A 113981-nucleotide genomic window follows, 5' to 3' on the forward strand; every position below is an offset into this window, starting at 1 on the left:
CGTGTCATCGCCTGGAGTGAAAACCTCACCGCCGAGCGTGCGGCGCAAGCCGGCGTGACCCATGTCAGCAAGCAGGAACTGTTCGAGCAGGCCGACGTGTTGTCGGTGCACCTGGTGCTCAGTGAGCGCAGTCGCGGCATGGTGGATGCCCAGGCACTGGGCTGGATGAAACCCACGGCCCTGCTGGTCAACACCGCTCGCGGGCCGATTGTCGATGAAGCGGCGTTGATCAAGGCGCTGCAGAAACAACGGCTGGCCGGTGCCGCCCTGGACGTCTTCGAGCATGAGCCGCTGCCCGCCCACCATCCGTTCCGGACCCTGGACAACGTGCTGGCCACGCCCCATGTCGGGTACGTGAGCCAACAGAACTACCAGCTGTTTTTCTCGCAAATGATCGAGGACATCCAGGCCTGGTCGGCAGGGGCTCCGATTCGTTTGCTGGGTTGATACCGCGTCATCGTTCATCGCGAGCAAGCTCGCTCCCACCGGGATCTTCAGCGCACACAGCGCTGCGCTATGTGCTTTCCTTGAAAACACCGCCAGAACGCAACGAATAATTGTTCATGCTGAGGTGTTCTCATCACATCAACCTTGCGCTGCATCCGACGGGGCGCGACCTGATCTGAAACGCATCAACCTGTGGAGCAATGCCCATGAATATTCGTTTTTCAGCTCTGATGACCCCGCTTTTGCTGACCGTTGCGTTGTCCGGCTCCCTGGCCCTGGCCAACGGCGGTGGCGGCGACGACGAGGCGCCCGCCAAGCCCAATTGCCCCAAAGGCCAGGTGCTCGATACCCGATCGCAGCGCTGCGTCAAGCAGACCAGCAACCTGGTGCCCGACGAAGACCGCACGAACTACGCCTATCGACTGGCCAAGGACGGGCGTTATGAAGAAGCCCTGGCCCTGCTCGACACGCTGAAACAGCCAAATACCGCAAAAGCGCTGAACTATCGCGGCTACGCCACGCGTAAACTGGGGCGTACCGACGAAGGCATCGGTTATTACCTGCAATCGGTGAAGCTCGACCCGCAGTACGCGCAAGTCCGCGAGTACCTTGGCGAGGCCTATGTGATCAAAGGCCGGCTGGACCTTGCACAGGAGCAACTGCAGCAGATCAAGGCCATCTGCGGCAACACCCGGTGCGAGGAGTACCAGGACCTGGCCGAAGCCATCGACGGTTCATCGAAAACCTGACAACCCGAGCGGACGGAGGTCGCCATCGCCAGCGATCAGGCAATACGAACGGAACTGAACCAGCATCTGGCGCGTTTATGGCGCTACGGCCTGCTGTTGTCCCGACAACGGCATATCGCCGATGACCTGGTGCAGGCGACCTGTGTGCGGGCGCTGGAGCGGGCCGCACAGTATGTGCCGGGGACGCGCATGGACCGCTGGCTGCTGAGCATTCTGCATTCGATCTGGCTCAACGAAGTCCGCGCCCAGCGGGTGCGTCAGGGTCAGGGCCAGGTGGATGCCGATCAGGCCTTGTCGTTCGATGGGGAGTCCGTGGCGCAGACCCACGTATTGGCGGCACAGGTCATCCGCCGTGTCGATGCATTGCCCGAGGCCCAGCGCGAAACGGTGTTTCTCGCCTACGTCGAAGGCTTGTCCTATCGCGAAGTCGCCGACGTGCTGCAAGTGCCCATCGGCACGGTCATGAGCCGCCTGGCCGCGGCGCGGGCGAAACTGGCCGAGTATCCACCGTTGCACACGGTGCCCACCCCCAACCGAGGAGAACACTGATGAACGCGATACCCTCGGACGAACAACTGGTGGCTTACCTCGACAACCAACTCGACGCCGAGCAGCGTTCGCGCATCGACGCGGCCCTCATCGCCGACCCGATGCTCAGCCTGCGCCTGCAATGGCTGGATCGCAGCAGCCTGCCCTTCAAGGAGGCCTACGATGAACTGGCCCGGCAGGCGCCGGTGGACCGCCTGCAAGGCATGCTCGCCACGCTGCCCTCCCCCGTGCGCCCGGGGCTCAGCCGGCGCTGGTTTCTTGCCGCCGCAGCCGGGCTGGTAGCCGGCGGCGTGCTGGCGGACCGCCTGTTTCTCGGCTGGCAAGCGAGTCAACAGACCCACAACTGGCGTGGCCTGGTGGCCGACTACATGGCGCTCTACGTGCCGGAAACCCTCGATCATCTGCCCGCTGACGAGACCACCCAGCGGGCCCAGCTGCGGACCATCGATGCCCGCCTGGGCCTCGAGCTCGCGCCGGCCAAACTGAGCCTGCCGCGTGCCGAGTTCAAGCGTGCGCAAATTCTCGAGTACGACGGTGCACCCATCGCCCAGATCACCTACCTCGATCCGGCGCACGGCCCCATGGCGCTGTGTGTCACCCGCTCCAATAACGGCATCCGGCATTTGGCCCGGGAGCAGCGGCGCGAGCTGAACATCGTGTACTGGGCTGACACGGAACACGCCTGGATGCTCATCGGGCATCAGCCGATGACGGACCTGGAGGAGATGGCCAAGCTGTTGCGCAGCCGCTTGAGCACTTGAGGCACCGACAATGGCTTGCGGGGTCGTAAAAAGACCGCGCCAGACCTCAGGTGGCCTTGCCGTCGACGCCCGACTTCTCAAGGTCGTGTGCCTTCAACAGCTCTCCGCCAGCCCCCTTCGTCAGGGTAAATTTCACCGCATCGCCAACCAGAAAACAGGCGCTCCCCCCTGCGGTGATGTTGGGTCCGATCCTGATCGCCAACCTGCTGCGGCCGCCATCGGGCAAGACCATCGCGAACTTTGTCGACACGCTCTCGACCCTGACGTCCCTGATTGCACTGATTGTGCCTTGCCCGCAGGCTCTTGTTATTGGCGCGCTCATTCTTCTCCTCCCGCCCTGCCACCTTCTCGTGATGTCGCAGATCAATGAAACGCGCAAGCGCAGCGCCTTGCTACTGTAAAATCTGACAGAAGCGGCTGCCGTTTGTCGTATTCAACGCGGCGTCGGCAACCACAAGCGAAACCGCGCCCCACCCAGTGGCGAGGCTTCTACCGTCAGGGTGCCGCCCTGGGCCTCCAGTGCGCGGCGGCTGATCGCCAGTCCCAGGCCGAAGCCGCCGGTGGCACGGTCGCGACTGCGGTCGAGGCGGTAGAAAGGTTCGAAAATCCGCTCACGCTCGTCGTCCGGAATACCGATGCCGTCATCGTCGACCCAGATCTCACAGCCGTCGGCGGATACCTGCACACCGATCTGAATGCGTTTCTCGCAATAGCGCATGGCGTTGCGCAGCAGGTTCTGCAAGGCGCGCGCGGTCAGGCGCGGGTCCAGGCTGAAGCGTTCGAGCTGGCCGTGCAGCAGCACGTCGATGACGATTTCCGGGGACTCCAGCTCTTCGTCGACGCTGCCAAGAATGCTGTCGATGAACTCATCCAGCGACACCTCGACCTGCTCCGGCAGTTGCGCCGGGTTTTGCAGGCGACTGTAGGACAGCAGCTCCAGCACCAGCTCATCGAGTTCGCGAATGTGCGCCACCAGGCTTTGCAGGCGTTCGCGACTGGCTGTCGGCAAGTCTTCGGAGAGCGCCAGCGCCAGGCCGAAATCCAGGCGCGTCAGCGGCGTGCGCAACTCGTGGGACACCGCATTGAGCAAGTCGCGCTGCTGGTTGAGCAGGTTCTCGATGTCGCCGGCCATGGTGTCGAACACACCGGCGAGGCTGCCGATGTTGGAACTCGGGGAGATTTGCGTGCGCTCGCCCAGGTGGCCCTTGCCGAAACGTTCGGCAGCGCCCTTGAGGCGTTCCAGGTCGCGCCAGTGCGGGCGCAGCCACAGCAACAGGCAGGCGAGCATGGTCGCGCCGATCAGTACGTTGATGCTCCAGTACAACAGGTTGACGTCCAGCGGGTCCGGCGGCACCACCATTTGCACCACGGTGTGCTCATTCAGCGGCGCGACCGCCAACGTGCGCCAGCCCCAGTCGCCCACGCGCACGACGTTCTCGCCGCGACGCAAGCGCTGCTGTTCATCAGGGGTCAGGCTGCTGTCGTCATTGCTGCTGAGCACGATGTGCAGAGGAGAGAAGTCCTTGTCCATTGCAGCGGCCAGGGCCGGCCACTGTTCGGCCGGGACCCCGTGGAACTGTTTGACGATCAGGGTTTGCAACCCTCGCGAATAATCGAGGTTGTAGGTGACAAAGCGCTCGTGGAACACCTTGACCACCAGGTCCGGCACCAGGTAGATCGCGGCGCTGAACGAGACGATGGTCACCAGGTACAGGCGAAAGAGGATCCTGAACATCGGCTCAGCATTCCCACTCGGAACGGCTGAACAGATAGCCCTTGCCCCACACGGTCTTGATCTTGCGCGCCTCGCCGGCGTGGTCGTCGAACTTGCGCCGCAGCTTGGAGATCGCCACGTCCACCGAACGGTCGGTGCCGTTGAATTCGATGCCGCGCAGGCGCTGCAGGATCTGGTCGCGACTCAACACCTCACCGGCATGCCGGGCCAGCACCACCAGCAGGTTGTACTCGCCGCTGGACAGGTCGACCAACTGCTCGCGCCAGGTCACGGTGCGCTCCGACAGGTCGATGCACAGGTTGCCCATCAGAATGCGGTCATTGGCGGTCTGCGGCTCGCCGAGGCTGCTGCGTCGCAACAGGGTCCGCACCCGTGCCAGCAGCACCCGTGGCTCGCAGGGTTTGGTGACGTAGTCGTCGGCGCCCATTTCCAGGCCCAGCACCTGATCGTGGCTGTCGTCGCGGGCGGTGAGCATGAGGATCGGCAAGGTCGCCGAGTCGGCGCGCAGCAGGCGACAGACTTGCAAGCCGTCGAGGCCTGGCAGCATCAGGTCGAGGATCACCAGGTCCGGCGGACTGACTCGCGCACGTTCGCGCACATGATCGCCACGACCGATCACGCTGACGGAATAACCGTTGCGCTCCAGGTAGCTGGCAATCAGTTCGGCGAGGGCGGTGTCGTCTTCGACCAGGAGGATGTTGGGCATGGGGTGTTTCCAGAAAGTGCTTTGGCGTCTGTTCCGGCCTCTTCGCGGGCAAGCCCGCTCCCACAGGGATTTGCGGTGAACACAAATGATATGAACACCACCGACCACTGTGGGAGCGGGCTTGCCCGCGAAAGCGATCTCTCAGGCGCAATAGAAATCAAGGACTGAAGGATATACGCCCTCACCCGTCTCTGAGTAAAACCCTTACACAATTTCACACAGCACCAACAAAGCTTCACCGCTACCCTCGCCTGCGCCCGGTAGCATGCCGGGAGTCTTTAATGGGGTATTACATGTCGAAGAATCTGCTTGCCAGGCTCAGTCTGATTGCTCTGGCGTTGACACTGGCCGCGTGTGACAAGGCCTCGAACGCCGAGGAACAGGCGCCGCTGGCCACGGTTCGCATCGAGACCATCGAAGCGCAGCCACTGACCATCAGCAGCGAACTGAGCGGGCGGATTGCCGCACCGCGCATGGCCGAAGTGCGTGCCCGCGTGGCCGGCGTGGTCTTGCAGCGGACCTTCCGCGAAGGCAGTGACGTCAAACAAGGGGATGTGTTGTTCCGCATCGATCCGGCGCCGTTCAAGGCCGACCTGGACAGCGCCGAAGCAGCGTTGCGCAAGGCCGAGGCCAACGCGTTCCAGGCCCGGTTGCAGGAGCAGCGCTACGCCCAGTTGATCGACGACAAGGCCATCAGCGGCCAGGACTACGACAACGCCCGGGCCAACGCACGGCAGACTGCCGCCGACGTCGCCGCCAATAAAGCCGCCGTGGAGCGGGCAAAGCTGAACCTCGGCTACGCCACCGTCACCGCGCCGATCTCCGGGCGCATCGGCCGGGCGCTGGTCACCGAAGGGGCATTGGTGGGGCAGAACGAAACCACGCCGCTGGCACTGATCCAGCAACTGAACCCGATTCACGCCGACCTGACCCAGTCCACCCGCGAACTCAACGAGCTGCGCCGGGCCTTCCGTTCCGGCCAGTTGCAGCAGGTCGGCCAGGACCAGGCCAAGGCCACGCTGATTCAGGATGACGGCAGCCTCTACCCGCTGCCGGGCAAAATGCTGTTCAGCGACATCACCGTCGACCCCGGCACCGGCCAGATCATCCTGCGCAGCGAATTCCCCAATCCCGACCTCGACCTGCTGCCCGGCAGTTTCGTGCGCGTGCGCCTGGAACAGGCGGTCAACCAGCAGGGCATCAGCGTGCCGCAACGGGCCATCCAGCGCGACAGCGCCGGTATCGCCCAGGTGCTGCTGCTCGACTCCGAGCAGCGTGTCGGCCAGCAGCCGGTCGAACTCGGCGCCGTGCAGAATGATCGCTGGATCGTCACCGGTGGCCTGAAAGCAGGCGACCGCATTGTCATCGAGGGCCTGCAGCACGCCCGCCCCGGCGAGAAAGTGCAGATCGACGACACCCCTCTTCCACTCGCCCAGATGACTGGTCAGTAAGCAGGACGCTTTTTATGCCGCAGTTCTTTATCGACCGCCCGGTGTTCGCCTGGGTGGTCGCCCTGTTCATCCTGCTGGCCGGTGCCCTGGCCATTCCGCAACTGCCGGTGGCCCAATACCCCGATGTGGCGCCGCCGCAAATCGAAATCTACGCCGTGTACCCGGGCGCTTCGGCGCAAACCGTGGACGAAAGCGTGGTCAGCCTGATCGAGGAAGAGCTCAACGGCGCCGATCACCTGTTGTATTTCGAATCCCAGAGCAGCCTCGGCAGCGCGACCATCAAGGCTACCTTCCAGCCGGGGACCAACCCGGAACTGGCGCAGGTGGACGTGCAGAACCGCCTCAAGGCCGTGGAGTCGCGCCTGCCACAGGCGGTGATCCAGCAAGGTTTGCAGGTGGATAAAGTCTCCTCCGGTTTCCTGCTGTTGATCACCCTGACGTCCAGTGACGGCAAGCTCGACGACGTGGCGCTCAGCGATTACCTGGCGCGCAACGTGATGAACGAGATCAAGCGTCTGGACGGCGTCGGCAAGGCGCAGCTGTACGGCGCCGAGCGGGCGATGCGGATCTGGATCGACCCGCAGAAACTGCTCGCCTTCAACCTGACGCCAGCGGACGTCAATGCCGCGATCGTCGCGCAGAACGCCCAGGTGTCGGCGGGCAGCATCGGCGATCTGCCGACTCGCACCACCCAGGAAATCACCGCGACCATTCTGGTCAAGGGGCAGTTGTCGACGCCTGAAGAGTTTGCCGACATCGTCCTCAAGGCCAACCCGGACGGCTCGACCGTGCGCATCAGCGATGTGGCACGGGTCGAGATCGGCAGCCAGGAATACCAGTTTTCCACGCGCCTGAACGGCAAGCCGTCCACCGCCGTCGCCGTGCAGCTGTCGCCCGGCGCCAACGCCCTGAACACCGCGACCCTGGTGCGGGCGAAGATGGACGAACTCAAGCGTTATTTCCCGGCGAACGTCGAGTACTCGATTCCGTACGACACCTCGCCCTTCGTCAAGGTCTCGATCACCAAGGTGGTCTACACCCTCGGCGAGGCGATGCTGCTGGTGTTCGCGGTGATGTTCCTGTTCCTGCAGAACATCCGCTACACGCTGATCCCGACGCTGGTGGTGCCGGTGGCGTTGATGGGCACCTTTGCGACGATGCTGGCGCTGGGTTTTTCGATCAACGTGCTGACCATGTTCGGCATGGTGCTGGCCATCGGCATCCTGGTGGACGACGCCATCGTGGTGGTGGAGAACGTCGAGCGCATCATGGCCACCGAGGGCCTGTCGCCCGAGGAAGCCACGCGCAAGGCCATGCAGCAGATCACCGGGGCCATCATCGGCATCACCCTGGTACTGGTCGCGGTGTTCATTCCGATGGCGTTCATGCAGGGCTCGGTCGGGGTGATCTACCAGCAGTTCTCGCTGTCGATGGCCACCTCGATCCTGTTCTCGGCCTTCCTCGCCCTGACCTTGACCCCGGCCCTGTGCGCGACATTGCTCAAGCCGATCGCCAAAGGCGAGCACCACGAAAAGACCGGGTTCTTCGGCTGGTTCAACCGCGGCTTCGAGCGACTGACCGAGCGCTATCAGGGCTGGGTGGCCTACGCGCTGAAACGCACCGGGCGCTACCTGCTGATCTACGGCGTATTGCTGTTCGGTCTGGGCCTGGCCTTCAGTCGCCTGCCCTCTTCGTTTTTGCCGGTGGAAGACCAGGGTTACACCATCACCGACATCCAGTTGCCACCGGGTGCCAGCAAGAACCGCACGGTGCAGGTGGCCGAGCAGGTCGAAGCGCACAACGCCGGCGAACCGGGCATCCGCGACAGCGTGGTGATCCTCGGCTTCAGTTTCTCCGGCAGCGGGCAGAATGCGGCGCTGGCGTTCAGCACGCTCAAGGACTGGTCGGAGCGCGGTAGCGACGATTCGGCCGCGTCGATTGCCGACCGGGCCAACGTCGCCCTCAGCCAGATCAAGGACGCGGTGACCTTTGCCGTGTTGCCGCCACCCGTGGATGGCCTGGGTACGTCCAGCGGCTTCGAGTTCCGTCTGCAGGACCGTGGTGGTCTCGGCCATGAGAAGTTGATGGAAGCCCGCACCGAGCTGCTCGCCGCGGCGGAAAAAAGCCCGGTCCTGATGAACGTGCGCGAAAGCGCCCTGGCCGAGGCGCCACAGGTGCAGCTGGTGGTCGACCGCAAGCAGGCCAACGCGCTGGGGGTGTCCTTTGCCGACGTCGGCAACGTGCTGTCCACCGCCGTGGGCTCGGCCTACATCAACGACTTCCCCAATCAGGGTCGGATGCAACGCGTCGTGGTCCAGGCCGAGGGCGATCAGCGCAGCCAGGTCGAAGACCTGCTGAAGATCCACGTGCGCAACACCCACGGAAAAATGGTGCCCTTGTCGGCCTTCGTGCAGGCCAAGTGGACCCAGGGCCCGGCGCAGTTGACCCGCTATAACGGCTACCCGGCGATCAGCATTTCCGGCGAACCGACACCGGGCCACAGCACCGGTGAGGCCATGGCCGAAATCGAGCGGTTGGTGGCGCAAGGCCCGGCAGGCCTGGGCCAGGAATGGACCGGGTTGTCCCTGCAGGAACGTTTGTCCGGCAGCCAGGCACCGATCCTGCTGGGGCTGTCACTGTTGATCGTGTTCCTGTGCCTGGCGGCGTTGTATGAGAGCTGGTCGATCCCGACCTCGGTGCTGCTGGTGGTGCCGCTGGGCGTGCTCGGCGCGGTGCTGGCCGTGACCTTGCGCGGTATGCCCAACGACGTGTTCTTCAAGGTCGGGCTGATCACCATCATCGGCCTGTCGGCGAAGAACGCGATCCTGATCATCGAGTTCGCCAAGAGCCTGTACGACGAAGGCCACGACCTGGTCGACGCCACCCTGCAAGCGGCACGCCTGCGGTTGCGGCCGATCGTCATGACCTCGCTGGCGTTCATCCTTGGCGTAGTGCCGCTGGCGATCGCCACCGGCGCCAGTTCGGCAAGCCAGCAGGCCATCGGCACCGGGGTGATCGGCGGGATGATCACGGCGACGCTGGCCGTGGTATTCGTGCCGGTGTTTTTTGTGGTGGTGATGAAGCTGGTGCGCAAGCGCCACAAAACCACCTGACCCAACACCAATCCCTGTGGGAGCGAGCCTGCTCGCGATGACGGTGTGTCAGTCAATGACTAAGTTGACTGTCAGTCCGCAATCGCGAGCAGGCTCGCTCCCACAAGGGGATCTCGGTGACTTCAAGATTGTGGTTACCTGGGCTAAGGTGTTGGCATAGCCCAAAGCCCATCGAGCCTCCATGATCTTCCTCGCCCGCACCCACCCTCGCCTGTCCGCCGCCATCCTGTTGGGCATCGCGGTGGGCTTTCTGGCGCCTGCCGATTCGCCGGTCAGCAAGATCCTCATCGGCTGGAATACCGGTGTCTGGATCTACCTGATCCTGATGTCCTGGCTCGTTGTGCGTTCGAAAGCGACCGACGTGAAACGCATTGCCGAGATCGAAGACGAAAACGCCGGGCTGGTGCTGTTGGTGGTATGCATTGCGGCACTGGCCAGCCTGGCGACCATCACCTTCGAACTGGCGGGCAGCAAAGACCTGGAAACCACCCGCAAGCTCCTGCATTACGGCTTCACCGCGCTGACGGTGATCGGTTCGTGGCTGCTGATCGGGGTGATTTTCAGCGTGCACTACGCGCGCCTGTTTTACACCTGGGAAGGCAAAGAGCCGGCGCTGCGTTTTGCTGAAGGCCTGACGACGCCCAATTACTGGGACTTCCTGTACTTCTCGTTCACCGTCGGCGTGGCGGTGCAGACCTCGGATGTCGGCGTGGCCACCCGTGACTTGCGCAAGATCGTGCTGGCGCAGTCGTTGATCGGTTTTCTGTTCAACACAGCCATTCTCGGGTTCTCGATCAACATCGCCGCCGGGCTGTTCAACTGAAAGCTGCACAAACGTTCTAGTCAGCGAGCTCGGCGCGGGCGTTAAATGGGTCGGTCTATTCGCCGTGCAGGTGCAGCATGACTTCTCACAACTGGATCGACCTGGCCCAGGATGCCGACACCGGCATCGAGACCCTGCGCGCGCATTTCGAAGGTCACGCCTATGACCCGCACTGGCATGACAGTTATCTGGTGGGCGTCACCGAGCAAGGCGTGCAGCAATTCAATTGCCGGAGGGCCCGGCACCAGAGCACCCCGGGCAAGGTGTTTTTGCTCGAGCCCGGTGATATCCATGACGGCGAAGCGCCGACCGCCGACGGTTTTACCTACCGCATGCTGTACCTCGACCCGCAGTGGTTGCAGCGCGAACTCGGCGCCGTGTTCGAGCATGCCCCCGACAACAGCCAACTGAGCTTCGCCGCCACCCTGGCCAGCGACGCGCGCCTGGCCCGGGCCACCAGCCTGGCGTTTGAAACCCTGCATGGCGGTGAGCTGAAGATCGTCCGCCAGACCGCCCTCGACGGTTTGCTCGAACGCCTGACCAGCCATTTGCACTGGCGCGCCCGCGATGGCCAGGACCCGCGTCTGCCGCAAGTGGCGCACAAGGCCCGGGAATACCTGCATGCCAACGCCCAATACGACATCGGCCTCGATCAACTGGCCGCCGTCACCGGCGTCGACCGCTTTCGCCTGACCCGCGCGTTCAAGGCAGCCTTCGGCATGGCGCCCCACGCGTATCTGGTGCAACTGCGCCTGGCCACCGCCCGGCGCCTGCTGGCGCGTGGCGAACAACCGGCGGCGGTGGCGATGCAACTGGGTTTTGCCGACCAGAGCCATCTGGGCCGCTGGTTCATGCGCGCCTACGGCCTGACGCCGGCGCTGTACCGCAAACGCTGCTCAAATCTTCCAGACAGATAAGCCTGCGGATTGTGAAGATCGGCTTCACTGATCTTCACTGGAGTTACCCCGCGATGCTGCCCTCGTTCCCGACCTTGCTGCCTTTTTTGCTGTTCGCCTTTGTGGCCTCGATCACCCCCGGCCCGACCAACATTCTGGTGCTGAGCAACAGTGCCCGACACGGCCTTGGCGCCGCCATGCCGATCATCTTCGGTGCCTGTGCCAGCGCCGCGACCCTTGTACTGCTGGTGGGTACCGGCGTGGGTTCGTCACTGACGGCATGGCCTGCATTGCAAAGCATCATGCAATGGGCCGGCGTAGCCTGGCTGAGCTATCTGGCCTGGCAGATCTACAGCGCTCCGGCGACGGCCATTGCCGCCAGCCATGGCCAGGCGCGTCTCGGATGGCGGGGAGCGGCCAGCCTGCAACTGATCAACCCGAAAACCTGGATGATGGCGCTGGCGGTGGTCAGCGTGTTCGCCGGGACTGGCGATCATCGCGCCGTGCACGTGATGTATTTGTCGCTGGTGTTTTTCCTGGTTTCCCTGCCATGCCTCGCGGTCTGGGCGATGCTCGGTGCCGGGTCGAGCCGCTGGTTGCACTCACCCGCTGCCATGCAACGCTTCAATCGCTGCATGGGCTTGTTGTTGCTGGGTTCGGCGTGGTTGAGCGTGCTGGCCTGTGCGCCACCTGTCGGTGATTGTTCGACAAAAAACCATTCGGGGCTTGACGGCGAAATGGCTTTTGGTGTCTTCTGAAACCGGTTTCAGTGCTGTCTCACGCAGCACTCGACCTTATAAATCCAATAAGAAGGTTTCAGACCGTGAACGATTTCTCCGCCGCCCAGCGCAGCCGCGTGACCATGCTCGACGTGGCCGAACACGCCAAGGTCTCCAAGGCCAGCGTTTCGCGGTTCATTGGCGATGATCGCGCCCTGCTCTCCGATGCCATCGCCCAGCGCATCGAACAGGCAATCGCCGAACTCGGCTACCGCCCGAACCAGATGGCCCGCGGCCTGAAACGCGGGCGCACCCGCCTGATCGGCATGCTGGTGGCCGACATCCGCAACCCTTATTCAATTGCCGTGATGCACGGGGTGGAAACCGCCTGTCGTCAGCACGGTTACAGTCTGGTGGTGTGCAACACCGACCGCGACGACGAACAGGAACGCCAGCACCTGGCACTGCTGCGCTCGTACAACATCGAAGGCCTGATCGTGAACACCCTCGGTCATCACCGTGATGAGTTGCACGAACTGCACCGGGAAATGCCCCTGGTGCTGGTGGATCGCAAGGTCGAGCACCTCGAAAGCGATATGGTCGGGTTGAACAACCCGCAGGCCGTCGAGATGGCCCTCGCCCATCTTGAAGAACGCGGTTATCGCGATGTGTTGCTGGTGACTGAACCGTTTGACGGCACCAGCTCGCGGATCGAGCGGGTCAACAGCTTCAAGGCGCAAATCGAACAGCGCCCGGCGCTTCGTGGCACATCGATCGAAACCGGCAGCGAACTGACCGCCCGACTGAAAACTTTCCTCGAAACGCCCGGGCCCGGTCCGAAAGCGCTGTTCTGCGCCAACGGGATCGCGGCGTTGGCCAGCACCCATGCGTTGCGTGAACTCAACATCAACCTGTTCGACGACCTGGGCTTGATCGCCCTCGATGACCTGGATTGGTACCCGTTGGTGGGCAGCGGCATCACCGCCCTCGCGCAGCCAACCACCGAGATCGGCGCCGGTGCGTTTGAGTGTCTGCTCAAGCGGCTGCGCGGGGATGACGGGGCGATGCGGACGCTGGATTTTTCGGCGCGGTTGATTGTTCGTGGGTCGACCCTTGGAGTTTCTCGGTGAATGTTCCGGCCTCATCGCGAGCAAGCTCGCTCCCACAGGGGATTGGTGCCATACACAAGGTGAGTGTTCAACACCGACCATTGTGGGAGCGGGCTTGCCCGCGATGGGGCCCGAAAGAACAACACACCCTTCCTGATATTTTTTTGAACAAAAATGAAACCGGTTTCAGAGGTATAAAAACAATGAACAAACCCGCCGTTTCCATCAGCCTTTCCAGCTACGGCGCCGACCTGGTGCGCCAGCGCGGCCAGGGCAGTTTCATCAGCATTCTCGCCGCCGCCGGCGCCACGCGCATTGAGTGGCGCGAAGAACTGCTGACCATCGAGGACCCCGCTCAACTGGCCGATGCCACTCAGGCAGAAGGCCTGCAAAGCGTGTATTCGTCGCCCATGGAGCTCTGGCTGGCCGGGCAATCCAGGCCCAATCCCGAACTGATCACGGCCCTGCAACGCGCCCAGGCGTTCGGCGCCAAATGGCTGAAGGTGTCGCTGGGTTATTTCACCGACAACTGCGATCTGCAAAGCCTCGCCCGAATGCTGGGCGACAGCGCCGTGCAGTTGCTGGTGGAAAACGACCAGACCCTGCACGGTGGCCGCATTGAACCCTTCCAGCGTTTTTTCGCTGAGGTCGAGCAGCACCAGTTGCCGATCAGGATGACCTTCGATATCGGCAACTGGCATTGGCAGGACCAGTCCGCCGCCAGCGCAGCGCGGTTGCTCGGGCGGCATGTCGGTTACGTGCATTGCAAAGCGGTCACGCGCCGCGCCGACGGCAAACTGGTGGCCATCCCTCCCGCCGTCAGTGACCTGCAACAGTGGGAACACCTGCTGCGGCACATGGCCCAAGGTGTCATGCGGGCGGCGGAATATCCGCTGCAGGGCGATGACCTGGTGCAACTGACCACCGAACACGTCGCCGCCCTCGCCCACCTCGGCCAAGCGCAGCTGGAGAGTGCTCATGTCTGAGATCGATATTCTGTCCTTCGGCGAGACCATGGCGATGTTCGTCGCCGAGCAGGCCGGTGACCTGGCCGGCGTCGGCGCCTTCCACAAACGCATTGCCGGGGCAGACAGCAACGTCGCCATCGGCCTTTCCCGACTGGGCTTCAACGTGGCTTGGCTGAGCCGTGTCGGTGCCGATTCGCTGGGCCGGTTCGTGGTCGACACCCTGGAAAAAGAAGGCCTGGATTGCCGCCACGTCGACATCGACAGCGCCCACCCGACCGGTTTTCAACTCAAGTCCCGCACTGATGATGGCAGTGATCCCGCCGTCGAGTACTTCCGCCGTGGTTCGGCGGCCAGTCACCTGTCGCCGCACTCGATCGTGCCCGAACTGCTCAAGGCCCGACACCTGCACGCCACCGGCATTCCCCCGGCGTTGTCGGAGTCGACGCGGCAGATGTCGTTCGAATTGATGAGCCGCATGCGCGATGCCGGGCGCAGCGTGTCCTTCGACCCGAACCTGCGTCCGAGCCTGTGGGCCAGCGAACGACAAATGATCACCGAGATCAACCGCCTCGCCGCCCTCGCCCATTGGGTGCTGCCGGGGTTGAGCGAAGGTCGCTTGTTGAGCGGGTTCGAAGACCCGGCAGACATCGCTGCCTTCTATCTTGACCAGGGCGCCGAAGCCGTGGCGATCAAGCTTGGCCCGCACGGGGCTTACTACCGCACACAGCTTGATCAAGGTTTCGTGCCTGGCGTACCGGTGCAAACGGTGGTCGATACGGTCGGCGCCGGCGATGGTTTTGCCGTCGGCATGATCAGCGCGCTGTTGGAAAACCAAAGCGTTGCCGAGGCCGTGAAACGCGCCAACTGGATCGGCAGCCGGGCGGTGCAGAGCCGGGGGGATATGGAGGGGTTGCCCACCCGATCTGAAATGGTCGGCGAATTTGCGGCCGCCATCGCGGGCAAGCCCGCTCCCACAGGGGATTTGTGTCGAACGTAAATCCAATGTGGGAGCGAGCCTGCTCGCGAAGAGGCCAGCACAGTCACTGAAGATTTAAACCGTTACCTGCTGCGACAAAAACAACAAGCTCAGGAGCACCACCATGAAAACCGCAACGCTCGCCACCCGCCGCTGGTGGTACATCATGCCCATCGTGTTCATCACCTATAGCCTGGCGTATCTGGATCGCGCCAACTATGGGTTCGCCGCCGCGTCCGGCATGGCGGCGGACCTGATGATCACACCAGGCCTGTCGTCGATGCTCGGCGCGCTGTTCTTCCTCGGCTACTTTTTCTTCCAGGTACCCGGCGCCATCTACGCGCAGAAACACAGCGTGAAGAAGCTGATCTTCGTCAGCCTGATCCTCTGGGGCAGCCTGGCGACGTTGACCGGGATCGTCTCCAATGCCTACTGGCTGATCGTCATCCGCTTCATGCTCGGCGTGGTCGAGGCGGCAGTGATGCCGGCGATGCTGATCTACCTGTGCCACTGGTTCACCCGCGCCGAACGCTCGCGGGCCAACACCTTCCTGATCCTCGGCAACCCGGTGACCATGCTGTGGATGTCGGTGGTCTCGGGCTATCTGGTGCAGCACTACAGCTGGCGCTGGATGTTCATCATCGAAGGTTTGCCGGCGGTGTTGTGGGCATTCATCTGGTGGCGCCTGGCCGATGATCGTCCGTCCCAGGCCAAGTGGCTCAGCGACCAGGAGAAGCAGGATCTGGAAAGCGCACTGGCCGCCGAACAGGTCGGCATCAAGGCCGTGAAGAACTACGCCGAAGCGTTCCGCTCACCCAAGGTGATCATCCTCGCCCTGCAGTTTTTCTGCTGGAGCATCGGCGTGTACGGCTTCGTGTTGTGGCTGCCGTCGATCCTCAAGGCCGGCGCGCAGATGGACATGGTCCAGGCCGGCTGGCTGTCGGCGCTGCCGTACCTCGCGGCGGTGATCGGCATGCTGCTGGTGTCCTGGGGTTCGGACAAGCTGCAAAAACGTAAACGTTTCGTCTGGCCGCCACTGCTGATTGCCTCGATTGCTTTCTACGGCTCCTACGCCCTGGGTGCCGAACATTTCTGGTGGTCCTACACCCTGCTGGTGATTGCCGGCGCCTGCATGTACGCGCCTTACGGACCGTTCTTCGCGATCATTCCAGAGATCCTCCCGGCCAACGTCGCGGGCGGCGCCATGGCGCTGATCAACAGCATGGGTGCCCTCGGTTCCTTTGGCGGTTCGTATCTGGTCGGTTACCTGAACAGCTCGACCGGCTCGCCGGGCGCCTCGTACCTGTTGATGAGCGGCGCGCTGATGTTCTCGGTGGTATTGACGATTTTCCTCAAGCCCGGCGCCAGCGACCGGGAGCGGCCCACGGCCACGGTAACGCGCACTGCCACGGCACATTCCTGAATTGACGTTGAGATCTCGAAGATGAAAAAGCAGGTCGTCCTGTACAAAAAACTCTCGCCGCTGCTGATGGCTCGCCTGCACGAGCAGACCGAGGTGACGCTGATCGAAAACCTTGATGCCCAGGGCCTGGCCAAACTGCGCGATGCCCTGCCCCGCGCCCACGGTTTGCTGGGGGCCAGCCTGAAACTGGATGCCGAACTGCTCGACCGGGCACCCGACCTTCAAGCCATTGCCAGCGTCTCGGTGGGTGTCGATAACTACGACATCGACTACCTGACCGAGCGGCGCATCCTGCTCAGCAACACCCCGGATGTATTGACCGAAACCACCGCCGACACCGGTTTCGCGCTGATCCTGGCAACCGCCCGGCGCGTGGTGGAACTGGCGAACATGATTCGCGAAGGCAAGTGGACCCGCAACATCGGCCCCACGCATTTCGGCAGCGACGTGCACGGCAAAACCCTGGGCATCATCGGCATGGGCCGCATTGGCGAGGCCCTCGCCCAGCGCGGGCATTTCGGCTTTGGCATGCCGGTGATCTATCACAGCCAGTCACCGAAACCGGCGGTGGAACAGCGCTTCAATGCCCAATACCGAAGCCTGCCGGAGCTGTTGCAACAGGCCGATTTCGTTTGCCTGACGCTGCCGCTGACCGCACAAACCGAAGGATTGATCGGCGCAGAACAGTTCGCCCTGATGCGCCCGGAGACCATCTTCATCAATATTTCACGGGGCAAAGTCGTCGACGAAGCAGCGCTGATCGAAGCCTTGCGTGAAAGCCGGATTCGCGCGGCGGGGCTGGATGTTTTCGAACGCGAACCGTTGAACCGGGACTCGCCGTTGTTGCAGTTGAACAACGTGGTGGCGACACCGCACATCGGCTCGGCCACCCATGAAACACGGGAGGCCATGGCCAGTTGCGCGGTGGACAATCTGTTGGCGGCGCTGGCGGGTGAACGGCCGGCCAATCTGGTCAACGTCCGAGCGTGGAAAGCTTGAGGGATCAGGCGCGGCGCGCGACCAGCAAATCCGCCGCGCACAAGGCGATGCGCCGACAGGCATCGGCCAGTTTGCGCTGGTCCACGACCAGGCCGATGCGGATATGCCCCGCCGCACTCGGCCCGAACGCTTCACCGGCCAGCACCGACACGCCATAACCTTCCAGCAGCATCTCGGCGAAGCGCTGGGCCGACAAACCGGTCTGGCGCACATCGACCATCACGAACATCCCGCCATCCGGGCAAATCGGCCTGAGGCCCGGACACTGGCCCAGACTTGCACACACCAGGTCACGGCGCTGGCGATACTCCTCGCGCATCATCGCCACTTCCGGCAACTCTTCATCCAGCGCCAGTTGCGCGGCGTTCTGGACGAAATCCGGAATGCCGAACAGCATGCTCAACGACAGGTTCACCAGATGCCCGGCCATGGCTTTGGGCCCGATCACCCAGCCCACCCGCCAACCGCTCATGGCGTGGGACTTGGACAGGCTGTTGATAGTCGCCGTGCGTTCAGCCATGCCAGGCAGGCTCGCCGGGCTGATGTGCTCGCCCTCGTACAGCAGATCGCTGTAGACCTCATCGCTGATCAGCCACAAATCATGACGAATGCACAGCGCCGCCAGTTCCTGCCAGATGGGCAACGACAGGCTGGCGCCCGATGGATTGTTCGGACTGTTGAGCAGGATGGCGCGGGTTTTCGCCGTGATCCGTGCCGCGACATCCGCCGGGTCGACGCGAAATCCGTTCTGCGGGCGCACCGGCACCGGCACCACTGTGGCCGCACACGCGCCAATCACGCCTTCATAGGTCACGTACATCGGCTCGGCGACAATCACTTCATCGCCCGGATCGAGCAGGCACTGCGCCACCGAATACACCGCACACTGCGCGCCCGGAAAGACGATCACATGTTCGTCATCCACCACCTGGCCACTGCGTTGCCGATGCCGACGGGCAATGCTGTCGCGCAGGCCTCGACTGCCGCGCACTTCGGGGTAGTGCGTATCACCGGCCAGCAGGCTGGCGATGGCGGCCTGGACGATGGGTTGCGGCGTATCGAAATCCGGATCGCCAATGGACAGCAGCAGGACATCGACACCCTGTTCGCGCAATTGCAGCGCTCGATCGTGAATCTGCCAGGCCGCCGCTCCGTCACCGGCGATTCGTTGGGTCAAGGCTGAGTAGCGCATGTCGTTCTCCTGTCGCGCGGGTGCTCCCAGCCACAACCCTATCTCAAATCACGAAACGCGCCAGCATGGCTTTCAATTCCACAGAAAAACCCTCAGTCGCAACGAACAGCCATCCGCCAGACCCGTGCGATATCGGTCGCCCGTTCACGCAGCAAGCGCGGCGCTTCGGCGCAGGCTTGCTCCAGGGTCATCGGCCCGCTAGCCAGGGCAAACGCAGCGTCGATGCCATGCTCATAAAGCGCCTGATAACCTTCGCCCAGCGTGCCGGCGATGACGATGACCGGCACCGCGTGCTGCCTGGCGACACGCGCCACGCCAAACGGTGTCTTGCCGCGCAGGGTTTGCGCATCGAAACGCCCTTCCCCGGTGATCACCAGGTCGGCGCTTGCAACCGCCTCGGCCAGCCCCACCAGCTCGGCGACCACCTCGACCCCGGCCTTGAACTGCGCGCCCAGGAACGCTTTCGCGGCAAACCCCAGGCCGCCCGCCGCGCCACTGCCCGGTTCGTCGCGGACATCCTTGCCCAAGGCGGTCGCGCAATGGTCGGCAAAGTGCCCCAGTGCCCGGTCAAGCTGTTCGACCTGCACCGGCGAGGCGCCTTTTTGCGGGCCGAAAATCGCCGAGGCACCGTGAGGGCCGCACAATGGGTTGTTGACGTCAGCGGCGATGTCGAAGCGGACCTGCTGCAGACGCGGATCGATTTCGCTGAGGTCAATGCGCGCCAATTGCGCAAGGGCGAGACCGCCCGGTGACAGCGTCTGCCCCTGAGCGTCCAGCAGTTTCACACCCAGGGCCTGCATGGCACCGGCGCCGCCGTCATTGGTGGCACTGCCGCCAATCGCCAGGATCACCCGTTGAGCACCGGCGTCCAGCGCGGCGCGGATCAGTTGCCCGGTGCCGAAGGTGCTGCTGATGCATGCATCACGCTGAGCCAGAGGGACCAACTGCAACCCGCTGGCCTCGGCCATTTCGATGATTGCGGTGTGGCTGTCAGGCAACCAGCCCCAAGCGGCATTCACCGCAACCCCTAAAGGTCCGCGCACCTCATTGCGGCGCAGTTCGCCAGCGCACGCAGCCAGAATCGACTCGACAGTCCCTTCCCCGCCGTCGGCCATCGGGCATTTGATCAGTTGGGCATCCGGCCAGACCTGCGCCAATCCCAGGGCAATGGCATCGGCCACGCCTTGAGCGCTGAGGCTGTCCTTGAACGAGTCGGGGGCGATCACGATTTTCATGGGAATTCTCCAGTTCCAATGCCCACATGCTGCCAGCCGCCATGAACAATAACGCCGGTCCACTGCACAAGCGGCGATGACGTTTCTTGTTCATTTCCACAAAGCCTGCTGATTCATACTGGCCTCTGTAGGAGCCGGCTTGCTGGCGATGGCGCCATTAAGATCGCCATCGCCAGCAAGCCGGCTCCTACAGTGCATCATTCGGTTCGGGCAGCAGTTGCACGCCCAGGTACAGCGCCAGCATGCCGTCCAGCCGCAGCGGATCAACCCCGCTCAGTTCGGCAATCCGCTCCATGCGATAACGCAGGCTGTTGCGATGAATGCCCAGTGCATCGGCGCAGGCCTGGCTCTGGCCGCCGTGTTCGCACCAGCTGCGCAGGGTCGCCAGCAACTGGCCGTTGCCGTCCTTGGCAATGACCTTGCGCAGCGGGCTGAGCAATTCGTCGAGGGCGTCGTCGTTGCGGTGGCGCCACAGCATCACCGGCAGCCGATAGCGGTTCAGCGTCAGCAATCGCGAGCGCGGCAACACCTCGCGCCCGTAGGCCAGCAAGTCACCGACCCGGCGATAGCAACGACGCAAGCCCGAAAGCCCATCAGCCTGCCCACCCACGGCAATCCGCAAGATGTTCCAGCCAAGGCCATCGAGCTTGTCCAGCAAGCGCTCGTTCTCGACCGACTGGCTGGCTGGCCGGCACCAGAGCAATGAGGTCTTGGCCGAACTCACACACCAACTGTCGGGGTGCCGGGTGGTCAACCAGGCACTCAGAGCCTCGACGGTTTGCCCCGGTGCGTGCTCCAGGCCCAGTTCGAACAAATACGGCACCCGCGTCATTTGTGGCTTGAGGCCCAACTGCTGCGCTTCATCGACCAGTCGCGGAGAGTCCCCGGCTTCGCTGAGCAGCAGCGCCAGCAAGTCGTCGCAGCGCTGGCGCCGCCATTGCTGTTCGGCCTGCTGGTTGCGCTGGCCCACCAGCATCTCGGCGGTCATGCGCACCAGTTCGGCATAGGTGCGCAGTTGTTCGGGTTCACCGGTGATGCCGAGTACGCCGATCAGACGCTGGTCGAGCATCAGCGGCAGGTTGATGCCCGGCTGCACGCCCTTTAGATGCATCGCCGTCTGCGCGTCGATCTCGACAACGCGACCGTTGGCCAGCACCAGTTGCGCCCCTTCATGGCGGGTGTTGACCCGCTCCGGCTCGCCGCTACCGAGGATCAGGCCCTGGCTGTCCATGACGTTGACGTTGTACGGCAAAATGGCCATTGCCCGGTCGACGATGTCCTGGGCCAGGTCGTGATCGAGTTCGAACATGCAGTGATCCTTGAAGACGGTGATGGAACGGGTTGTTCACCCGCACAGGCCTTTGCTTGCAAACCCTGTGCTCAGGCACAAAGACAGCCACCCTGAGGGTGGTCGAGACTCTTCGGGCGATCAACGTTACCCTTTGCATCGCAAAAAATCATAATAAAGAGAGAGCCGCCATGACACAGAGCGCCGTAGCGTCCGAGGCCATCGCTGACGACAAAAACGCCGTCTACAAGCGCATTACCCTGCGCTTGATCCCCTTCATCTTCATCTGCTACCTGTTCAACTACCTCGACCGGGTAAACGTCGGCTTCGCCAAACTGCAGATGCTCGACGCGCTGAAGTTCAGCGAAACCGTGTACGGCCTCGGTGCCGGCATCTTCTTCATCGGCTACGTGCTGTGCGGCGTGCCAAGCAACCTGGCCCTGACTCGATTCGGCCCAAGGCGCTGGATCGCGCTGATGATGATCACCTGGGGCACGCTGTCGACCTGCCTGCTGTTCGTCACCACACCGACCGAGTTCTATACCCTGCGCCTGTTCACCGGCGCGGCCGAAGCCGGGTTCTTCCCGGGCGTGGTGCTGTATCTCTCGCAGTGGTTTCCGACCTTCCGTCGTGGCCGCATCATGGCGTTGTTCATGTCGGCGATCCCGGTGTCCGGCCTGCTCGGCAGCCCGTTCTCCGGCTGGATTCTCAATCACTTCGCCGCAGGCCAGGGCGGTCTCGCGGGCTGGCAGTGGATGTTCCTCCTGCAAGGCATTCCGACCGTGATCCTCGGCGCGCTGGCTTACTTCCTGCTCAGCGACAGCTACGCCAACGCCAAGTGGCTGACCCCGTTCGAGCGCTCGGTGCTGGAAGCCGACCACGCCGAGGACCTGGCCAATAAACCGAAGACCTCTACCGACTCACTGCTGGCGGTGTTCAAGAACCCGGCGATCTGGGCCTTCGGACTGATCTACTTCTGCATCCAGAGTGGCGTCTACGCGATCAACTTCTGGCTGCCATCGATCATCAAGAACCTGGGTTTCAGCGATAATCTGGTGATCGGCTGGCTCAGTGCGATTCCGTACCTGCTGGCCGCGGTGTTCATGCTGATCGTCGGCCGCTCGGCGGACCTGCGCAAAGAGCGCCGCTGGCATTTGGTGGTGCCGATGCTGATGGGCGCGCTGGGGCTGCTGATCGCGGTGAACTTCGCCGCCAACCCGGCCATCGCGATTCTTGGTTTGACCATCGCCACCATGGGCGCCCTCACCGGCCTGCCGATGTTCTGGCCGGTGCCGACCGCATTGCTCAGTGCCGGGGCCGCCGCCGGTGGCCTGGCGTTGATCAACTCGATGGGACAGATGGCCGGTTTCCTCAGCCCGTACCTGGTGGGTTGGGTCAAGGACAGCACGGGTTCGACCGATGCCGCGCTGTATATGCTGGCGGGCGTGATTGTCTGCGGCAGCCTGCTGGCGTTGCGCATGACCCGTACGCTGCGCGCCTGACCAGCACCTGATCACTGTAGGAGCGAGCCTGCTCGCGATGGACGTCAACGATAACGCGTTTATCCTGGATAAACGTGGTGTCCTGAAGTTCTTCGCGAGCAGGCTCGCTCCTACAGTTTGGTTCGAGTGTGTTTGAGATTTGCGTTTGCTCCCGGTCACGATTCTGGTATCTGATTGAGCCTTTCCCTCTGGCAAAAGGATTTCCTCATGAGCTACCGCACGCTGGGTCATTCGGGTCTGCAGGTGTCCACCCTGACCCTGGGCACCATGATGTTCGGCGAACAGACCAGCACCGAAGACTCCCTGCGCATCATCGACAAGGCATGGGACCAGGGCGTCAATTTCATCGACACCGCCGACGTCTACACCCATGGCCGGTCCGAAGAGATCGTCGGCGAGGCCATCGCCAGCCGCCGTCATGAGTGGGTGCTCGCCACCAAGGTCGGCTTCGGCCCCGTGGACGGCGTGCCCAACCGCAGCGGCTTGAACCGCAAGCACCTGTTCAATGGCATCGAGGCCAGCCTGACGCGCCTGGGCACCGACTACCTCGACATCTATTACCTGCACCGCGAAGACCACAACACGCCGCTGGAGGTGACGGTGTCGGCCATCGGCGACCTGATCCGCCAGGGCAAAGTCCGCTATTGGGGCCTGTCGAACTACCGTGGCTGGCGCATTGCCGAAGTCATCCGCGTGGCCGACAGACTGGGCGTTGACCGCCCGGTGATCAGCCAGCCGCTGTACAACATCGTCAACCGCCAGGCTGAAACCGAGCAGATCACGGCCGCGCACAGCTACGGCCTCGGCGTGGTGCCCTACAGCCCGCTGGCGCGCGGGGTGCTCAGCGGCAAATATGCACCGGATGTGAAACCGGACGCCGACAGCCGTGCCGGACGCCAGGACAAACGCATCCTGGAAACCGAATGGCGCGTCGAGTCCCTGCGTATCGCCGGGCAAATCCAGCAATACACCCGGGAGCGCGGCGTCGGCATCGTCGAGTTCGCGATTGCCTGGGTGCTGAACAACAGCGCCGTCACCTCGGCCATTGTCGGGCCGCGTACCGAAGCGCAATGGGACGCCTACACTAAGGCGCAAGCGGTGAAGATCACGGCCGAGGACGAGGCGTTCATCGATTCGCTGGTGACACCGGGGCATGCGTCGACACCGGGGTTCAATGATGTGAGCCATTTCGTGTCGGGGCGTACACCGCACAGAGCCTGACGACATGCATCCCCTGTGGGAGCTGGCTTGCCTGCGATGGCGGTTTCACATTCAACGCAAATGTTGGCTGATGGACCGCTATCGCAGGCAAGCCAGCTCCCACAGGTTCGGTGTTGATTGATTGGTCAATATTCGGCGCCAAAACCACGTATCCTGCGCGCCCCGTTTCACCTTCAACCTCGCGAGGACAGCTTGTCTAAAGGTATCGCTCTATCGGTTTCAGCCTCGGTGCTGTTTGCCGTCATGTATTACTACACATCGCTGCTCACGCCCTTGAGCGGCGTGGAAATCTTCGGTTGGCGCATGCTGCTGACCGTGCCGTGCATGACCGTGTTCATGGTGGTGTCCGGCGAATGGAAGCGCGTGCTGGAGATCGTTCGGCGCGCCATTGCCAATCCGAAACTGATCGGCGCGCTGATCGCCTCCTCCGCCCTGCTCGCCGTGCAATTGTGGCTGTTCATGTGGGCACCGCTGAACGGTTACAGCCTGGACGTGTCCCTCGGTTACTTCCTGTTGCCGCTAACCATGGTGTTGACCGGGCGGATCGCTTATGGCGAACGCTTGTCCTATCTGCAAAAAATCGCCGTGGTGTTCGCCTGCCTGGGCGTGATCAACGAGGTGTATCAGGTCGGTGGTTTTTCCTGGGCGACCTTGCTGGTCTGCATGGGTTACCCGACCTACTTCGTCGTTCGCAAACGGCTGGCAACGGACAATCTCGGTGGCTTGTGGCTGGACATGGCATTGACGCTGCCGGTCGCGGTCTGGTTCGTCCAGAGCGGCGCGCAAGGTTTCGGCGTGTTTGACCAGCATCCATGGTTGTCGCTGTTGATCCCGCTGCTCGGCGTGATCAGCGCGTCGGCGCTGGTGGTCTACATCATTGCCAGCCGCCTGCTGCCGTTCAGCCTGTTCGGCTTGTTGAGCTACGTCGAACCGGTGCTGCTGCTGGGCGTGGCGTTGTTGCTTGGGGAGAGCATCAAGGCCGGTGAGTGGCTGACGTACATTCCGATCTGGATGGCGGTGCTGGTGCTGGTGTTCGAAGGGTTCAAGCATCTGATGCGGCAGCGCAGGCCTTAAGCACACGCAAAAACAAATGTGGGAGCGAGCCTGCTCGCGATAGCAGTGTGTCAGTCAACATCAATGTTGAATGTACAACCGCTTTCGCGAGCAGGCTCGCTCCCACAGTGTTATCGGTGTAACGGCTTAGTCGGTAGAGAGAACACCACGACGCACCTGGTCACGCTCGATGGATTCGAACAGTGCCTTGAAGTTGCCTTCGCCGAAACCATCGTCACCCTTGCGCTGGATGAACTCGAAGAACACCGGCCCCATCAGGGTTTCCGAGAAGATCTGCAGCAGCAGACGCTTGTCGCCCGACTCGGACGAACCGTCCAGCAGAATGCCCCGTGCCTGCAGTTCGCCCACTGGCTCGCCGTGGTTCGGCAAACGGCCTTCGAGCATTTCGTAGTAGGTCTCCGGCGGCGCGGTCATGAAGCGCATGCCGATGCCTTTCAGGTGATCCCAGGTCTTGAGCAGGTCATCGGACAGGAAAGCAACGTGCTGGATGCCCTCGCCGTTGAACTGCATCAGGAACTCTTCGATCTGCCCGGCACCCTTGGACGACTCTTCGTTCAACGGAATGCGGATCATGCCATCGGGTGCGGTCATGGCCTTGGAGGTCAGGCCGGTGTACTCACCCTTGATGTCGAAGTAGCGGATTTCGCGGAAGTTGAACAGCTTCTCGTAGAAGTTGGCCCAGTAGGCCATGCGACCGCGATACACGTTGTGGGTCAGGTGATCGATGATCTTCAGGCCGGCACCGACCGGATGACGGTCAACGCCTTCAATGAACACGAAGTCGATGTCATAGATCGAGCTGCCTTCACCGAAACGGTCGATCAGGTACAGCGGCGCACCGCCGATGCCTTTGATCGCCGGCAGATTCAGTTCCATCGGGCCGGTTTCAATGTGGATCGGCTGGGCGCCGAGTTCCAGGGCACGCTTGTAGGCCTTCTGCGAATCCTTGACGCGAAACGCCATGCCGCACACCGACGGGCCGTGCTCGGCCGCGAAGTACGAGGCCACGCTGTTGGGCTCGTTGTTGAGGATCAGGTTGATCGCGCCCTGGCGATACAGGTGCACGTTCTTGGAACGGTGGCTCGCCACCTTGGTGAAGCCCATGATCTCGAAGATCGGCTCCAGGGTGTTCGGGGTCGGCGATGCGAGCTCGATGAATTCAAAGCCCATCAGGCCCATCGGGTTTTCGTATAGATCTGCCATGGTTGGCGCCTCATCATGCTGTTAGAAATTAACGAATGTCAGTTGCTAGCAATGCTGAGACCGGTGGGCGGCGCACAGGAGATGCCCCGCACGCTGCGGGCGAGAAAGTCACCGTAGATCAGTTGAAACCCGAATATCTTCATTTTGACCCAAGGCTCTTGCGGGCGAGTCTTCTGCTGCCAGAAGACGATTATTATTGTATGCGTAACTTGATTCTACACAGCGTAAATCAGTTTGTCCGCCTTCTGTATCAAATCCCCTTTTTCCCTGCCCGCGCAAGGGGTTTGTTGCAGAGGAAAATCCCCGTCAGTATCAACCCGCCGCCCAGGCACATGGCCAATGTCAGCGGCTCGTCCAGCAGCAGCGCACCCAGGATGACCGCCGTCAGCGGGTTCAGGGCAATGAACACCCCGGAACGCGTAGCGCCGATCTTGCGGATGCCGTCGTAGTAGCCAATGTACGCCAGCGCCGACCCCAGCACGCCCAGGTATAAAAGGCTCAACCATTGCGGCGCACCCAGGTGGGCGATCGCCGCGACACTCACCTCTCCCCGCACGATGCAGGTCATCCAGAGCATGGCGGTGCCCAGCAGAATCGAATACGTCACCGTTTGCACCGGCCCCAGGGCCTGGTTCAGCTCCCGGGAGCACAGCGAGTAGACACCCCAGCCGAGGACACAGCCAAAAATCAGCAGGTCGCCGAGCCAGGTACCGGCACCACCGGCCAGCACTTGCGGGTCACGACTGACGATCACCATGCTGGCGCCCGCCATGCAGATCGCGATGCCGACGACTTTCGCCCGGTTCAAGCGCTCCTTGAACAGCAGCCAGGAGGCCAGCCCGATCACGGCCGGATTCAGTGCCACGATCAAGGATGCCCGTGAAGCATTGATGTAGTGCAGCCCATAAAAGAAGCACAGGTTGTAGAAAAAGATCCCGAAAAAGCCAAGCAACGACAGTTGCAGCCATTGCCGGGCATTCGGCCGAACCAGTGGTGTGCGCAGCGCGCGTACGAGCAGCAGCAACGCCACGCTGGCCAGCAGGAACCGCAGGCTGGCGGCCAGTAGTGGGCTTAGGCTGTCGGCCAGATAACGTCCGGCAACAAAGGTGCCGCCCCATACCATCGTGACCGCCGCCAGCTTCATGTACACCGGAAGATCCGATGGTTTTGACAGGGATTGCTCGCAGATCGTCATAAGATTCCAGGACCGGATGTCGGGAAGATGACGTATCATTCGAGTAATACCCAGTCATCGTAAAATGAGTAAACACTCATGACCCTCACTCAACTGGAGATCTTCTCCCTGGTGGCCGAACTCCACGGCTTCACCGCTGCGGCCAATCGCCTGGGTATTTCCCAATCGGCGGTGTCCCATGCCTTGAAGTCCCTGGAGTTGGAATTGGGGGTCGAGTTGCTGCGCCGGCATCAATCCCAGGTCGAGTTGAGCGACATTGGCCAGCAGTTGCTGCTGCGCGCCCGTGCAATGCTCGGCCTGGCCAATACCCTGCGCCAGGAAGCGGCGGATGCGCGGGGCATGAAACGCGGCACACTGCGTATCGGCTCCTTCGGCCCGACGTCATCGATCAAATTGTTGCCATTGATTTTGCAGCACTACCGCGCCGCCCATCCCGGCATCGAGGTGCATATCGACGAAGGCCCCGACCGCCAGGTGCTCCAGTGGCTGGAGGAACGACGGATCGACATCGGTTTTGTGGTGTTGCCCGAGGAGCGCTTCGACACGGTCGCGCTGATCGAGGACCAGATGGTCGCGCTGCTGCCCGCCGGCCACCCGCTGGCGGTTCTTGACAGCGTGAGCCTGAAGGACCTCTGTGACTTCCCGTTTGTCCTTACCGAGGCCGGTTCTTCGGAACTGGTTTCGCGCCTGTTCACAGCGGCCCGACTGACCCCCAACGTCCGTTATCGCTGCTCGCAGTTGATCAGCACCCTGGATGTGGTCGCTCGGGGCGACGGGGTGACGGTGGTTGCCGAAGGTTCATTGCCCAGCCTCACCGACGGCCGCTGCGTGAAAAAACCGCTGTCGCCGGCGGTGTTGCGCCAGGTCGGCCTGGCGGTACTCGATCGACGCCAGGCATCACCCGCGACGCTGGCCTTTATCAAGCTGGCCGAAAGCCTTGACTTGCGTTGAGCGGCACAACCGCCAACGGCCAACTATCATGGCCCATACCCGAACTCTTCATGGGAGGCGTTTTTGCCCTGCCATCATTTGAGAGCCTTACTACTTCGTGACAGGATTCGCGAATGCCACTGAAAGCCAAAACCCGCAGTCGCAGAAAAAGAATTGCGGTCACCCTGATCAGTGGCTTGCTCCCGGTGCTGCTGGGGGCCGCCATTCTCTACGTGCAAGCAGGGCGCGCGCTCAAGCAAGACACCGAACAGATCGCCGAAGAAGCGGTTCGCCAGTTCGACCTGATGCTCGACAACACCGCCCAGGCCGCCCGTGAATTGCTGCCGCTGGCGGGCCAAAGTTGCAGTGACGTCAAACTGGCGCTGCGCGAACAGGTCACCCGCCGCCCCTTCGTGCGTTCCACCAATCTGGTGTGGGACAACAACCTCTATTGCAGCTCTTTGTTCGGCGACTTTGAGGAGAAGGTCAATCCCGGCGACTATACCCAGGGCGCCTTGTGGCTCATGAACGGCAACCCGGTGACGCCCAACACCTCCTTGCTGGTGTACCGCCTGAGCGAAGGAAAAAAAGGCGCGCTGACGACCCTCGACGGCTATCACTTGAGCAATGTCCTGCGCTTGATCGGCCGCAAGACCTTGCTCTTGCTGCAAGTGGGCCCGGACTGGATGTCCGCCGATGGCAAGGCGCACAGAGGGGATGCACCTGAATTGCCCGTTGCGCCGAGCCGTTTGACTTCCGAGCGCTATGCTTTTGCCGTGGAAGCCGGTTTCCCCAAAGGCGAAACCTGGCGATACATGAGCAGCGAATATCCGCCGCTGTTCAGCCTGCTGATTTTCTTCGGCGTGCTTGCCGGGGCAATCGGTCACTTCCTGCAAAAGCGCGCATCGTCACCCTCCCATGAAATGCAGCGCGCCCTGGAAGCTAAAGAGTTCATTCCGTATTTCCAGCCCGTGGTGCATGGCGACAGCAAAAGCTGGTGCGGCGCTGAAGTGCTGATGCGCTGGAAACATCCAAGGGAAGGCCTGGTACGTCCGGATCTGTTCATTCCGTTTGCCGAGCACTCCGGCCTGATCGTACCGATGACCCGCTCGCTGATGAGACAAACCGCTGCCCTGCTCGCACCGCAATCGGCCAGCTTCAACAAACCGTTTCATATTGGCATCAACATCACCGCCAGCCATTGCCAGGACCTGGAACTGGTCAAGGATTGCCGCGAGTTTCTAGATGCGTTCGAGCCGGGCTCGATCCATCTGGTACTGGAACTGACCGAACGTGAACTGATCGAGCCCACGGCCATCACCCTGCAACTGTTCGAGCAACTTCGCGAACTGGGCGTGAAAATCGCCATCGACGACTTCGGCACGGGCCACTCAAGCCTTGGCTACCTGCGGCAGTTCAATGTCGATTTCCTGAAAATCGACCAGAGCTTTGTCGCCATGATCGGCGTCGATACTCTCACTAGCCACCTCCTCGACAGCATCATCGAACTGGCGGTCAAACTCGATCTTGCCCTCGTGGCCGAAGGTGTCGAAACCCGTGAGCAGAGTGATTACCTGAGCGCTCACCAGGTCAACTTCCTGCAAGGTTACCTGTACGGCAAACCCATGCCGGCCGCAGAATTCATTAGTGCATTAAGCGACCATTAACTGGCGAATTTAATCGATAAAACAACGACTACAGGCACCAATTTGAATCAAAACACTACTGACGTTACATGAAGAAAAAGACAGGATTTACTCTTGGCCAATTAACTACTACAATTTTTCATGCCTGCGCTAAATTGGCAGGTGAGCCATTATCACCGAGTCGCTTCAAGGCTCTTGGCTTATAGCTTTGTTTGCGGTTGGTATCAGCCAAACACACTATTGGAGTAAAGATATTGTCCAGACTCGCTGAATTTCGTGCAGCCGAAAAGGCCCTTCAAGAACAGCTCAAGCAGTTGGAATCGCTGAAGAATGATGCCGGGCTCAAGAAAGAAATCGAATTCGAAGAGAAGCTCCAGGGTTTGATGAAAACCTACGGCAAGAGTCTGCGCGACATCATCGCCATTCTCGATCCAAACCCGGCAAAATCCGGCCTGCTGCAGGCAGCCGCACCTAAAACCCGCCGCGCCCGTGTGGTCAAGGTTTATCAGAACCCGCACACCGGCGAGCTGATTGAAACCAAGGGCGGCAATCACCGCGGCCTGAAAGCCTGGAAAGAACAGTACGGTGCAGCCACCGTTGATTCCTGGCTGCGCGGCTAACTCTCGCGGCAACAAAAAAGCCCTGCTTATGCAGGGCTTTTTCATGGGTTATCCAATTACTTTGTGCTTAATCCATTTGGATATCTAAAATTTTCTTCATGCATCAAAAAGCACTGTCGCCAACTAAAGTTTCAAGCTGTTACGGGCAGCGTCTATTTCATCCTGGCTCGCCTTATAAGCCTCGGCCTGCCCCGCGTAGGAAAGTACATAGGCCTTATCGGCATCCACCGCGGCGACCAATGTTTGAGAAAGCACATGCCTGCCGTTTTGCGTGATGGTGCAGGTAGTTTCCAGCGCAGCCAATCGACTCAGGGTAGTCGCATGAATTCGCGTGCAGACACTTTGATAGCCTCCCTGAAAGAAGTCCTTTTGCACCGACTTGCGCATTTCCAGCAATACGCCTTCGAGGTTTACCTGATGATCGCCTTGAACCGGGCTCATGGTCAGTTCCATCACCATGAGCGGCGTTCCGCCCTGATCAATTTTCACCGCCCGCTGGCGACTGACCCCCGGCGCTGACTCGGGTACGGCTTCGACCTGCCAGCCTTGCGGCCAGGTCACCACCGGTGCATCGGCACAAGCAGCGCCGGCCAGCGAAAACACACTGGCCAGAATAAACAGCAATCTATCGAGTCGAATCATTGCAATGGGCACTCACGGATCAGGCCGTAAAGTCTGGGCCCAGGCCGGCTGTCAGGCAATAGCCGACTGTTTGGGTTTGGTGATGTCCGAACCCTTGCGTATCATTGTCGCCATTCGTTAGCCCACATATTTCCCGGAGGGCCCATGAGCCTGCACGAATTGAACACCTTCCCCGGCGTCACCGCCCAACCGGACGCCGCTACGCAGAAGTTTGTCTTCAACCACACCATGCTGCGGGTCAAGGACATCACCAAGTCCCTGGACTTCTACACGCGCATCCTGGGTTTCACCCTGGTGGAAAAACGCGACTTCCCGGAAGCCGAGTTCAGCCTGTATTTCCTGGCGCTGGTCGACAAGCACCAGATCCCGGCCGATGCCGCTGCGCGCACCGAGTGGATGAAGTCGATCCCCGGCATTCTTGAACTGACCCATAACCATGGCACCGAGAACGACGCGGATTTCGCCTACCACAATGGCAACACCGACCCGCGCGGTTTCGGCCACATCTGCATTTCGGTGCCGGACATCGTCGCCGCCTGCGAGCGCTTTGAAGCACTGGGCTGCGATTTCCAGAAGCGCCTGAGCGATGGCCGCATGAAGAGCCTGGCGTTCATCAAGGATCCGGATGCCTACTGGGTCGAGATCATTCAGCCGGCACCGCTGTAAGCCACACCGAAAAACCTTGTGGGAGCGGGCTTGCCCGCGATGACGGCGGCACATCCAGCATTGATGGTGACTGGAACACCGCTTTCGCGGGCAAGCCCGCTCCCACAGGAAAGCATTCCGGATTCAGGAATGTGAACGGCACAAAAAAACCCCATGATCAATCATGGGGTTTTGTGTTTTCAGCGCCGAGGTTTATGCCGGGGCGGACGTGCGGATCAAGTGATCGAACGCGCTGAGAGAAGCCTTGGCGCCCTCGCCCACCGCGATCACGATCTGCTTGTACGGCACGGTGGTCACGTCGCCGGCGGCGAATACGCCCGGTACCGACGTTTCGCCGCGAGCGTCGACGATGATCTCGCCACGGGGTGACAGCTCGATGGTGCCCTTGAGCCAATCGGTGTTGGGCAGCAGACCGATCTGCACAAAGATCCCTTCCAGTTCCACGCTGCGCAACTCGTCAGTCTGACGATCCTTGTAGCGCAGGCCGTTGACCTTCTGCCCATCGCCGGTGACTTCAGTGGTTTGCGCACTGGTGATCACGGTGACATTCGGCAGACTGTGCAACTTGCGCTGCAATACCGCATCGGCACGCAACTGCACATCGAACTCCAGCAGCGTGACATGGGACACGATACCGGCCAGGTCGATGGCCGCTTCGACACCGGAGTTGCCGCCACCAATCACCGCCACACGTTTGCCCTTGAACAGCGGTCCATCGCAGTGCGGGCAGTACGCAACGCCTTTGTTGCGGTATTGCTGCTCACCCGGCACGTTCATTTCACGCCAGCGTGCGCCGGTTGCGAGGATCACGGTTTTAGCCTTGAGCTTCGCGCCGCTGGCGAAGTGGACTTCGTGCAACTCACCTGCTTTGCCAGTGATCAACTTGTCTGCGCGTTGCAGGTTCATGATGTCCACGTCGTACTGCTTGACGTGCTCTTCCAGGGCCACGGCCAGTTTCGGCCCTTCGGTTTCCTGCACCGAAATGAAGTTCTCGATCGCCATGGTGTCCAGTACCTGCCCACCAAAACGCTCGGCCGCCACGCCGGTGCGAATGCCTTTGCGGGCCGCGTAGATAGCCGCCGCTGCACCCGCCGGGCCACCGCCGACCACCAGCACGTCAAAGGCTTCCTTGGCGCTGATCTTCTCGGCCTGGCGCTCGATGCCGCTGGTGTCGATCCCGGCGAGGATTTCTTCCAGGCCCATGCGGCCCTGGCCGAAGTTCACGCCGTTGAGGTAGATGCTTGGCACGGCCATGACCTGACGCTCGTCGACTTCGGCCTGGAACAGCGCGCCGTCGATGGCGACATGACGGACATTCGGGTTCAGCACCGCCATCAGGTTCAGCGCCTGGACCACGTCCGGGCAGTTCTGGCACGACAACGAGAAGTAAGTCTCGAAGCTGAACTCGCCTTTGAGCGAGCGGATCTGTTCGATCACTTCCGCACTGGCTTTCGAAGGGTGGCCGCCGACTTGCAGCAGGGCCAGCACCAATGAAGTGAACTCGTGGCCCATCGGAATGCCGGCGAAGCGCAGGCTGATATCGGCTCCCGGGCGATTGATCGAGAACGACGGCTTGCGTGCATCATCGCCGTTGTCGAGCAAAGTAATCTGGGCGGAAAGACTGGCAACGTCTTTCAGCAGTTCGAGCATTTCCTGGGATTTCGCACCGTCGTCGAGGGAGGCAACGATCTCGATCGGCTGGGTGACCCGTTCCAGGTACGATTTCAACTGGGCTTTAAGATTGGTGTCCAACATACGGGCGATTTCCTTGAATTCTTGAGACAAAAAAACGCCCGAGCGAATCTCGCCCGGGCGTTTTTATTGGGCGGTGCAGCTTGCTTAGAAGGTGCGCAAGTGCGCCCTGATGAAGCGCGTCACAGACTTAGATCTTGCCGACCAGGTCCAGGGACGGAGCCAGAGTGGCCTCGCCTTCCTTCCACTTGGCTGGGCAGACCTGACCCGGGTGAGCAGCGACGTACTGAGCGGCCTTGATCTTGCGCAGCAGCTCGGAAGCGTCACGGCCTACACCGCCGTCGTTGAGTTCAACGATCTTGATCTGGCCTTCAGGGTTGATCACGAAGGTGCCACGGTCAGCCAGGCCAGCTTCTTCGATCAGCACGTCGAAGTTGCGGGAGATGGCGTGGGTCGGGTCGCCGATCATGGTGTACTGGATCTTGCCGATGGCTGGCGAGGTGTTGTGCCAGGCAGCGTGGGCAAAGTGGGTATCGGTGGAAACGCTGTAGATCTCGACGCCCAGCTTCTGGAATGCGTCGTAGTTGTCGGCCAGGTCTTCCAGCTCGGTCGGGCAGACGAAGGTGAAGTCGGCCGGGTAGAAGAACACGACAGACCACTTGCCCTTCAGGTCAGCGTCCGAGACTTTTACGAAGTCGCCATTTTTGAATGCGTCAGCTTTGAACGGTTTAACTTGGCTGTTGATGATAGGCATCGTTGACTCTCCGTCAGGGGTTAGGAAGTTGATGGAGAGAACTTTACCGACTCGACGAACGGAAGGCTCATTGGCAAACCTGATGCTGCTGATTGGCTTTCGCTATTAGCCAGCTGTATTAATAGAAGAAAAAGGTATCTAGGATTCCACCGGCCTTTGCGTGATGCGCGCCATGCCGAGGAACGGACTGGCCTCGATGTAACGCATGGCCGACTTCATGTCCTTCCAGCCCACATAGCTCATCAGCGACTTCAAATCCCAGCCACTCTGATGCGCCCAGCTCGCAAACCCACGACGCAAGGAATGACTGGTATAGAGCTCGGCGGCTATACCGGCGCGCTCCAAGGCCTGACGCAATAAAGGAATCACGCTATTGGCGTGCAACCCCTCCTCGCCCAGATGCCCCCAGCGGTCGACGGCACGGAACACCGGTCCGCGCACCAGTGCCGCCTCGGAAATCCAGTCGATGTAAGCCTGCACCGGACACAAGCGTTGCAACGCCGGGGTTTGATACGTCTTGCCGAGGTTGTCGCGATCACTTTTGCTGCGTGGCAAATAGAGACTGATGCCGGAACCGGCGCTGGCCTGCACATGCTCAACCTGCAGCCGGCACAGCTCATCACTGCGAAAGCCACGCCAGAAGCCCAGCAGGATCAACGCCATGTCGCGCCTGGCCCGCAGCAAACCCGGCCGGTCGCCTTCGGCCCTGGCGGTTTGCACCTCCAGCTCCAGACAACTGACTACCTGCTCCAGATGTTGCAGCTGCAAGGGTTCCGCCTGTTTCTCCCGGGCTGGATGCAGCGCGCGAATGCCCTTGAACACCTTGCGCACCACCGGCGCCTTGGTCGGATCGGCAAAACCCTGGCTGTTGTGCCACTGCGCCAATGCCGACAAACGCAGTTTCAGCGTGTTGATCGACAACACCCCGGCATGGGCCACCAGATAGCGCGCCACGCTGTCGCTGGTGGCCGGCAGAAAACCGCCCCATGTCACCTCAAAGTGTTCGATGGCCGCGCGATAGCTGCGACGGGTGTTGTCGCGCGTCGCAGCTTGCAGGTAACGATCCAGCTCGGTCATGGGGTCAGCTCTTGAATTCATACCGCGTTGACGGGTCAAAAAGCGGTATTCGGTGTATCACACGGGGTAATACCAGTATATCCCGTGTCAGACACACTCAACATTTAACTTTTTCGATTGAATGGTACAATGTGTATTTACGTGGTACGTACCACATCAACAAAACCCGGGAGATCTCATGGCACGCGGCGGTGTAAATAAAGCGGTGGTGCAAGCCGCCCGATTGGCGATCCTCGCTCGCGGCGAAAACCCCAGCATCGATGCCGTACGGATCGAGATGGGCAATACCGGTTCGAAAACCACGATTCATCGCTATCTCAAAGAGCTGGATGACAAGGTCGAACCGGTCGAGGCACCGACGGAGCCGATCGACGACGAACTGATGGCGCTGGTGGCGCGGCTCGCGCAAAGACTCAAGGAGCAAGCGCAGGAACCTATCGAACAGGCGCGCACGCAGTACGAGGAACAGCGCAAAACCCTGGAAAACCAGCTCAGTGAAGCGCAAGAGGCCAACAGCGAACTGCACGAGCAATACGAATTCCAGAGCCTGGCGCTGACTCAGGAGTCCGAGGCCCTGCAAGAAACCCACGCCATGCTGCAAACGGAGCAAACCCGCAACGCCGGGTTGAACCAGGCACTGGCGGATTTTGAATTGCGTTTGAAAGACAAGGACGAGCAGATCCGCTCCCTTGAAGAAAAGCACCTGCACACTCGCGATGCGCTGGAGCACTACCGCAATGCGGTCAAGGAACAGCGCGAACAGGAAATCAGTCGCCATGAAGGCCAGGTGCAACAACTGCAGATGGAACTGCGCCAGGCACAACAAAGCGCGCTGGTTCGTCAGGATGAAGTCACCCAGCTGCACCGCGACAACGAACGCTTGCTGACCGAAAACCGCGGCACGCTGCGTGAGCTGAGCCTGCTGCAAGAGCAGCTAAAGCAAAGCAATAGCCGCCAGGATCAGTTGCTGGAACAGGCCACCCGCGTTGACAGCGAACGCACCCTCCTCCAGGAACGCCTGCGCGTCGCCCTGCTGGAAAGCCAGGCACTCAAACAGAACGTCGATGAGCAGTCGCAGCTCAACAAGTCACTGGAAATTGAATTGGCCAAGACCCGCACGGATCTGGAAGACCGCTTGCGTCTGGCCGCGACCATGGCGGCAGCGGCAGACGCAGCGAAGGACGATTAACCGGCGACCGGCGTACGCATGGTGACAAACTCTTCGGCGGCCGTCGGGTGCACGCCGATGGTTTCGTCGAAGTGCCGCTTGGTGGCGCCGGCCTTCAAGGCAATCGCCAGGCCCTGGACGATTTCACCGGCGTCCGGGCCGACCATGTGGCAACCCAAGACCTTCTCGGTCTTGGCGTCCACCACCAGCTTCATCAGCGTGCGCTCCTGGCATTCAGTCAGGGTCAGCTTCATCGGCCGGAACCGGCTTTCGAAGATCTCCACCTCGTGGCCGGCTTCGCGGGCCTCTTCCTCGGTCAAACCGACGGTGCCGATGTTTGGCAGGCTGAACACCGCCGTCGGGATCATCTTGTAGTCCACCGGGCGATACTGCTCCGGCTTGAACAGGCGTCGTGCCACCGCCATGCCTTCAGCCAGGGCAACCGGGGTCAGTTGAACGCGGCCGATCACATCGCCCAGCGCAAGGATCGACGGCTCGGCGGTCTGATACAGCTCATCGACCTCGACAAAACCTTTCTTGTCGAGTTTGACCCCGGTGTTTTCCAGCCCGAGGTTGTCCAGCATCGGACGACGCCCCGTGGCATAAAACACGCAATCGGCTTCCAGTTGGCGACCATCCTTGAGCGTGACTTTGAGGCTGCCATCGGCCTGCTTGTCGATGCGCTCGATGTCCGCGTTGAACTGCAGGTCCATGCCACGCTTGGTCAACTCTTCCTGCAAGTGTTTGCGCACCGAACCGTCAAAGCCACGCAGGAACAGCTCGCCGCGATACAGCAGCGTGGTCTGTGCGCCCAGGCCATGGAAGATCCCGGCAAATTCGACGGCAATGTAGCCACCGCCCACCACCAATACCCGCTTGGGCAGCTCTTTAAGGAAGAACGCCTGGTTGGAGCTGATGGCATGCTCGTGCCCCGGGATTTCCGGAATCTGCGGCCAGCCGCCGGTGGCGATGAGAATATTTTTGGCGGTATGGCGCTCACCATTGATCTCGATCGTATGTGGATCGACGATGCTGGCGTGACCTTCATGCAAGGTCACGCCACTGTTGACCAGCAGGTTGCGATAAATGCCATTGAGGCGATTGATCTCGCGGTCCTTGTTGGCGATCAGCGTCGCCCAGTCGAACTGCGCCTCATCCAGGCTCCAGCCAAAACCGGAGGCCTGCTCGAAGTCCTCGGCAAAATGCGCACCGTAGACCAGCAATTTTTTCGGCACGCAGCCAACGTTCACACAGGTACCGCCCAGGTAGCGGCTCTCGGCCACCGCCACTTTCGCGCCGAACCCGGCGGCAAATCGAGCAGCCCGCACACCACCGGAACCGGCACCAATCACATAAAGGTCAAAATCGTAGGCCATTTTCAATCTCCTCGGCAGGCCAACAGCATACCCGCAGACATTTGTGGGGCAAGCGCTGCTGTCGATATGGGGCCTGAAAATGAAAAAGCCACCCGAAGGTGGCTTTTCAATACAGTCAGGTCACCGGCTATCAGTAAGCCTTACCCGTCTTGTAGAAGTTCTCGAAGCAGAAATTGGTCGCGTCGATGTAGCCTTCGGCGCCACCGCAGTCGAAACGCTTGCCCTTGAACTTGTAGGCAATCACGCAACCGTCCTGCGCCTGTTTCATCAGGGCGTCAGTGATCTGGATCTCGCCGCCTTTGCCTGGCTCGGTTTGTTCGATCAGGCTGAAGATGTCCGGCGTCATGATGTAACGACCGATGATCGCCAGGTTCGACGGGGCATCTTCCGGTTTTGGCTTCTCGACCATGTTGCGCACGCGGTACAGGTCGTCTCCGATCAGGTCGCCGGCAATTACGCCGTACTTGCTGGTTTCTTGCGGGTCGACTTCCATGATCGCGACGATGGTGCAGCGATACTGCTTGTACAGCTTGACCATCTGCTTGAGTACGCCGTCACCTTCCAGGTTGACGCACAGGTCATCCGCCAACACCACGGCGAACGGTTCGTCGCCGATCAGCGGACGACCAGTCAGGATCGCGTGACCCAGACCTTTCATTTCAGTCTGGCGAGTGTAGGAGAACGAGCACTCGTCCAGCAGGCGACGGATGCCGACCAGGTATTTTTCCTTGTCGGTGCCCTTGATCTGGTTTTCCAGCTCGTAGCTGATGTCGAAATGGTCTTCCAGGGCGCGCTTGCCGCGACCGGTGACGATGGAAATTTCGTTCAAGCCGGCATCCAGTGCTTCTTCGACGCCGTACTGGATCAGTGGCTTGTTCACCACCGGCAGCATTTCTTTGGGCATGGCTTTAGTCGCTGGCAGGAAGCGAGTACCGTAACCGGCTGCTGGGAACAAGCATTTCTTGATCATATAAGTCCTTGAAAGGGCTGTGTGTACGAGTTTCGGCGCAGTCTAATCAGGCGGCGTGCACCTTACAATGCCCCGCGCTGGCTAACCGATGTCAACATAGAGAAATATTCTTGCCGATAGTTCCCTGCGTACGTGCGCAGGTCACTTCGCAACCTGTTAGGCATAGCAGAAACCTGCGTAATTGCACGATTTCACAGGCGCGGATCGACCTACCCTACGCCCATCCGCACCCGTTGCGTGCGTTTGCCGGTATCATGGCGCGATTGAACCAGACAACGAGGCAAATAGATGTCGGAAGCAAAAAGCGTCAATGGATTCCTGATCAACAAGGCGAAAGATGGCCAATGGTGGGTGGCCAGTGTCGCCGGTGAAAATATCGCCGGACCTTTCCCGACCGAAGCCCTGGCAATCGAAGTGGCTTCGGTGCTTGAGCTGGAGCACCCGGAACCCAAGCGACGCGGCAAGGACAAGAACTGACCGACGCCCCCCCCCAAAGCCCTGTCATTGCACAGGGCTTTTTTCATGAGTGCGGATTCGATTCGGACACGGTCCTTGTAGGAGCCAGCTTGCTGGCGATGGTCGTCAACGATGACGCGTATAAACCGGACAAACGCGGCGCACTTGAGTCCATCGCCGAAAAGCCGGCTCCTACAGTATTGCGTTATCGGTGTTTCCCGGTGAATGACGAAAAGAAGTGGCCTTTGGCTATAACCTTTTCAATCCGCCGCTGTCTCAGCCTTAGCCCTTCCCACTGACGATGATCAAACCATGAAAAAGATTTTGCCTTTGCTGGCGGTATTGGCCCTGAGCGGCTGCGCAACGTCGGAACAAACCTACCTGGGCAATGGCGAACAGGGCTTGACGATCGATTGCTCGGGAGAGGCGAATTCCTGGGCGGCCTGCTACGAAAAGGCCGATGCCTCCTGTGCTGGGACCGGCTACCGGATTGTCGGCACCGACGGCACCCCCTCGCTCAAGGAGAGTGAAAAGACCCTCGGCGCCGACATTGGCAATTACAAGAACCGCAACGTCGTGGTGGTCTGCAAATAAGGCGCCCGACGCTACAGATGTATTTCGGCGAACTTGATCCCGAGTCCGCGCAGCGTTTCGATCAGCTCGTCGAGCTTGTCGAAGGACTCGACTTCATCATTGTCGTCCACCAGGAAATAGCTGCGCCCGGCGCTTTTCTTGAAAAAAACGATCCACTCGCCGCGGTCCGCCGGATTCTGAATCACATGGGTGGCAGAGATATGTCCCTCTGCATGGCGCTCCCGGACCTGCTCTCGCTTCATAGTCGACTCCAGAAATGACAATGCCGCCAAAGCCAGGCTTTGACGGCATCGGTGCTGTGGGTCGCCAGTTTATCAGCCGGAAATGCACTCGGTAGCGGCTTTCTGTACATCCTTGGGACGCACAGGGACATTGGACATGCTCTCGTGCAGCTTGATGCTGCTGCCACCCGAGCGATCCTCGATGTCGAATACGGCAGACGGCCCCATGGACAACTTGAGCGGAACGATCACGCGCAAGCCGTCCTTGTGCGGCTCGATTTGCAAGGCGCCACGACTGTCGGCCAGTTTTTCGCTGAGGCATTGCGCATACTCATGGGGCTTCTTGCCAGAAATCACGCTCATGGTTGGCAACGACTCATTGATATCAGAGACGTTCGCACAACCGCCGAGCGACACCGCCAGCGAAACAACCCACAAACCCCACTTCATACAAAACCTCCGATAAAGACGCTCGGACAACGCAGATGCGTTTTTTCTCCGAGGCAATCTGCTTTATCGCTCATCAAACGTGAAATTAGCGTTCTTTAATTGTCAAAGTGGCCGGATAATAAGGCCCCCGGGCTGATAAACTGCGCCAATCGCCCAAGCTATCGTTTTGATTTAGTAGAAAAAGCCCTTCTGGAGGCGCCTCATGAAATATATCCATCAGCGCGAGCACCTCAACGAAGACGACATCGTCGTCATTCAATGCTCTCAAATGTGCAACATCCGCTTGATGAACGACGCCAACTTCCGCAGCTTCAAGAATGGCGGCCGTCACACCTATCACGGCGGAGCATTCGACACGTTTCCGGCCCGCATCACGGCCCCGAGCACCGGTTTCTGGAACATCACGATCGACACCGTCAACCGCCGCGCCATCAGCGTGACGCGCAAGCCCACCCTGACTCACTCGATCAAAATCATTCGCCGTTCCAGCACGAAACTCAGCTGATCCGCGAACCCGAAACACACGACAGGCAGATACAACCGTGGCCCAAACGACCAAGTACGTCATCAAATACAAACTCAACGGTGAGCGCCGCTTCGAGTTCGCCCAGCTTGAAAACGGCACCCCGGAAGAAGCCAGGGCGGCGCTGGATGCCATTCACGGCCAGGACGACGTCATCAGCGAAATCAGCGTCAGCAAAGCGCTGTAACGCGATCCGGAGCGACATGGACGTCGACTCCCCCTCGCAGTTCGACCGCAAGCGCCGGAGTGCCTGCTGCATTCATCTGATCCAGACTGGCCACCTCCCCCACAAGAGGCCCGGCAATGAGCGAGCAATATCTGGACAGGCTGGACTGGCCCCGACTGGAACAGCAACTTGATCAGGACGGTTACGCCGTCATCCCGTCACTGTTGAGCCACAAGGCTTGTGAGCAGGTCAGCGCCCTGTACCCCCGGACCGAACCCTTTCGCTCGCATGTGGTGATGGCTCGCCACGGGTTCGGTCGCGGCGAGTACAAGTATTTCAGCTACCCGTTGCCTGACCTGGTGACCCGCTTGCGCAGCGCGCTCTACCCGCGCCTGCTGCCCATCGCCAATCGCTGGCATGAACAGATGGGTGTGCCGGAGCGTTTTCCTGAAACTCACCACGCCTTCCTCGCACGCTGTCATGCCGCTGGTCAGAACCGTCCGACCCCCTTGTTGCTGCAATATGGAGCGCAGGACTACAACTGCCTGCATCAGGATCTGTACGGTGAGCACGTTTTCCCACTGCAGGTGGCGATTTTGCTTTCAGACCCCGAGCAAGATTTCACCGGCGGTGAATTTGTCATGACCGAACAGCGCCCGCGAATGCAGTCGCGCCCGATGGTCATCGTTCTGAACAAAGGTGACGGGCTGATATTTGCCGTCAACCAGCGGCCGGTCAAAGGGACTCGCGGTTTCTACCGCGTGACCCTGCGTCACGGCGTCAGTCGCCTGCACAGCGGCAAACGGCATACTCTTGGAATCATCTTTCACGATGCGTCATGACCCATGAACCCACTGACTTTCGATCTGTTTGCCGATGCCGAGCCCGAGCAGCAGCCGAGACGCGAGCAGATCGGCGAACAATCCTACGTGCTCAGAGGCTTCGCCCTGCCCTGGCTTGAGCGTGTGTTGCCCGCGCTGGAGGCGGTGCTGGCGGCCGCGCCGTTTCGACAGATGGTCACGCCCGGCGGCTTTACCATGTCGGTCGCGCTGAGCAGTTGTGGCACCTTCGGCTGGACCACTGACCGCAGCGGCTATCGCTACACTCGCCACGACCCGCAGACCGGCCAGCCCTGGCCCTTGATGCCCGAGGTGTTTTTCCAATTGGCACAAGCGGCGGCGCAGGCCGCGGGTTTCAGCGACTTTGTGCCAGACTCCTGCCTGATCAACCGCTACATCCCCGGGGCAAAAATGTCCCTGCATCAGGACAAGGACGAGCATTGCTACGCAGCCCCCATCGTTTCGGTTTCGCTGGGCTTGCCGGCGATGTTCCTGTTCGGCGGCTTTGCGCGCAGCGACAAAAGCCAACGCGTTCCCCTGCTGCATGGCGACATCGTGGTCTGGGGCGGCGTGGATCGCCTGCGCTATCACGGCGTGTTGCCGATCAAGGACGGTCATCATCCGAAACTGGGCGAGCAACGCATCAACTTCACGTTTCGCACCGCCGGTTGAAGACTGCGAATTTGACCGCAAGCGCCGGAGTGTGTGGCAATTGCCCCATGGTTATTGTGCAGGCAACTCCTCGAAGGACATGACGCCATGACTCGCCAATCGACCAAGATCACCATCGAAAACGATCCGCGCTGGGCCGCCGTGGTCGCCCGCGACTCCAAGGCTGACGGGCAATTTGTGTATGCCGTGAAAACCACCGGCATCTACTGCAACCCCAGCAGCCTGGCGCGCCTGCCCAAACCACAGAATGTCGAATTTTTCGACAGCGCCGAACAGGCCCAGGCCGCGGGCTATCGCGCGAGCAAGCGTGCGGCGAAAGATCAGAGCGAAGTCGCCGTGCAGCATGCCGCCACCGTGGCCGCTGCCTGCCGCCAGATCGAAAGCGCCGAAACCCTGCCCACCCTGGGCGAACTGGCCGAAGCGGCGGGACTTAGCAGCTTTCACTTTCATCGCGTGTTCAAAGCCGTCACCGGCTTGACGCCCAAGGGCTACGCCGACGCACATCGCTCACGCAAGGTGCGCGAGCGCCTGACGGACGGCGGCTCGGTCACCGATGCCCTGTATGACGCCGGCTTCAACTCCAACAGCCGATTTTATGAAGCGGCAGACCAACTGCTTGGCATGAAACCCGGGGACTACCGTGCCGCCGGTCAAAACAACGACATTCGTTTTGCCGTCGGCCAGTGTTCGCTGGGCGCGATACTGGTGGCGCAAAGTGAGCGCGGGGTCTGTGCGATCCTGCTGGGCGATGACCCGCATCAACTGGTCTGCGATCTGCAAGACAAGTTCCGGCGCGCCAACCTGATAGGTGCCGATCATGAGTTCGAGCAGTTGATTGCCGGGGTCGTCGGCTTCATCGAGGCGCCGTCCATTGGCCTTGACTTGCCGCTGGACGTACGCGGCACGGCGTTTCAGGAGCGTGTCTGGCAAGCCCTGCGCGAGATTCCGGCGGGCAGCACTGCCAGCTACGCCGATGTCGCCCAGCGCATCGGTCAACCAAAAGCCGTTCGCGCCGTGGCCCAAGCCTGCGGCGCGAACAGCCTGGCCGTGGCGATCCCGTGCCATCGCGTGGTGCGCAGCGATGGCAATCTGTCGGGCTATCGCTGGGGAGTCGAGCGCAAACGCCAGTTGCTGGAGCGCGAGTCGCGCTGATCAGCGATTCACATCCACCACCACGCGCCCGCGCAACTGCCCGGCGAGCAAGCGCGGCGCGGCTTCGATGGCTTCGCTCAAGCCGATCTCGTGACTGATCAGTGGCAACAGATTGAAGTCCAGATCCCTGGCCAGGCGATCCCAGGCTTGCACGCGCTTGGCTTTGGGCTGGGTCACGCTGTTGATGCCGGCCAGGGTCACGCCGCGCAAGATGAACGGCGCAACGGAGGCCGGAAAGTCCATGCCCTGGGCCAGGCCGCAGGCCGCGACGGTGCCATTGGCCTTGGTGCTGGCGCAGGCATTGGCCAGGGTGTGACTGCCGACCGAGTCGATGACGGCCGCCCAGCGCTCCTTGGCCAATGGCTTGCCTGGCTCGGACAAGGTGGCGCGGTCGATGATTTCGCCGGCGCCCAGTTGCTTGAGGTAATCGTGCTCCGAGGTCCGGCCGGTGGAGGCAACCACCCGGTAGCCGAGCTTGCTGAGCAACGCAATGGCGAAACTGCCGACGCCGCCGTTGGCGCCGGTTACCAGGACTTCGCCTTGCTCGGGCGTCACACCATTGTGCTCAAGGGCCAGGATGCACAGCATGGCCGTGTAGCCTGCCGTGCCGATGGCCATCGCCTGGGCAGCGGTAAATGCCTTGGGCAGCGGGATCAACCAGTCACCGTTCAAGCGGGCCTTCTGCGCCAGGCCGCCCCAATGACCTTCACCCACACCCCAGCCATTGAGCAGGACCTGATCACCGGTTTTATAGTCCGGATGCCCGCTGGCCTCGACGACCCCGGCCAGGTCGATGCCCGGCACCATCGGGAATTTGCGCACCACCGGGCTGCTGCCGGTGATCGCCAGGCCATCCTTGAAGTTCAGCGTGCTGTAGGCCACACGCACCGTGACATCGCCCTCGGGTAACTGATCGTCCTGGATCTCCTGCAGCGTGGCCCGGTAACCGCTGTCGTCTTTATCGATCAAAATACCTTTGAACATTACGGCCTCTCAATGGAATCAGTCTGGTTGTGGTGCAAATGAAATAACACATGGCAACCGATTGCCGTACCCGACTTTAAGCCAATCCGGAAAACCGCCGGGCGTTTTGATTGACGGCGGCTATGCTTTTTCGCAACCCTGAAATGCCGCAAGAACCTGACTTGTCGATGGAGCTGACAATGCCTCAACTGCGTTTATTCACCGTTTTACTGATGCTCTGCCTGGTTCCGCTCAGCGGTACGCAGGCGGCCCCCGCCCAACCCCCCGCGAATGAAGCACCGGCGGCCCCCAGCTGGCCACAGGTGCTGGCGGCCGGCGATACCAAATTGACCATCTACCAACCACAACTGGACAGCTGGGACGGTTACACCCTGAACGCGCGGGCGGCCGTGGAGGCCACGGGCACCGATGGCAAATCCACCTACGGCATCGTGCAGTTCAGTGCCCACACCCTGGTCGACAAGGCCACGCGCTGGGTGGCGCTCGACCAGTACACCATCACCAAGGCCGACTTCCCCGAGAGCGCGACCAAGGCCGACAGCTGGGTCGCGGCAGTGAAGAAAGACGCCGAGAACCGCACCAAAACCATTTCCCTCGACCAGCTAGAAGCTGCACTCGGCGTCCTCGCCGCCGAGCAGAAGTCCAACAGTGAGCCGCTGGACAATACCGCGCCGACCATCATTTCGTCCGAGGTGCCGGCGCTGCTGGTGTACATCGATGGCGAGCCGGCCTATCGCCCCGTTGATGGCACCGCCCTGCAACGGGTGATCAACACCCGGCCGCTGCTGCTCAAGGACGCACAGGGCAAGCATTACCTGCACGTGTTCGATGGCTGGATGGTGGCGGACAACCTGGGCGGCCAGTATGCGCCGCTGCCCTCGCCGTCCGCCGAGCTGGAAAAGGCCAGGAAAACCGCGATCCAGAGTCGCCAGGTCGACCTGCTGACGGGCCAGAGCGATCCGAAGGACAAGATACCGACCCTGGCCAAGCCGCCGGTTCCGCAGATCTACATCGCCACGGTGCCGACCGAACTGATCGTCACGGACGGCGCGCCCCAGTGGCAGCCGATCCAGAACACCAAACTGCTTTATGTGACCAACACCACCGGGCATATCTTCAAGGAGATCGGTGACCAGGACAGCTACGTGCTGATCTCCGGGCGCTGGTTCCGCGCCAGTGACATGAAAGGCCCCTGGAGCTTTGTCGGCGCGGACAAACTGCCCGCGGACTTCGCCAACATCCCCGACGACAGCCCCAAGGAAAACGTCAAGGCCTCGGTGGCCGGCACGCCGCAAGCCAAGGAGGCCGCCATCGCAGCGACCATTCCGCAGACTTCGGCGATCAACAAAAGCCAGGTAAAAATGAGCAAGCCGCCGATTGACGGCCAGCCACAACTCAAGGCCATCAACGGCACGCCCCTGCAATACGTGATCAACAGCCCGATGCCGATCATCATGGTCGATGCACAAAGCTGGTACGCGGTGGAGAACGGCATCTGGTTCGTCGCGACTTCAGTGCAAGGCCCGTGGACCGTCGCCTCTTCGGTGCCGGCCGTCATTTATTCGATTCCGCCCAGTTCACCGCTGCACTACGTCACTTACGTGAAAGTCTACGAATCCAGCGGCGATACCGTCGTCGTCGGTTATACGCCGGGGTATCAGGGCTCGACGCTGGACCCGGTCAGCGGTGTGGTCGTGTATGGCACCGGTTATCCGTATACCCCGTGGGTGGGCAGCGTCTGGTACGGACCGCCGGTGACCTATGGTTTCGGCGTGGCGATGCGCTACACCCCCTGGACGGGCTGGACGTTCGGCTTCGGTTTCGGCTGGAGCTGGGGCGGCAGTACGGTCGCGATGGGTTGGGGTTGGGGCGCTTATCCGTGGTGGGGCAATTACGGCTGGGGTTATGCCTGGGGGCCGCACCTGTACCCGGCGCCAATGCCTTGGGGTGGCGTTGCCTACGGTTATCACGGCGGCGCCGTTGCCTGGGGCCCCGGTGGCTGGGCCGGCACGACCGGCAACATCTACCGCCAGTGGGGCGACCGGGCTTCGGTCAGCCGCTACGGCAGTGGTTACAACGCCTGGACCGGCAATCGCTGGGCCGGCCAGGTCGGCGCCTCCTACAACTCGCGCACCGGCATCGCCGCGGCAGGCCAGCGCGGCGCGGTTCACAACGTCTATAACGGCAATTATGCCGCTGGCCGCAGCGGTGTGGCCGTCGGTCCCGAGGGCGGCGCCATTGCCGGCCAGCATGTGACTGCCGGCAACGTGCGCACCGGCACCCAGGTCACGGCCAATCGCGGTGCCGTCTACAACCCCAATTCCGGCAACACCACTCAGTATGGCGGTATCCATGATCGCAACGGCGGCGTCGCGCATGTCGGCGACAATGTCTACGCCGGCCATGACGGCAACGTCTACAAGAAAACCGATAGCGGCTGGCAATCGATGGTCCAGGGCGGTGCAACCCGTCTCGATTCGGCCAACACGGCCCAGATCCAGAACCTCAACCGAGAGAACGATGCCCGTTCCTTCGGCAATGATCGCTTCAACAGTTTTCACGACTCGTCCCGCTTCATGAACCACTCCTTCGGGGGTGGCGGTGGTGGCTTCCACCGACGCTGAAAAAAGCCTTGCACGCTGAAATGACGACTGGCCTTGCGCCAGTCGTTGCGTTACAAATCCTGTTCTACCGTCCCTGCCCTGCTTCCACGTCGGAGAACACAGCACATGAACCAATGGCCAGATACCCGCATTCTTGACCTGCTCGGGATCGAACTGCCGATCATTCAGGGGCCGATGGCCGGTGCCACAAACTCGTCCATGGTGATTGCAGCCTGCAATGCCGGCGGCCTGGGCTCGATGCCTGCGGCGATGCTCAGCACCGATCAACTGCGCGAAGAGCTGAAAACCATCCGCCAACACACCCGTGGCCCGATCAACGTCAATTTCTTCTGCCATCAAACGCCTGCCGCCGATGAACAACGCGCGCAGGACTGGAAAAACCTGCTGCAACCCTACTACCAGGAACTCGGCGTCGACTTCGATGCGCCAACACCGGTGTCCAACCGGGCGCCGTTCGATGACGCGGCCTGTGCGGTGGTCGAAGAGTTTCGCCCTGAAGTGGTGAGCTTTCACTTTGGCCTGCCGGAAAAATCCCTGCTCGACCGGGTCAAGGCCACTGGTGCGAAAGTGTTGTCCTCGGCCACCACCGTCGCAGAAGCGGTGTGGCTGGAGCAGCATGGCTGCGATGCGATCATTGCCATGGGCTACGAGGCCGGCGGCCATCGCGGCATGTTTCTCAGCGATGACCTGAGCAGCCAGGTCGGAACGTTTGCCCTGGTGCCACAAGTCGTCGATGCGGTGAAAGTGCCGGTGATTGCCGCTGGCGGCATCGCTGATGCACGAGGTGTCGCCGCCGCCTTCATGCTCGGCGCTTCGGCGGTGCAGGTCGGTACCGCCTACCTGTTCACGCCGGAGGCCAAGGTCAGCCCGTCTCACCACAAAGCCTTGCGCACCGCCAGGGAAAGCGAGACGGCTGTCACCAATCTGTTCACCGGTCGCCCGGCCCGGGGCATCCTCAATCGGCTGATGCGTGAACTGGGGCCGATGAGCGCCAAGGCTCCGGCCTTCCCCCTTGCCGGTGGCGCATTGATGCCTCTGCGGGCCAAGGGAGAAGCGGACTTCAGCAACCTCTGGGCCGGCCAGGCCTTTACCCTGGCCGTCGAACTGAGCACCGAGGCACTGACTCGCCAACTGGCGGAAGAAGGGATGGCGAGACTGCTACGGCGTCCCTGAGGAGCAAACTTGCATTAAAATTGTATACAATTCCACCGCAACACATTCCGTTCAAAGGCAATTCGCTATATATTTAACTACATAACGATTCACCCCTGTCGCAATTGCCTTTAACGGAGCCGTTTCATGACCATTCGTGCCTCACGTTTTGCCCCTACCTGCCTGGCGAGCCTTCTCGCCGTGTTCGCCTTCGGCTCAGCCCAGGCGGACGAAGTCCAGGTGGCTGTCGCCGCCAACTTCACCGCGCCGATCCAGGCGATTGCAGCGGACTTCGAAAAGGACACCGGGCATAAACTGGTGACCGCCTTTGGCGCCACCGGCCAGTTCTACACCCAGATCAAGAACGGCGCGCCGTTCGAAGTGTTCCTCTCGGCAGACGACAGCACCCCGAAAAAACTTGAGGCCGAAGGCGACACCGTCAAGGGTTCGCGCTTCACCTACGCCGTCGGCACCCTGGCGCTGTGGTCGGCCAAGGAAGGCTACGTCGATGCCAAGGGCGACGTGCTGAAGAAGAACGAATACCAGCACCTCTCCATCGCTAACCCGAAAGCTGCGCCTTATGGCCTGGCGGCAACCCAGGTGTTGGCCAAGGAAGGTCTGACCGACAAGGTCAAGGACAAGATCGTTGAAGGCCAGAACATCACCCAGGCCTATCAGTTCGTCTCCACCGGCAACGCCGAGCTGGGTTTTGTCGCGCTGTCGCAGATCTACAAGGACGGCAAGATCACCAGTGGCTCGGCCTGGATCGTTCCCGCCAGCCTGCACGACCCGATCAAACAGGACGCGGTGATTCTCAACAAGGGCAAGGACAACCCGGCCGCCAAGGCATTGGTTGACTACCTCAAGGGCCCGAAAGCGGCCGCTGTCATCAAGTCCTACGGTTACGAAATCTAAATGTCGCTATCGAGTGCCGATTTTTCCGCCATCTGGCTGACCCTGAAACTGGCGTCCCTGACGACCGTCATCCTGCTGATTGTCGGCACTCCGATTGCGTTATGGCTGTCGCGCACCCGCTCCTGGTTGCGCGGCCCGGTCGGGGCGATAGTCGCCCTGCCCCTGGTGCTGCCACCGACGGTGATTGGTTTTTATCTGTTACTGGCGCTCGGCCCTCACGGGTTCGTTGGCCAGTTCACCCAGTCACTCGGCCTTGGCACCCTCACTTTCAGTTTCGCGGGGCTGGTGATCGGTTCGGTGTTGTATTCGATGCCGTTTGTGGTGCAGCCGCTGCAAAACGCTTTTTCCGCGATCGGCACGCGCCCGCTCGAAGTGGCCGCAACCTTGCGGGCCAATCCCTGGGACACGTTCTTCAGCGTCACGCTGCCCCTCGCCCGCCCAGGTTTCATTACCGCCGCCATACTCGGATTCGCCCACACCGTCGGCGAGTTCGGGGTGGTGCTGATGATCGGCGGCAACATTCCCGAGAAGACCCGCGTGGTCTCTGTGCAGATCTACGATCACGTCGAAGCCATGGAGTACGCCCAGGCCCATTGGCTGGCCGGGGCGATGCTGGTGTTCTCGTTTGTCGTCCTGCTGGCGCTGTATTCCAGCCGTAAAACCAAAGCGGGCTGGAGCTGATCGATGATTCAAATGCGCCTGAAACTGGACTACCCGGGCTTCGCCCTGGACGTCGACCTGCAACTGCCGGGCCGTGGCGTCACCGCGCTTTACGGTCATTCCGGCTCGGGCAAGACCACTTGCCTGCGCTGCATCGCCGGCCTGGAACGAGCCGATCATGGCTTTATCCAGGTCAACGATGAAGTCTGGCAAGACAGCGACAACAAGGTGTTCGTCGCGCCACACAAACGCGCACTGGGCTACGTGTTCCAGGAAGCCAGCCTGTTTCCTCATCTGTCGGTGCTGGCCAACCTGGAGTTCGGCTTCAAGCGCATCCCCAAGCCGCAGCGCCGGGTCGACATGGCCCACGCCACCGAGTTGCTGGGCATCAGCCATTTGCTCGACCGGCACCCGCAACACCTCTCGGGCGGCGAGCGACAGCGCGTCGGCATGGCCCGCGCACTGCTCACCAGCCCGAAACTGTTGTTGATGGACGAGCCACTGGCCGCGCTGGATGCCCAGCGCAAAAGTGAAATCCTGCCCTACCTGCAACGCCTGCACGACGAGCTCGATATCCCGGTGCTGTACGTCAGCCATTCCCAGGATGAAGTCGCGCGGCTGGCCGACCATATCGTCTTGCTCAGCAGCGGCAAGGCACTGGCCAGCGGCCCGATCGGCCAGACCCTGGCGCGCCTCGACTTGCCGCTGGCGATGGGCGATGACGCCGGCGTGGTGATCGAAGGCCGCGTCAGCGCCTATGACGCCGACTATCAATTGCTGAGCCTGCAACTGCCCGACACTGCCCTGAACATTCGTGTGCCGCATACGCCCATGGAGGCTGGCCAGGCACTGCGCTGCAAGGTTCAGGCGCGGGATGTGAGCCTGAGCCTGCACAGCACTGAACAGAGCAGCATTCTCAATCGCCTGCCAGTCACCGTGGTCAGTGAAATGAACGCCGACAACGCCGCCCATGTGCTGATTCGCCTGGACGCCGCCGGCACGCCGCTGCTGGCGCGGATCACGCGTTATTCGCGCGATCAGCTCAACGTCCACCCGGGCCAGCAACTCTGGGCGCAAATCAAGGCGGTCGCGGTGCTCGCGTAAATCCGCGGGCACGACTGCCAAGGGCCGCGGTCAATGGCTGTAACGACCATCGCCCGGGACAATCGCCATGCCCGATGTTCTGCCTCCTGACCTGCATTATGTCGATGATACTCAGCCGGGCATCAGCCGCAGGACACTGCGCGGCAGATTCGCCTACTTCGACCCGGCGGGTCAGCGCATCACCGACCCCGACGAGATCAAGCGCCTCAACGCACTCGCGGTGCCGCCCGCCTATACCCAGGTGTGGATCTGCGCCGATCCACGTGGGCACCTGCAGGCCACTGGCCGGGATGCCAGGGGGCGCAAACAATATCGCTATCACCCGCGCTGGCGAGAGGTGCGCGACGCCGACAAATACCTGCGCCTGCGTGAGTTCGGCCTGATTTTGCCGAAACTGCGCCAACGACTGGAGGCGGTACTGGCGGCTCCGGGATTCAGTCGCGACAAAGTCATGGCCACGGTCATCACCCTGCTCGACTCGACGTTGATCCGTATCGGCAACAGCCAATATGCCCGGGACAACCGCTCCTACGGCCTGACAACCTTGCGCAGCCGCCATGTGGAGATCAACGGCAGTGCCATCCAGTTCCAGTTCCGCGGCAAAAGTGGCGTCGAACACCAGATCACCGTGAAAGACCGGCGACTCGCGCGAATCATCAAACGCTGCCAGGACATACCCGGGCAGAACCTGTTTCAGTATCTGGATGAAAACGGTGACCGCCACACTGTCAGTTCATCCGACATCAATGGTTATTTGCAGACGCTCACCGGCGCAGAGTTCACGGCCAAGGATTACCGCACCTGGGCCGGCAGCGTTCTGGCCCTGGCGACATTGCGCAAGCTGCAGTGGGAGCCTGAGACGGACGCCAGACGGCACCTGGTGGAAATGGTCAAGAACGTTGCCAGGCAGTTGGGCAACACCCCGGCGGTGTGCCGCAAGTGCTACATCCACCCGGCGGTGCTCGATGGCTTCCTGCTGGGCGACCTGGCTCAACTGCCAAGGACCAGAGCGCGCAAGGGACTGTCGGCCGAAGAGGTCGGGCTGGCGATCTTCCTCGAGAGGACTTCCGCAGCAATGGTCGTCAACGATAACGCGGATAACCAGGATAAAACGCGGCGCACCCGAGCCCATCGCCGGCAAGCCGGCTCCCACAGGGATTGCGTGTTTCGACCGGTACGCGGTCCCTTGTAGGAGCCGGCTTGCCAGCGATGGTCGTCAACGATAACGCGTGTAACCAGGACAAAACGCGGCGCACCCGAGCCCATCGCCGGCAAGCCGGCTCCCACAGGGATTGCGTGTTTCGACCGGTACGCGGTCCCTTGTAGGAGCCGGCTTGCCAGCGATGGTCGTCAACGATAACGCGTGTAACCAGGACAAAACGCGGCGCACCCGAGTCCATCGCCGGCAAGCCGGCTCCCACAGGTATTGCGTGTTTCGACCGGTACGCGGTCCCTTGTAGGAGCAGGCTTGCTGGCGATGGTCGTCAACGATAACGCGTGTAACCAGGACAAAACGCGGCGCACCCGAGCCCATCGCCGGCAAGCCGGCTCCCACAGGTATTGCGTGTTTCGACAGGTACGCGGTTCCTTGTAGGAGCCGGCTTGCTGGCGATGGTCGTCAACGATAACGCCTGTAACCAGGACAAAACGCGGCGCACCCGAGCCCATCGCCGGCAAGCCGGCTCCCACAGGTATTGCGTGTTTCGACCGGTACGCGGTTCCTTGGAGCCGGCTTGCTGGCGATGGTCGTCAACGATAACGCGTGTAACCAGGATAAAACGCGGCGCACCCGAGCCCATCGCCGGCAAGCCGGCTCCCACAGGTATTGCGTGTTTCGACAGGTACGCGGTTCCTTGTAGGAGCCGGCTTGCTGGCGATGGTCGTCAACGATAACGCCTGTAACCAGGACAAAACGCGGCGCACCCGAGCCCATCGCCGGCAAGCCGGCTCCCACAGGTATTGCGTGTTTCGACCGGTACGCGGTTCCTTGGAGCCGGCTTGCTGGCGATGGTCGTCAACGATAACGCGTGTAACCAGGATAAAACGCGGCGCACCCGAGCCCATCGCCGGCAAGCCGGCTCCCACAGGGATTGCGTTATCGGTGAGTCCCGGGATTGACGCGGTCCCACAGGGATTGTGTGTTTCCCGGGAATGCCTGCGGAGCCTTTTTTTTGCACGATCAGCAATGACTTCTATAGTTGAACTGAACACGAATCCGCTGCGGAGACGCCATGGAAGACATTTTCGTCGTGAAGCGTTGCAACAAGATCATCATCCATGGCCGTCGCGAGGGTGAAAGTGACCACCTGCCACCGGATGCCGCGGTCTGGTATCGCATTTCCGATACCCGCACCGAAGGGTACATCGGAGACGGCTTCGACACTGAAGAAGACGCCCAGCGAGTTTGCGAACAGTTGAACGCCAAATCACAAGTGACAGCCCGACAAAGTTGACGGGATGCCAGCATTTTTTAACGGGTCTATACTGGAAAGGCTGAAGGATCAGCGACCCCAACGGCAGAAAGCTCGCTCCTGGCGGGCTTTTTGCTGCCACAACCAGGTTTCTTGAACGGAGGTGTCTCCCATGTCCGAAAAAGAGTCCATCACCACCCTGCTCACCTTGCTGGATTCCCGTCAGGCCCGCCTGGCAGCAGCCTGCAAGGAAATCGCCGACTGGGTCGATCATCAAGGCGGACACCCCACCGCCCTCAGAATTCGTGATCGCCTGAACGACATCGAGAAGGACACACCGCTGATCCGACACACGCTGTCGTCTCTGCAACCTGTCGACCGGCCTCTACCCCGGTTCAGATGATCCGCCACGGACTTGCAGTGCGAGGATATGCCTGATCGGCCGCATGAGCGGTGACGTCGACGTCTCCGTGTGCGCTCCTGCCTGAGTGACTTTCACCTGTTTGCACGACCCGGCCCGGTGCCGGGATTTTTTGTTGCCCAAAACCAATCGAACGTCACCGCTCGCGTGGGGTCAACCGCTCACACGTCGCGAGGAGACGTTCCAATGGTCACTCATTACAAAGTCAGCGGGCACCTGGCCTGCGGTCACAACGGCAACAACCTGGTATCAACCCGCGAACTCAATCGCGTGAAATGCAGAAGCTGCCGAAACACCGACGCCTACAAAGAGGCTCGCAAGGCCGAACGCAACGCCACCCGTCGCGCAGCACGCAAGGCCAAAGCCGTGCATACCGCCATCAACTGGCGTTCAGCCTGGACCGAGCGACTGACCGCGATGGCCGGTTTGCAACGCCTGCCTCGCGGGTTTGCCGGCCAACCCTTCGTCTAGCATCAGGCTGAAAGAGATTTTCGTAATCCATGGGCCCTTGTCTTGCGCGAGGGCTCGAACGGAGCGGAAAACCATGAACGCAAAAGCCTTCATCGTCATTGCCTGCTTGAGCCCGGCCTGGGCATTTGCACAGGGCTGCGACGTTGTCACCCGCTCCCAGAGCGACTCGGTCCCGGCGATCGACACCCATTCCTGTTATGAGTACCAGGGCATGCCCGGGGATTCGATCAACTGGTCCTGCAGCAACGAAAGCAAGGACATGCTCAGCACCAGCAAAAACAATGTCGGACAGTGCGCCGATCACTATCGGGCCACTTGCCTTGGCACCTTGACGCAAGAAGCCCTGGCCAACCCACGGTCCATCAGCAAAGACAAAAACAGCAAATCGATCAACATCCCCGACAACGCCCAAATCATCACTTACTACTACGATACCGAACACCTGGCTCAAGCCAGGATCGATTGTGAAACCGGCGGTGGTCGCTGGAACGCCAGATAGCGGCCGGGTCTTTACTGCGGACCGGGGTCCTTGCGCACCGGCTGCATGATCTCGCGCAGGGACATACGCTTGAACGCCTCGACCAGTGCTCGCCCTTCCTCTGGCGTACAGGTGACTGCCAGGCGCATGGTCGCCTCCCCCAGGTGCCAGATCAAAAACGCCGACTCCTCAACCTGTCGCTCATCGAGGTCGGGATACACGCGAAACATCGCCCGGGCCAGCAACGCCCCCGCCACCCGGCTCTCGCCCAATTCCAACTGCAACAACTGCTTGTCGGCCTGCATGGCCGACCAGATGTCACGCATCACCGGAGTCGCCATGACGATCTCGTAATACAGATCGAGCAACTGCGAATAGGCCGCCTGCAAGCCTTGGGCGTCCTCGACAGCCTCCATCGCCTCAGCGATGCAACGACGGCTCTCGGCGTTGTAGCGTTCGGCCAGGGTATGGATGACGGAACTCTTGTCGGGAAAATACTGATAAAGGGAACCGATCGAGATCTCTGAGCGCTCGGCGATTTCACTCATCTTCAGTTGATCGCTGCCCTTGTCCGCAATCAATCGAGTCGCCGCTGCCAGAATCCGCTCCTGGCGTTCGCGACTGCGCTGTTGCGTGGGGTTGCGTCGAACAGCGACTGCAGCAGGCTGCTCGGAGGCTTCAGGGGTCTTTTTGCGCACGAGTGAGTTCCCGGTCAATAACGTGACATGTACTCACCTTAGCATCGCCAATTCCCATACCCAACAACAGATGCCCGCACGTCGGGCCGTTCGATCTGATGGCTTGACGGAAAAACATGAGGATCTATCATCTTTTAAACGTGAGCATCACTCACATTAACCGTTGGAGATGAACGCCATGCAAACCGCTCAACCCATCACACTGGTCCTTGGCGCCACCGGCAAGACCGGACGGCGAATCACCCAACGACTGGAAGCGGCCGGCCTGCCCGTTCGCCACGGTTCCCGCGATGCGAATCCCCCCTTCGACTGGCAGGATCGATCAACCTGGGATGCCGTCATGCAGGATGTGCATGCCGTCTACATTTCCTTCCAGCCCGATCTCGCCGTGCCCGGCGCCCTTGAAACCATCCAGGCGTTCACCGACCTGGCGGTGAAAAACGGAGTCCGCAAACTGGTGCTGTTATCCGGTCGCGGCGAAATCGAAGCGCAGCAGGCTGAGCAAGTAGTACAGGACAGCGGGATCGACTGGACGATTCTGCGGGCCAGCTGGTTTTGCCAGAACTTCAGCGAGGCGCACTTTCTCGAGCCCATCGTGCAAGGCGAACTCGCACTCCCCGTCGGTGATGTCGCCGAGCCCTTTGTCGATGCAGAGGACATCGCCGAGTGTGCCGTCGCGGCCCTGACCCATCCCGGACACACCCGCCAGCTCTATGAGTTGACCGGCCCCCGTGCACTGACCTTTACCCAAGCCGTGACCGAGATCGCCCGTGCGACACACCGCACTATCGAGTTCGTGGCCGTGCCCGCGGATGCCTATCGACAGGCACTGGAACAGGAACACCTTCCCCCGGAGCTGATCGATCTGGTGCTGTACCTTTTCACCACGGTGCTCGACGGCCGCAACACAGTCGTGACCGATGGCGTCCAGCGGGCATTGGGACGGCCGGCGCGCGACTTCAGCGACTACGTACAGCGCACCGCGGCTACGGGCACCTGGGAAAATGAGCGTGCGACGTAACGCATTGGCGGGAACAGGCTTCGTCAGCCAGGGTCTCTGCGTATCGAACTACGGCGCCTTAATTGGCAGGAGCCAGATCAGGGAGACCCGGCGCGCTAGAACCACCCACCGCGATCATCTTCCAGTGCCTGGCGACACTGCTTGAGTTGGGCGTTGTAAATCTCCGACTGCTTCTGCACTTTCTGGGCAACCTGCATCAGCCACGGTTTGGCGCGATAGGAACTACGGCTATAGCCCCCACGCCCCTCGTGATACGCCAGGTACTGATTGTAGGTATCCCACTTGGAGATTCCGAGCTGACGCTGGGTGCCCGTGGTGTACCACCCGATAAACATGATCGCGTCGTCGAAACTGTCACGCGCCCCCCCGTTGCCGGTATCGCCCTTGTATTCGCCCCACACCGGATCCTGCGCCTGCGCATAACCGTACGCGGAGCTGACTCGCCCCCAGGGGATCACCCAGAGCAGGTAGTCACGTGGCGGCAAAGCGTCAGCCACGAAACTGCTTTCCTGCTTCATGATCGCCATGGCCACGTGCAGTGGTGTCCCGAATTCACTCTGCATCTTGAGCGACTCCTCGTACCAGTCGGGATACTCAAGGTAAATACTGCAGAGGTTGCCTTGATCTTTGGGTGGCGCAGTCGTGCAACCTGTCAAAAACGCAAACAACAAAGCCAACAGCAAAACCTGTCCCTGTTTCATTCATCACTCTCAAAAGTAAGGGCACCAGTGCCCTCCGCTGACGGCAAGAAGCCTGAGTCATGCAAGTGCATGCAAACACCTCAGAAGACTTCCAGCTTGATCGCGTCACCCTCAGAGCATTTTCTCCAGGCCGATCTTGTCGCTGAGCCAGGCCTTGAAGCTGCGCCATTTGCCACCGGGCTCCTTGCGCAAGACGTGCTGGCGACCGTCGTCCTCGGTGAACCAGACGACCTCGCCGTTTTCCAGCCGGGCCTGGTAACTCATGGCCGGCGCCATGCCCTCAAGCGCCAGTTGGCGCACGTAACCGGCCAGTTCGGGACTGTCGACCAGCACCCCGACTTCAGTGTTCCAGAACACTGAACGCGGGTCGAAATTGAACGAACCGATGAACACTTTCTGTTTGTCCAGGATCATGGCCTTGGTGTGCAGGCTGGAGTCCGAGCCACCACTCAAGCCAAACGAAGAGCTACGACCGGGGTCGTCCGGCTGGCGCCGAAGCTCATAGAGTTTCACGCCATGTTCGAGCAGCTCCTTGCGATACGGTGCATAGCCACCATGCACCGCCGGCACATCGGTCGCTTCCAGTGAGTTGGTCAGCAGGCGCACATCAACGCCGGCATCGGCACGCCCCAGCAGATAATCCATGCCCGGCTTTTGCGGGACGAAATAGGCCGAGATCATGATCAACTCGTTATTGACGCCATCGAGTTCAGGCCGCAGTTGCGTGGCCATCAATAACGCCCGTGCCGGTTCGCCGTCCGCCAGGACCTTGCTCGGAGCGTCCCACATTGCCTTGTTATGGGCCCAGATCAGCTGATTGCGCCAGGTCGCCAATTGCGGGTGAGTCCGGTAGGTCATGAGATGGTTGTACAACGCCGTGTTCTCGATACGTGAGGCCTCGAGCGACTGTTCCAGGCGCTGACGGCTCTCGAGCAAATCCTGTGCTGTCGGCTTGTTCAGCAGGAAGTCGCTGATCGACTGGCTCAAGGCGCTGTTCCAGTACTGATCGAAGCTGTGCCCCAACTGCTCGGCGACCGGGCCGATGCACAGCAGGTCCATGTCGGTGAAGTTGAGATCGGGCTTGGCGTCGAAATATTCATCCCCCAGGTTGCGTCCACCGACGATCGCTGCACTGTTGTCGGCCAGCCAGAGTTTGTTGTGCATGCGTCGGTGTTGTTGGGAAAGATCAAGCAGACGGCCCATGGTCCGGGTGACCACGGTGCTGCGCCCCAGATGCAAAGGGTTGAAGACGCGGATATGGATGTTCCTGTGCACCGCCAGGGTCGCGATGACCTGTTCCTGGCCGTCGCTGGCCGTGTCATCGAGCAAGATGCGGATCCGTACGCCGCGATCGGCTGCCAGCAGCAATTCACGCACCAGCGCCCGGGTGCTCAGGCCGTTATGCACGATGTAGTACTGCAGATCGACGGTTTTCTGTGCGTTGCGGATCAACTCGGCGCGCGCCTTGAAGGCTTCACTGCTGTTGGGCAGCAAGCGAAACCCCGAGCGCCCTTCATGCGCGGCGGCCTGAACCTGGATCGAGCGCCCGAAAGCCGATTCGCTGGCGGGTATCGCCTCGCTGATTTCGTGGGGCAAGCGCGGGGTGGCGCAGCCGACCAGCAGCAGCGCGAGCAACATGGTGCAGAGGAACCGGGACATGGGCTGGTCCTCAAGCTCGACGGGTGTAGTGTTGAACTCGGCATACTGGCGGCCGAGAACATGCAGCCCCCGGTAATCTGCACGACTTAATCCAGTAAAGCCCGTTTCCGGCAGCCTGTCGAAATTTCCAGGGTAGCGACTGGCCGCTATTCACTGTGCAGAGCCGCCACCGGATGCAGACGGGACGCCCGCAGTGCCGGAGCCAGGCCGGCGAGAATGCCGAGCACCGCCGCCAGCAGCAGCGCCAGCAGCAAAAACAGCGGCTGCAGCGCCAGGGGCAGGCTCGGCATGGCCAGGTGCAGTAGCCCGAGCAGGAGGCCCATCAACAGCAGACCCAGCAGGCCACCGGCCAGGGACAGCAGCGTCGCTTCGGCGAGAAACAGCCCGAGCACCTGCCGCGGACTGGCACCGATCGCCCGCAACAGGCCGATTTCCGCGGTGCGCTCGCCCACAGTGGTGGTCATGATGGTAAGAATGCCGACGGCGCCGACCAACAGGGAAATGCCCCCCAAGGCACCGATGGCCAGGCTCAGGGTGCCGAGAACGCGGTTGAAGCTGCGCAGCATGTCGTCCTGAGTGGTCAGGCTGAAGTCCTCCACGCCGTGCCGTTCGCCGAGCACCTGGCGAATCTGCCGACTCAACGTCCGCGAAGTGGTGCCGGCGCCGAACACAACATGGACTTTGACCACTCCGGTGCGGTTGAACAGGCTTTCGGCCCAATCCACCGGGATGTAGGCAATATCGTCGAGGTTGAAGCCGAGCAACTGGCCCTTCTGCGCCATCACGCCGATCACCCGGAAACGCACGCCGCCGACGCGGATCAGCTCGCCCAGCGGATTGCGTGCACCGAACAGTTCGACACGCAACTGATGGCCGAGCACCACATAGGGCGGCGAACGACCGTCACGGGCCGCGGGCAGGAACTCGCCCAGGCTCAGTTGCATGCGCCAGGCCTGCGCCATCTGATGGCCGCCACCGACAATGTCGCTGCGCCGGCTCAGTTGACCGAACTGGATATCCCCGCTGCCCTGAATGATCGGCACCGCCGCCTCGACATGCGGCAAGCGCCGCAGGGCGTCGGTATCACTGATGGTCAGTGGCCGTACGCTGCCGAGCAGACCGCCGAGGCCGCTGGTCTGGGTCTGGCCCGGGCGCACGGTGATGATCCGCGTACCGAACTGCGAGAAGTTCTCCAGCACATAGCCGCGCACACCTTCGCCGATGGCCGTGAGCAGCGCCACGGCGGCTATCCCGATCGCTATCCCGAGCAGGGTCAGCAGGCTGCGCAAGGGTCGACAGGTCAGCGCCGAGCTGGTCAGCCGCAAACCATCTTGCCAGCGCATCAGTGCGCTCCCGGCGGGCTTAGCGCCGCCACCGGCTCCAGCGCCGAGGCCCGAGTGGCCGGCAACCAGGCGAACAGCAGCGCCGTGCCAAGTGCCAGCAGCACCGCGCTAACCCGCGCCCACCAGGGTGCATAGAGCGGCAGATCGAACGCCTGGCGCCCCAGCCAGAGCAAGGTTTCGGCCAGCAGCAGCCCCGCCAGCGCCCCCGTCAGGGCGAGCAGCGCCGCCTCGCCGAGGAACAGCAGGCGCAGCTGCGCCGCCGTCACACCGATGGCTTTGAGCAGGCCGATTTCGGCGCTGCGCTGGCTCACCGCAATCCAGGTCACGTTCATGATCAGGATACCGGCCACCAGCAAGCTGATCGCGGCAATCCCGGCCACCGCCAGGGTCAGCACCGCGAGTATCTCGTCGAAGGCGCTGAGCAGGCTGTCCTGGCTGACCAGAGTGATGTCTTCCTCACCCTCGTGGCGCTCCTTGAGCGTGGCGAGTATCAGCCGCTTGCTACGGTCGAGAAAGCCCGGCCCCCGCACCTCGACAAACACCCGTAACAGCCCCTCGCGATTGAACAAGGCCTGGGCACTGGCCACCGGGATGATCAACATCTCGGAGAAATCCATCCCCAGGGATTCGCCCCGCTCACCGAGGACGCCGACCACCCGGAAGCGCCGGTCGCCGGCGCGCAGCCATTCACCCAGGGCCGGGCGCGCACCGAACAGTTCGCGCCGGAGTTTGCCGCCGATCACGCAGACGGCCTCGGCCTGCTCAGGGTCCAGCGCCGGCAGGGGCTGGCCCTGGACGACCGTCAGTTGGCGAATGGCGAAGAAGTCCCGCGTGGTGCCCAGGGTCAACACCTCACGATTGCGGTTGCCGACTATCACCTCCATCTGCCCGGCTTGCATCGGCGCGACGCGACGGATGCCCGGCAACCGGGTGATGGCCTGGACGTCCTGCAAGGTCAACTCGTGCGGTGTCAGGCCGGTGAGCGGCGGTATACGCCCCGTGGTTTCCTTGCGGCCCGGGAAAACGATGAGGATGTCGCGCCCGAGCAGCGAGAATTCGTTCAGGACGAAGGCCCGCGCCCCCGCACCGAGGCCGGTGAGCAGATTGACCGCAACCACCCCGATAGCGATGGCCAGCAGCAGCATCAGGCTGCGCGACCGATGCCCGCGCAAGGCGCCGATCCAGAAGCCCAGGGCATCGGCAGCGCGCATCAGACCAGCGCCCGCTGTGGCGCAGCACTGTGGATCCGCCCGTCACGCATGTGTAACTGGCGCTGCGCGCGGGCGCCCAGGCTGGCGTCGTGGGTCACCACTATCAGGGTCAGGCCCTCGCCGTTGAGCTCCTCCAGCAGGCTGAAGACCTCCGCGCCGGCCTGGCTATCGAGATTGCCGGTGGGCTCGTCGGCCAACAACAGCGCCGGTTGCATGACCATCGCCCGGGCGATGGCGACGCGCTGGCGCTGGCCACCGGACAGCTCGGCCGGGCGGTGGGCAATGCGCTCGCCCAGCCCCAGGCGCGCCACCAATTGGCTGCTGCGCTTGCGTCGTTGCGCCGCGCCGATGCCGGCGAGGACCATCGGCAGCTCGATATTTTCCAGCACCGTCAGTCGTGCGATCAGGTGGTAGGACTGGAACACGAAACCTATCAGTTGGCTGCGCATTTGCGCACGCCGCGCCTCGCTCAGCGTCGCCGTGGCCTCGCCCTGCAGCCAGTATTCACCGGCGCTCGGCGCATCGAGCAGACCGAGGATGTTCAACAGGGTCGACTTGCCCGAGCCCGACGGGCCCATCACCGCCATGTAGTCACCGGCGGCGATGTCCAGATCCAGACTGTCCAGCCCCATCACCTGCTGCTCGCCCAACTGGAAGCTGCGGCTGCCGCCGCGCAGGCGGATCATCGCTCAGTCTCCGCGGCATCCACCGGGATCACCGACACGGTGTCCTTGAGCCCTTTCTGATCGAGGCTGGCGACAATACGCGCGTCCTCGTCCAGCCCGGCGAGCACCTCGGTCCAGCGCCAGTTGCTCAAGCCGGTTTGCACCGCCACCTCGCGCAACACCCGGGCGCTCGGGTCATAGCGCAGCACACGCTGCCCCTCCAACAGGGTTTCGGTGGGGATGCGCAAGGCACGTGCGCGCTGTTCCAGGAGGATCTCGACATCGGCGCTATAGCCGGTCAGCAGGGCCAGATCGGCCGGCGGCTGGTCGAAGCGCACCTCGACATCGACGGTGCGCGCCTGCTTCTCCAGCTCACGCACATAGGGCGCGATGCGGCTGACGCGGCCGGCGAAATGCTGGCCACGGAAGGCATCCAGGCTGATCCGCACGGCGGTGCCGGGGCGAACCCGGGCAGCGTCCACCTCATCGATCGGCGCCTCGACATACAGGCAGCTGTCATCGATCAGGTCGACCGCCGGCGGCGTGGGAATACCCGGCGGCGAAGGGGTGACGAACTCGCCGAGTTCGCCGTTGATTTCTGCGACTATGCCGGCGAATGGCGCACGCAGGGTCGTCTGCTCCAGCAGTGAACGCTGCAACTGCAGGCTGGCGTCGGCCTCGCGGATCAGCACGGCACTGGCACTGCACATCAGCTTCGCCAGGTGAGCCTTGGTCTCGGCCTGATCGAGGCGATCAGCGGCCACCAACTTGCGGTCGGCCAGTTGGCCCAGGCGATCGAGGTCGCGGCGGTCCAGATGAGCCTGCTGGCAGCGCTGTTCGCGGACACTGCGTTGGGCCTCCAGCCGCGCCTCGGCCTCCTGCAGCCGAGCCTGTTGTTCGTCCTGGCGCAGGCGCATGAGCACCTGACCCGCCTCGACCCGCTGGCCCTCGCCGATCAGCAACTCGGCAACCTGGCCGCCAACATTGAAGGACAGATGCGAACGTCGACAGGACTTCAGCGTACCCGCGCGGGTGTTGGCCACCAGTGTCTCCACCGGCCCTCGCTCAACCTCCAGCAGCCTGACCGGCAACGGCTGTGGGCGACTCAACCAACCGCCCAGTACCACCAGACAGGCCAGCATCGACGAGCCAATCAATAATTTGCGCATGGCCTGTACCTCCTCCCCACTTGGCTTGAGCCTAGGTCAGGAAGGTAAAAGCTCAACGCGAAACGTCATTTATCCGACGCTTTTCAGACGAGCGTCATGGATGCGTCAGATATCTGGCGTAATGAGATTTATTTCTCTCGCAAAGCCCCTTGGAGCAACGAAAGTTTCGGAGTGTCGAGATGGATGTAGAGACTGACAATGTGCACTAAACGGGAGCCGCCATTGCAGCGGCCCCTTTGCTTTACCCGGCTATTTCGCGCAGAGCGCAAGCCCTCGCTCGATAAGTGGTGTCATCGCCACTTTCGATCCTTTGTTTTCGGGATCATTACGCCAAATTCTATTGACGTCGGTCCAGCCGGACTGCTTCGCATGGCTGCCAGCAGAATCGTTCATTGCATAGGTCACGCCCTGGAACTCGAGCAGGACCGATGACGGACTCACGCAGGAAAGTGTTCCTTCGGAAATGGTCAGAGGCCATTTCTCGCCGTACTCAGACCGGGTAACGGAGATGCCTGGAAACAAGACATGAAACGTAAACCAGTAAATGACTCCGGCGGTGGCTGCGAGTCCTACCAGCTTTGAAGTTCTTGAAGTTTTCTTTTTTGTCCCGCACTCGGGGCACGCATTCGCCGACGGTGAAATTTGATGCATGCACTCTTTGGAGGCTGCCAAAGCCATTTGTGTTTCCCTCTCATCCTGAGTTCTGCCAAAACGACAGACATGGTTTTCCTTCCCAAGGTGCCTTCCGGACCATTGGGTTTGAAGCATTTATTGGTTGTGTCGCGACACCAGCTCAGTAAACGCACTGAGCAAATGGTGAATATGGAGTTTATCGCTTTCAGGGAGAGAGCGATACATATCAGGGGCCTGGTGCTTTTGCGTAGATATGTCGCCCAAGGGAATCAAAGCCGACTTCCGAATGCGCGATTTGCGGGCGAATTGCGGCAATAAAAAAAACTAAGGGCCTGCATGAGGTATCTCACGCAAGCCCTTGATATTCATGGTGCCCGAAGCCGGAATCGAACCGGCACGCCCTTACGAGCGGGGGATTTTAAGTCCCATGCGTCTACCAGTTTCGCCATTCGGGCGGTAGCGCGGTGAAGCGTCAGATTTTTGCCAAACCAGGGTCTGGCCGTTCTTACGCTTGTGCAGCAGAGCTGGGAATATATACATCCCGCCCCGGTGAAGCAAGTTTGCAAATAGCCTTTTCAAGTCTAAATCTTGCAGGCTACTGCAAATAAAAAAGCTCCGTAAATCATAGATCTACGGAGCTTGTTTATTAGTGGAGGCCGAGGTCGGAATCGAACCGGCGTAGGCGGATTTGCAATCCGCTGCATAACCATTTTGCTACTCGGCCTCAAAACATTTGATATCAGTAGCGCGACATCAAATGCGTACAAACTTGGAGCGGGAAACGAGACTCGAACTCGCGACCCCGACCTTGGCAAGGTCGTGCTCTACCAACTGAGCTATTCCCGCGTCTTGGTGTGGCGCATTCTATAGAATTCAGAAGCGCCGTCAACCCCTTGATTCAAAAAAGTTTTATTTCTTTTCAACGTCAGTCTTCAGATGTGGCCAGGCGGCCCGCAAGTACTGGACCATCGACCACAAAGTCAGGCCAGCCGAGACCATCAGCAAGGTATAACCGAGCAAGACCCAGAAGCTGAAGTCCTTGGGATTGGCCAGCAGGATCACCAGCGCCAGCATTTGCGCGGCGGTTTTCCATTTGCCCAGGTTCGATACGGCGACGTGGGCACGTGCGCCCAGTTCGGCCATCCATTCGCGCAGTGCCGAGACGACAATCTCGCGACCAATGATCACGGCAGCCGGCAGCGTGAGCCACAGGTTTCCGTGTTCCTGGACCAACAGCACCAGTGCAACCGCGACCATCAGCTTGTCGGCAACCGGATCGAGAAAGGCCCCGAACGGCGTGCTTTGCTCCAGACGGCGGGCCAGATACCCGTCCAGCCAGTCGGTGGCGGCAGCGAATGCGAAGACCGAGGCGGATGCCAGGTAGCTCCACTGGTAAGGCAGGTAGAACAGCAAAATGAAGATCGGAATGAGCAGAACGCGTAGAACGGTAATCAGATTAGGGATATTCATCGGCACAACTGGCTACGAGGTGAGGGGGCATTCTACTCGCTGTGCAGATTTGCATAAATCAACTCTGCGAGCTTTTTACTGATCCCGGGGGCTTTGGCAATTTCTTCGATGCTTGCACGAGACAGCTCCTGCAATCCACCAAAATGTTTCAACAAATCCCGCCGACGTGTTGGGCCGACGCCGGCGACGCCTTCCAGTGTAGACGTCCGGCGGGTTTTTCCACGTCGGGCGCGGTGCCCGGTAATGGCAAACCGGTGGGCTTCGTCGCGAATCTGCTGGATCAGGTGCAGGGCGGGAGAATCGCCGCGCAAGGTGAACTCATGTGCTGCGTCGTTCAGGTACAGGGTTTCGAAACCGGCCTTGCGCGTCGCACCTTTGGCCACGCCGAGCAGGATCAGGTCAGGCACGGCGAGTTCATCAAGTACGTCGCGGGCCATGGACAGCTGACCTTTACCGCCATCCACCAGCAGGATATCCGGCAACTTGCCCTCCCCGTCCTTCAGTTTACTGAAGCGTCGGGTCAGTGCCTGGTGCATTGCCGCGTAATCATCGCCGGCCGTAACGCCCTCGATGTTGTACCGGCGGTAATCGGATTTGATCGGGCCTTCGGGGCCGAAGACCACACAGGACGCCACCGTCGCCTCGCCACTGGAATGACTGATGTCGTAGCACTCAAGTCGCTGCGGCGGCTCATCCAGCTTGAGCACCTCGGCCAGCGCATCGAAGCGTGCCGTGATGTGCTGACGGTTTGCCAGCCGCGCACTCAGCGCCTGCTCGGCATTGGTCACGGCCAATTGCTGCCAGCGCGCTCGCGTGCCCCGTACGCGATGACTGATGGTCAGTTCACGACCGCGCAGCTCGTCGATGGCGGCGATCAAGGTCGGAAAGTCATCGTGAACCACATTGACGATCAGTTCGCTGGGCAAGTCGCGTTCGGGACTGCTGATGAAGTACTGGCCGAGAAACGCGGCCATGACTTCGGAAACGTCTTCTTCAATACCGACTTGCGGGAAGAAGTTCTTGCTGCCCAATACCCGCCCGCCCCGTACGCTGATCAAGTGCACACAGGCGCCGCCCGGGTTTACGAACGCGGCGATCACGTCGACGTCCCCGGTCCCGCCTTCCATGCTTTGTTGATCCTGAACCCGGCGCAACAGGGCAATCTGGTCGCGCAACTCGGCTGCCCGCTCGAACTCCAGATTGATCGCCGCCTCTTCCATCCCGGCGGATAACTCGTCTGTCAGCGCATTGCTGCGCCCCTCGAGAAACATCACCGAGTGGCGCACGTCTTCGGCATATACCTGGGGGTCCACCAGCCCGACGCAGGGCGCCTTGCAACGCTTGATCTGGTATTGCAGGCAAGGACGGGTGCGGTTCTTGTAGTAGCTGTCTTCGCATTGCCGGACGAAAAACGTCTTTTGCAGCAGGCTCAGGCTTTCGCGAATCGCACCGGCGCTCGGGTAAGGTCCGAAGTATTTGCCCTTGGCCTTTTTCGCCCCGCGATGAATGCTCAGGCGTGGAAACTCTCCGTCGGAGAGAAAGACGTAGGGGTAGGATTTATCGTCGCGCAGCAGGATGTTGTAGGGCGGACGCCATTCCTTGATCAGCGTCTGCTCAAGCAGCAAGGCTTCGGTTTCGTTGGCGGTGATCGTGGTTTCGACCTGGGCGATTCGCGCTACCAGTGCCGCGGTCTTGGGGGCCAGCCCGCTCTTGCGAAAGTAACTCGACAGGCGATTCTTGAGGTTTTTCGCCTTGCCGACGTAAAGCAGCCGCGCTTCGCTGTCGAACATGCGGTAAACGCCGGGGCGCCCGCTAACGGTCGACAGAAAGGCGCTCGGATCAAAGGTTTCGGTCATTTTCAGAGGCTGGCGTCGACCATGCCATGACGAACCGCCAACAGCGTCAACTCGACATCACTGCTGATCGAAAGCTTTTCGAAGATGCGGTAACGGTAGGTGTTCACGGTTTTCGGGGACAGGCACAATTTGTCGGAAATGATCTGCACTTTCTGGCAACCGACGATCATCAGGGCGATCTGGATTTCCCGCTCCGACAACGCATCGAAAGGCGAATCGTTGGTGGGCTGGAAGGACTTGATCGCCAGCTGCTGGGCAATTTGCGGACTGATGTAGCGTTGCCCGGCGAACACCAGTCGGATGGCCTGGACCATTTCCGGCAAACCTGCCCCCTTGGTCAGGTAACCCGCCGCACCGGCTTGCAACAGGCGCGTAGGGAACGGGTCCTCTTCGCACACGGTCACCGCGACAACCTTGATATCCGGATGACTGCGCAACAGTTTGCGTGTGGCCTCGAGACCGCCGATGCCCGGCATCTTGACGTCCATCAACACCACATCGGGTTTCAGCTCACGCGCCTTGAGCAGGGATTCTTCGCCCGACTCGGCCTGGCCGACTACTTGCAGGCCATCGATGTCAGCCAGCATTCGTGTAATGCCTGTACGAACGAGATCATGGTCATCGACTACTAGCACCCTAATCAAGCAGACACCTCGCGATATGGTCTTATTGGGTTGCCAGACACCTTAGCAAAAAGCATCTGGCAGACCTAGCGGAAAGCGTCAGATTAAAAGTTTCAATTCATCTTGAAAGGCTTGTCGCAAGCGTGTTTCAGCTGTACTGGCCCGGGATATCCAGCTGCATCCTCAGGAAACATTCGTCCTTGCCCACTACCCTCAATCCCTTGCGCAGGTACAACGCTTGCGCCGGATTGTTTTCGAAAACCGTCAGGCGCAATGCCGGCCGACGCTCCTTGCGTGCAAGAGCCAGTACCTGATCAATCGCCCAGGACCCGGCGCCCTGCCCGCGAAACGCGTCGACGACATGCAATTCGCGGATATACAGGGCCCTGGCATCACGACTCAGGCTGACATAACCCGACACATCGTCGCTGCCTGTGATCAATCGGTTGTCCCGCCCCGCCCAGGCCACATCAAACGCTTCGTCCTGCCACAACAGGTCATGCTCAATGTAGTAGCGCAGCATGTTTGCGCGGGTCAGTTCGCGGGCGAACGCCAGGTCACCAGACGATGCCGGACGCCATTGGTATTCAATCATTGCAACTCCACGGCGAGGGTCAGTGTCGTCATGCTGCGTCCTTGTGACGATGGGTGTTTTATCGACGCGCAAAGTGTGTCACAACCTGCGGGGCACTCAAGCGATAGAAGACGCCGTCGCCGGCCGATAGCATTTTCTGATTGAATCTGCGTATCGGCCTCTAGTAAGCTCGGGCCATCCATCGGAGACAGACCATGTTGAACGCCCACTTACAGCTTCGTACCGCCAGCGCCCTGCGCTCGGTTGCGGCTGCCCGGGTGAATGACGGTTGTGCTCCGGTCAGCTTTTATTTTGGGTATTGGTTTAGCCACTGGCGCGCCTGATACCCACACGGCGCCCACTTTAAACGGGTCGCCACCAGAGAATTCTCAACCCCCGGTCGGCCTCCCGACCGGGGGTTTTGTTTTTTCAGCCCCGACACTTTTAGCGACACACCAGACATCCAGAGGATTCAAAACATGAACTACGCCACTTATTACCGTTACGACAGTTTTACCGCCTGGCGATTTACCACCCTCCGCTCGGGACAGCCTGCCGCCTCCGATCGGTCACCCACAGGTGGCAAGCACACACACGCAGCCAATCCGGCCAATTGTCGAACACCCCAGTAGGGCCGCGACCGCGGGCATGATCCCGCCGCCAGCCCCAGGAAACCTTGAACATGAACTCGTCCGTCTCTGCACTGCCGCTGTCCACCTTGAGCCCTGCCAATGAAGCGCTGAACCTGCGCCTGCCCAGCTCATTGCAACTCAAACAGCAATTGCCCCTCGGCAACACCCTGACCCGGCAAATCGCCGCCCACCGCCAGGCGGTTCGCGCGATCCTCAACGGTGAAGATTCCCGTCTGCTGGTCATCGTCGGCCCCTGCTCGATACACGATCCGAAATCCGCCCTCGAATACGCCGGCAACCTCGCCCGCCTCGCCGCCGAAGTCAGCGACGAAATGCTGCTGGTGATGCGCGCCTACGTCGAAAAGCCCCGCACCACGGTTGGCTGGAAAGGCCTGGCCTACGATCCACACCTGGATGGCAGCGATGACATGGCCGGTGGCCTGACGCTGTCGCGCGAGCTGATGCGCGAAATGCTCCGGCTTGGCTTGCCTGTGGCCACCGAACTGCTGCAACCGATGGCGGCGGGCTACTTCGACGATCTGTTGAGCTGGGTGGCCATCGGCGCCCGGACGACGGAGTCGCAGATCCATCGAGAAATGGCCAGCGGCCTGGGCATGCCTGTAGGGTTCAAGAACGGGACTGACGGCGGCGTGGGCGTTGCCAGCGACGCCATGCGTTCCGCCGCCCACCCCCATCGCCATTTCGGTGTCGATAGCCAGGGACATCCGGCGATCATTCAAACGCCGGGCAATGCCGACACTCACCTGGTATTGCGCGGCGGCCATCGCGGACCGAACTACGACAGCGCCAGCGTCGCCCAGGTGAACAGTGACCTGACCAGGCTGCGGATTCCCGCGCGAATCATGGTCGATTGCAGTCATGCCAACAGCGGCAAAGACCCGTTGCGCCAGCCAGCCGTGTTCAACGATGTACTTGAGCAGCGTCTGCGTGGTGATCGTTCGCTGATCGGCATGATGATCGAGAGCCACCTGTTCGAGGGCTGTCAGGCGCTGGGTTCGTCGCTGCAATACGGCGTGTCGGTGACTGACGGTTGCCTTGGCTGGACCGGCACGGAACAACTGTTGCTTGAAGCGGCAGACCGGCTGCGAGCGCAGTAATCGCCATCAACCACCCGCCCTCCGGCCTTCATGCGAAGACTGGAGGGCAAATGGCAATCAATGCCCCATCAAGGATTGCACCTGAACCAGTGTCACCGCCGATTGCTGACAGGTGTCATCAAGGCGCTCGACTGAATAGGAAACACGGATCGCAGAATCTCGATGCTCCCTCCAGAACCGGTAGGGCACGATGAACACCAAGGGCTCGCCCGCCGTGTCTCTGGTGATTTCGCGGTCCTCGCAGTGATTGAATTTCTCTGCGTCGCACCTCAGGTAAACCAGCTCGCCATTTTCAGCCCTGGGGTTTTCGATGACGACGGTCACGCCATCCTGCGCATCATGCAGGTCCACCCAACCCTCATCGGCCTCCAGCACAGTGGGGGCTGGCAGTGGTCCCCGCTCCAGCCTGCCAATCATCAGTGTCGTGACTTCAGAATAACGATGACCCTGTCCTGCTTGCTGGACGCAATAATCAACGGAAACCGATGAGCCCAGATTAGGCACAATGCACTCCGGGCTGACCCAGAACGACAGTTCGTCCCCGACAGCAAAGGGCTCGACCTTGAGTGCATCGCTGAAACTGCCTTCGAACGAAACGCCGGCCCAGGTCAGCAATACCCAGTCACCCGCCGCCATGCGCGCATAGGGTTTGATTGTAACGATCGCCCCTTCTTTCACCCGATCCGGATCAAGCGTTCTACCCAACGTATCGTTCACCGTCGCGGGCAGCAGGTCTGCCTGCACATCGCCCACACTCAGCTGCAAGCGATGGGAATGTACGGGACCGGTAAATCGGGCGGCAAAGAGCGAGTAACCGAGTTCGAGCGAACCACCGTCGAGCGCCTCGATATGGGCGCAATCCACAGCAAAGATCAGGTCCTCGCCGACCCGGTCGTCACTGACAAAACGCGCCAGCTGATGATTGCAGGCGAGGCCATCGGCATCCAGTCCCGCCCACTCCAACAGCAATTTGTCGCCGCAGGTCATGCCTGGATAAGGCCGGACCCGGATGACGGCTTTTCTGTCGGAGGGGTTCAGGACGCCGTTTGCCGCCTGCTCAAGTATGGGAGGTGGCAAGGGTTGCTGTGCGAGATTCAAGGTGTCGGGTTCATAAACAGTCATTCATTCGCTCCATTCCCTGGAATAAACACCGAACGGGTGGCCGGCTTTTGATAACGACTATTTAACCTCAGGCCATACAGCCGGGATGTCGGCCTCGCTCTCCGGCTCCTTGGGAAAATCGATACATGCAAAGTAGGTCTTTGTTCAGCGGCAAGCCGATTGCCGTGAAAAATCGCCAATCTATTCCGACAAAAGCCTCAGTCCATCTTGAGCATTCACACTCGTTCTATTCCGCTTTCTGCGGGTTGCGGCGGACTTTTCATACATCGCGCCAACCTCGAGTGTTTTAGAGTGAAACGCCACGCAGTCCCGACGAACTTTTGTGAAAAGGTGTGAATATGCAAAGGAATGCAAGCACTCGTTATCCAATACTGCTGGTCCATGGCCTTTTCGGCTTCGAAAGAATCGGCAAGTTCGAGCTGTTTCACGACATCAGACAAGCGCTGAGGAACGCCGGAGCAAGGGTGTTCGTCCCTTACCTGTCGGCTCCCCATGACAACGAGGTACGCGGTGATCAATTGCTCTCGCAGATCGCGCGGGTTCTGCAAAGAACCGATGCAGGCAAGGTCAACCTCATAGGTCATAGCCAGGGTGCACTGGCCGCGCGCTATGCCGCAGCGATTGCGCCACACAGCGTAGCGTCGGTCACCTCCGTCAGCGGGCCGAACCACGGCTCGGAACTCGCCGATTTCTTGCGCAAGGCCTTGACCCCAGGCTGCCTGCCGGAACAGGTGGCCGACACCGTGGTGACCCTCTTCGCCGACTTCCTCGCGGCATTGAGCAACAATCAGTACCAACCGCGAACCGCCATCGCAGCCCTCAATGCGTTGACTACCGAGGGCGTAGGCGCGTTCAACGATAAATACCCGCAAGGATTGCCCGCCACCTGGGGTGGCAAGGGGCGCGGACGGGTCAATGGTGTTCATTACTACTCGTGGAGCGGCGTATTGCAGTCGAACGTTCTCAAGGAGGGGATGAATGCGCTCGATCCACTCAACACCTTCTGTCGGGCGCTTTCTGCCTATTTCGTCACCGAAGCCGAGCAGAATGACGGTCTGGTCGGGCGTTTCAGCTCCCATCTGGGCACGGTTATCCGCTCCGACTATGCGCTGGATCACCTGGACACCATTGGCCAGCCGACCGGGCAATTGCGCACGGGTGTCGACCCGATCGAGCTGTATGTCCTGCATGCCGAGCGTTTGAGAGACGCCGGCCTTTGAGGTGCCACATGCCGTGGATCCCTCGTGGAACGGAACTTTGAGGAGAAATAGCTCACTGAATCCGGTAGGCTCAGCACTTTATCGAGTATTGAAAGGAGTATTTTTCCATGGCTAAAGCCACTGCCCGTCACATCCTTGTTGCCTCGCAAGACAAGTGCAACGAACTCAAGGCCCAAATCGAGGCTGGCGCCGATTTCGCCGAAGTTGCCAAGGCCAACTCCACCTGCCCTTCCAGCCGCCAGGGCGGTGACCTGGGTTCGTTCGGCCCGGGCCAGATGGTCAAGGAATTCGACACCGTGGTCTTCAGCGCACCGCTCAACGTGGTCCAGGGCCCGGTCAAGACCCAGTTCGGTTACCACCTGCTGGAAGTGACCAGCCGTCAGGACTGATCGACGCTTGAGCTATTCACGCAACGGCCCGCCTTTTGGCGGGCCGTTGTGTTTGCGATGCGCATACGGCTGGCGAGGGACGCGCCGCTAGCGTACAAATTGTCGTTAACGACCACCCGGCTCTAAGGCTGACAATGCGACTGGCTTTCCCTACCTTGTTGTTCACGGTCGTGGCCCTGCTGTCGGGCACCGTGGATGTGAACGCGGCACCGCAACCGGCAATGACCGTGTACGGCGAACCGGCCAAATACCCCGCCGGCTTCAGTCATTTCGCCTACACCAACCCGCAGGCCCCCAAGGGCGGCACGATGCGGCGCTCGGCGATCGAAATCGGGCAGTTCGACCATGTCTTGCCTTATATCGACAAAGGCATCGGCGTCTCGCAGATCGATGGCTTGCTCTATTCACCGCTGGCCCAGCGCTCGCTGGACGAGCCCTACACCGTGTATGGCCTGGTGGCAGAGAAAATGGAGCGTTCCGAGGATGGCCTGTCCCTGCGCTTTTACCTCAATCCCAAGGCGCGCTTTGCCGATGGCAAACCGATCAGCGCCGCAGACGTGCGCTACACCTTCGACCTGCTGATGACCCAGGGCAGCCTGCGCTACCGCACGCAGTTCGCCGACGTCAAAAACGTCGAGGTGGAATCGCCGCTGACTATCCGCTTCGATTTCAGGAACAACGAAAACCGCACCCTGCCACTGGATATCGCGACCTTGCCGGTGTTTCCCGAACACTGGTGGAAAACCCGCGATTTCGCCGGTGGCGGCGGCTATGAAGCCCCGCTGGGCAGCGGCCCCTATAAAGTCGGCAAGATCGATTCCGGGCGCAGCATCACGTTCGAGCGCAATCCCGACTGGTGGGGCAAGGACCTGCCGGTCAGCCGCGGCCTGTACAACTTCGATCATTTCAGCATCGAGTACTTCGGCGATACCGACGTGGCGCGCCAGGTCCTGCGCGGTGGCGCCTATGACTACAATCGCGAATTTTCCGCCACCGGCTTTTCCATCGGCTACGACAGCCCGGCCCTGAGCGACGGTCGCCTGCAAAAAGCCCACCTCGCCACCGAGGCGCCGCAGCCGGCCCAGGGTTTTGTGTTCAATCTGCAAAAGCCCATGTTCCAGGACCGTCGCGTACGCCAGGCGCTGGTGATGCTGTGGGACTTCGAGTGGAGCAACCGGCAGATGATGCGTGACATGTACATCCGTCAGCAGAGCTTTTTCTCCAATACCGATCTCGCGGCCCGGCAACTGCCGGATGCCGGTGAGCTGGCGATTCTCGAACCGCTGCGCGGGCAGATTCCCGATGAAGTCTTCACCAAAGTATTCCAGGCGCCGAAGACCGACGGCAGCGGCGTGATTCGCGACAAACAGTTGCAGGCCCTGGACTTGCTCGAACAGGCCGGCTGGAAACCCGACGGCGACCAACTGGTCAATGCCGACGGCGAGCCGTTGAGCTTTACGTTCCTGGTCAGCCAGAACGGCATGGACCGCCTTTTGCTGCCCTATAAACGCACGCTGAAACAGATCGGCATCGACCTCAACATCCGCCGCATCGACTCCTCCCAGTACGTCAACCGCCTGATGAGCCGCGACTACGACATGATCGTCACCGGCTACCCGGTCACCACGTCCCCGGGTAACGAACTGCTCAATTACTTCGGTTCGGCGGCAGCCACCGACCCTGGTTCCAACAACTATATGGTGTTGCAAAACCCGGCGGTGGATACCCTGATCACCGGGCTGATCCGCGCCAATACCCAGGCTGGCATGCTGCATTACGCTCACGCGCTGGACCGGGTGCTGCAATGGAACTACTACTGGATTCCCAACTATTACCCGCCTGGCACCTCGACGGTGTGGTGGAACCGCTTCGGCATCCCGAACGTGCAGGCGAGCAATGACGAAGCCATCGAGAGCTGGTGGGAGATGAGCACCACGCCATTGACCAACCAACAGATGACGGCCGAGCGTATCAGCCGTGGCAAACCCGGAGGGCCGCACTGATGTGGGCTTACATACTGCGGCGCCTGCTGCTGATCATTCCGACGCTGGTGATCATTCTTCTGGTCAATTTCGTCATCGTCCAGGCCGCGCCGGGCGGGCCGGTCGAACAGGCCATCGCGCACCTGCAAGGGATTGGCGGCGCAGCGGTTGGCGGCGGCTCCGGCGAAACCATGAGCGGCAAGTCCCGGGCCAGTCGCGGGCTCGATCCGCAACTGATCAAGGACATCGAAAAACAGTACGGCTTTGATAAACCGGCACACGAACGCCTCTGGTTGATGCTCACCAGCTACGCTCGCCTGGACTTCGGCAAGAGCTTTTTCCGCGGTGCCACCGTCACCGACCTGATCCTCGAGAAAATGCCCGTGACCATTTCCCTTGGGCTCTGGGCGACGCTGATCACCTATCTGGTGTCGATTCCGCTGGGCATCCGCAAGGCCGTGCACCATGGCAGCCAGTTCGACATCTGGAGCAGTACCGCGATCATCATCGGCTATGCCATGCCGGCGTTCCTGTTTGCGATGTTCCTGATCGTGGTCTTTGCCGGCGGCACTTCGCTGAACTGGTTCCCGGTTCGCGGACTGGTCTCGGACAACTTCGACTCGCTGTCGACCATTGGCAAGGTGGCCGATTACTTCTGGCATCTGGTGTTGCCGGTCACCGCGCTGGTGATCGGCGGTTTCGCCACGCTGACCATCCTGACCAAGAACTCCTTCCTCAATGAAATCACCCGCCAGTACGTGGTCACTGCCCGGGCCAAAGGCTTGAGTGAACGGCGGGTGCTATATGGGCACGTATTCCGCAACGCCATGCTGCTGGTGGTGTCGGGTATTCCCCAGGCCTTCATAAGCGTGTTTTTTGCCGGCTCGCTGTTGATCGAGGTGATCTTCTCCCTCGACGGCCTGGGCCGCATGAGCTACGAAGCGGCGGTATCGCGGGACTATCCGGTGGTGTTCGGCTCGCTGTTCATCTTCACCCTGTTCGGCCTTCTGATAAAACTGGTCGGAGACCTCTGCTACACCCTGGTCGACCCGCGTATCGACTTCGCCGCGAGGAACGCCTGATGTTCAAGCTTTCACCGCTGGCGCGCCGGCGCTTCGAGCGCTTCAAGAAAAACCGTCGCGGCTGGTGGTCGCTCTGGCTGTTTATCGGCCTGTTCCTGATGACCCTGGGCGGCGAACTGATCGCCAACGACAAACCGCTGCTGGTCAGCTATCAAGGCCAGTGGTACTTCCCGGTCTTCAAGCGTCACACCGAACAGGAGTTCGGCGGGCAACTGCCGTTCCAGGCCGACTACCGCAGCGACTACGTGCAAAAGCTGATCAAGAAGGACGGTGGCTGGCTGCTGTTTCCACCGATTCCGTTCAGTGACGACACGCCCAACTATGACCTCAACAAACCCGCCCCCAGCCCGCCCACCAGCGTCAATTGGCTGGGCACCGACGACCAGTCACGGGACGTTCTGGCGCGGGTGATCTTCGGGGCCCGGGTGTCGATCCTGTTTGCCCTGATGCTGACGTTTGTCAGCGCACTGATCGGCATCGCGGCCGGGGCCCTGCAAGGCTATTACGGCGGCTGGGTGGATCTGCTCGGCCAGCGCCTGCTGGAGGTCTGGTCCGGGTTGCCGGTGCTGTACCTGCTGATCATCCTGTCGGGTTTCGTCGAACCGAATTTCTGGTGGCTGCTGGGAATCATGGCGCTGTTTTCATGGCTGGCCCTGGTGGACGTCGTGCGTGCCGAGTTCCTGCGCGGGCGCAACCTGGAATACGTCAAGGCCGCGCGCGCGCTGGGCCTGACCGACCGCAAAGTCATCGTGCGGCACATTCTACCCAACGCCATGAACGCAACCTTGAGCTACCTGCCGTTCATTCTCACCGGGGCGATTTCCACCCTGACGGCGCTGGACTTCCTCGGCTTCGGCATGCCGGCGGGCAGTGCCTCGCTGGGCGAGTTGATCGGTCAGGGCAAGCAGAACCTGCAGGCGCCGTGGCTGGGCCTGACGGCGTTTTTCACCCTGGCGCTGATTCTTTCTTTATTGGTGTTCATCGGCGAGGCGTTGCGCGACGCCTTCGATCCGAGATCTTGATGCGGACGGCTGAAATGACCAACCTGATCGAAATCCGTGACCTCAGCGTGGCCTTCACTGGCCAGACCGTGGTGCGCAATCTGTGCCTGGATATCCGCCCGGGCGAATGCCTCGCGTTGGTGGGCGAGTCGGGTTCGGGCAAGTCGGTGACGGCCCACTCGATCCTGCAACTGCTGCCGCAAACCGATACCGTGACAACAGGCAGCATTCGCTATCGCGGCCAGGAACTGGTGGGGGCCGATGCCTGCAAGTTGCGAAAACTGCGCGGCAATCGCATCGCGATGATCTTCCAGGAGCCGATGACCTCCCTCAACCCGCTGCACAGCATCGAAAAGCAGATCGGCGAAACGCTGTTGGTGCATAAGGGCCTGGCGGGCAAGGCGGCACAAGCGCGAATCCTCGAACTGCTGCACCTGGTGGGCATCCAGAAACCCGAGGAACGCCTCAAGGCCTACCCCCATCAACTGTCCGGCGGCCAGCGTCAGCGGGTGATGATCGCCATGGCCCTGGCGTGCGAGCCGGAACTGCTGATCGCCGACGAACCGACCACCGCGCTGGACGTGACGGTGCAGCGCAAGATCCTGCTGCTGCTCAAATCCCTGCAACAGCGCCTGGGCATGTCGCTGCTGCTGATCAGCCATGACCTCAATCTGGTGCGCAGCATCGCCCAGCGCGTGTGCGTGATGAAGGCCGGGGAAATCGTCGAGCAGGCTCCGTGTGAAACCCTGTTCACCGAACCCAGGCACCCTTACAGCTGCGTGCTGCTGCATGCCGAACCCGAGGGCGAAGCCTTGCCCCGGGACGAGCGCGAGAACGTACTGGAGGTGGACAACCTGCAAGTGCGCTTTGCCGTCAGTGGCGGGCTGTTCCAGCGCAAGACCTGGCTGCGCGCTGTCGATGGCATCAGCCTGAGTATTCAGCGCGGCAAGACTTTGGGCATCGTCGGCGAATCCGGTTCCGGCAAGTCCACCCTCGGCCAGGCGATCCTGCGCTTGCTCGACTCCGAAGGCAGCATCCGTTTTCAGGGCCAGGCACTGGACGGCCTGACGCAAAAACAGCTACGGCCGTGGCGCAAGACGATGCAGGTGGTGTTCCAGGACCCGTTCGGCAGCCTCAGCCCGCGGATGTCGGTAGCGCAGATCATCAGCGAAGGCCTGGAAGTGCACAGCCAGTTGAGCGCCGATGAGTGCAACGCCGAGGTGATCCGGGCTCTGAACGAGGTCGGCCTCGACCCCAAGAGTCGCCATCGTTACCCCCACGAATTCTCCGGTGGCCAGCGCCAGCGCATCGCCATTGCCCGGGCGCTGGTGTTGAAACCGGCGCTGATCCTGCTCGACGAACCGACCTCGGCGCTGGACCGCACCGTGCAGAAACAGGTGGTCGCCCTGCTCCGCCAGCTTCAGGAAAAACACGGCCTGACCTATCTTTTCATCAGCCACGACCTGGCGGTGGTGCGCGCCCTGGCCCACGACATGATCGTGATCAAGGACGGCAAAGTGGTGGAACGCGGCGCCAGTCATGAGGTGTTCGACTCACCGCAGCACCCTTACACCAAGGAGCTGTTGGCGGCGGCGTTGTTGGGGCAGGCATAATCTGGCCGTTAGACCGCATCGCGGGCAAGCCCGCTCCCACAGGGGATTGCATTTCCCTGTGGGAGCGGGCTTGCCCGCGATGGGGCCGGAACAGTCAAAAAGAAATCAGGATCAATACAGATGAACACCACCGAAAACCTCAAGGACTACCAGCGCGTTCGCTTGCTGGCGATCCGTTCGTTGTTCGAGATCATCGAGCAATCGAGCGAGGGCACGGTGATTGTCGACCGCGATGCCAACATCGTCTGGATGAATGAGCGCTATGCCCGGCGCTTCGGCCTGCAATCGGCGCAGGATGCGATCGGCAGACCCTGCGAAAGCGTGATCCCCGGCAGCCTGTTGCGTGAAGTGGTGCGCACCGGCCGGCCGATCCTGCTGGATATGCAGGACACCTCCAAAGAGCCGCTGGTGGTCATGCGCCTGCCGATTCACGATGATTCCGGCGTGGTGATCGGCGCCATCGGTTTCGCCCTGTTCGACGAATTGCGCAGCCTGTCGCCGATGCTCAAGCGCTACATGAGCATGCAGGAAGAACTGGCCTCCACCCGCTCGCTGCTGCGCGCGCGGCAAACCAAATACAACTTCGCCCATTTCATCGGCACCAGCGCCGCCAGCCTCGAAGTCAAACGCCGTGCCCGGCGCAGTGCGAGCACCGAATCGCCGGTGCTGCTGCTCGGCGAAACCGGCACCGGAAAGGAGTTGCTGGCCCAGGCCATCCACAATGCCTCACCCCGTGCACACAAGGCGTTTGTCAGCATCAACAGCGCGGCGATTCCCGAATCACTGCTGGAAGCCGAATTCTTCGGCACCGCCCCCGGCGCGTTTACCGGCGCCGACCGCAAGGGCCGCGCCGGCAAATTGCAGATCGCCCAGGGCGGCACGTTGTTCCTCGACGAAATCGGCGACATGCCGCTGCCCCTGCAAAGCAAACTGCTGCGGGTGTTGCAGGAAAAGGAATTCGAGCCGGTGGGCTCCAACGAGGTGATCCAGAGCGATGTGCGGGTGATCGCCGCGACCTCGACCGACCTTGAAGCGGCGATCAAGCGCGGCGAATTTCGCGCCGACCTGTATTACCGGCTCAACGTGCTGCCGATCCAGGTGCCGCCCTTGCGCGACCGCCTCGATGACGTGCCGGCGCTCAGTGAAGCGATTCTCGAGGAACTGCGCAGCCAGCATGAACTGCACCACGAAGCTCTGGAACTGCTGGGGCAACACGCCTGGCCGGGGAACATTCGCGAACTGCGTAATGTGCTGGAGCGGGCCGCGCTGCTCAGTGACGACCTGCGCCTGAGCGCGGCGGACATCCGCGCGGCGATTGGTACGTTCACCCAGGTGGAACGCGTGGTGCCCTTGCCCCTGGAACCCTTTGCCCACGAGACCTTCAGTGCGGCACGGGAGCGTTTTGACCGGCAACTGATCGAGTCCACCCTCGCGCAATGCGGGGGCAAGGTGATTGAAGCAGCGGCGCGGCTGGGGCTTGGACGGTCGACGTTGTACAAGAAGATGGTGGCGCTGGGGATCGTAGAGTCTCTATAACGAGACGCAATTCTCATTTATTGGACGCGCTGTGCGCGAATCGCTGGCAAGCCAGCTCCTACAGGTTTACGCAACCCCCTGTAGGAGCTGGCTGGCCAGCGATGAGGCCAACACTGCCAATAAAAGTCTCAAAAAAGAGACAAAACGATCAAGAAAATTCAAATAATATAAATATACCCTTATATTTCAATAACTTAATCATCTGGCACAAAACTCGCTATACGCATCTCCTACCAAGCTTCACCCAACAAAAATAACAACCAGGAGACACACCATGAGTGTGATCATTGCCTTGGCAGCCCTCGCGCTGCTGATGCTGGCTGCCTACCGTGGCTACAGCGTTATCCTTTTTGCCCCGATTGCCGCGCTCGGCGCCGTTCTGCTCACCGACCCTTCCGCCGTCGCCCCGGCTTTCACCGGCGTGTTCATGGAAAAAATGGTCGGCTTCATCAAGCTGTATTTCCCGGTATTCCTGCTCGGCGCGGTGTTCGGCAAATTGATCGAACTGTCCGGTTTTTCCCGCTCCATCGTCGCCGCGGCGATTGGTCTGCTCGGCACCCGCCAGGCGATGCTGGTGATCGTGCTGGTCTGCGCCCTGCTGACCTACGGCGGCGTGTCGCTGTTCGTGGTGGTGTTCGCGGTCTATCCGTTTGCCGCTGAGATGTTCCGCCAGAGCAACATCCCCAAGCGCCTGATCCCGGCGACCATTGCCCTCGGCGCTTTCTCGTTCACCATGGACGCCCTGCCCGGCACGCCGCAAATCCAGAACATCATCCCCAGCACCTTCTTCAACACCACCGCGTGGGCGGCGCCGTGGCTCGGGGTGATCGGCACGATCTTCGTGTTCTGCGCCGGCATGCTGTTTCTCCAGCGCCAGCGCAACAAGGCACAGCGCGCCGGTGAAGGTTATGGCTCGGACCTGCGCAACGAACCGGAAACCGCCGCCGACCTCAAGCTGCCCAACCCCTGGCTGGCACTGTCGCCACTGCTGGCGGTGGGCATTATGAACCTGCTGTTCACCCACTGGATTCCGCAGGTGTACGGCAAGACCCACAGCCTCGCGCTGCCGGGCATGGCCACGCCGGTGACCACCGAAATCGCCAAGCTCACGGCGATCTGGGCGGTGCAGGCAGCCTTGCTGGTCGGCATCCTCATGGTGCTGGTGTTCGGCTTCCAGGCGATTCGCAGCAAACTCGCCGAAGGCAGCAAAAGCGCGGTCAGCGGTGCGTTGCTGGCGGCGATGAACACCGCCTCGGAATACGGTTTCGGCGCGGTGATCGCGTCCTTGCCGGGCTTCCTGGTGCTGGCCGACTGGCTCAAGAACATCCCCAATCCACTGGTCAACGAAGCGATTACCGTGACCCTGCTGGCCGGCATCACCGGTTCCGCTTCGGGCGGCATGAGCATCGCGCTGGCGGCGATGTCCGAGCAGTTCATCAGCGCCGCCCATGCCGCGAACATTCCCCTGGAAGTGCTGCACCGGGTCGCCGCGATGGCCAGCGGCGGCATGGACACCCTGCCGCACAACGGCGCGGTGATTACCCTGCTGGCGGTGACCGGGCTGACCCATCGCGAGGCTTACAAAGACATTTTCTGTATTACGCTGATCAAGACCCTGGCGGTTTTCGTGGTGATCGGCACTTTCTACGCCACTGGCATTGTGTGAGGTATTCATGACGACTCTTTCGGGCAAGACCGCACTGGTCACCGGCTCCACCAGCGGTATCGGCCTGGGCATCGCCCTCAGCCTGGCCAAGGCGGGAGCCAACCTGATCCTCAATGGCTTTGGCGATGCGTCCAAGGTCATCGCCGAAGTGGAGCAGTTCGGCGGCAAGGTCGGCCATCACCCGGCCGATGTCAGCGATCCGGCGCAGATTGCCGACATGATCGCCTATGCCGAACGCGAGTTCGGCGGCGTCGACATCCTGGTCAACAACGCGGGCATTCAGCACGTGGCGGCGGTCGATGAGTTCCCGGTGGAACGTTGGGATTCGATCATCGCGATCAACCTGTCGTCGGTGTTCCACAGCACCCGCTTGAGCCTGCCAGGCATGCGCGCCAAGGGTTGGGGCCGGGTCATCAACATTGCCTCGGTGCATGGCCTGGTCGGCTCGGTGGGCAAGTCCGCCTATGTCGCCGCCAAACATGGGGTGATCGGCTTGACCAAAGTGGTCGCGCTGGAAACCGCGACCACCCAGGTCACCTGCAACGCGATCTGCCCAGGCTGGGTATTGACGCCGCTGGTGCAGAAGCAGATTGATGATCGTGCCGCCAGTGGCGTTGATCCGCAGCAGGCGCAGCATGATTTGCTCGCTGAAAAACAGCCATCACTGGAGTTCGTGACCCCGCCGCAACTGGGTGAACTGGTGTTGTTCCTGTGCAGTGAAGCCGGCAGCCAGGTGCGGGGTGCGGCGTGGAATGTTGATGGTGGGTGGTTGGCGCAGTGATCGCCTGCCAGACCGCGTTATCTTCATCGCGAGCAAGCTCGCTCCCACAGGTTCTGTGGTGCCCGCGATTGGATCTGAAGAGATAAGAAGAGGCAAACCATGTCCGACATCCTCTGGCAACCCGACGCCAAGCGCATTGGCAAGACGCGCATGGAGGCCTTCCGGCGCTTCGTCAATCAGCGACACCACCTCAAGATCGACGACTACCCTGCCCTGCACCAATGGTCCGTCGAGCAGCGCCCCGACTTCTGGCAGGCCATCGTCGATTTCTTCGACATCCGCTTCCATGAACAACCCGACGCCGTGCTGCTCGAAGGCCCCCGGATGCCCAGCGCCCAGTGGTTCCCCGGCGCTACGCTGAACTTTGCCGAACACCTGCTGCAACGCCGCGATGATGCGATCGCCGTGGTCGCCGTTGGCGAAAACGGTCAGCGTGAACATTTGACCTGGGCCGAACTCGCAGAGCATGTCGCGGGCTTTCAAAACGGTTTGATCGCCGCCGATGTCAGGGTCGGTGACCGGGTCGCCGCGTGCATGCCCAACACCTGGCAAACCCTGGTGGCCATGCTCGCCACCACCAGCCTGGGCGCTGTCTGGTCCTGCTCTTCACCGGACTTCGGCACTCAAGGGGTGGTTGACCGTTTCGGCCAGATCGAACCGAAAGTACTGCTGACCTGCGCCGGCTATCGTTATGCCGGCAAAGAGATCGACCAGACCGCCAAGGTCAACGAGATCCTGCAACGGCTGCCGTCGTTGCAACAGTTGATCGTGGTGCCTTATGCACGACCTCAGGCGCACATCACAGACTTCCACACCCCGGCCAACGTGACACTGTGGGACGATTTCTATGTACCCGGCGGAGAACCGGACTTCGTCCCGGTGCCGTTCGCCCATCCGCTGTACATCCTCTACTCCAGCGGCACCACCGGCGTGCCCAAATGCATCATCCACAGCACCGGCGGGGTCCTCCTGCAACACGTCAAGGAGCACGGCCTGCACTGCGACCTCGGCCCCGGCGAACGCCTGTTCTACTACACCACCTGCGGCTGGATGATGTGGAACTGGCTGGTGTCGGCATTGGCGGTCGGCAGCGCGGTGGTGCTGTACGACGGCTCGCCGTTCCACCCCGACCCGCAACGCTTGATCGACCTGATCGACGACGAAGGCATCAGCGTCTTCGGCACCAGCCCGAAATACCTCGCGACCCTGGAAAGCAGCGGCATCAAGCCGCGTGACAGCCATGACCTGGGCAGCCTCAAGACCTTGCTGTGCACCGGCTCGGCACTGTCGCCGCAGAGTTACGACTTCGTCTATCGCGACTTCAAGGCGGACGTGTGCCTGGCCTCGATGTCCGGCGGCACCGACGTCGTCTCGTGCTTCGTCAACGGCAACCCGATGTCGCAAGTCAGGCGCGGTGAAATCATGGGCAAGAGCCTGGGCATGGCCGTCGAAGTGTGGAACGACGCCGGCCAGCCGGTGATCGGCGAAAAAGGCGAACTGGTCTGCACCCGTCACTTCCCGGCAATCCCCGTTGGCCTGTGGAACGACGCCGATGGCGAAAAGCTGCGCCAATCCTATTTCAGCCTGTTCCCCGGCGTCTGGGCCCAGGGTGATTACGCCGAACAACTGCCCCATGGCGGGATGATGATCCACGGCCGCTCGGATGCCGTACTCAATCCCGGCGGCGTGCGCATCGGCACGGCGGAAATCTATCGCCAGGTGGAAAAAATCCCGCAGGTGCTCGACAGCGTGGCCATCGGTCAGCAATGGCAGGATGACGTGCGAGTGGTGCTGTTCGTGCGGCTGCGCGACGGGCTCGAACTGGACGAAGCGCTGCAACAGCAAATCCGCCAGACGATTCGCGCCAACACCACGCCGCGCCATGTGCCGGCGAAGATTGTCGCAGTCACCGACATTCCCCGGACCATCAGCGGCAAGGTCGTCGAGCTGGCGGTGCGCAACGTGGTGCATGGGCAGCCGGTGAAGAACACCGATGCGCTGGCCAATCCCGAGGCGCTGGAGCAGTTTCGTGACCGGCCTGAACTCCTGGATTGAAATAAGGTTACCTGTAGGAGCGAACTTGCTCGCGATAAACCCGAGAGCGCCGCGGGGCACCTGCCAGCCCGCGTTATCGTTGACGACCATCGCGAGCGAGTTCGCTCCTACAGGGGTTGTGTCGCTGAACCGCTCAAGTCTCTGAATCTACCTGCACCTGTCACCTGTGCAAGAATAGAGGCCAGCCAAATCGACTCAGGCCCAGGACTCCCGGATGAACGCTACACCCACCGCCAGCGATGCCCAGGCCTTGATCGCCCGAATCGACTGGGCAAGCAGCCCGCTGGGCGCTGCCAGCACCTGGCCACAGAGCCTGCGAACCGCCGTGGACATCGTCATTCACTCGCCGATGCCGATGCTGCTGCTCTGGGGCCAGCAACTGACGCAAATCTACAACGACGGCTTCGCCCTGCTCGCCGGCAGCAAGCATCCCCACGCCTTCGGACAGCCGACACACCTGATCTGGCCAGAGCTGAAAGACTTTACCGACCCGATCTACCGCGCTGTCTTGCAAGGTCAGGTGCGAACCTACAGCGAGCAGCGTTTCACCCTGCAACGCGAGGGCCGCGAGTCCGACTTCTGGCTCGACCTGACCTACAGCCCGATCCGCGACGAAGCTGCCGAGGTGGCCGGGATATTGGTCACCGCCATCGAAACCAACGAGCGTCGGCGCATCGCCCTCGAACTCGAACAGCGCTCGGCAGCCAGCCTCAAGGCCCAGCGTGAAACCGAGGAGCGCCTGCAACTGGCGCTCGCCGCCACGGATGCGGTCGGGACCTGGGACTGGGACATCAGCGAAGACCGCTTCATCGCCGATGCACATTTTGCCCAGCTCCACGGCGTCGACCCGGCCATGGCCAACCAGTTGCCGATCAGCGAATACCTGCACGGCGTTCACCCGCAAGACCGTGCCCTGATCGCCCGCAGCATCAAGCACTGCATCACCCACGGCAGCGAATACGCCGAGGAATACCGTCTGCTGCAAACCGACGGCCAGATGCGCTGGGTGTTTGCCCGTGGCCGCTGCTACAAGGACCATCATGGCCGTCCGATCCGTTTCCTCGGCGCCGCCCTGGACCTGACCGAGCGCAAACACACTGAACAGGCCCTGCGCCAGAGCCAGACCGAGCTGCAACTGATCATCAACGCCATGCCGATCCTGATCAGCTACGTCGACCGCGAGGAACGCTTTCGCCTGAACAATGCGGCGTACCTCGACTGGTACGGGCTGACGCCGCAAGAGCTGTACGGGCGGACCATTCTTGAAGTGCTCGGCGAAGAAGCCTACGCGCTGCGGGCCCCGCACATCACCGAGGCGCTGTCCGGCCGGCCCTGCTGTTTCAGCATCAGCACGCCACACCGCGACGACAGCATCCGCCAGGCCCTGATGAATTACCTGCCGCGCCACGGCCCGGACGGCGCGGTGAACGGCTTCTATATCTTCGTGATCGACGAAACCGAACGCAAAAAGACCGAAGAAGCCCTGCGCAACCTCAACGAAACCCTGGAGGAACGGGTCGCCGCCCGCACCCGCCAACTGGCCGATGCCAACGAGCGCCTGCAAAACGAGATGTTCGAGCGTGAACGGGCCGAAGACGCCTTGCGTCATGCCCAGAAAATGGAAGCGGTCGGCCAGCTCACCGGCGGCATCGCCCATGACTTCAACAACATGCTCACCGGCATCATTGGCAGCCTCGACCTGATGCAGCGCTACATCGCCGAAGGCCGCGCCAGCGAGATCGGCCGATTCACCGAAGCAGCCGTGTCCTCGGCCAACCGTGCCGCGGCCCTCACCCATCGCTTGCTGGCGTTCTCCCGGCGGCAGTCGCTCAACCGCACGCCGCTGAACCCCAACGAGTTGATTCGCTCGCTCGAAGACTTGTTGAGTCGTACCAAGGGCGATCATATCGAACTCAAACTGCAACTGGCCGAGGACATCTGGCGGGTCAACACCGATGTCAGCCAGCTGGAAAACGCCCTGCTCAACCTGGTGATCAACGCCCGCGACGCCATGCCCGAGGGCGGCGAGTTGCAGATCGAAACGGCCAACGTGTACCTCGACGGCAGCGACATCACGACCCTGGAACCGGTCAATGCCGGCGACTACGTGATGATTGCCGTCAGCGACAACGGCACGGGCATGACGCCCTCGGTGCTGGCCAAGGCCTTCGATCCGTTCTTCACCACCAAGCCCATCGGCCAGGGCACCGGTTTGGGTTTGTCGATGATTTACGGCTTCGCCCAGCAATCGGGTGGCCACGTCAGCCTGTTCAGCCTGCCCGGACGCGGCACCAGCGTGCGCCTGTACCTGCCGCGCCTGCATTCGACCGAGCCGGACAAGGTCCTGTCACCCGTCGTCGGCGAGGCACCTGCGGCCATTGCCGGCGAAACGGTGATGCTGGTCGAGGACGATGCCGCGGTGCGCATGCTGATCCTCGACCTGCTCAAGGAGCTCGGCTACCGTGCCCACGAAGCCGAGGACGCCAAGGGCGCACTGCAGGTGCTGGAGTCCGACCTACGGGTGGACCTGCTGGTGACCGACGTGGGGTTGCCGGGCATGAACGGCCGACAACTGGCAGAAATCGCCCGTCAGCACCGTCCCGGACTGAAGGTGCTGTTCATGACCGGATACGCGGAAATCGCCGCCGAGCGCCAGGGTTTCCTCGAAGAAGGCATGGACATGGTCAGCAAACCGTTTTCCATCGACCTGCTGGCCAACAAGATTCGCACGATGATCGGTCAACCGCACTGAGTTGAGGCATAATCGCGCGCCCCGTTGTCAGCCTCGTTGCAAGGTAACTGTCCCATGAAAGCTCAAGCCCGCCATATCCTGGTGAAAACCTCGGAAGAAGCCGAGCAGCTCAAACAACGCATCGCCAAGGGCGAAGCGTTCGATGTGCTGGCCAAGAAGTATTCGACCTGCCCCTCGGGCAAGCGCGGTGGCGATCTCGGTGAAGTGCGCCCGGGGCAGATGGTCGGCGTGATCGATGCGGTGATCTTCAAGAAGCCGCTGCGGGTGGTGCATGGGCCGATCAAGAGCAAGTTCGGCTATCACCTGGTGCAGGTGTTTTACCGCGATTGAGGGTTTGGCTTGAGGGCCCTATCGCTGGCAAGCCAGCTCCCACAGGGATTTGTGAGTTGCAATAGATTGCAGCCACACCGCTAAACACTGTGGGAGCTGGCTTGCCAGCGATTCGATGGCGCAGCCAGCGGCCATTCACCGCTTACCTCGGGATCAACGCACCCGGCACCTGAATCACCCGGCTGGCCAGCCGATGTCCGGCCTCGGCGGCTTCTTCAGGGCTGCCACCCTTGAGCCGCGAAGCCAGGTACGCCGCACTGAACGAATCCCCCGCCGCCGTAGTGTCCACCACCCGCTCGACCTTCTGCGCCGGCACCTCGAACGACTCGCCATCACAACGGATCAGGCACGCTTCGGCGCCCCGCTTGAGCACCACTTCCGGCGTACCGATCTGCTCATACGCGGCAAACACCGCCGCACAATCGGCATAACCAAACAACGCCTGCTCGTCATCCACCGTCAGCAACGCCAGGTCGACATGCGGCAGTACGCTGCGATACGCCGCTTGTGCGTCCTCGACCGACGCCCACAGCCGTGGCCGGTAGTTGTTGTCGAACACGATCCGCGCATCGCGCTGGCGGGCTTCGATCAGGGTTTGCAGCAACCTTTCCCGGCCTTGCACCCCGAGTACCGCCAGGGTGATGCCACTGAAGTACAGCACGTCGTAATCCGGCAACGCCGCGAGGATCGGCGCCGCGGCCGGGGTGGTGAAGCAATCGCGTACCGCCGCTTCATTGCGCCAGTACAGAAAGCGCCGCTCGCCAGCGGCGTCAGTCTGGATGCAATACAAACCCGGCAGGCGCCCGGGCAGGCGCTGGACCATGCCGAGCCCGATGTTTTCCGCAGCCCAGCTCTGGCACATCGCATCGCTGAAACTGTCATCGCCCAGGGCGGTGACGTAGTCCACGCAGCCTTTTTCTCCCAGCTCCCGGGACAGATACACCGCCGTGTTCAAGGTATCGCCGCCGAAGCTCTGCTGCAGGCTGCCGTCAGCGCGATGCTGCAACTCGATCATGCATTCGCCGATCAGGGCGATGCGCGGGGTGTTGGGGCCGAGGGTGTTGATGGTGTTCATTGTCGTGGGGTCTCTGGTGTTGCGATGTTGTCTGGTCGGCCGCCATCGCGGGCAAGCCCGCTCCCACAAGTTCTGCAGTGTTCATAAAACCTGTGGGAGCGGGCTTGCCCGCGATGGCAACACCTCGGTTTCTGTCTTAGAAACAGGTTTCCATGGTCTCGATGACGTTCAGTTGCTCATCCACCAGGCAACCGACACGCCACTTGTCGAACGTCAGGCACGGGTGCGAAGTACCAAACGAAATGATGTCGCCCACCCGCAGATCAACCCCCGGCGCCACGGTCATGAACGCATGCTGGTCCATCACCGCGGTCACCTTGCAGGCGCTCACATCTTCGCCCCTGGCCGGCACCACGCCTGCCTTGTAACGCAGCAACGGCACCGGCAGACCGGCGTCGTAGGCCACGTCGCGTTTGCCCAGGGCGATCACCGCAAACCCCGGCTCCGGCAACGACTGCACGTGCGCCCACACCTCCAGCGCCGGGCGCAGGCCTTCGTGCAGGTCGCTGCGACGGTCGAGTACGCAGCACTGCGCTTCCTTGTAGATGCCATGGTCGTGGGCCACGTAGCTGCCGGGACGCAGCACGCTGAGGAAACGTCCGGCGGCGTTCTGCGCTTCGAAGGACTCGGCAATCAGGTCATACCAGGCCGAACCCGAGGCAGTGATGATCGGCTTGGCAATGGCAAAAGCGCCGCTGTCCTGCAACTGCACCGCCAGGCGCACCAGTGACGCGGCGAAATCACGGATACCGGTCACAGCGTGATCACCGTGGATCACCCCTTCGTAGCCTTCGATACCGGTCAGGGCCAGCGCCGGTTGCGCGGCGATGGCCTTGGCCAGGTCGAGCACTTCCTGCTCGCTGCGGCAACCGCAGCGCCCGCCAACTACACCGTACTCGATCATCACGTTCAGGCGCACGCCACGGGAGGCGAAATAGGCGCCGAGGTCGGCGACGTTGTCCGGGTGATCGACCATGCAATAGAAGTCGAACGTCGGGTCGGCCAGCAGGTCGGCGATCAGCGCCATGTTCGGCGTGCCGACCAACTGGTTGGCCATCAGCACCCGGCGCACGCCATGGGCGTAGGCGGCACGGGTTTGCGTGGCGCTGGCCAGGGTGATGCCCCAGGCACCGGCGTCCAGTTGGCGACGGAACAACGCCGGGGTCATGCTGGTCTTGCCATGGGGTGCCAATTCGGCGCCGCTGTCGCTGACGAAGGTCTGCATCCAGCGAATGTTGTGTTCCAGCGCCTCGCGGTGCAGCACCAGCGCGGGCAGGCTGACGTCACGCACCAGGCTGGCACCGATCGGGGCAGCGCCTTTGTCCACGTTAGCGGTATGGGGGCAGAAGACATGGTCGAACTCCTCGTTCACGCGGCCGCAGGCAGCCGCTGTTATTCGTTGATGCGACGGGCCAGGCTGTTGGCGCTTTCGATCAGCACCCGGCGGTAGTCGTTGTAGTTTTTCTTCGCATCGGCGCGCGGGGCGACGATGCACAAAGTCGCGATGGCCACGCCGCCGGGGTCTTTGACCGGCGCGGCGAAGCAATGGGTAAAGGTGTCGGCGACGCTATCGAAAGAGAAAAAACCATCGATGCCGGCCTGACGGATTTCCTTGAGGAACTGCTCCAGAGGCAAGCGTTCGCCGTCGGGCAGGATGAAGTCGTCGTGGTCGATCAGGTCGACGATTGCCTGGTCGCTCAGGTGCGCCAGCAACAGGCGTCCGGAGGCGGTCCAGGGGATGGGCGCGTTTTCGCCGATGTCCGAGGAAATGCGGAAATGCCGCTCCCCCTCCTTCATCAACGCGACGGTGTATTTGCGCCCGTTCAGCAGGCACATCTGCGCCGTCTCGTGGGTCTGGCTGACGATCTCCTGCAAGGCGTGATCGGCCTCGCGGGTCAGGTCGAAGTGGCGCAAATGCGCCTGGCCGAGAAAGTACAGCTGACGACCGAGGTAGACGTGACCGTCCTTGCCCACCGGTTCCAGGATCCGTCGTTCCAGCAGCGAGGCCACCAGTTCGTAGACCGTGGACTTGGGGCTGCCGATGCCGTTGGCGATGTCGTTCGGGCGCAGGGGCTGGCCGACCTCCTTGAGGAAGTCGAGGATATCGAACGCCCGGTCCAGACCGCGTGCCCGGCGCTTGATGGTGTCTTCGGTCATTTCAGTGATTCCCATAAAAGTGCCGGGAGTTTACCTACAGGCGGCGGCGACCGTCAGGCCGCCATCGCGGGCGAGCCCGCTCCCACAGGGATTGATGATGTGTCTGCAATCTGTGGCAGCACACAGAACCTGTGGGAGCGTGGCTTGCCCGCGATGGGCGCGACTCGGTTCAAGCCTTTTTCTTGTACGCAATGCAGTCGATCTCGACCTTGCAGTCGACCATCATGTTCGCCTGCACACAGGCCCGCGCCGGGGCGTGTTCAGGTTTGAAGTACTCGGAGAAGACCTTGTTGAAACTGGTGAAATCCCGCGGGTCCTCCAGCCACACGCCGGCACGCACCACGTCTTCCAGGCCATAACCGGCCTCCTGCAGAATGGCGATCAGGTTCCTCATGGTCTGGTGGGTCTGTTCGACGATACCGCCCGTAATGATCTCGCCATCCACCGCCGGCACCTGCCCGGAAACGTGCAGCCAGCCATCGGCTTCAACGGCGCGGGCGAAAGGACGAGGCGTGCCGCCTGCAGCGGCGCTGCCGGTGCCGTAACGAGTAATGCTCATGAGTGTTTCTCCTGATTGAAAATTGAAGGATCAAAAACGCGTGTTCTTGAGAAATTCCGCCAGACGCGGCGATTGCGGGCGCTCGAACAGCGCCTTGGGTGGCCCCTGCTCTTCGATGCGCCCCTGATTCATGAAAACGATCTTGTCCGAAACCTCGAAGGCAAAGCGCATTTCGTGGGTCACCAGCAGCATGGTCATGCCGTCTTCGGCCAGGCCCTTGATCACGCTCAACACTTCGCCGACCAGTTCCGGGTCCAGCGCCGAGGTCACTTCGTCGAACAGCATCAGGCTCGGGTTCATCGCGATCGCCCGGGCAATCGCCACGCGCTGCTGCTGGCCGCCGGACAACTGACCGGGAAAGTGATCGCGCCGTTCCAGCAGGCCGACGCGCTCCAGCCATTTTTCGGCCAGGGCCACCGCCTCGTCCTTGTGCAGCTTTTTGACCTTGAGCAGGCCCAGGGTGACGTTCTGCAACGCGGTCAGGTGCGGGAACAGGTTGAACTGCTGGAACGCCATGCCAGTCATGGCGCGATGGCGGGCGATGACTTTCTCCGGGTGGCGAATGCGCTTGCCGTTGACCTCGTCATAACCGATGGATTCGCCGTCGAGCAGGATCTGCCCGCCCTGGAACTCTTCGAGCATGTTCACGCAGCGCAGCAAGGTGGTCTTGCCCGAGCCGCTGGAGCCGATCAACGTCACCACGTTGCCGCGTTGCAGGGTCAGGTCGACGCCCTTGAGCACTTCGAGCTGGTCGTAACGCTTGTGCAGGCCGCGAATATCCAGCAGGGGTTGGCCGTCTTGTGCATGGGTTTGAGTCTGAGTCATGGCAAAGCCACCCGCTTTTCAATGTGCCGGCCGAGTAACTCGATGCCGTAGTTGATGACGAAGAACAGGAAACCGGCGAACAGGTAAAACTCCAGGGTCATGAAGGTCCGGGCGATGATCTGCTGGGTGCTGAGCAGCAATTCCGCCACGCCGATCACCGACAACAGGGTCGAGGCCTTGACGATCTCGGTCGACGAATTGACCCAGGTCGGCAGGATCTGCCGCAACGCCTGGGGCAACAGCACATAACCCAGGGCCTGGTAGAACGTCAGGCCGATGGCCTTGCTCGCCTCCATCTGCCCGCGCGGCAATGCCTGCAGGGCACCGCGCACGATCTCGGCGACGTGGGAACCACAGAACAGCGTCAAACCCAGCGCACCGGCCTGGAACGCACTGATCTGCCAGCCCAGTGCCGGGGCCATGTAGAAGCACGCCAGCACCAGCACGAACACCGGCGTGCCGCGAATCACATCGACATAAAAACGAAACGGCGCGCGCATCCAGAACTTGCCGTAGGTCAGCACCAGACCGGTGACGACGCCAAGCAGCGTGCCGAGCAGAATCGCCAGCACCGACACCTGGACACTGGTCAGGAAGCCTTGCAGCAGCACTTCGCGCGCGACCCATAATTCATGCAACCAACTGGGGGATTCGTACATGGGGAGCTCCTATCGGCGAATCGCCAGACGCTGTTCGAGGTAACGCAGCATCATGGCAATCAGGTAACAGGCCGCCACATAGAGCGCCGTGGTCACCATCCAGGTTTCAATCACCCGGTAGCTTTCGACATTGATCTTGCGCGCGTAATAGGTCAGCTCCGGCACGGCGATCGCGGCCGCCAGCGAGGTGTCCTTGAACAACGAAATGAAGTTGTTCGACAGCGCCGGCAAGACATTGCGCAGCATCACCGGCACGGTGACGTAGGCCTTGACCTGCCACTCGCCCAGACCAATGGCCAACCCGGCTTCGCGCTGGCCCTTGGGAATGCTCAGCAAACCGCCGCGGAACACTTCGGTCAGGTAGGCCCCGGCGTACAGCGACAGGGTGATGATGAACGAAGGAATCTTGTCCAGACGGATCCCCAGGCTCGGCAACGCAAAGTAGATCAACAGAATCAACACCAGGATCGGCGTGTTACGAATCACCGTGACATACACCGACGCCAGCACCCGCAATGCGCGGTGCTTCGACAACAAAGCAAACGCCATCATCAGGCCGATCACGCAGCCGATGGCGATCGACACCAGGGCCAGTTCAAGGCCCAGGCCGAGCCCCGCCAACAAGGTGTCGAAATCGCGCCACACGGCGGCAAAGTTCAACTGATAGTTCATGGTCAGCAGTACCTTGAGCGGGGCGCGCACGCCCCGCTCTCACGGGGTCATTTGAATTCGACGGGGAAACCGATCGCTGGCGACGGCAGGTCTACGCCGAACCACTGCTTGAACGACGCCGCGTAAGTCGGGAACTCAACACCGGTCATGGCCTCATGCAGCGTGGTGTTGACGAAGTTCAGCCAGTCCTGATCGCCGCGTTTAACCGCGCACGCGTAAGTCTGCGGGCTCCAGGCGTAGGCCGGGCTGCGATAGCGGCCGGGGTTCTGCACCATCAGGTACTTCACCGAAGACTGGTCGGTGGCCGCCGCGTCGGCACGGCCGGAGTTCACGGCCTGGTACATCAGGTCGACGCTGTCGTATTGATCGACCTTGGCCTTGGGCAGCGCCTGGTGCACCAGCTCTTCGGCATAGACGTTCTGCAGCACCGCCACGGTCAGGCCATCGCCGGCGGCGTTCATGTCATCGACTTCCTTGTACTTGCTGTTCGCCGGCAGCAGCAGGCCGACACCTTCACGGTAGTACGGCAGGGTAAACGCCACTTGCTGGGCGCGGCTGGCCGTCACGGTGATGAACTGGCAACTGATGTCGACCTTGTCGGTCAGCAGGTTGGGAATCCGCGCATCGGACGACTGCACCACGTACTCGACCTTGCTCGGGTCGTTGAACAGCCCCTTGGCAATCATGTGCCCGATATCGATATCGAAACCCTGCAACTTGCCATCCGCCCCCTGGAAGTGCCACGGCGCATTGGTGCTGCCGGTGCCCACAATCAGTTTGCCGCGGGCCAGAACGCTGTCGAGCTTGCTGTCCGCCGCCTGGGCCACGCCCATGGCAGCGGCGGTGGCCGCGAACAGAAAAACACACGCTTTGAACAAGGAAGGTCGGCGATGCATGGCAAGCACTCCAGGGTGATGTTTATTCCGCTATACCGGAACGTGGTATGTAACAACGGAATAGACAGCAGAAAGTGTGCCACAGGATGTGAAGGGAATGGGAGGAGGATTGAAATTTGTTTTGAATCAGAGGGATGCGTGCAGACAGAAAAAAGCGTTACCAAACGCACGGACTGTCAGGCGCTACCGTTGGCTACAGGAGGCGGGTATCTGGTTCACAACCGGGCCGAGATGGGCCATTTCGATGCAGCCTGTAATTCAGACTGCTAGCGTTCGAGTGCGTCCTTGTAGACCTCTCCCCGCTCTCTTTTCCCTACAGCAATTACAGTGACCACCAGCACCTCATCTTGCACGCGGTAAACCATTCGATACCCGGCACTGCGTAACTTGATTTTGTAGGCGTTACCGAGCCCGCCGAGGCGATCTGCGAGAACGTGTGGATTGACCAAACGTTCTTTTAGTTTCTTTTTGAACTGCCCCTTCAGGTTTTCTCCAAGCTTTTTCCATTCTTTCCAGGCCTTTTCGGAAAACTCCAGTTCATAGGTCATCAATTGAAACCTTTATGGTTGGATCGTTTTCCCTCTCCTTGCATAGGGCAATCAATTCCAGATCCTCCAGACGGTTCATCAACGCTTCGTACTCTTTTGCCGGGACGCAATAGAAGGCGGGTTCATTACGGTTGAGGATCGCAACTGACAAGCCACCACCGGCAGCAACCGTACCCATAGGGTTTCTTTTCAGTTCAGAGATGCTCGCCACGACCTGCGACAGCACGATATGTGTCATGAAGTTATTCCTTGGAGTGCTATTAGAGGCACTCAAAATAGCACTCCAAAGCACATTCCCGCTCTATCCTTAAGGCAGAAAATTCTGGATTTCATGATGTATCTGACCTCCCTTTGAATTAGCACAGAACCATGCTCGCCAATGAGCGCACAAAAATTATCACGTCACTCGCTTCTGCATTTCCGAGACTGTTGTGAGCCCGGCCTTGCAAAATTGTGCGAATTTTCCGAGTCGCGTCCACTAATTGGACAACCCTCCATCCGGCTGCTTTATTCTATGCTCAGGAAATAATCGGTATTAGCTGCCGCGACGTATTCGGCGTGCGCGGTCCCAGGAGGGTTGATGTCTTTTAAAGTCATGATGGTTTTCGGCACGCGTCCGGAGGCCATCAAGATGGCACCTTTGGCTCGGGTCCTGCGTAACTGGCCCGGTATCGCTTTGAACATCTGCTCCACCGGCCAGCACCGGGAAATGCTCAAGCAAGTGCTCGACTCTTTCGAATTGGTGGTCGACGAAGACTTGCAGGTGATGACCCAGGGCCAGACCCTCAATGGCCTCTCGGAACAACTGCTGGGGCATCTCGACAAAGCCTACGAGCGAGTGCAGCCGGACATCGTGCTGGTGCACGGAGATACCACCACCAGTTTCATTGCCGCCCTCGCCGCCTTCAATCGCCAGATTCCCATCGGCCATGTCGAGGCCGGCTTGCGTACCGGCAATTTGCGCGCACCCTGGCCGGAGGAAGCCAACCGGCACCTGACCGGCGTTATCGCCGACCTGCATTTTGCACCGACCACCAAGAGCGAAGACAACCTGCTGCGCGAAGGTGTGCCCAAGGCCAATATCGAAGTGACCGGCAATACCGTGATCGACGCCCTGGTATGGATGCGCGACCACCAACAGGCGAGCCAGTGGCACCCGGCCAGTGACTCGCCACTTGCCGTGCTCGACGACAGCCGGCGCATGGTGCTGATCACCGGGCACCGGCGGGAAAATTTCGGCGGTGGCTTCCGCAACATCTGCCTGGCGTTGGCCACCCTCGCCCAGCGCTATCCCGACGTGCAGTTCGTCTACCCGGTGCACCTCAACCCGCAGGTGCAAAACGCGGTGTACAGCGTGCTGTCGGACAAGCCCAACATCTATCTGGTGGCACCGCAGGACTACCAGCATTTCGTCTGGCTGATGGGGCGTGCGTACTTCATCCTCAGCGATTCCGGCGGCATCCAGGAGGAAGCCCCGGCCATCGGCAAACCGCTGCTGGTGCTGCGCGATGTCACGGAGCGGCCATCGGTGCTCGAAGGCGGAACGGTGCTGCTGGTGGGCACCGACACCGACCGGATCGTCAAAGAGTCCTGCCTGTTGCTCGATGACCAGGCCACGTTCCAGCGCATGAGTCGTATCCATAGCCCGTACGGCGACGGCCACGCCAGCGAACGGATCGCCAATCGTCTCGGCGTCTGGCTCAAACATCGCGCGGCCTCGGGAAAAGCCGTATGAGCCTGGAGCTGGTCGATTTTTTTGCCTACGTGCTGTTCGGACTCAAATACCTCGCGATTATCCTCGCCCTGCTGATGTTCATTCTCGGGCTCGATGACCTGTTCATCGACCTGGTGTACTGGACCCGCAAACTGATCCGGCGCTGGCGGATCTATGAAAAATTCGAGCGCGCCGATGAAGAGCGGCTGTACACCATCGGCGAAAAACCCCTGGCGATCATGGTGCCCGCGTGGAACGAAGTCGGCGTGGTCGGTGAAATGGCGCGCCTGGCCGCCTCGACCATCGATTACGAGAACTACCAGATTTTCGTCGGCACCTACCCCAACGACGCCGAGACCCAGGCCGACGTCGACGCCGTTTGCCTGCACTATCCCAACGTGCACAAGGTGGTATGCGCCCGCCCCGGCCCGACCAGCAAGGCCGACTGCCTGAACAACGTGATCGACGCCATCCTGCGTTTTGAAAGCGATGCAAAGATCCAGTTCGCCGGCTTCATCCTGCACGATGCCGAGGACGTGATTTCGCCCATGGAGTTGCGCCTGTTCAACTACCTGCTGCCGGCCAAGGACCTGATCCAGATTCCGGTCTACCCCTACGCGCCGGAATGGAAAGGCTTCACCGCCGGGCACTACGTCGACGAGTTCGCCGAGAACCATGGCAAGGACGTCATCGTGCGCGAAGCGCTGACCGGGCAAGTGCCCAGCGCCGGCGTCGGCACCTGCTTCAGCCGCAAGGCGATCAGTGCCCTGCTCGAGGACGGTGACGGTATCGCCTTCGACGTGCAGAGCCTGACCGAAGACTACGACATCGGTTTTCGCCTCAAGCAAAAAGGCATGAAGTGCATCTTCGCCCGCTATTCGGTGACCGATCCGAAATTGGCGCTGGAGCAGCCCTGGGTGTTCGGCATGAACCGCGCTTTCTCCCAGGTGATCTGCGTGCGCGAGCACTTTCCCCGGGACTTGCAGCACGCGATCCGGCAGAAGTCGCGCTGGATCGTCGGCATCGTGTTCCAGGGCACCAAGAACCTCGGCTGGAGCCCCAAGGGCCTGCTCAATTATTTCCTGTGGCGCGACCGTCGCGGCTTGATTGCGTACCTGCTGAGTTTCCTCGTCAATCTACTGTTCGTGGTGCTGTTGGCAATGTGGCTGGTGACGGTGATTTCACCGAACGCCTGGCGTTATCCGTCGATCCTTGCCGGCAGTTCGCTGCTGACGACCTTGCTCTGGCTCAATGGCCTGATGCTGCTCAATCGGTTGTTCCAGCGCGGCTGGTTCGTCACCCGCTATTACGGTCTGGTCGAAGGGCTGCTGTCCGCCCCGCGAATGATGTGGAGCAACTTCGTCAACTTCTTCGCCAACCTGCGCGCGCTGCGTCAGGTCATGGAGATGGGCGACTCACGTCGCGTGGCCTGGGACAAGACCACCCACGAATTCCCCGCCTTGACCCAGGCCCAGCGCACCCCGCTCGGGCATCGACTGGTGGAAAAAGGTTTGCTGAGTGAAGAGCAGCTGGAAGCGGCGGTGACCAACCCTGTGCGTCGGCGCCTGGGTCGTGAACTGCTGCTGCGCGGGCACATCGACACCACGCAGCTTGTGCAAGAGCTGGCAGAACAACTGGACCTGGAATGGGCACCGCTGAATCCGTTCAAACTCGACAAGCACCTGATCGCTGCAGTACCCCGCAAGATTGCCACGCACTACGGTGTGCTGCCGGTTGCCGAGGAAGGCGACACCCTGGTGCTGGCGTCCGAAGGCCCGGTGAGCCAGGTGTCCCTCGGCGCCATCAGCCGTCAACTGAAGCGCCCGGTGCGTTGCCGCCTTGCGCCACAAGGCCGGGTGACGCTGGGGATCCGCTACTGGTACGCCAGCCCTCGTCAAAGCGAAGAAGTCCATCGGATGCTCGAGGTGCTTGAGCAACATCAGGACGACGAAGACCTGATCGAGCGCGTCAGCCACCACCAGGTGCTGCTGGGCAATCTGTTGCAAGTACGCGGCATGGTGCCGCCAACCCTGTTCAATCAGGCGTTGATCGATTTCGATGCGGAAAAAATGTCACTGGGCGAACACTTGATAGAACGCGGCATGATCACTCGGGAAATCCTCGAGCAAGCCCTGGCCGATCAGGCCAGCGAACAACAGGCGGCTTACCGCATTGCCCGGGAGGTCGCATGACAGCCGGCCACCGCTACACCCTTTTACTGGGCAGCCTGCTGCTGAGCCTGAGTTCGGCCACTGCTGTGCACGCCGAACCGCTGACCGAGTTCGAGCAGTTTCGCAGTTATCCCTACATGGACCGCAGTTACCGTGAGGCGAAAAAAGGCAACTGGGGCGAAGTCGAAAAGTTGATGCGTCACCTGCTGAGCAAGGTGCCGAACAACGATGAAGCGCGGGCGCTGCTGGTGCAATCACTGGCCAGGCAACGGCGCTACAAGGAAGCCGTGCAGGCGCTGCCCGACAATTCGGCCAACAGCGACGCGTTGCTCAACCTGCGCCTGACCTGGATCGAACAGGACCCGCCCGGCAGCGACCAGGTGGAACAGTGGATCGCCACCAGTAACCTCAATCAGCGCATCCGTTTGTGGCAGGCCTACAGCCTGAGCCTGGCCAAATTCGGCGGCGCGGCGCGTGCCCATGACTGGCTGGCGCACCTGGCGCCCAAGGGCGATGAACGCATCCTGCACCTGGCCCGGGCCAACTGGTCCGAGCAGTTGCACGACTGGAACGGCACCATCGAGCAATTGGCTCCGCTTGCCGCGAAGAACCAGCTCGACGCGCAAGGCTGGGAACGATTGGCCAACGCCTACGTGCAACGCCTCGACGAGCAACCCTTGCAGCAATTGCTACTAACAGCGCCCAGTCCGCAGGCCGCGCGCAAGGCTCGCCTGGCCATGGTCGACCGGGCGATCGCCATGGGCCACACCCAGCAGGCGCAACGCTGGATGCAATCGCTACCGCCCGCCGACCTTGCCGATCCGACGCAGCGCCAGCGTCTGTGGGAACTGGCGCGGCAAACCGGAGACAGCGCCACGGTGCAACGCTTGAGCGCGGAGTTGCAGCGGCCGTGCCTAGAGACCGCCGACTGGCTGTCGCGCCGTGATCCGCAAGCGGCGCTGACCCAGTTGAAAGGTTGTCAGCCCGAAGAAAATCCGCAAACGTGGCTGGTCCTCGCCCAGCGCCTGCAAGCCACCGACCTGCTGCAAGCGACCCGTCTGCCAGAGCCTTGGGACACGCGACGTCGCGAACAGTTGCTCGACGTCTGGCAGGGTGAAGGCCGCAGCGACAAAATCATGGCCTACCTCGCCAGCCAGCCGCAGACCGCCGACGTGGTCAAGCGTCGCGCTGAACTGCTCCAGGCATCGGATCACGATACCGAAGCGGCGGCATTCTGGGAGCGGCATTACCAGCAGACCGGCAACCTCAACTCGCTTGATCAGGCGACCTACCTGGCGCTGAAAGCCGGCCAGCGGGAACATGCGCAACAGTTGCTCGAGAACGCCTACGACCGCCACGGCGGCAAGCTGCCGACGCCCCTGCTGCAACGGTTGGCGGGGTTGTATGCCGCATCGACACCGACCGCGGCACAACAGCAACGCATCGCTTCACTGCTCAACCGCGTCGATCCCGCCACCCGCGGACAACTGCTGGCACAATTGGCGGAAAACGGCCAGTGCGGCGCGGTTCAACAGGCGATTGGCGATCATCCGCAAGCCGCAGGCGACTACCGCGCCCTGGGTCGTTGTGCGATGCCGGAGCGCCCCGGCGAAGCGGTGGTGTACTACCAGACCGCCGAAAAAATGGGTGACCAGAACACTCGCCTGCCACTCGCCTACGCCCTGGAAGCCGCCGGCGATTCGGCCGGTGCCCTGGCCATCTGGCGCAGCATTCCAGACGCCGAACTCAGCGACAATGCTCGCCTCACCGCCAGCCGTGGCGCCCTGAACATCGGCGACACGCAAACGGCCGAACGCTACTGGCAACTGAGCCGCACCCGTGGTGCCAATGAGTGGACGTTGGGCGCGGCGATTGCCGATGCCCGGGGCGATCACGCGCTCGCACTGCAACGCCAGCGTTCCGCCCTGCAGCTGGTACCGGATGCCGAGCATTACTATGCGGCTTCGGTCACGGCGCAAAAGGCCGGCGAGCTGCAACAAAGTACCGAATGGCTCGCCGAGGCCGTGCGTCGCGATCCGGCCAACCCCCGTTATCGCGCCGACTACGGCGTGCGCCTGGCCGGTGCCGAGACCAAGGCTGAACGTGCCCGCGCCATCCCGTACCTGCAACGCGCCACCCAGGACTTCCCGGAAGACTATCGCCTCGGCGAAACCCTGGCCTGGCGGTATGACGAGGTCGAGGACAGCGCCTCGGCGCGCAAGGAACTGGAACGCGTGATCGACCTGGAACAAAACCCGGTCGCGGCCGACGACGAGGACGGCAGCATGGAAGCCCGGCGCTATCGCCAGCGGCGCGCCCATGAATCCCTGTCCCGGCGCGATACCCTGACCTTCGCCAGTACCTGGTCGCCGGCCGGGGTGTCGACCAACGACTTCGTGCGGCCCGACGAAAGCACCGGTACTCGACGGCGCACGACCTCGCAGAACGTGCAACTGGCCATGTGGGACCATGCGCTCGGCGAAGAACCGAGCCGCGCTGGCAGTTCGCTGTCGGCCTACGGACGGGTGCTGCTCGGCGGCCAGAGTCGCTCCAGTTATGCAGAGTCCGTCGCCACCGGCGTGGGCCTGCGCTACAAGCCCTGGGGTACGGCCAACATCAACTTCTACGGCGAGGTCTACAAGCAAAGCCAGTTCAATGATCAGGACAACCACGGCTTGAGCCTCGGCCAGATGCTGATTCCCGACAAGGTCAACGACCAGGCTGAGGATCATCGTGAGGATGGGCACACCACTACTGACTACCTCCTGCGCGCTACGGCGTCGTTCCTCGACCAGGGGCGTTATCGCAACGACTGGCGCGTCGACGAAAGCGATTGGGAAGAACGTTTTCTCTATCTCGACGCGGCATGGTGGACCAAGGCCGGCGACCATCAATGGTTGTCGCGTTTCCAGCAAGGGCACACCTGGAAACTGCCGTTCAACAGCGCACAAACGCTCATGCCGTACGGCTTTCTCGAGTTTGCCAGCCAGGACCCGAGCAACGACTGGCGCCAGGACCTGCGCACCGGCCTGGGCCTGCGCTGGCAATGGTGGTTCAACGACAATGTCTACAACGCCTATCGCGCGCACCTGACGGTCCGCACCGAGTATCAGCAATCATTGGGCGGCAATCTGTATGAAGGCGCCAATGGCGTGCTGTTGGGCGTGGAGTTGAATTTCTGATGAGACGACTATTACTGGCCTTGTGCGTGCTGCTGGGCGGCGTGACGGCCCATGCCGACGAGCGGATTTTCTATCAGCCACTCAATGCCGATGCCAACCTGAGCCAGGCGCAATGGCAGCGCATCTGGCAGGACACCGCCCGCCAGGGCGCGCACACGGTGATCGTGCAATGGACGGCCTACGGCGACTCCGACTTCGGCGGCGCCAATGGCTGGCTCGCCGGCAGCCTCAAACTGGCCCGGGCCCAAGGCCTGAATCTGGTCCTGGGGCTGCGCATGGACCCGGCCTATTACCAGCGCATCAATGAACTGGACAGCGCCGGGCTGGCAACCTACTGGCAGACGCAACTGGGGCAGTCGCTGGCCCGCCAGCAGACACTGCGCAAAGAGTGGAAACTCCCGGTCAGCGGCTGGTACCTGCCCATGGAGCTGGATGACCTGCACTTTCTGCCGCTCGATCGCCGGCAAACGCTGCAACGCCAGCTCAAGGACTTTTCCGCCAGGCTCGACGCGCCGCTGCACATCAGCGTGTTCAACGTCGGCAAACTTGCGCCACAGGTCAATGGCCAGTGGCTGGGCGAATTGGCCAACGCCGGGATCCAGGTGTGGTGGCAGGACGGCGCCGGCACCGGGCGCTTGCCACTGCTGGTTCGCAACGGCTATGCCGATGCACTGCCCTGCCCCATCGGTATCGTCAGGGAAGCGTTCCGGCAAACCAGCACGGCCGGGCAACCCTTCCGTGCCGAATCGATGCCCCCGCAAACCGCATCGCCGGGTTGCCACCCGACGTCGGTTTTCTCCCTGCGCTACCGACCCTGGGGTAAGGTGATTCTCGACAACCAGCACAGCAGCAAGGTCGGCGATGTACAAAACCATTGAAGATGAAGTGCTGAAGAAATCGGCGCCGGCCAAGCTCAAGGCCGAATTTCTCCAGCATGAATTTGATCGGCTACGCACCTTTTGCGTACTGATCTACATCGCCAGCATTGCCGTCTGGATTGCCTACGACCTGATCCTCAGTTTCATCGGCGGACAGCCATTCACCTGGCGTTCGCTGGTGTTTGTCGGTGTTTTTTCGATTCTCGTCATCGTCCTGCGGTTGATCCGCGATGCCCGGCATTTCCAGAAGCTGAACCTGCTGTTTGTATTCGCCATGGCTCTCGGCACGCGACTGCTGACCAACGGCCTGTCCGGCGATCACCAACCCGCCTGGCTGTTGCTGGCGGCGTCGACCACCCTGTTCACCGCCTCGGTACTGCCGCTGAGTCGCTGGTCATTCTTTGCCGCGCAGATCATCACCTGGTCGTTCCTCAACCCCTTCTACAACACGGGTATCGAACACATGGAGCTGAGGGGGGTGATGGCCATCAGTTACTCGGCATTCATCTGCGGCCTGACCATCTACAGCTTCCTGACGTTGCGCAAGGCCAAGCTCTACAACTTCATCATGTCCAAGCTGCTGCTGGACCAGGCCTATATCGACACCCTCACGGAAATCCCCAATCGCCGCTCGTTCATGACCCGCGCCAACCAGCAGTTGAACACTGTGCCGCGGGAAAACGACCACTACCTGGCGATGGTCGATATCGACAACTTCAAGAAGGTCAACGACGTCTACGGCCATGACATTGGCGACGAGGTGCTCAAGCGCATCGCCCAGGACATCAAGTCGGTGATGCCTGACTACGAATATGCGCGGCTGGGTGGCGAGGAGTTCGCGATTTACCTGGCCGGCGTGCGCCATGAAGACGTCGAGGCGCTGGCAGGCGAGTTGTGTCGAGTGGTGCGCGAGCAACCCACCAGTCACCCGGTGACCATCAGCATCGGCCTGGCCCGTGTGCTCGACGGCGACACGTTGAACCAGGCGCTGGTCAAGGCCGATGAAGCCTTGTATGAGTCAAAGCATACCGGGAAGGATCGGTATACGTTTTATCGCCAGGCTTGAGTTATCGGGTGTCCATCAGGCCGCCATCGCGAGCAGGCTCGCTCCCACCCAGATGCCGTGTCCCTGCCCGGCCTAGTGCTTGAACGACGTCATCAGCCTTTCCGCATTTTCATCGCAGCTCATGCCTGCGGGTTTGGCCTCGATAGAGTCGATCCATCCCAGCAACTGCGCCTTGCTCTGGGCAAGGTGCCGTTGCATCTCTTCGATCTGCTCGACCTTGCGGTGCAGGCCGGCCATCAACTCATCGTGCTTGAAGGCACCCGTCACATTGTCCGGCAGTAACTGCTTGAGTTCATCCAGGCTGAAACCGGCCTGCTGTGCGCACTGGATGAGCTGCAGGGTTTGCAGCGCCTGTTGCGAGTAACGCCGATACCCGTTGGCAGAACGCTCGACCTGCCGAATCAACCCCTGAGACTCGTAAAAGCGGATGCGCGAGGCGGTCAACCCGCTCAACTGCGCCAATTCACCGATCTTCATTGCGCTCTCATCTTCCTGCTTGACATTAAAGTTAACTTTAAGCTTAGCCTCTGCTCATCACTACGAGGAGTCAAGCATGTCGCCCTTTCAAGCGTTGAATTTGCCCAACGGCCAGACCATCGGCAACCGCATTGCCAAAGCCGCGATGGAGGAGAACCTCGCCAACACCGATCAGGTGCCCGACCAGGCACTGTTGCGCCTGTATCAGGCCTGGGCCGAGGGCGAAGCCGGCTTGTTGCTGACCGGCAATGTGATGATCGACCGCCACGCCATGACCGGGCCTGGTGGCGTCGCGCTGGAGGACGAGCGACACCTGGAGCGTTTCCGCCAGTGGGCCAGTGTCGGTCGCGCCGGCGGTGCGCAATTCTGGGTGCAGCTCAACCACCCTGGCCGCCAGACCATGGCCAACCTCGGCCAGCAAGCGTTGGCGCCGTCGGCGGTCGCGCTGGATCTCGGTCAGTTCTCGAAGATGTTCGCCGAGCCCAAACCGATGAGCGAGGACGACATCCAGCAAGTGATCCGACGCTTCGCCACCAGCGCCGCACTGGCGGAAAAAGCCGGTTTCACCGGAGTGCAGATCCACGCCGCCCACGGCTACCTGATCAGCCAGTTCCTGTCGCCGCTGACCAATCGGCGCACCGATCAATGGGGCGGATCCCTGGAAAATCGTGCGCGTTTGCTGTTGTCCGTCGTCGCGGCGGTCCGTCAGGTGGTGTCGCCGCAATTTTGTGTGTCGGTAAAGCTCAACTCGGCGGATTTCCAGCGCGGGGGGTTCGACGCCGACGATGCACGGCAGGTGATCCAGTGGCTCAACGAACAAGCGATCGACCTGCTGGAGCTTTCCGGTGGCAGTTACGAAGCACCGGCCATGCAAGGCGAAGCGCGCGATGGCCGGACCCTGGCGCGCGAAGCGTACTTTCTGGAAATGGCCGGTGAGCTGGCCAGCGTGGCGCGGATGCCGGTGATGGTGACCGGCGGGATCCGGCGCTTGGCAATCGTCCAGCAGGTCCTCGACAGTGGCCTCGCCATGGCCGGCATCGGCACCGCGCTGGCCGTGGAGCCGCACTTGGTCAGGCATTGGCGTGAAGGCCGGGACAGTCACCCGCAACTGCCGCCGATCCGCTGGAAGCGCAAGCCTCTGGCGGCGCTGGCGAGCATGGCGGTGGTCAAGTTCCAGCTGCAGCGCTTGAGCCGTGGGCGCAAGACCCGACCTGATGTCTCGGCGTTGTGGGCGTTGATTCTCGACCGGTTGTACATCGGCAAGCGTACCCGGCAGTACCGGCAGGCGATGGGCAAGTAGCCCGAAAGTGATGTTGACTGTCCCACCGCTATCGCGGGCAAGCCCGCTCCCACAGGTTTCGCGCTGAACACAAATTTTGTGTAAATCACCAACCACTGTGGGAGCGGGCTTGCCCGCGATGAGGCCAGCACAGACAAAACGGATCTCAGCCAAGCAACAGCTCATCAATATGCCGATACTCAGCCTGCAATTGCGCCGCCAACACCTTGCTGCGCCCCAGCCGGATCGGCCCGCGCTCGATGTCGATCAACAACCCCGGACAATCCAGCGTCGGCAACAGCGGCCAGTCCTTGAGCCTTCCATCGGTCACCAGCAACAACCGCTGCTGCTCCGCCGGAAAACGCTTTTGCCGCAGCGCAAGCCACTGCCCCGCTTCGCTCAAGGCCGCCAGCAACGGCGTGCCGCCACCAGCGCCAAGGTCATCAAGCCAATGGCGCAGCCCCGTCGAAGCCTTCAACCCCTGCACCTGCCACCTGGGTGCAGCACCGCTGGCCGTGAGCAAGGCCAGCCGGGCTCGCTGGCGATAGGCATCATCGAACAACTGCGCCAGCAAACCCTTGGCATCGCTCAATGCCTGATGACGACGGGTCGATGCGGAGGCATCAACGATCAGCAGCCACAGTTCATGGGGTGAACGGGTACGCAGGTGAAACAACAGATCGTCGCGCTGACGCGGCCGGCCCTTGAGCAATGTGCCGGGCCAATTGACCGAGCCACTGCGAGCGGCGTGTCGCTTGCCCTGTTTGCCATGGTCCAGCCGCCCGGCCCGGGGTCTGGCATTCGCCCCCGCGTCACAGCGAGAGCGAATGCCTAGGGCTTTTTTGGCCAGCTCGGCACTTCACGTCGTGCGCCGACCGGCAGCGCCTGGGCAGGTAGTTCGCCCCATTGGCCCTGCCCTTCACTCGGGTTGGCGTTTTGCGGCGCAGAGGGTTGCGGCGCGTGGGATTGTTGAGGTGCCGGTGGTGAATGCTCGCGACGACGATGGCGCAAGGCGAACTCGGCGACGGCGTCGATATCCTCCTCGGCGATCGCGTTCACCCCGCGCCAGGCGGCGTGCGCCCGGGCGGCGCGCAGCCAGACCAGGTCGGCGCGCAAACCATCGACACCGGCGGCGAAGCAGCGCTCGGTAATCTGCGCCAGCGCCTGGTCGTCGAGAGGAATGCTTGCCAGTGCATTGCGTGCGTTCTGGCAACGTTCGCGCAGAGCAGCCTGCGCCGATTCCCATGCAGCGCAGAAGCCTTGCGGATCAGTGTCGAAATCCAGGCGACGGCGAATGATCTGGCCACGTTCGGTCGGCACGGTGTGGCCACCCAGGGCGACGTTCAAGCCGAAGCGGTCGAGCAGTTGCGGGCGCAGTTCACCCTCTTCCGGGTTCATGGTGCCGATCAGCACGAACTTCGCCGGGTGCCGATGGGAAATGCCGTCACGCTCGACCAGATTGGTGCCGCTGGCGGCGACGTCGAGCAGCAGGTCTACAAGGTGATCAGGCAACAGGTTGACCTCGTCGACGTAGAGTACGCCGCCGTCAGCCTTGGCCAGCACACCGGGAGAAAACTGTGCACGACCTTCGCCCAGCGCCGCGTCGAGGTCGAGGGTGCCGACCAGGCGCTCCTCGGTGGCGCCCAAAGGCAGGGTGACGAACTGACCGCTGGCCAGCAGGTCCGCCAGGCCTCGGGCCAGGGTCGACTTGGCCATGCCCCGCGGGCCTTCGATCAGCACACCGCCGATCTTCGGGTCGATGGCGGTCAGGTACAGGGCCAGCTTCAACTCGTCGGCGCCGACCACGGCGGAAAGCGGGAAATGCGGGGTGTCGGTCATGGTTTTATCTCGGTCATGGTCGGTGGTCTCACAGGCGCCCCAATCTCTGTGGGAGCGAGCTTGCTCGCGATGGCGGAATGTCAGGCAACATTTTTGTCGACTGAATGAATGTCATCGCGGGCAAGCCCGCTCCCACAGGGTCTGTGGCGCATCAGCCGTCTTCCTCTATGTCCAGCAACAGATTCTCCAGCGCCTCGCGGTACTCGCCGGGCTCCTTCCACATCCCGCGCTGTTGCGCCTCGAGCATGCGTTCGGTCATGTCGCGCAAGGCATGGGGATTGTGTTCGCGAACAAAATCCCGAGTGTGCGGGTCGAGCAAATAGGCATCGGCCAGCAAGGCGTACTGGTGATCGTCGATCAACTGCGTGGTGGCGTCGAAAGCGAACAGGTTATCGACTGTCGCGGCCATTTCGAATGCACCTTTGTAGCCGTGACGCTTGACGCCTTCGAGCCACTTCGGATTGGCGGCGCGGGAGCGGATGACCCGGTTCAGCTCTTCCTTCAAGGTGCGAATCTTCGGCAGGTCCGGCTGACTGTGGTCGCCATGATAGCTGGCTGCCGCCTCGCCTCTGAGGCTTTCCACCGCCGCGAGCATGCCGCCCTGGAACTGGTAGTAATCGTTGGAGTCGAGCAAGTCGTGCTCGCGGTTGTCCTGATTTTGCAGCACCGCCTGCACCTGGCTCAGGCGCTGGCTGAACTGTTCACGAGCGGCAGTGCCCTCGTCGGAGCCGCCGTAAGCGTAGCCGCCCCAGTTGAGGTACACCTCGGCCAGATCCTCGCGGGTTTGCCACAGCCGACCGTCGATGGCGCCCTGCACACCCGCGCCGTAGGCACCGGGCTTGGCGCCGAAAATCCGCCAGCCGGCCTGACGTCGCGCCGCGTCTTCATCAAGCCCCGCCTGCAGCAAGGCGGCACGCTCGGCGCGGACCTTGGCTGCCAATGGGTTGAGGTCGTCCGGCTCGTCGAGGTCGGCCACCGCTTGCACTGCCGCGTCGAACAGGCGAATCAGATTGGCAAAGGCATCACGGAAGAAACCGGACACCCGCAAGGTCACGTCCACCCGCGGACGGTCGAGCAGGCTCAACGGCAGAATCTCGAAATCATCGACCCGCTGGCTGCCGGTCGCCCAGACCGGACGCACGCCCATCAGCGCCATGGCCTGGGCGATGTCATCGCCACCGGTGCGCATGGTCGCGGTGCCCCACACCGACAGGCCGATCTGGCGCAAATGATCGCCGTGGTCTTGCAGGTGCCGCTCCAGAATCAGGTTGGCCGACTGGAAACCGATACGCCACGCCGTGGTGGTCGGCAGGTTGCGCACGTCCACCGAGTAGAAGTTGCGCCCGGTGGGCAGTACGTCCAGCCGCCCGCGACTCGGCGCACCGCTGGGGCCGGCCGGGACGAAGCGCCCGTCGAGGGCATCGAGCAGGCCGCGCATTTCCGCGGGACCGCAGGCGTCCAGGCGCGGAGCGACCACTTCGCGCAGATTGTCGATGATGGCTTGTACCTCAGACCAACCCGCCCCCTGTAGGAGCGAGCCCCCTCGCCACAACGGCTCGCTCCCACAAGGGTCAGCCAAAGCATCCGAGATCATTTGGGTGCCGAACAGCTCGAGGCGCTCACGGGTATCACCCGCCGTACGCCAGGTCTCGTCGCTGATCAGCAAAAGCGGTTCGGGACGCGGTCCGGTCCAGGGCACGGCCAGCGCGCAATCGAGCGGGTCGAACCCCAGCCCGAAAGCCTTGGCCAGTGCCCGCAGCAGGCTCGATTGCGCCCCCCGGCCATCGCCCCTTGGAATGCGCAACAACGCCAGCAAGGTGTCGATGCGCAAACGCCCGGTGGGCGATTCGCCGAACACATGCAGGCCATCGCGGATCTGCGACTCTTTCAAGTCGCACAGGTAGGTGTCGAGTCGCGGCAACCAGATCGCCGCGTCTGCATCGCTGTCGAGCTGTTCGTCCAGCTGCAGCTCACGGTCGATGTGGGTGTCGCGCACCAGTTGCAGGATGTCGCGCTGCAACTCTCGGGCGCGGCGCGGATCAAGCAGTTGCGCTTCGTAATATTCGTCCGCCAACAGTTCGAGGTTACGCAGCGGACCGTAGGTTTCGGCGCGGGTCAGCGGCGGCATCAGGTGATCGATGATCACCGCCTGGGTACGCCGCTTGGCCTGGGCGCCCTCGCCCGGGTCGTTGACGATGAACGGATAGATATTCGGCAGCGGCCCGAGCAGTGCATCCGGCCAGCAGTTTTCCGACAGCCCCACGCCCTTGCCCGGCAGCCATTCGAGGTTGCCGTGCTTGCCGACGTGGATCACGCCGTGGGCGCCATAGGTGTTGCGCAACCAGAAATAGAACGCCAGGTAGCCGTGGGGCGGCACCAGGTCCGGGTCGTGATACACCGCGCTCTGATCGACCTGATAACCCCGCGCCGGCTGAATGCCGACGAAAGTCAGGCCAAAGCGCAGGCCGGCGATCATCATTCGTCCGCTGCGGCACATCGGGTCGTTTTCCGGTGCGCCCCAACGCTCCAGCACCGCTGCGCGATTGGCTTCGGGCAACGCCTCGAACATCTTCAAATATTCATCCATTGCCAGACTCTGCTGGCATGGACGCTGGTCGAGGGTCTCGAGATCATTGCTGACGCCGCCGAGCAACTGCTGGATCAACGCAGTGCCGCTGTCCGGCAATCGGGCCGGCAACGGATAACCTTCGGCCTGCAGCGCCCGCAGGATATTCAGCGCGGCGGCCGGAGTGTCGAGGCCCACTCCATTACCGATGCGTCCATCGCGGGTCGGGTAGTTGGCGAGAATCAGGGCGATGCGTTTATCCGCATTGGGCACCCGCGCCAGCTCGACCCAGCGCCGCGCCAGTTCGGCAACGAAATCCATGCGTTCCGGTTGTGGCCGGTAGCAGACCACATCCGACTGACTGCGCTCACTGCGCCACGCCAGGTCCTTGAAGCTGATCGGACGGCTGATGATGCGTCCGTCCAGTTCCGGCAAGGCAATGTGCATCGCCAGGTCGCGAGGGCCAAGCCCCTGTTCACTGGCGCGCCAACCCGGTTCGTTGTCCTGGGCGCAAATCGCCTGGATCACCGGGATATTGCGGCGAAACGGCCGCAGATGAGGGGCTTCCGGACTGGATTGAGCGAAGCCGGTGGTATTCAGAATCACTGAAACTTCGACTTCATCCAGCCAATCCTCGACCACCGAGAGGCAGCCGGGTTCTTTCAAACTGGCCAGCGCAATCGGCAGTGGATTCAACCCCGCCGCCTGCAAACGCTGGCAAAACACATCAATGAACGCAGTGTTCGCCGCCTGCAAATGCGAGCGGTAAAACAGCACCGCCGCCACCGGCTGATCAGCGTACCAGTCGGCCTGCCAGTCGCTCAGTGCGCCAGAGTGTTTGTGCGGATGGTAGATCGCCGTGCGTGGCAGGGTTTGCGGCTCGCCCCAGGTGTAATCACGGGCCAGCCAGCGGTTGGCCAGACAGCGGAAGAAATCCAGGGCGTTGCCCATGCCGCCCTGGCGCAGAAACTGCCAGAGCCGGTCGCGATCCTCGGCGCCGACGGTGCTCAGGTCACTGAGCTCCGGGTCCGGACGATCATCGCCCGGTACCAGGATGACCTGCACGCCGCGCTGCGACAGCTCGACCAGTCGTTCGATGCCGTAACGCCAATAGGCGATGCCGCCGTGCAGCGAGATCAGGATCACCTTGGCGTGACGCAGCACTTCATCGACGTACAAGTCGACCGAGGCATGGTTCTGCACCTGCATCGGGTTGGCCAGGCGCACGCTCGGGTAATCCTCGGGCAACTGCTGCGCCGCTTCGGCGAGCAGCGCCAGGCTGGAATCGCCGCTGCACAGGACCACCAGCTCGGCGGGGGTTTGTCCAAGGTCGGCAATGTTGTCATCCGACACGAAACCGCCGGGCTGGGTCCTGAGCAGGTGCATGGCTTACACGCTGAGCGCGGCGCGCAGTTGCGCTTCGAGCGCGGCGGCGTCGAGTTCCTGGCCGATCAGCACCAGGCGGGTGACGCGCGCTTCTTCGGCGCCCCACTGACGGTCGAAGTGCTTGTCGAAACGCGTGCCCACGCCCTGGATCAGCAGACGCATCGGTTTGTTCGGGATCGCGGCGAAGCCTTTGACGCGCAGGATGCCGTGCTGCACCACCAGTTGGGTCAACGCGTCCAGCAGCAGGCTTTCGTCGGCTTGCGGCAGCTCGATGGAGATCGAATCGAAGGCGTCGTGATCGTGGTCGTCATGATCGTCGTCGCCATCGTGATGATGGTCGTGGTGACTGTGGCGGCTGTCGATGTGTTCTTCGGAACCGGCACCCAGGCCGATCAATACGTCCAGCGGCAGGCGACCGCTGCTGGCTTCGACGATTTTCACCGCTGGCGGCAATTCTTCGGCGACTTCCAGGCGCACCCGGGCCAGGTCTGCCGGGTTGATCAGGTCGGTTTTGTTGAGGATCACCAGGTCAGCGCTGGCCAGTTGGTCGGCAAACAGTTCGTGCAGTGGCGATTCGTGGTCCAGGTTGGGGTCGAGTTTGCGCTGGACGTCGACCTGGTCCGGGAAGGCGGCGAAGGTACCGGCGGCGACGGCCGGGCTGTCGACCACGGTGATTACCGCGTCGACCGTGCAGGCGCTGCGGATTTCCGGCCACTGGAAGGCTTGCACCAGCGGCTTGGGCAGCGCCAGGCCGGACGTTTCGATCAGGATGTGATCGAGATCGCCGCGACGGGCCACCAGTTCACGCATCACCGGGAAGAATTCTTCCTGGACGGTGCAGCACAGGCAGCCGTTGGCCAGCTCATAGACACGGCCGCTGGCTTCTTCTTCGGTGCAACCGATGGAGCACTGCTTGAGGATTTCGCCGTCGATGCCCAACTCGCCGAATTCGTTGACGATCACCGCGATTCGGCGACCCTGGGCGTTGTCGAGCATGTGCCGCAGCAGCGTGGTTTTACCCGAGCCGAGAAAGCCGGTGACGATGGTGACGGGAAGTTTGGCCAGTGTTTTCATCGGATGCCCTATGGCTTAGGTGGCGGGCATACGGGACGACAACCGGCAACGCGGAGGCGCGTGCCTGAAGAGTTCGCCACCGGATCACCCCGCCCGGTTGAAAGTGAGAATCTGTGTCGAGGCAGGTCTCCTGGCTGACGGTGTGCCGGCCTTGAGCCTGGCATTCGCTGCGCCTTCCCGCCGGCCTCATGGATTGAGCCAGCAGTGGCGTGGCAACGAACATCACCGTTCACAGTTGCGGGGGCAGCCGCGGCATTGACCGCGTTCCCTTCTTAGCTTCGACAAACGCCGAAGAACCTCGAAAGCGCAAGGCTACGCATGGTATTGGGGCGGGTCAATGTCCGCTTGAAATCAGTGGTGAGCCCTTCGCGAGCAGGCTCGCTCCCACAGGGGATCGCGTTCCAATGTGGGAGCGAGCCTGCTCGCGATGAAGGCGACTCGGTCTTCAGTTGAGAACCCCTGCCAATTGACGCCCAACCCCCGCCCATGCTCTCCTACGCATCTTGTTACGGGTGCCCTTCACAGGGTGAAACGGGAAACCGGTGAATCATGTGCTTTACTCCAAAGCCATGTCAGTCCGGTGCTGCCCCCGCAACGGTAAGCGAGCGAAGCATCAGATCCACTGTGCCATCACGGCATGGGAAGGTGATGCTTACAGGTTCAGGCCCAGGCCTTTGCCCCTCGTGAGCCCGGAGACCGGCCCGCAACACAAAGTGACCAGTACGATCACTGAAACAACAAACCCGCGGTGGGCGGGCGCTGTTTGAAACCCTGCGCGCCTGGTCGTGCAGGGTTTTGCATGCGCTCTTATTCCCCGCTGACAGACCAGAGGGAAACGCCATGTCGATCATCAGCAGCACCGGCCACACTACAGCCAGCACCACCTCA

Annotated in this window: 104 protein-coding genes, 3 tRNA genes, 1 pseudogene and 2 riboswitches (2 of these 110 running past the window's edge); of the genes and pseudogenes, 61 read left to right on the top strand and 47 right to left on the bottom strand. The window is 61.5% G+C overall.

The genetic code is table 11. The annotated features are described in order from the left end of the window. From AB4O16_RS02780 to AB4O16_RS02800, 5 genes are all read left to right on the top strand, one after another. Positions 1-447: the end of a D-2-hydroxyacid dehydrogenase family protein gene (locus AB4O16_RS02780; RefSeq protein WP_460156933.1), read on the top strand. The gene continues 507 nt to the left of window position 1, outside the view; the window shows 447 of its 954 coding nt (coding positions 508-954); its start codon lies off the left edge, out of view; it ends in the stop codon at positions 445-447. A 206-nt stretch (positions 448-653) separates the two neighbouring features. After that, on the top strand, positions 654-1196 hold the full coding sequence (locus AB4O16_RS02785; protein ID WP_460156934.1) for a tetratricopeptide repeat protein: 543 nt from the start codon (positions 654-656) through the stop codon (positions 1194-1196). A 66-nt stretch (positions 1197-1262) separates the two neighbouring features. Next, positions 1263-1745, top strand: a complete 483-nt coding sequence (locus tag AB4O16_RS02790; RefSeq protein WP_256678156.1) for an RNA polymerase sigma factor — start codon at positions 1263-1265, stop codon at positions 1743-1745. Next, a complete protein-coding gene (locus AB4O16_RS02795) occupies positions 1745-2506 on the top strand; it encodes an anti-sigma factor family protein (RefSeq protein ID WP_460156935.1) in 762 nt (253 codons plus the stop codon). The genes AB4O16_RS02790 and AB4O16_RS02795 overlap by 1 nt, the downstream gene beginning before the upstream one ends. A gap of 50 nt (positions 2507-2556) precedes the next feature. After that, positions 2557-2907, top strand: a complete 351-nt coding sequence (locus AB4O16_RS02800; protein WP_160385451.1) for a hypothetical protein — start codon at positions 2557-2559, stop codon at positions 2905-2907. A gap of 32 nt (positions 2908-2939) precedes the next feature. On the opposite strand, the gene AB4O16_RS02805 is transcribed toward AB4O16_RS02800, so the two are convergent. Both AB4O16_RS02805 and AB4O16_RS02810 read right to left on the bottom strand, forming a co-directional pair. Then, positions 2940-4241 (bottom strand): ATP-binding protein, encoded by a 1302-nt coding sequence (locus tag AB4O16_RS02805; RefSeq protein WP_460156936.1) that lies wholly within the window; start codon positions 4239-4241, stop codon positions 2940-2942. 4 nt (positions 4242-4245) lie between these two features. Next, positions 4246-4947: a response regulator gene (locus AB4O16_RS02810; RefSeq protein WP_160385449.1), complete on the bottom strand. Its 702-nt coding sequence runs from the start codon at positions 4945-4947 to the stop codon at positions 4246-4248. Positions 4948-5240: 293 nt separating this feature from the next. Here AB4O16_RS02810 and AB4O16_RS02815 point away from each other — a divergent pair, with 293 nt between their 5' ends. The 10 genes from AB4O16_RS02815 (at position 5241) to AB4O16_RS02860 (ending at position 17424) form a co-directional block, all read left to right on the top strand. Next, entirely contained in the window at positions 5241-6398 is a 1158-nt protein-coding gene (locus AB4O16_RS02815) for an efflux RND transporter periplasmic adaptor subunit (RefSeq protein WP_160385448.1), read from the top strand. Positions 6399-6412: 14 nt separating this feature from the next. Continuing rightward, positions 6413-9511 carry a multidrug efflux RND transporter permease subunit gene (locus tag AB4O16_RS02820; protein ID WP_460156937.1) on the top strand — a complete coding sequence of 1033 codons (3099 nt, stop codon included), beginning with the start codon at positions 6413-6415 and terminating at the stop codon, positions 9509-9511. Positions 9512-9692: 181 nt separating this feature from the next. Continuing rightward, positions 9693-10334: a DUF1345 domain-containing protein gene (locus tag AB4O16_RS02825; RefSeq protein ID WP_160385446.1), complete on the top strand. Its 642-nt coding sequence runs from the start codon at positions 9693-9695 to the stop codon at positions 10332-10334. 77 nt (positions 10335-10411) lie between these two features. Next, positions 10412-11251, top strand: a complete 840-nt coding sequence (locus AB4O16_RS02830) for an AraC family transcriptional regulator (protein WP_160385445.1) — start codon at positions 10412-10414, stop codon at positions 11249-11251. 53 nt (positions 11252-11304) lie between these two features. Next, the gene (locus tag AB4O16_RS02835) at positions 11305-11988 is read left to right on the top strand and encodes a LysE family translocator (protein ID WP_460156938.1); all 684 of its coding nucleotides are present in this window, start codon (positions 11305-11307) and stop codon (positions 11986-11988) included. Positions 11989-12053: 65 nt separating this feature from the next. Next, on the top strand, positions 12054-13079 hold the full coding sequence (locus AB4O16_RS02840; RefSeq protein WP_460156939.1) for a LacI family DNA-binding transcriptional regulator: 1026 nt from the start codon (positions 12054-12056) through the stop codon (positions 13077-13079). A gap of 182 nt (positions 13080-13261) precedes the next feature. Beyond that, the gene (locus AB4O16_RS02845) at positions 13262-14044 is read left to right on the top strand and encodes a sugar phosphate isomerase/epimerase family protein (RefSeq protein ID WP_160385442.1); all 783 of its coding nucleotides are present in this window, start codon (positions 13262-13264) and stop codon (positions 14042-14044) included. After that, on the top strand, positions 14037-15023 hold the full coding sequence (locus tag AB4O16_RS02850; protein ID WP_460156940.1) for a sugar kinase: 987 nt from the start codon (positions 14037-14039) through the stop codon (positions 15021-15023). The genes AB4O16_RS02845 and AB4O16_RS02850 overlap by 8 nt, the downstream gene beginning before the upstream one ends. A gap of 103 nt (positions 15024-15126) precedes the next feature. Further along, on the top strand, positions 15127-16425 hold the full coding sequence (locus AB4O16_RS02855) for an MFS transporter (protein WP_160385440.1): 1299 nt from the start codon (positions 15127-15129) through the stop codon (positions 16423-16425). Between the two features lie 21 nt (positions 16426-16446). Next, on the top strand, positions 16447-17424 hold the full coding sequence (locus tag AB4O16_RS02860; RefSeq protein ID WP_460156941.1) for a 2-hydroxyacid dehydrogenase: 978 nt from the start codon (positions 16447-16449) through the stop codon (positions 17422-17424). A gap of 4 nt (positions 17425-17428) precedes the next feature. Here AB4O16_RS02860 and AB4O16_RS02865 read toward each other — a convergent pair whose 3' ends face one another. The 3 genes from AB4O16_RS02865 to AB4O16_RS02875 form a co-directional block, all read right to left on the bottom strand. Then, positions 17429-18616: a pyridoxal phosphate-dependent aminotransferase gene (locus AB4O16_RS02865; RefSeq protein ID WP_160385438.1), complete on the bottom strand. Its 1188-nt coding sequence runs from the start codon at positions 18614-18616 to the stop codon at positions 17429-17431. 92 nt (positions 18617-18708) lie between these two features. Further along, complete coding sequence (locus AB4O16_RS02870; RefSeq protein WP_160385437.1) at positions 18709-19851, bottom strand: glycerate kinase; 1143 nt, start codon at positions 19849-19851, stop codon at positions 18709-18711. A 187-nt stretch (positions 19852-20038) separates the two neighbouring features. Further along, on the bottom strand, positions 20039-21160 hold the full coding sequence (locus tag AB4O16_RS02875; RefSeq protein WP_160387564.1) for a sugar diacid recognition domain-containing protein: 1122 nt from the start codon (positions 21158-21160) through the stop codon (positions 20039-20041). 170 nt (positions 21161-21330) lie between these two features. Here AB4O16_RS02875 and AB4O16_RS02880 point away from each other — a divergent pair, with 170 nt between their 5' ends. The 3 genes from AB4O16_RS02880 to rarD all read left to right on the top strand — a co-directional run bounded on the left by AB4O16_RS02880 (position 21331) and on the right by rarD (position 24936). Next, the gene (locus AB4O16_RS02880) at positions 21331-22641 is read left to right on the top strand and encodes an MFS transporter (protein WP_160387562.1); all 1311 of its coding nucleotides are present in this window, start codon (positions 21331-21333) and stop codon (positions 22639-22641) included. A 207-nt stretch (positions 22642-22848) separates the two neighbouring features. Further along, positions 22849-23862, top strand: a complete 1014-nt coding sequence (locus AB4O16_RS02885; protein ID WP_460156942.1) for an aldo/keto reductase — start codon at positions 22849-22851, stop codon at positions 23860-23862. Between the two features lie 192 nt (positions 23863-24054). After that, entirely contained in the window at positions 24055-24936 is an 882-nt protein-coding gene (gene rarD / locus AB4O16_RS02890; protein WP_160387558.1) for an EamA family transporter RarD, read from the top strand. Between the two features lie 126 nt (positions 24937-25062). Here the strand turns inward: rarD and hppD are convergent, their stop codons facing one another. Then, positions 25063-26139: a 4-hydroxyphenylpyruvate dioxygenase gene (hppD, locus tag AB4O16_RS02895; protein WP_160387556.1), complete on the bottom strand. Its 1077-nt coding sequence runs from the start codon at positions 26137-26139 to the stop codon at positions 25063-25065. A gap of 250 nt (positions 26140-26389) precedes the next feature. Further along, positions 26390-27334, bottom strand: a complete 945-nt coding sequence (locus AB4O16_RS02900) for a DMT family transporter (RefSeq protein WP_460156943.1) — start codon at positions 27332-27334, stop codon at positions 26390-26392. 78 nt (positions 27335-27412) lie between these two features. On the opposite strand from AB4O16_RS02900, the gene AB4O16_RS02905 reads away from it, so the two are divergent. The 3 genes from AB4O16_RS02905 to AB4O16_RS02915 all read left to right on the top strand — a co-directional run bounded on the left by AB4O16_RS02905 (position 27413) and on the right by AB4O16_RS02915 (position 30530). After that, positions 27413-28285 carry a LysR family transcriptional regulator gene (locus AB4O16_RS02905; protein WP_460156944.1) on the top strand — a complete coding sequence of 291 codons (873 nt, stop codon included), beginning with the start codon at positions 27413-27415 and terminating at the stop codon, positions 28283-28285. Positions 28286-28398: 113 nt separating this feature from the next. Continuing rightward, the gene (locus AB4O16_RS02910; RefSeq protein ID WP_460156945.1) at positions 28399-29931 is read left to right on the top strand and encodes an EAL domain-containing protein; all 1533 of its coding nucleotides are present in this window, start codon (positions 28399-28401) and stop codon (positions 29929-29931) included. A gap of 233 nt (positions 29932-30164) precedes the next feature. Next, a complete protein-coding gene (locus AB4O16_RS02915) occupies positions 30165-30530 on the top strand; it encodes a histone-like nucleoid-structuring protein, MvaT/MvaU family (RefSeq protein ID WP_008051761.1) in 366 nt (121 codons plus the stop codon). Positions 30531-30653: 123 nt separating this feature from the next. Here the strand turns inward: AB4O16_RS02915 and AB4O16_RS02920 are convergent, their stop codons facing one another. After that, a complete protein-coding gene (locus AB4O16_RS02920) occupies positions 30654-31172 on the bottom strand; it encodes a DUF4946 domain-containing protein (RefSeq protein WP_160387548.1) in 519 nt (172 codons plus the stop codon). Between the two features lie 144 nt (positions 31173-31316). Here AB4O16_RS02920 and gloA point away from each other — a divergent pair, with 144 nt between their 5' ends. Then, entirely contained in the window at positions 31317-31838 is a 522-nt protein-coding gene (gloA, locus tag AB4O16_RS02925) for a lactoylglutathione lyase (protein WP_160387547.1), read from the top strand. A 192-nt stretch (positions 31839-32030) separates the two neighbouring features. On the opposite strand, the gene ahpF is transcribed toward gloA, so the two are convergent. The 3 genes from ahpF to AB4O16_RS02940 form a co-directional block, all read right to left on the bottom strand. Next, a complete protein-coding gene (ahpF, locus tag AB4O16_RS02930) occupies positions 32031-33593 on the bottom strand; it encodes an alkyl hydroperoxide reductase subunit F (protein WP_460156946.1) in 1563 nt (520 codons plus the stop codon). A 127-nt stretch (positions 33594-33720) separates the two neighbouring features. Next, entirely contained in the window at positions 33721-34284 is a 564-nt protein-coding gene (gene ahpC / locus AB4O16_RS02935) for an alkyl hydroperoxide reductase subunit C (protein ID WP_007975937.1), read from the bottom strand. Positions 34285-34422: 138 nt separating this feature from the next. Then, the gene (locus AB4O16_RS02940; RefSeq protein WP_160387543.1) at positions 34423-35361 is read right to left on the bottom strand and encodes a site-specific integrase; all 939 of its coding nucleotides are present in this window, start codon (positions 35359-35361) and stop codon (positions 34423-34425) included. Positions 35362-35539: 178 nt separating this feature from the next. On the opposite strand from AB4O16_RS02940, the gene AB4O16_RS02945 reads away from it, so the two are divergent. Continuing rightward, positions 35540-36550: a DNA-binding protein gene (locus tag AB4O16_RS02945; RefSeq protein ID WP_460156947.1), complete on the top strand. Its 1011-nt coding sequence runs from the start codon at positions 35540-35542 to the stop codon at positions 36548-36550. On the opposite strand, the gene gorA is transcribed toward AB4O16_RS02945, so the two are convergent. Continuing rightward, on the bottom strand, positions 36547-37905 hold the full coding sequence (gene gorA, locus AB4O16_RS02950) for a glutathione-disulfide reductase (protein ID WP_160387539.1): 1359 nt from the start codon (positions 37903-37905) through the stop codon (positions 36547-36549). The two genes, AB4O16_RS02945 and gorA, sit on opposite strands and share 4 nt — an antisense overlap. Before the next feature lie 130 nt (positions 37906-38035). Further along, a complete protein-coding gene (galU, locus tag AB4O16_RS02955) occupies positions 38036-38875 on the bottom strand; it encodes a UTP--glucose-1-phosphate uridylyltransferase GalU (protein ID WP_007975949.1) in 840 nt (279 codons plus the stop codon). 288 nt (positions 38876-39163) lie between these two features. On the opposite strand from galU, the gene AB4O16_RS02960 reads away from it, so the two are divergent. Both AB4O16_RS02960 and AB4O16_RS02965 read left to right on the top strand, forming a co-directional pair. Then, the gene (locus AB4O16_RS02960; protein WP_160387535.1) at positions 39164-39352 is read left to right on the top strand and encodes a hypothetical protein; all 189 of its coding nucleotides are present in this window, start codon (positions 39164-39166) and stop codon (positions 39350-39352) included. A gap of 291 nt (positions 39353-39643) precedes the next feature. After that, positions 39644-39925 (top strand): hypothetical protein, encoded by a 282-nt coding sequence (locus tag AB4O16_RS02965; RefSeq protein ID WP_160387533.1) that lies wholly within the window; start codon positions 39644-39646, stop codon positions 39923-39925. An 11-nt stretch (positions 39926-39936) separates the two neighbouring features. Here the strand turns inward: AB4O16_RS02965 and AB4O16_RS02970 are convergent, their stop codons facing one another. Together AB4O16_RS02970 and AB4O16_RS02975 are read right to left on the bottom strand one after the other, a co-directional pair. Beyond that, positions 39937-40167 carry a hypothetical protein gene (locus tag AB4O16_RS02970; protein ID WP_150716824.1) on the bottom strand — a complete coding sequence of 77 codons (231 nt, stop codon included), beginning with the start codon at positions 40165-40167 and terminating at the stop codon, positions 39937-39939. A 72-nt stretch (positions 40168-40239) separates the two neighbouring features. Further along, positions 40240-40596, bottom strand: coding sequence for a hypothetical protein (locus AB4O16_RS02975; RefSeq protein WP_160387531.1), 357 nt, complete (start codon positions 40594-40596; stop codon positions 40240-40242). A 202-nt stretch (positions 40597-40798) separates the two neighbouring features. On the opposite strand from AB4O16_RS02975, the gene AB4O16_RS02980 reads away from it, so the two are divergent. The 5 genes from AB4O16_RS02980 to ada all read left to right on the top strand — a co-directional run bounded on the left by AB4O16_RS02980 (position 40799) and on the right by ada (position 43948). Continuing rightward, positions 40799-41101, top strand: a complete 303-nt coding sequence (locus AB4O16_RS02980) for a DUF1883 domain-containing protein (protein ID WP_108217427.1) — start codon at positions 40799-40801, stop codon at positions 41099-41101. A gap of 37 nt (positions 41102-41138) precedes the next feature. After that, positions 41139-41306 (top strand): hypothetical protein, encoded by a 168-nt coding sequence (locus AB4O16_RS02985; RefSeq protein WP_008053023.1) that lies wholly within the window; start codon positions 41139-41141, stop codon positions 41304-41306. Between the two features lie 116 nt (positions 41307-41422). Further along, entirely contained in the window at positions 41423-42127 is a 705-nt protein-coding gene (locus AB4O16_RS02990) for a 2OG-Fe(II) oxygenase (RefSeq protein WP_160387529.1), read from the top strand. Positions 42128-42130: 3 nt separating this feature from the next. Continuing rightward, on the top strand, positions 42131-42796 hold the full coding sequence (gene alkB, locus AB4O16_RS02995; protein WP_460156948.1) for a DNA oxidative demethylase AlkB: 666 nt from the start codon (positions 42131-42133) through the stop codon (positions 42794-42796). A gap of 87 nt (positions 42797-42883) precedes the next feature. Continuing rightward, complete coding sequence (gene ada / locus AB4O16_RS03000) at positions 42884-43948, top strand: bifunctional DNA-binding transcriptional regulator/O6-methylguanine-DNA methyltransferase Ada (RefSeq protein ID WP_460156949.1); 1065 nt, start codon at positions 42884-42886, stop codon at positions 43946-43948. Here ada and acuI read toward each other — a convergent pair whose 3' ends face one another. Then, a complete protein-coding gene (gene acuI / locus AB4O16_RS03005; RefSeq protein ID WP_160387524.1) occupies positions 43949-44932 on the bottom strand; it encodes an acrylyl-CoA reductase (NADPH) in 984 nt (327 codons plus the stop codon). 179 nt (positions 44933-45111) lie between these two features. Here acuI and AB4O16_RS03010 point away from each other — a divergent pair, with 179 nt between their 5' ends. From AB4O16_RS03010 to AB4O16_RS03055, 10 genes and pseudogenes are all read left to right on the top strand, one after another. Further along, a complete protein-coding gene (locus tag AB4O16_RS03010; RefSeq protein WP_460156950.1) occupies positions 45112-47556 on the top strand; it encodes an autotransporter in 2445 nt (814 codons plus the stop codon). A gap of 105 nt (positions 47557-47661) precedes the next feature. Beyond that, positions 47662-48729, top strand: a complete 1068-nt coding sequence (locus AB4O16_RS03015) for an NAD(P)H-dependent flavin oxidoreductase (RefSeq protein ID WP_460156951.1) — start codon at positions 47662-47664, stop codon at positions 48727-48729. Positions 48730-48855: 126 nt separating this feature from the next. Continuing rightward, the gene (gene modA, locus AB4O16_RS03020) at positions 48856-49623 is read left to right on the top strand and encodes a molybdate ABC transporter substrate-binding protein (protein WP_160387518.1); all 768 of its coding nucleotides are present in this window, start codon (positions 48856-48858) and stop codon (positions 49621-49623) included. Next, positions 49624-50304 (top strand): molybdate ABC transporter permease subunit, encoded by a 681-nt coding sequence (gene modB / locus AB4O16_RS03025; RefSeq protein WP_160387516.1) that lies wholly within the window; start codon positions 49624-49626, stop codon positions 50302-50304. It begins immediately after the preceding gene. A 3-nt stretch (positions 50305-50307) separates the two neighbouring features. Further along, entirely contained in the window at positions 50308-51387 is a 1080-nt protein-coding gene (gene modC, locus AB4O16_RS03030; RefSeq protein ID WP_160387513.1) for a molybdenum ABC transporter ATP-binding protein, read from the top strand. A 67-nt stretch (positions 51388-51454) separates the two neighbouring features. Beyond that, positions 51455-52450, top strand: a pseudogene (locus tag AB4O16_RS03035) (DNA topoisomerase IB); the annotation flags it as partial. Between the two features lie 1168 nt (positions 52451-53618). Then, positions 53619-53840 (top strand): hypothetical protein, encoded by a 222-nt coding sequence (locus tag AB4O16_RS03040; protein WP_160387954.1) that lies wholly within the window; start codon positions 53619-53621, stop codon positions 53838-53840. 130 nt (positions 53841-53970) lie between these two features. Further along, entirely contained in the window at positions 53971-54201 is a 231-nt protein-coding gene (locus AB4O16_RS03045; RefSeq protein ID WP_007975977.1) for a hypothetical protein, read from the top strand. 204 nt (positions 54202-54405) lie between these two features. Next, the gene (locus tag AB4O16_RS03050; RefSeq protein WP_160387953.1) at positions 54406-54690 is read left to right on the top strand and encodes a hypothetical protein; all 285 of its coding nucleotides are present in this window, start codon (positions 54406-54408) and stop codon (positions 54688-54690) included. A 73-nt stretch (positions 54691-54763) separates the two neighbouring features. Next, entirely contained in the window at positions 54764-55189 is a 426-nt protein-coding gene (locus tag AB4O16_RS03055; RefSeq protein ID WP_460156952.1) for a hypothetical protein, read from the top strand. A gap of 11 nt (positions 55190-55200) precedes the next feature. Here the strand turns inward: AB4O16_RS03055 and AB4O16_RS03060 are convergent, their stop codons facing one another. Beyond that, positions 55201-55866 (bottom strand): TetR/AcrR family transcriptional regulator, encoded by a 666-nt coding sequence (locus AB4O16_RS03060; RefSeq protein ID WP_460156953.1) that lies wholly within the window; start codon positions 55864-55866, stop codon positions 55201-55203. A gap of 178 nt (positions 55867-56044) precedes the next feature. Here AB4O16_RS03060 and AB4O16_RS03065 point away from each other — a divergent pair, with 178 nt between their 5' ends. Then, a complete protein-coding gene (locus AB4O16_RS03065) occupies positions 56045-56887 on the top strand; it encodes an NAD(P)H-binding protein (protein WP_460156954.1) in 843 nt (280 codons plus the stop codon). A gap of 95 nt (positions 56888-56982) precedes the next feature. On the opposite strand, the gene AB4O16_RS03070 is transcribed toward AB4O16_RS03065, so the two are convergent. The 14 genes from AB4O16_RS03070 to AB4O16_RS03135 form a co-directional block, all read right to left on the bottom strand. Beyond that, a complete protein-coding gene (locus AB4O16_RS03070; protein ID WP_460156955.1) occupies positions 56983-57588 on the bottom strand; it encodes a transglycosylase SLT domain-containing protein in 606 nt (201 codons plus the stop codon). A gap of 111 nt (positions 57589-57699) precedes the next feature. Beyond that, entirely contained in the window at positions 57700-59247 is a 1548-nt protein-coding gene (locus AB4O16_RS03075) for a phospholipase D family protein (RefSeq protein ID WP_460156956.1), read from the bottom strand. Between the two features lie 146 nt (positions 59248-59393). Next, a complete protein-coding gene (locus tag AB4O16_RS03080) occupies positions 59394-60590 on the bottom strand; it encodes an ABC transporter permease (RefSeq protein ID WP_460156957.1) in 1197 nt (398 codons plus the stop codon). After that, positions 60590-61801, bottom strand: a complete 1212-nt coding sequence (locus tag AB4O16_RS03085; RefSeq protein ID WP_460156958.1) for an ABC transporter permease — start codon at positions 61799-61801, stop codon at positions 60590-60592. Before AB4O16_RS03085 ends, AB4O16_RS03080 begins: the two co-directional genes overlap by 1 nt. Continuing rightward, positions 61801-62487, bottom strand: a complete 687-nt coding sequence (locus AB4O16_RS03090) for an ABC transporter ATP-binding protein (RefSeq protein WP_460156959.1) — start codon at positions 62485-62487, stop codon at positions 61801-61803. The genes AB4O16_RS03085 and AB4O16_RS03090 overlap by 1 nt, the downstream gene beginning before the upstream one ends. Further along, complete coding sequence (locus tag AB4O16_RS03095; RefSeq protein WP_160387944.1) at positions 62484-63635, bottom strand: efflux RND transporter periplasmic adaptor subunit; 1152 nt, start codon at positions 63633-63635, stop codon at positions 62484-62486. The genes AB4O16_RS03090 and AB4O16_RS03095 overlap by 4 nt, the downstream gene beginning before the upstream one ends. 249 nt (positions 63636-63884) lie before the next feature. Then, positions 63885-64313, bottom strand: coding sequence for a DUF2511 domain-containing protein (locus tag AB4O16_RS03100; RefSeq protein ID WP_460156960.1), 429 nt, complete (start codon positions 64311-64313; stop codon positions 63885-63887). A gap of 323 nt (positions 64314-64636) precedes the next feature. After that, positions 64637-64723 (bottom strand) — tRNA-Leu (locus AB4O16_RS03105). Positions 64724-64918: 195 nt separating this feature from the next. After that, positions 64919-64992 (bottom strand) — tRNA-Cys (locus AB4O16_RS03110). Between the two features lie 46 nt (positions 64993-65038). Next, positions 65039-65114 (bottom strand) — tRNA-Gly (locus tag AB4O16_RS03115). A 63-nt stretch (positions 65115-65177) separates the two neighbouring features. After that, positions 65178-65738: a CDP-diacylglycerol--glycerol-3-phosphate 3-phosphatidyltransferase gene (pgsA, locus tag AB4O16_RS03120; protein WP_007992985.1), complete on the bottom strand. Its 561-nt coding sequence runs from the start codon at positions 65736-65738 to the stop codon at positions 65178-65180. Between the two features lie 32 nt (positions 65739-65770). Continuing rightward, positions 65771-67594: an excinuclease ABC subunit UvrC gene (uvrC, locus tag AB4O16_RS03125; protein ID WP_160387935.1), complete on the bottom strand. Its 1824-nt coding sequence runs from the start codon at positions 67592-67594 to the stop codon at positions 65771-65773. 2 nt (positions 67595-67596) lie between these two features. Further along, complete coding sequence (gacA, locus tag AB4O16_RS03130; RefSeq protein ID WP_008015884.1) at positions 67597-68238, bottom strand: response regulator transcription factor GacA; 642 nt, start codon at positions 68236-68238, stop codon at positions 67597-67599. Between the two features lie 127 nt (positions 68239-68365). After that, positions 68366-68812 (bottom strand): GNAT family N-acetyltransferase, encoded by a 447-nt coding sequence (locus AB4O16_RS03135; protein WP_160387934.1) that lies wholly within the window; start codon positions 68810-68812, stop codon positions 68366-68368. Between the two features lie 661 nt (positions 68813-69473). Between AB4O16_RS03135 and AB4O16_RS03140 the strand changes: the two genes are divergently transcribed. Beyond that, on the top strand, positions 69474-70541 hold the full coding sequence (locus tag AB4O16_RS03140; RefSeq protein ID WP_460156961.1) for a 3-deoxy-7-phosphoheptulonate synthase: 1068 nt from the start codon (positions 69474-69476) through the stop codon (positions 70539-70541). Between the two features lie 57 nt (positions 70542-70598). On the opposite strand, the gene AB4O16_RS03145 is transcribed toward AB4O16_RS03140, so the two are convergent. Continuing rightward, positions 70599-71663 (bottom strand): hypothetical protein, encoded by a 1065-nt coding sequence (locus AB4O16_RS03145; protein ID WP_460156962.1) that lies wholly within the window; start codon positions 71661-71663, stop codon positions 70599-70601. Between the two features lie 338 nt (positions 71664-72001). On the opposite strand from AB4O16_RS03145, the gene AB4O16_RS03150 reads away from it, so the two are divergent. From AB4O16_RS03150 to AB4O16_RS03205, 12 genes are all read left to right on the top strand, one after another. Continuing rightward, a complete protein-coding gene (locus AB4O16_RS03150) occupies positions 72002-72883 on the top strand; it encodes an esterase/lipase family protein (protein WP_460156963.1) in 882 nt (293 codons plus the stop codon). A gap of 107 nt (positions 72884-72990) precedes the next feature. Then, positions 72991-73272, top strand: a complete 282-nt coding sequence (locus tag AB4O16_RS03155; RefSeq protein ID WP_160387930.1) for a peptidylprolyl isomerase — start codon at positions 72991-72993, stop codon at positions 73270-73272. Positions 73273-73406: 134 nt separating this feature from the next. Next, positions 73407-75275 (top strand): extracellular solute-binding protein, encoded by a 1869-nt coding sequence (locus AB4O16_RS03160; protein ID WP_160387929.1) that lies wholly within the window; start codon positions 73407-73409, stop codon positions 75273-75275. Further along, positions 75275-76336, top strand: coding sequence for a microcin C ABC transporter permease YejB (locus tag AB4O16_RS03165; protein WP_460156964.1), 1062 nt, complete (start codon positions 75275-75277; stop codon positions 76334-76336). Before AB4O16_RS03160 ends, AB4O16_RS03165 begins: the two co-directional genes overlap by 1 nt. After that, on the top strand, positions 76336-77358 hold the full coding sequence (locus tag AB4O16_RS03170) for an ABC transporter permease (RefSeq protein ID WP_160387927.1): 1023 nt from the start codon (positions 76336-76338) through the stop codon (positions 77356-77358). Before AB4O16_RS03165 ends, AB4O16_RS03170 begins: the two co-directional genes overlap by 1 nt. A 14-nt stretch (positions 77359-77372) precedes the next feature. Further along, positions 77373-78950 (top strand): ABC transporter ATP-binding protein, encoded by a 1578-nt coding sequence (locus AB4O16_RS03175; protein WP_460156965.1) that lies wholly within the window; start codon positions 77373-77375, stop codon positions 78948-78950. A 120-nt stretch (positions 78951-79070) separates the two neighbouring features. Next, on the top strand, positions 79071-80486 hold the full coding sequence (locus tag AB4O16_RS03180) for a sigma-54 interaction domain-containing protein (protein ID WP_160386200.1): 1416 nt from the start codon (positions 79071-79073) through the stop codon (positions 80484-80486). A 274-nt stretch (positions 80487-80760) separates the two neighbouring features. Continuing rightward, the gene (locus AB4O16_RS03185; RefSeq protein ID WP_160386201.1) at positions 80761-82152 is read left to right on the top strand and encodes a GntP family permease; all 1392 of its coding nucleotides are present in this window, start codon (positions 80761-80763) and stop codon (positions 82150-82152) included. Between the two features lie 7 nt (positions 82153-82159). After that, a complete protein-coding gene (locus tag AB4O16_RS03190; RefSeq protein ID WP_095941906.1) occupies positions 82160-82933 on the top strand; it encodes a 3-hydroxybutyrate dehydrogenase in 774 nt (257 codons plus the stop codon). Positions 82934-83032: 99 nt separating this feature from the next. Further along, a complete protein-coding gene (locus AB4O16_RS03195) occupies positions 83033-84988 on the top strand; it encodes an acetoacetate--CoA ligase (protein WP_460156966.1) in 1956 nt (651 codons plus the stop codon). Between the two features lie 214 nt (positions 84989-85202). Continuing rightward, on the top strand, positions 85203-87740 hold the full coding sequence (locus AB4O16_RS03200) for a PAS domain-containing hybrid sensor histidine kinase/response regulator (protein ID WP_460156967.1): 2538 nt from the start codon (positions 85203-85205) through the stop codon (positions 87738-87740). A gap of 54 nt (positions 87741-87794) precedes the next feature. Next, the gene (locus AB4O16_RS03205) at positions 87795-88070 is read left to right on the top strand and encodes a peptidylprolyl isomerase (RefSeq protein WP_007898282.1); all 276 of its coding nucleotides are present in this window, start codon (positions 87795-87797) and stop codon (positions 88068-88070) included. A 142-nt stretch (positions 88071-88212) separates the two neighbouring features. Here the strand turns inward: AB4O16_RS03205 and AB4O16_RS03210 are convergent, their stop codons facing one another. The 10 genes from AB4O16_RS03210 to AB4O16_RS03255 all read right to left on the bottom strand — a co-directional run bounded on the left by AB4O16_RS03210 (position 88213) and on the right by AB4O16_RS03255 (position 95699). Next, complete coding sequence (locus AB4O16_RS03210; RefSeq protein ID WP_460156968.1) at positions 88213-89145, bottom strand: sugar kinase; 933 nt, start codon at positions 89143-89145, stop codon at positions 88213-88215. Between the two features lie 136 nt (positions 89146-89281). After that, positions 89282-90517 (bottom strand): amino acid deaminase, encoded by a 1236-nt coding sequence (locus AB4O16_RS03215; protein ID WP_460156969.1) that lies wholly within the window; start codon positions 90515-90517, stop codon positions 89282-89284. A 20-nt stretch (positions 90518-90537) separates the two neighbouring features. Beyond that, complete coding sequence (locus AB4O16_RS03220; protein ID WP_253560597.1) at positions 90538-91302, bottom strand: IclR family transcriptional regulator; 765 nt, start codon at positions 91300-91302, stop codon at positions 90538-90540. A 169-nt stretch (positions 91303-91471) separates the two neighbouring features. Beyond that, complete coding sequence (locus AB4O16_RS03225) at positions 91472-91861, bottom strand: RidA family protein (RefSeq protein ID WP_460156970.1); 390 nt, start codon at positions 91859-91861, stop codon at positions 91472-91474. A 30-nt stretch (positions 91862-91891) separates the two neighbouring features. Further along, positions 91892-92686: an amino acid ABC transporter ATP-binding protein gene (locus AB4O16_RS03230; protein ID WP_160386207.1), complete on the bottom strand. Its 795-nt coding sequence runs from the start codon at positions 92684-92686 to the stop codon at positions 91892-91894. Next, positions 92683-93345 (bottom strand): amino acid ABC transporter permease, encoded by a 663-nt coding sequence (locus AB4O16_RS03235; RefSeq protein ID WP_150716876.1) that lies wholly within the window; start codon positions 93343-93345, stop codon positions 92683-92685. Before AB4O16_RS03235 ends, AB4O16_RS03230 begins: the two co-directional genes overlap by 4 nt. A gap of 9 nt (positions 93346-93354) precedes the next feature. Continuing rightward, the gene (locus tag AB4O16_RS03240) at positions 93355-94017 is read right to left on the bottom strand and encodes an amino acid ABC transporter permease (protein WP_109636084.1); all 663 of its coding nucleotides are present in this window, start codon (positions 94015-94017) and stop codon (positions 93355-93357) included. Positions 94018-94064: 47 nt separating this feature from the next. After that, complete coding sequence (locus tag AB4O16_RS03245) at positions 94065-94913, bottom strand: transporter substrate-binding domain-containing protein (protein WP_460156971.1); 849 nt, start codon at positions 94911-94913, stop codon at positions 94065-94067. A 266-nt stretch (positions 94914-95179) separates the two neighbouring features. Then, the gene (locus AB4O16_RS03250; protein WP_460156972.1) at positions 95180-95461 is read right to left on the bottom strand and encodes a type II toxin-antitoxin system RelE family toxin; all 282 of its coding nucleotides are present in this window, start codon (positions 95459-95461) and stop codon (positions 95180-95182) included. Further along, the gene (locus tag AB4O16_RS03255) at positions 95451-95699 is read right to left on the bottom strand and encodes a type II toxin-antitoxin system Phd/YefM family antitoxin (RefSeq protein WP_460156973.1); all 249 of its coding nucleotides are present in this window, start codon (positions 95697-95699) and stop codon (positions 95451-95453) included. Before AB4O16_RS03255 ends, AB4O16_RS03250 begins: the two co-directional genes overlap by 11 nt. A 342-nt stretch (positions 95700-96041) precedes the next feature. On the opposite strand from AB4O16_RS03255, the gene wecB reads away from it, so the two are divergent. Genes wecB through AB4O16_RS03280 form a run of 5 tightly spaced genes read left to right on the top strand, consistent with a single transcriptional unit; the run spans position 96042 to position 104472 of the window. Then, positions 96042-97196 (top strand): non-hydrolyzing UDP-N-acetylglucosamine 2-epimerase, encoded by a 1155-nt coding sequence (gene wecB, locus AB4O16_RS03260; protein ID WP_460156974.1) that lies wholly within the window; start codon positions 96042-96044, stop codon positions 97194-97196. Next, positions 97193-99367: a cyclic di-3',5'-guanylate-activated glycosyltransferase NfrB gene (nfrB, locus tag AB4O16_RS03265; protein WP_460156975.1), complete on the top strand. Its 2175-nt coding sequence runs from the start codon at positions 97193-97195 to the stop codon at positions 99365-99367. The genes wecB and nfrB overlap by 4 nt, the downstream gene beginning before the upstream one ends. Beyond that, positions 99364-102528: an NfrA family protein gene (locus AB4O16_RS03270; RefSeq protein WP_460156976.1), complete on the top strand. Its 3165-nt coding sequence runs from the start codon at positions 99364-99366 to the stop codon at positions 102526-102528. Before nfrB ends, AB4O16_RS03270 begins: the two co-directional genes overlap by 4 nt. Further along, complete coding sequence (locus AB4O16_RS03275; RefSeq protein WP_460156977.1) at positions 102528-103406, top strand: DUF4434 family protein; 879 nt, start codon at positions 102528-102530, stop codon at positions 103404-103406. Before AB4O16_RS03270 ends, AB4O16_RS03275 begins: the two co-directional genes overlap by 1 nt. Further along, on the top strand, positions 103390-104472 hold the full coding sequence (locus AB4O16_RS03280) for a GGDEF domain-containing protein (RefSeq protein ID WP_460156978.1): 1083 nt from the start codon (positions 103390-103392) through the stop codon (positions 104470-104472). Before AB4O16_RS03275 ends, AB4O16_RS03280 begins: the two co-directional genes overlap by 17 nt. 72 nt (positions 104473-104544) lie before the next feature. Here the strand turns inward: AB4O16_RS03280 and AB4O16_RS03285 are convergent, their stop codons facing one another. Then, positions 104545-104949, bottom strand: a complete 405-nt coding sequence (locus tag AB4O16_RS03285) for a MerR family transcriptional regulator (protein ID WP_460156979.1) — start codon at positions 104947-104949, stop codon at positions 104545-104547. Positions 104950-105025: 76 nt separating this feature from the next. On the opposite strand from AB4O16_RS03285, the gene AB4O16_RS03290 reads away from it, so the two are divergent. Continuing rightward, a complete protein-coding gene (locus tag AB4O16_RS03290) occupies positions 105026-106249 on the top strand; it encodes an NADH:flavin oxidoreductase/NADH oxidase family protein (RefSeq protein ID WP_460156980.1) in 1224 nt (407 codons plus the stop codon). A gap of 145 nt (positions 106250-106394) precedes the next feature. Here the strand turns inward: AB4O16_RS03290 and AB4O16_RS03295 are convergent, their stop codons facing one another. The 4 genes from AB4O16_RS03295 to cobW all read right to left on the bottom strand — a co-directional run bounded on the left by AB4O16_RS03295 (position 106395) and on the right by cobW (position 113093). Next, a complete protein-coding gene (locus tag AB4O16_RS03295) occupies positions 106395-106940 on the bottom strand; it encodes a vWA domain-containing protein (protein WP_460156981.1) in 546 nt (181 codons plus the stop codon). A gap of 119 nt (positions 106941-107059) precedes the next feature. After that, complete coding sequence (locus AB4O16_RS03300) at positions 107060-108067, bottom strand: ATP-binding protein (RefSeq protein WP_160386216.1); 1008 nt, start codon at positions 108065-108067, stop codon at positions 107060-107062. Positions 108068-108218: 151 nt separating this feature from the next. Then, positions 108219-112019, bottom strand: coding sequence for a cobaltochelatase subunit CobN (cobN, locus tag AB4O16_RS03305; RefSeq protein ID WP_460156982.1), 3801 nt, complete (start codon positions 112017-112019; stop codon positions 108219-108221). A gap of 3 nt (positions 112020-112022) precedes the next feature. Continuing rightward, positions 112023-113093 carry a cobalamin biosynthesis protein CobW gene (gene cobW / locus AB4O16_RS03310; protein ID WP_460156983.1) on the bottom strand — a complete coding sequence of 357 codons (1071 nt, stop codon included), beginning with the start codon at positions 113091-113093 and terminating at the stop codon, positions 112023-112025. Positions 113094-113196: 103 nt separating this feature from the next. Then, positions 113197-113409, bottom strand: a riboswitch (cobalamin riboswitch). Between the two features lie 177 nt (positions 113410-113586). After that, a riboswitch (cobalamin riboswitch) is annotated at positions 113587-113812 on the top strand. A 121-nt stretch (positions 113813-113933) separates the two neighbouring features. Between cobW and AB4O16_RS03315 the strand changes: the two genes are divergently transcribed. Continuing rightward, positions 113934-113981, top strand: partial view of a CbtB domain-containing protein gene (locus AB4O16_RS03315; protein ID WP_160386219.1) — the start only. 144 nt of this gene lie beyond the right edge of the window; 48 of the gene's 192 nt are visible here — the first part of the coding sequence; the start codon lies at positions 113934-113936; the stop codon falls past the right edge of the window.

Source organism: Pseudomonas sp. S2_H10 (genome assembly GCF_054668285.1).

What these genes read in the sequence shown, in the direction of transcription:
- AB4O16_RS02970 (WP_150716824.1), bottom strand. Translation starts at nt 40,167, where the DNA reads ATGAAGCGAGAGCAGGTCCGGGAGCGCCATGCAGAGGGACATATCTCT.
- AB4O16_RS02920 (WP_160387548.1), bottom strand. Translation starts at nt 31,172, where the DNA reads ATGATTCGACTCGATAGATTGCTGTTTATTCTGGCCAGTGTGTTTTCG.
- AB4O16_RS02980 (WP_108217427.1), top strand. Translation starts at nt 40,799, where the DNA reads ATGAAATATATCCATCAGCGCGAGCACCTCAACGAAGACGACATCGTC.
- AB4O16_RS03165 (WP_460156964.1), top strand. Translation starts at nt 75,275, where the DNA reads ATGTGGGCTTACATACTGCGGCGCCTGCTGCTGATCATTCCGACGCTG.
- AB4O16_RS03175 (WP_460156965.1), top strand. Translation starts at nt 77,373, where the DNA reads ATGACCAACCTGATCGAAATCCGTGACCTCAGCGTGGCCTTCACTGGC.
- AB4O16_RS02820 (WP_460156937.1), top strand. Translation starts at nt 6,413, where the DNA reads ATGCCGCAGTTCTTTATCGACCGCCCGGTGTTCGCCTGGGTGGTCGCC.
- AB4O16_RS03290 (WP_460156980.1), top strand. Translation starts at nt 105,026, where the DNA reads ATGTCGCCCTTTCAAGCGTTGAATTTGCCCAACGGCCAGACCATCGGC.
- AB4O16_RS02860 (WP_460156941.1), top strand. Translation starts at nt 16,447, where the DNA reads ATGAAAAAGCAGGTCGTCCTGTACAAAAAACTCTCGCCGCTGCTGATG.
- AB4O16_RS02965 (WP_160387533.1), top strand. Translation starts at nt 39,644, where the DNA reads ATGAAAAAGATTTTGCCTTTGCTGGCGGTATTGGCCCTGAGCGGCTGC.
- AB4O16_RS03140 (WP_460156961.1), top strand. Translation starts at nt 69,474, where the DNA reads ATGAACTCGTCCGTCTCTGCACTGCCGCTGTCCACCTTGAGCCCTGCC.
- AB4O16_RS03190 (WP_095941906.1), top strand. Translation starts at nt 82,160, where the DNA reads ATGACGACTCTTTCGGGCAAGACCGCACTGGTCACCGGCTCCACCAGC.
- AB4O16_RS03015 (WP_460156951.1), top strand. Translation starts at nt 47,662, where the DNA reads ATGAACCAATGGCCAGATACCCGCATTCTTGACCTGCTCGGGATCGAA.
- AB4O16_RS02805 (WP_460156936.1), bottom strand. Translation starts at nt 4,241, where the DNA reads ATGTTCAGGATCCTCTTTCGCCTGTACCTGGTGACCATCGTCTCGTTC.
- AB4O16_RS03235 (WP_150716876.1), bottom strand. Translation starts at nt 93,345, where the DNA reads ATGTACGAATCCCCCAGTTGGTTGCATGAATTATGGGTCGCGCGCGAA.
- AB4O16_RS02815 (WP_160385448.1), top strand. Translation starts at nt 5,241, where the DNA reads ATGTCGAAGAATCTGCTTGCCAGGCTCAGTCTGATTGCTCTGGCGTTG.
- modB (WP_160387516.1), top strand. Translation starts at nt 49,624, where the DNA reads ATGTCGCTATCGAGTGCCGATTTTTCCGCCATCTGGCTGACCCTGAAA.
- AB4O16_RS02785 (WP_460156934.1), top strand. Translation starts at nt 654, where the DNA reads ATGAATATTCGTTTTTCAGCTCTGATGACCCCGCTTTTGCTGACCGTT.
- AB4O16_RS02975 (WP_160387531.1), bottom strand. Translation starts at nt 40,596, where the DNA reads ATGAAGTGGGGTTTGTGGGTTGTTTCGCTGGCGGTGTCGCTCGGCGGT.
- AB4O16_RS02945 (WP_460156947.1), top strand. Translation starts at nt 35,540, where the DNA reads ATGGCACGCGGCGGTGTAAATAAAGCGGTGGTGCAAGCCGCCCGATTG.
- galU (WP_007975949.1), bottom strand. Translation starts at nt 38,875, where the DNA reads ATGATCAAGAAATGCTTGTTCCCAGCAGCCGGTTACGGTACTCGCTTC.
- AB4O16_RS02885 (WP_460156942.1), top strand. Translation starts at nt 22,849, where the DNA reads ATGAGCTACCGCACGCTGGGTCATTCGGGTCTGCAGGTGTCCACCCTG.
- AB4O16_RS03135 (WP_160387934.1), bottom strand. Translation starts at nt 68,812, where the DNA reads ATGATTGAATACCAATGGCGTCCGGCATCGTCTGGTGACCTGGCGTTC.
- AB4O16_RS03085 (WP_460156958.1), bottom strand. Translation starts at nt 61,801, where the DNA reads ATGCGCGCTGCCGATGCCCTGGGCTTCTGGATCGGCGCCTTGCGCGGG.
- ada (WP_460156949.1), top strand. Translation starts at nt 42,884, where the DNA reads ATGACTCGCCAATCGACCAAGATCACCATCGAAAACGATCCGCGCTGG.
- AB4O16_RS02900 (WP_460156943.1), bottom strand. Translation starts at nt 27,334, where the DNA reads ATGACGATCTGCGAGCAATCCCTGTCAAAACCATCGGATCTTCCGGTG.
- AB4O16_RS03100 (WP_460156960.1), bottom strand. Translation starts at nt 64,313, where the DNA reads ATGGCTTTGGCAGCCTCCAAAGAGTGCATGCATCAAATTTCACCGTCG.
- AB4O16_RS03010 (WP_460156950.1), top strand. Translation starts at nt 45,112, where the DNA reads ATGCCTCAACTGCGTTTATTCACCGTTTTACTGATGCTCTGCCTGGTT.
- AB4O16_RS03145 (WP_460156962.1), bottom strand. Translation starts at nt 71,663, where the DNA reads ATGACTGTTTATGAACCCGACACCTTGAATCTCGCACAGCAACCCTTG.
- modC (WP_160387513.1), top strand. Translation starts at nt 50,308, where the DNA reads ATGATTCAAATGCGCCTGAAACTGGACTACCCGGGCTTCGCCCTGGAC.
- modA (WP_160387518.1), top strand. Translation starts at nt 48,856, where the DNA reads ATGACCATTCGTGCCTCACGTTTTGCCCCTACCTGCCTGGCGAGCCTT.
- gloA (WP_160387547.1), top strand. Translation starts at nt 31,317, where the DNA reads ATGAGCCTGCACGAATTGAACACCTTCCCCGGCGTCACCGCCCAACCG.
- cobW (WP_460156983.1), bottom strand. Translation starts at nt 113,093, where the DNA reads ATGAAAACACTGGCCAAACTTCCCGTCACCATCGTCACCGGCTTTCTC.
- uvrC (WP_160387935.1), bottom strand. Translation starts at nt 67,594, where the DNA reads ATGACCGAAACCTTTGATCCGAGCGCCTTTCTGTCGACCGTTAGCGGG.
- AB4O16_RS02910 (WP_460156945.1), top strand. Translation starts at nt 28,399, where the DNA reads ATGCCACTGAAAGCCAAAACCCGCAGTCGCAGAAAAAGAATTGCGGTC.
- AB4O16_RS03275 (WP_460156977.1), top strand. Translation starts at nt 102,528, where the DNA reads ATGAGACGACTATTACTGGCCTTGTGCGTGCTGCTGGGCGGCGTGACG.
- AB4O16_RS03075 (WP_460156956.1), bottom strand. Translation starts at nt 59,247, where the DNA reads ATGTCCCGGTTCCTCTGCACCATGTTGCTCGCGCTGCTGCTGGTCGGC.
- AB4O16_RS03200 (WP_460156967.1), top strand. Translation starts at nt 85,203, where the DNA reads ATGAACGCTACACCCACCGCCAGCGATGCCCAGGCCTTGATCGCCCGA.
- AB4O16_RS03245 (WP_460156971.1), bottom strand. Translation starts at nt 94,913, where the DNA reads ATGCATCGCCGACCTTCCTTGTTCAAAGCGTGTGTTTTTCTGTTCGCG.
- ahpF (WP_460156946.1), bottom strand. Translation starts at nt 33,593, where the DNA reads ATGTTGGACACCAATCTTAAAGCCCAGTTGAAATCGTACCTGGAACGG.
- AB4O16_RS03180 (WP_160386200.1), top strand. Translation starts at nt 79,071, where the DNA reads ATGAACACCACCGAAAACCTCAAGGACTACCAGCGCGTTCGCTTGCTG.
- AB4O16_RS03280 (WP_460156978.1), top strand. Translation starts at nt 103,390, where the DNA reads ATGTACAAAACCATTGAAGATGAAGTGCTGAAGAAATCGGCGCCGGCC.
- hppD (WP_160387556.1), bottom strand. Translation starts at nt 26,139, where the DNA reads ATGGCAGATCTATACGAAAACCCGATGGGCCTGATGGGCTTTGAATTC.
- AB4O16_RS02850 (WP_460156940.1), top strand. Translation starts at nt 14,037, where the DNA reads ATGTCTGAGATCGATATTCTGTCCTTCGGCGAGACCATGGCGATGTTC.
- AB4O16_RS03230 (WP_160386207.1), bottom strand. Translation starts at nt 92,686, where the DNA reads ATGACTCAGACTCAAACCCATGCACAAGACGGCCAACCCCTGCTGGAT.
- AB4O16_RS03170 (WP_160387927.1), top strand. Translation starts at nt 76,336, where the DNA reads ATGTTCAAGCTTTCACCGCTGGCGCGCCGGCGCTTCGAGCGCTTCAAG.
- AB4O16_RS03150 (WP_460156963.1), top strand. Translation starts at nt 72,002, where the DNA reads ATGCAAAGGAATGCAAGCACTCGTTATCCAATACTGCTGGTCCATGGC.
- AB4O16_RS02845 (WP_160385442.1), top strand. Translation starts at nt 13,262, where the DNA reads ATGAACAAACCCGCCGTTTCCATCAGCCTTTCCAGCTACGGCGCCGAC.
- acuI (WP_160387524.1), bottom strand. Translation starts at nt 44,932, where the DNA reads ATGTTCAAAGGTATTTTGATCGATAAAGACGACAGCGGTTACCGGGCC.
- AB4O16_RS03285 (WP_460156979.1), bottom strand. Translation starts at nt 104,949, where the DNA reads ATGAAGATCGGTGAATTGGCGCAGTTGAGCGGGTTGACCGCCTCGCGC.
- AB4O16_RS03095 (WP_160387944.1), bottom strand. Translation starts at nt 63,635, where the DNA reads ATGCGCAAATTATTGATTGGCTCGTCGATGCTGGCCTGTCTGGTGGTA.
- AB4O16_RS03090 (WP_460156959.1), bottom strand. Translation starts at nt 62,487, where the DNA reads ATGATCCGCCTGCGCGGCGGCAGCCGCAGCTTCCAGTTGGGCGAGCAG.
- AB4O16_RS03050 (WP_160387953.1), top strand. Translation starts at nt 54,406, where the DNA reads ATGGTCACTCATTACAAAGTCAGCGGGCACCTGGCCTGCGGTCACAAC.
- AB4O16_RS03080 (WP_460156957.1), bottom strand. Translation starts at nt 60,590, where the DNA reads ATGCGCTGGCAAGATGGTTTGCGGCTGACCAGCTCGGCGCTGACCTGT.
- wecB (WP_460156974.1), top strand. Translation starts at nt 96,042, where the DNA reads ATGTCTTTTAAAGTCATGATGGTTTTCGGCACGCGTCCGGAGGCCATC.
- AB4O16_RS02870 (WP_160385437.1), bottom strand. Translation starts at nt 19,851, where the DNA reads ATGAAAATCGTGATCGCCCCCGACTCGTTCAAGGACAGCCTCAGCGCT.
- AB4O16_RS03040 (WP_160387954.1), top strand. Translation starts at nt 53,619, where the DNA reads ATGGAAGACATTTTCGTCGTGAAGCGTTGCAACAAGATCATCATCCAT.
- AB4O16_RS03160 (WP_160387929.1), top strand. Translation starts at nt 73,407, where the DNA reads ATGCGACTGGCTTTCCCTACCTTGTTGTTCACGGTCGTGGCCCTGCTG.
- AB4O16_RS02835 (WP_460156938.1), top strand. Translation starts at nt 11,305, where the DNA reads ATGCTGCCCTCGTTCCCGACCTTGCTGCCTTTTTTGCTGTTCGCCTTT.
- AB4O16_RS03055 (WP_460156952.1), top strand. Translation starts at nt 54,764, where the DNA reads ATGAACGCAAAAGCCTTCATCGTCATTGCCTGCTTGAGCCCGGCCTGG.
- AB4O16_RS03195 (WP_460156966.1), top strand. Translation starts at nt 83,033, where the DNA reads ATGTCCGACATCCTCTGGCAACCCGACGCCAAGCGCATTGGCAAGACG.
- AB4O16_RS03225 (WP_460156970.1), bottom strand. Translation starts at nt 91,861, where the DNA reads ATGAGCATTACTCGTTACGGCACCGGCAGCGCCGCTGCAGGCGGCACG.
- AB4O16_RS02940 (WP_160387543.1), bottom strand. Translation starts at nt 35,361, where the DNA reads ATGACCGAGCTGGATCGTTACCTGCAAGCTGCGACGCGCGACAACACC.
- ahpC (WP_007975937.1), bottom strand. Translation starts at nt 34,284, where the DNA reads ATGCCTATCATCAACAGCCAAGTTAAACCGTTCAAAGCTGACGCATTC.
- AB4O16_RS03185 (WP_160386201.1), top strand. Translation starts at nt 80,761, where the DNA reads ATGAGTGTGATCATTGCCTTGGCAGCCCTCGCGCTGCTGATGCTGGCT.
- AB4O16_RS02990 (WP_160387529.1), top strand. Translation starts at nt 41,423, where the DNA reads ATGAGCGAGCAATATCTGGACAGGCTGGACTGGCCCCGACTGGAACAG.
- alkB (WP_460156948.1), top strand. Translation starts at nt 42,131, where the DNA reads ATGAACCCACTGACTTTCGATCTGTTTGCCGATGCCGAGCCCGAGCAG.
- AB4O16_RS02865 (WP_160385438.1), bottom strand. Translation starts at nt 18,616, where the DNA reads ATGCGCTACTCAGCCTTGACCCAACGAATCGCCGGTGACGGAGCGGCG.
- AB4O16_RS02960 (WP_160387535.1), top strand. Translation starts at nt 39,164, where the DNA reads ATGTCGGAAGCAAAAAGCGTCAATGGATTCCTGATCAACAAGGCGAAA.
- AB4O16_RS02830 (WP_160385445.1), top strand. Translation starts at nt 10,412, where the DNA reads ATGACTTCTCACAACTGGATCGACCTGGCCCAGGATGCCGACACCGGC.
- AB4O16_RS03205 (WP_007898282.1), top strand. Translation starts at nt 87,795, where the DNA reads ATGAAAGCTCAAGCCCGCCATATCCTGGTGAAAACCTCGGAAGAAGCC.
- AB4O16_RS02875 (WP_160387564.1), bottom strand. Translation starts at nt 21,160, where the DNA reads ATGTTCGAACTCGATCACGACCTGGCCCAGGACATCGTCGACCGGGCA.
- AB4O16_RS03270 (WP_460156976.1), top strand. Translation starts at nt 99,364, where the DNA reads ATGACAGCCGGCCACCGCTACACCCTTTTACTGGGCAGCCTGCTGCTG.
- AB4O16_RS02880 (WP_160387562.1), top strand. Translation starts at nt 21,331, where the DNA reads ATGACACAGAGCGCCGTAGCGTCCGAGGCCATCGCTGACGACAAAAAC.
- gorA (WP_160387539.1), bottom strand. Translation starts at nt 37,905, where the DNA reads ATGGCCTACGATTTTGACCTTTATGTGATTGGTGCCGGTTCCGGTGGT.
- AB4O16_RS02855 (WP_160385440.1), top strand. Translation starts at nt 15,127, where the DNA reads ATGAAAACCGCAACGCTCGCCACCCGCCGCTGGTGGTACATCATGCCC.
- AB4O16_RS03240 (WP_109636084.1), bottom strand. Translation starts at nt 94,017, where the DNA reads ATGAACTATCAGTTGAACTTTGCCGCCGTGTGGCGCGATTTCGACACC.
- cobN (WP_460156982.1), bottom strand. Translation starts at nt 112,019, where the DNA reads ATGCACCTGCTCAGGACCCAGCCCGGCGGTTTCGTGTCGGATGACAAC.
- AB4O16_RS03070 (WP_460156955.1), bottom strand. Translation starts at nt 57,588, where the DNA reads ATGAAACAGGGACAGGTTTTGCTGTTGGCTTTGTTGTTTGCGTTTTTG.
- AB4O16_RS02795 (WP_460156935.1), top strand. Translation starts at nt 1,745, where the DNA reads ATGAACGCGATACCCTCGGACGAACAACTGGTGGCTTACCTCGACAAC.
- AB4O16_RS03255 (WP_460156973.1), bottom strand. Translation starts at nt 95,699, where the DNA reads ATGACACATATCGTGCTGTCGCAGGTCGTGGCGAGCATCTCTGAACTG.
- AB4O16_RS03065 (WP_460156954.1), top strand. Translation starts at nt 56,045, where the DNA reads ATGCAAACCGCTCAACCCATCACACTGGTCCTTGGCGCCACCGGCAAG.
- AB4O16_RS03220 (WP_253560597.1), bottom strand. Translation starts at nt 91,302, where the DNA reads ATGACCGAAGACACCATCAAGCGCCGGGCACGCGGTCTGGACCGGGCG.
- AB4O16_RS03155 (WP_160387930.1), top strand. Translation starts at nt 72,991, where the DNA reads ATGGCTAAAGCCACTGCCCGTCACATCCTTGTTGCCTCGCAAGACAAG.
- pgsA (WP_007992985.1), bottom strand. Translation starts at nt 65,738, where the DNA reads ATGAATATCCCTAATCTGATTACCGTTCTACGCGTTCTGCTCATTCCG.
- AB4O16_RS02810 (WP_160385449.1), bottom strand. Translation starts at nt 4,947, where the DNA reads ATGCCCAACATCCTCCTGGTCGAAGACGACACCGCCCTCGCCGAACTG.
- AB4O16_RS03300 (WP_160386216.1), bottom strand. Translation starts at nt 108,067, where the DNA reads ATGACCGACACCCCGCATTTCCCGCTTTCCGCCGTGGTCGGCGCCGAC.
- nfrB (WP_460156975.1), top strand. Translation starts at nt 97,193, where the DNA reads ATGAGCCTGGAGCTGGTCGATTTTTTTGCCTACGTGCTGTTCGGACTC.
- AB4O16_RS03045 (WP_007975977.1), top strand. Translation starts at nt 53,971, where the DNA reads ATGTCCGAAAAAGAGTCCATCACCACCCTGCTCACCTTGCTGGATTCC.
- AB4O16_RS03250 (WP_460156972.1), bottom strand. Translation starts at nt 95,461, where the DNA reads ATGACCTATGAACTGGAGTTTTCCGAAAAGGCCTGGAAAGAATGGAAA.
- AB4O16_RS02905 (WP_460156944.1), top strand. Translation starts at nt 27,413, where the DNA reads ATGACCCTCACTCAACTGGAGATCTTCTCCCTGGTGGCCGAACTCCAC.
- AB4O16_RS02825 (WP_160385446.1), top strand. Translation starts at nt 9,693, where the DNA reads ATGATCTTCCTCGCCCGCACCCACCCTCGCCTGTCCGCCGCCATCCTG.
- AB4O16_RS03210 (WP_460156968.1), bottom strand. Translation starts at nt 89,145, where the DNA reads ATGAACACCATCAACACCCTCGGCCCCAACACCCCGCGCATCGCCCTG.